The organism is Nocardia pneumoniae NBRC 100136, assembly GCF_000308755.1.
In the GTDB taxonomy this organism is placed as follows: Bacteria; Actinomycetota; Actinomycetes; order Mycobacteriales; family Mycobacteriaceae; genus Nocardia; species Nocardia pneumoniae.
The window spans coordinates 1-115,343 of record NZ_BAGF01000062.1; the positions used below are offsets into that span (position 1 = coordinate 1).

113 protein-coding genes and 1 pseudogene (1 of these 114 running past the window's edge) are annotated in these 115,343 nt (G+C 68.3%); 56 read left to right on the forward strand and 58 right to left on the reverse strand.

Annotation, left to right across the window (positions count from 1 at the left end; translation table 11 throughout):
• The coding region (locus ON34_RS20460) for an IPT/TIG domain-containing protein (RefSeq protein ID WP_040781725.1) at positions 1-236 on the forward strand (236 nt) is incomplete at its 5' end.
• 92 nt (positions 237-328) lie between these two features.
• On the opposite strand, the gene ON34_RS20465 is transcribed toward ON34_RS20460, so the two are convergent.
• The gene (locus ON34_RS20465) at positions 329-643 is read right to left on the reverse strand and encodes a WXG100 family type VII secretion target (protein ID WP_040781728.1); all 315 of its coding nucleotides are present in this window, start codon (positions 641-643) and stop codon (positions 329-331) included.
• 93 nt (positions 644-736) lie between these two features.
• Between ON34_RS20465 and ON34_RS20470 the strand changes: the two genes are divergently transcribed.
• Together ON34_RS20470 and ON34_RS20475 are read left to right on the forward strand one after the other, a co-directional pair.
• Complete coding sequence (locus ON34_RS20470; RefSeq protein ID WP_040781731.1) at positions 737-2,428, forward strand: alpha/beta hydrolase; 1,692 nt, start codon at positions 737-739, stop codon at positions 2,426-2,428.
• 1 nt (position 2,429) lies between these two features.
• Positions 2,430-3,002 (forward strand): LppA family lipoprotein, encoded by a 573-nt coding sequence (locus ON34_RS20475; RefSeq protein ID WP_051022914.1) that lies wholly within the window; start codon positions 2,430-2,432, stop codon positions 3,000-3,002.
• A 120-nt stretch (positions 3,003-3,122) separates the two neighbouring features.
• Here ON34_RS20475 and ON34_RS20480 read toward each other — a convergent pair whose 3' ends face one another.
• Positions 3,123-3,896: an ESX secretion-associated protein EspG gene (locus tag ON34_RS20480; protein ID WP_040781734.1), complete on the reverse strand. Its 774-nt coding sequence runs from the start codon at positions 3,894-3,896 to the stop codon at positions 3,123-3,125.
• 11 nt (positions 3,897-3,907) lie between these two features.
• Positions 3,908-5,224: a hypothetical protein gene (locus tag ON34_RS33690; protein ID WP_051022915.1), complete on the reverse strand. Its 1,317-nt coding sequence runs from the start codon at positions 5,222-5,224 to the stop codon at positions 3,908-3,910.
• Positions 5,225-5,644: 420 nt separating this feature from the next.
• Between ON34_RS33690 and ON34_RS20490 the strand changes: the two genes are divergently transcribed.
• On the forward strand, positions 5,645-6,496 hold the full coding sequence (locus ON34_RS20490) for a glycosyltransferase family 2 protein (RefSeq protein WP_040781737.1): 852 nt from the start codon (positions 5,645-5,647) through the stop codon (positions 6,494-6,496).
• Positions 6,497-6,847: 351 nt separating this feature from the next.
• Positions 6,848-7,768, forward strand: a complete 921-nt coding sequence (locus tag ON34_RS37035) for a hypothetical protein (protein WP_051022916.1) — start codon at positions 6,848-6,850, stop codon at positions 7,766-7,768.
• A 178-nt stretch (positions 7,769-7,946) separates the two neighbouring features.
• Here the strand turns inward: ON34_RS37035 and ON34_RS20500 are convergent, their stop codons facing one another.
• On the reverse strand, positions 7,947-11,399 hold the full coding sequence (locus ON34_RS20500; RefSeq protein ID WP_040781740.1) for a serine/threonine-protein kinase: 3,453 nt from the start codon (positions 11,397-11,399) through the stop codon (positions 7,947-7,949).
• Positions 11,400-11,625: 226 nt separating this feature from the next.
• Here ON34_RS20500 and ON34_RS20505 point away from each other — a divergent pair, with 226 nt between their 5' ends.
• Positions 11,626-12,972, forward strand: coding sequence for a cytochrome P450 family protein (locus tag ON34_RS20505; protein ID WP_157172355.1), 1,347 nt, complete (start codon positions 11,626-11,628; stop codon positions 12,970-12,972).
• Positions 12,973-13,034: 62 nt separating this feature from the next.
• Here the strand turns inward: ON34_RS20505 and ON34_RS37680 are convergent, their stop codons facing one another.
• The 3 genes and pseudogenes from ON34_RS37680 to ON34_RS20515 form a co-directional block, all read right to left on the reverse strand.
• Positions 13,035-13,286, reverse strand: a complete 252-nt coding sequence (locus ON34_RS37680; RefSeq protein WP_245548112.1) for a helix-turn-helix domain-containing protein — start codon at positions 13,284-13,286, stop codon at positions 13,035-13,037.
• 222 nt (positions 13,287-13,508) lie between these two features.
• Positions 13,509-14,144, reverse strand: a pseudogene (locus tag ON34_RS38560) (AraC-like ligand-binding domain-containing protein); the annotation flags it as partial.
• Positions 14,145-14,474: 330 nt separating this feature from the next.
• The gene (locus tag ON34_RS20515; protein WP_040781937.1) at positions 14,475-15,119 is read right to left on the reverse strand and encodes a dihydrofolate reductase family protein; all 645 of its coding nucleotides are present in this window, start codon (positions 15,117-15,119) and stop codon (positions 14,475-14,477) included.
• 56 nt (positions 15,120-15,175) lie between these two features.
• Here ON34_RS20515 and ON34_RS20520 point away from each other — a divergent pair, with 56 nt between their 5' ends.
• On the forward strand, positions 15,176-15,712 hold the full coding sequence (locus ON34_RS20520) for a winged helix-turn-helix transcriptional regulator (RefSeq protein WP_051022918.1): 537 nt from the start codon (positions 15,176-15,178) through the stop codon (positions 15,710-15,712).
• Positions 15,713-15,893: 181 nt separating this feature from the next.
• Here ON34_RS20520 and ON34_RS36170 read toward each other — a convergent pair whose 3' ends face one another.
• The 4 genes from ON34_RS36170 to ON34_RS20535 all read right to left on the reverse strand — a co-directional run bounded on the left by ON34_RS36170 (position 15,894) and on the right by ON34_RS20535 (position 18,014).
• Entirely contained in the window at positions 15,894-16,277 is a 384-nt protein-coding gene (locus tag ON34_RS36170; RefSeq protein WP_157172356.1) for a hypothetical protein, read from the reverse strand.
• Between the two features lie 14 nt (positions 16,278-16,291).
• Positions 16,292-16,816, reverse strand: a complete 525-nt coding sequence (locus tag ON34_RS34795; protein ID WP_083889602.1) for a DUF3558 domain-containing protein — start codon at positions 16,814-16,816, stop codon at positions 16,292-16,294.
• A 113-nt stretch (positions 16,817-16,929) separates the two neighbouring features.
• Positions 16,930-17,139, reverse strand: coding sequence for a DUF397 domain-containing protein (locus ON34_RS20530; RefSeq protein WP_040781747.1), 210 nt, complete (start codon positions 17,137-17,139; stop codon positions 16,930-16,932).
• On the reverse strand, positions 17,136-18,014 hold the full coding sequence (locus ON34_RS20535; RefSeq protein ID WP_040781751.1) for a helix-turn-helix domain-containing protein: 879 nt from the start codon (positions 18,012-18,014) through the stop codon (positions 17,136-17,138). Before ON34_RS20535 ends, ON34_RS20530 begins: the two co-directional genes overlap by 4 nt.
• Positions 18,015-18,330: 316 nt before the next feature.
• Between ON34_RS20535 and ON34_RS20540 the strand changes: the two genes are divergently transcribed.
• The 5 genes from ON34_RS20540 (at position 18,331) to ON34_RS20560 (ending at position 21,880) form a co-directional block, all read left to right on the forward strand.
• Entirely contained in the window at positions 18,331-18,654 is a 324-nt protein-coding gene (locus ON34_RS20540; RefSeq protein ID WP_040781754.1) for a hypothetical protein, read from the forward strand.
• Between the two features lie 3 nt (positions 18,655-18,657).
• Positions 18,658-18,993, forward strand: a complete 336-nt coding sequence (locus tag ON34_RS20545) for a hypothetical protein (RefSeq protein WP_040781757.1) — start codon at positions 18,658-18,660, stop codon at positions 18,991-18,993.
• Positions 18,994-19,185: 192 nt separating this feature from the next.
• Positions 19,186-19,827 (forward strand): hypothetical protein, encoded by a 642-nt coding sequence (locus ON34_RS20550; protein WP_040781760.1) that lies wholly within the window; start codon positions 19,186-19,188, stop codon positions 19,825-19,827.
• A gap of 330 nt (positions 19,828-20,157) precedes the next feature.
• Positions 20,158-20,667, forward strand: coding sequence for a GNAT family N-acetyltransferase (locus ON34_RS20555; RefSeq protein ID WP_157172357.1), 510 nt, complete (start codon positions 20,158-20,160; stop codon positions 20,665-20,667).
• Positions 20,668-20,986: 319 nt separating this feature from the next.
• Positions 20,987-21,880: a hypothetical protein gene (locus ON34_RS20560; RefSeq protein ID WP_040781762.1), complete on the forward strand. Its 894-nt coding sequence runs from the start codon at positions 20,987-20,989 to the stop codon at positions 21,878-21,880.
• 7 nt (positions 21,881-21,887) lie between these two features.
• Here ON34_RS20560 and ON34_RS20565 read toward each other — a convergent pair whose 3' ends face one another.
• The 7 genes from ON34_RS20565 to ON34_RS20595 all read right to left on the reverse strand — a co-directional run bounded on the left by ON34_RS20565 (position 21,888) and on the right by ON34_RS20595 (position 30,560).
• On the reverse strand, positions 21,888-22,886 hold the full coding sequence (locus tag ON34_RS20565) for an SCO2521 family protein (protein WP_040781763.1): 999 nt from the start codon (positions 22,884-22,886) through the stop codon (positions 21,888-21,890).
• 145 nt (positions 22,887-23,031) lie between these two features.
• Positions 23,032-24,039 carry an SCO2522 family protein gene (locus ON34_RS20570; protein WP_040781765.1) on the reverse strand — a complete coding sequence of 336 codons (1,008 nt, stop codon included), beginning with the start codon at positions 24,037-24,039 and terminating at the stop codon, positions 23,032-23,034.
• Between the two features lie 58 nt (positions 24,040-24,097).
• On the reverse strand, positions 24,098-25,009 hold the full coding sequence (locus tag ON34_RS20575; RefSeq protein WP_040781768.1) for an SCO2523 family variant P-loop protein: 912 nt from the start codon (positions 25,007-25,009) through the stop codon (positions 24,098-24,100).
• Positions 25,010-25,011: 2 nt separating this feature from the next.
• Positions 25,012-26,904, reverse strand: coding sequence for an SCO2524 family protein (locus ON34_RS20580; protein WP_040781770.1), 1,893 nt, complete (start codon positions 26,902-26,904; stop codon positions 25,012-25,014).
• A gap of 171 nt (positions 26,905-27,075) precedes the next feature.
• Positions 27,076-27,927, reverse strand: coding sequence for a TIGR02569 family protein (locus tag ON34_RS20585; protein ID WP_040781771.1), 852 nt, complete (start codon positions 27,925-27,927; stop codon positions 27,076-27,078).
• A gap of 55 nt (positions 27,928-27,982) precedes the next feature.
• Positions 27,983-29,167, reverse strand: a complete 1,185-nt coding sequence (gene moeZ / locus ON34_RS20590; protein ID WP_040781774.1) for an adenylyltransferase/sulfurtransferase MoeZ — start codon at positions 29,165-29,167, stop codon at positions 27,983-27,985.
• 355 nt (positions 29,168-29,522) lie between these two features.
• A complete protein-coding gene (locus ON34_RS20595; protein ID WP_245548114.1) occupies positions 29,523-30,560 on the reverse strand; it encodes a DUF3152 domain-containing protein in 1,038 nt (345 codons plus the stop codon).
• Positions 30,561-30,980: 420 nt separating this feature from the next.
• On the opposite strand from ON34_RS20595, the gene fasR reads away from it, so the two are divergent.
• Positions 30,981-31,643 (forward strand): HTH-type transcriptional activator FasR, encoded by a 663-nt coding sequence (fasR, locus tag ON34_RS20600; RefSeq protein ID WP_040781777.1) that lies wholly within the window; start codon positions 30,981-30,983, stop codon positions 31,641-31,643.
• 85 nt (positions 31,644-31,728) lie between these two features.
• Here the strand turns inward: fasR and ON34_RS20605 are convergent, their stop codons facing one another.
• Both ON34_RS20605 and ON34_RS20610 read right to left on the reverse strand, forming a co-directional pair.
• Positions 31,729-31,956: a DUF3107 domain-containing protein gene (locus tag ON34_RS20605; protein WP_040781779.1), complete on the reverse strand. Its 228-nt coding sequence runs from the start codon at positions 31,954-31,956 to the stop codon at positions 31,729-31,731.
• 203 nt (positions 31,957-32,159) lie between these two features.
• Positions 32,160-32,717: a YceI family protein gene (locus ON34_RS20610; protein ID WP_040781781.1), complete on the reverse strand. Its 558-nt coding sequence runs from the start codon at positions 32,715-32,717 to the stop codon at positions 32,160-32,162.
• A gap of 102 nt (positions 32,718-32,819) precedes the next feature.
• Here ON34_RS20610 and ON34_RS20615 point away from each other — a divergent pair, with 102 nt between their 5' ends.
• Positions 32,820-33,656 carry a helix-turn-helix domain-containing protein gene (locus tag ON34_RS20615; protein ID WP_040781783.1) on the forward strand — a complete coding sequence of 279 codons (837 nt, stop codon included), beginning with the start codon at positions 32,820-32,822 and terminating at the stop codon, positions 33,654-33,656.
• Here the strand turns inward: ON34_RS20615 and ON34_RS20620 are convergent, their stop codons facing one another.
• Genes ON34_RS20620 through ON34_RS20630 form a run of 3 tightly spaced genes read right to left on the reverse strand, consistent with a single transcriptional unit; the run spans position 33,657 to position 36,357 of the window.
• On the reverse strand, positions 33,657-34,358 hold the full coding sequence (locus ON34_RS20620) for a ferritin-like fold-containing protein (RefSeq protein ID WP_040781785.1): 702 nt from the start codon (positions 34,356-34,358) through the stop codon (positions 33,657-33,659).
• Positions 34,359-34,385: 27 nt separating this feature from the next.
• A complete protein-coding gene (locus tag ON34_RS20625) occupies positions 34,386-35,441 on the reverse strand; it encodes a polyhydroxyalkanoate synthase family protein (protein ID WP_040781786.1) in 1,056 nt (351 codons plus the stop codon).
• Between the two features lie 58 nt (positions 35,442-35,499).
• Complete coding sequence (locus ON34_RS20630; protein ID WP_040781788.1) at positions 35,500-36,357, reverse strand: SCO6745 family protein; 858 nt, start codon at positions 36,355-36,357, stop codon at positions 35,500-35,502.
• Positions 36,358-36,749: 392 nt separating this feature from the next.
• Here ON34_RS20630 and ON34_RS20635 point away from each other — a divergent pair, with 392 nt between their 5' ends.
• Genes ON34_RS20635 through ON34_RS20660 form a run of 6 tightly spaced genes read left to right on the forward strand, consistent with a single transcriptional unit; the run spans position 36,750 to position 42,248 of the window.
• A complete protein-coding gene (locus ON34_RS20635; RefSeq protein WP_083889589.1) occupies positions 36,750-38,516 on the forward strand; it encodes a DEAD/DEAH box helicase in 1,767 nt (588 codons plus the stop codon).
• A gap of 27 nt (positions 38,517-38,543) precedes the next feature.
• On the forward strand, positions 38,544-39,773 hold the full coding sequence (locus ON34_RS20640; RefSeq protein ID WP_040781791.1) for an Rv3212 family protein: 1,230 nt from the start codon (positions 38,544-38,546) through the stop codon (positions 39,771-39,773).
• 55 nt (positions 39,774-39,828) lie between these two features.
• Positions 39,829-40,341 (forward strand): nitroreductase/quinone reductase family protein, encoded by a 513-nt coding sequence (locus ON34_RS20645; RefSeq protein ID WP_040781793.1) that lies wholly within the window; start codon positions 39,829-39,831, stop codon positions 40,339-40,341.
• Positions 40,342-40,390: 49 nt separating this feature from the next.
• On the forward strand, positions 40,391-40,996 hold the full coding sequence (locus tag ON34_RS20650; protein ID WP_083889590.1) for an acid phosphatase: 606 nt from the start codon (positions 40,391-40,393) through the stop codon (positions 40,994-40,996).
• A 44-nt stretch (positions 40,997-41,040) separates the two neighbouring features.
• Positions 41,041-41,535: a GNAT family N-acetyltransferase gene (locus ON34_RS20655; RefSeq protein WP_040781942.1), complete on the forward strand. Its 495-nt coding sequence runs from the start codon at positions 41,041-41,043 to the stop codon at positions 41,533-41,535.
• Between the two features lie 5 nt (positions 41,536-41,540).
• On the forward strand, positions 41,541-42,248 hold the full coding sequence (locus ON34_RS20660; protein ID WP_040781796.1) for an endonuclease V: 708 nt from the start codon (positions 41,541-41,543) through the stop codon (positions 42,246-42,248).
• A gap of 347 nt (positions 42,249-42,595) precedes the next feature.
• Here the strand turns inward: ON34_RS20660 and ON34_RS20665 are convergent, their stop codons facing one another.
• Entirely contained in the window at positions 42,596-43,015 is a 420-nt protein-coding gene (locus ON34_RS20665; protein ID WP_040781798.1) for a hypothetical protein, read from the reverse strand.
• Positions 43,016-43,365: 350 nt separating this feature from the next.
• On the opposite strand from ON34_RS20665, the gene ON34_RS20670 reads away from it, so the two are divergent.
• Positions 43,366-44,310: a diacylglycerol/lipid kinase family protein gene (locus tag ON34_RS20670; RefSeq protein ID WP_040781801.1), complete on the forward strand. Its 945-nt coding sequence runs from the start codon at positions 43,366-43,368 to the stop codon at positions 44,308-44,310.
• 253 nt (positions 44,311-44,563) lie between these two features.
• On the forward strand, positions 44,564-44,818 hold the full coding sequence (locus tag ON34_RS20675) for a WhiB family transcriptional regulator (protein WP_011211115.1): 255 nt from the start codon (positions 44,564-44,566) through the stop codon (positions 44,816-44,818).
• A 162-nt stretch (positions 44,819-44,980) separates the two neighbouring features.
• On the opposite strand, the gene ON34_RS20680 is transcribed toward ON34_RS20675, so the two are convergent.
• On the reverse strand, positions 44,981-46,495 hold the full coding sequence (locus ON34_RS20680) for a sensor histidine kinase (protein ID WP_040781804.1): 1,515 nt from the start codon (positions 46,493-46,495) through the stop codon (positions 44,981-44,983).
• A gap of 22 nt (positions 46,496-46,517) precedes the next feature.
• Complete coding sequence (locus ON34_RS20685) at positions 46,518-46,733, reverse strand: biotin/lipoyl-binding carrier protein (protein WP_040781806.1); 216 nt, start codon at positions 46,731-46,733, stop codon at positions 46,518-46,520.
• An 89-nt stretch (positions 46,734-46,822) separates the two neighbouring features.
• On the opposite strand from ON34_RS20685, the gene ON34_RS38565 reads away from it, so the two are divergent.
• Complete coding sequence (locus ON34_RS38565; RefSeq protein ID WP_022597109.1) at positions 46,823-46,897, forward strand: 50S ribosomal protein bL37; 75 nt, start codon at positions 46,823-46,825, stop codon at positions 46,895-46,897.
• A 65-nt stretch (positions 46,898-46,962) separates the two neighbouring features.
• Here ON34_RS38565 and rsrA read toward each other — a convergent pair whose 3' ends face one another.
• Positions 46,963-47,241, reverse strand: a complete 279-nt coding sequence (rsrA, locus tag ON34_RS20690; RefSeq protein WP_051022928.1) for a mycothiol system anti-sigma-R factor — start codon at positions 47,239-47,241, stop codon at positions 46,963-46,965.
• A gap of 14 nt (positions 47,242-47,255) precedes the next feature.
• Positions 47,256-47,936 carry a sigma-70 family RNA polymerase sigma factor gene (locus ON34_RS20695; RefSeq protein WP_051022929.1) on the reverse strand — a complete coding sequence of 227 codons (681 nt, stop codon included), beginning with the start codon at positions 47,934-47,936 and terminating at the stop codon, positions 47,256-47,258.
• Between the two features lie 196 nt (positions 47,937-48,132).
• Between ON34_RS20695 and ybaK the strand changes: the two genes are divergently transcribed.
• Complete coding sequence (gene ybaK, locus ON34_RS20700; protein WP_040781813.1) at positions 48,133-48,627, forward strand: Cys-tRNA(Pro) deacylase; 495 nt, start codon at positions 48,133-48,135, stop codon at positions 48,625-48,627.
• Positions 48,628-48,701: 74 nt separating this feature from the next.
• Positions 48,702-49,064, forward strand: coding sequence for a hypothetical protein (locus ON34_RS20705; RefSeq protein ID WP_040781815.1), 363 nt, complete (start codon positions 48,702-48,704; stop codon positions 49,062-49,064).
• 122 nt (positions 49,065-49,186) lie between these two features.
• Here ON34_RS20705 and ON34_RS20710 read toward each other — a convergent pair whose 3' ends face one another.
• Positions 49,187-49,975 (reverse strand): SOS response-associated peptidase, encoded by a 789-nt coding sequence (locus ON34_RS20710; protein ID WP_040781817.1) that lies wholly within the window; start codon positions 49,973-49,975, stop codon positions 49,187-49,189.
• A 167-nt stretch (positions 49,976-50,142) separates the two neighbouring features.
• Between ON34_RS20710 and ON34_RS20715 the strand changes: the two genes are divergently transcribed.
• From ON34_RS20715 to rsgA, 3 genes are all read left to right on the forward strand, one after another.
• Positions 50,143-51,651: an aldehyde dehydrogenase family protein gene (locus tag ON34_RS20715; protein WP_040781819.1), complete on the forward strand. Its 1,509-nt coding sequence runs from the start codon at positions 50,143-50,145 to the stop codon at positions 51,649-51,651.
• A 592-nt stretch (positions 51,652-52,243) separates the two neighbouring features.
• Positions 52,244-53,536 (forward strand): 3-phosphoshikimate 1-carboxyvinyltransferase, encoded by a 1,293-nt coding sequence (gene aroA, locus ON34_RS20720; RefSeq protein WP_040781821.1) that lies wholly within the window; start codon positions 52,244-52,246, stop codon positions 53,534-53,536.
• Positions 53,533-54,531 carry a ribosome small subunit-dependent GTPase A gene (gene rsgA / locus ON34_RS20725; protein ID WP_085997117.1) on the forward strand — a complete coding sequence of 333 codons (999 nt, stop codon included), beginning with the start codon at positions 53,533-53,535 and terminating at the stop codon, positions 54,529-54,531. Before aroA ends, rsgA begins: the two co-directional genes overlap by 4 nt.
• Before the next feature lie 21 nt (positions 54,532-54,552).
• Here rsgA and ON34_RS20730 read toward each other — a convergent pair whose 3' ends face one another.
• The 4 genes from ON34_RS20730 to secA form a co-directional block, all read right to left on the reverse strand.
• Positions 54,553-54,930, reverse strand: a complete 378-nt coding sequence (locus tag ON34_RS20730; protein ID WP_040781825.1) for a YybH family protein — start codon at positions 54,928-54,930, stop codon at positions 54,553-54,555.
• A 155-nt stretch (positions 54,931-55,085) separates the two neighbouring features.
• Positions 55,086-55,229, reverse strand: a complete 144-nt coding sequence (locus tag ON34_RS20735; RefSeq protein WP_157172358.1) for a hypothetical protein — start codon at positions 55,227-55,229, stop codon at positions 55,086-55,088.
• A gap of 62 nt (positions 55,230-55,291) precedes the next feature.
• Positions 55,292-55,852 (reverse strand): Uma2 family endonuclease, encoded by a 561-nt coding sequence (locus tag ON34_RS20740; protein WP_051022921.1) that lies wholly within the window; start codon positions 55,850-55,852, stop codon positions 55,292-55,294.
• A gap of 107 nt (positions 55,853-55,959) precedes the next feature.
• Complete coding sequence (secA, locus tag ON34_RS20745; RefSeq protein WP_040781829.1) at positions 55,960-58,824, reverse strand: preprotein translocase subunit SecA; 2,865 nt, start codon at positions 58,822-58,824, stop codon at positions 55,960-55,962.
• 635 nt (positions 58,825-59,459) lie between these two features.
• Between secA and ON34_RS20750 the strand changes: the two genes are divergently transcribed.
• The 11 genes from ON34_RS20750 to ON34_RS20795 all read left to right on the forward strand — a co-directional run bounded on the left by ON34_RS20750 (position 59,460) and on the right by ON34_RS20795 (position 70,153).
• Complete coding sequence (locus ON34_RS20750; RefSeq protein ID WP_040781831.1) at positions 59,460-60,878, forward strand: WS/DGAT/MGAT family O-acyltransferase; 1,419 nt, start codon at positions 59,460-59,462, stop codon at positions 60,876-60,878.
• Between the two features lie 40 nt (positions 60,879-60,918).
• Positions 60,919-61,452, forward strand: a complete 534-nt coding sequence (locus tag ON34_RS20755; protein WP_083889592.1) for a DUF6912 family protein — start codon at positions 60,919-60,921, stop codon at positions 61,450-61,452.
• Positions 61,453-61,619: 167 nt separating this feature from the next.
• Positions 61,620-62,777 (forward strand): ferredoxin reductase, encoded by a 1,158-nt coding sequence (locus tag ON34_RS20760; protein ID WP_040781833.1) that lies wholly within the window; start codon positions 61,620-61,622, stop codon positions 62,775-62,777.
• 45 nt (positions 62,778-62,822) lie between these two features.
• Positions 62,823-64,277 carry a fatty acid desaturase gene (locus ON34_RS20765; RefSeq protein ID WP_040781834.1) on the forward strand — a complete coding sequence of 485 codons (1,455 nt, stop codon included), beginning with the start codon at positions 62,823-62,825 and terminating at the stop codon, positions 64,275-64,277.
• A 99-nt stretch (positions 64,278-64,376) separates the two neighbouring features.
• On the forward strand, positions 64,377-65,636 hold the full coding sequence (locus ON34_RS20770) for a fatty acid desaturase family protein (protein ID WP_040781835.1): 1,260 nt from the start codon (positions 64,377-64,379) through the stop codon (positions 65,634-65,636).
• 361 nt (positions 65,637-65,997) lie between these two features.
• The gene (gene bluB / locus ON34_RS20775; RefSeq protein WP_040781836.1) at positions 65,998-66,618 is read left to right on the forward strand and encodes a 5,6-dimethylbenzimidazole synthase; all 621 of its coding nucleotides are present in this window, start codon (positions 65,998-66,000) and stop codon (positions 66,616-66,618) included.
• Between the two features lie 110 nt (positions 66,619-66,728).
• Positions 66,729-66,902 (forward strand): hypothetical protein, encoded by a 174-nt coding sequence (locus tag ON34_RS36180; protein ID WP_157172359.1) that lies wholly within the window; start codon positions 66,729-66,731, stop codon positions 66,900-66,902.
• Positions 66,903-67,254: 352 nt separating this feature from the next.
• Complete coding sequence (locus ON34_RS20780) at positions 67,255-67,959, forward strand: helix-turn-helix domain-containing protein (protein WP_040781837.1); 705 nt, start codon at positions 67,255-67,257, stop codon at positions 67,957-67,959.
• Positions 67,960-67,969: 10 nt separating this feature from the next.
• Complete coding sequence (locus ON34_RS20785; RefSeq protein WP_040781839.1) at positions 67,970-68,407, forward strand: helix-turn-helix domain-containing protein; 438 nt, start codon at positions 67,970-67,972, stop codon at positions 68,405-68,407.
• Positions 68,408-68,516: 109 nt separating this feature from the next.
• Positions 68,517-68,978, forward strand: coding sequence for a hypothetical protein (locus tag ON34_RS20790; protein WP_245548115.1), 462 nt, complete (start codon positions 68,517-68,519; stop codon positions 68,976-68,978).
• The gene (locus ON34_RS20795) at positions 68,975-70,153 is read left to right on the forward strand and encodes a DUF6545 domain-containing protein (protein WP_040781840.1); all 1,179 of its coding nucleotides are present in this window, start codon (positions 68,975-68,977) and stop codon (positions 70,151-70,153) included. The genes ON34_RS20790 and ON34_RS20795 overlap by 4 nt, the downstream gene beginning before the upstream one ends.
• A 31-nt stretch (positions 70,154-70,184) precedes the next feature.
• On the opposite strand, the gene hpf is transcribed toward ON34_RS20795, so the two are convergent.
• From hpf to cofD, 15 genes are all read right to left on the reverse strand, one after another.
• Complete coding sequence (hpf, locus tag ON34_RS20800) at positions 70,185-70,811, reverse strand: ribosome hibernation-promoting factor, HPF/YfiA family (protein WP_083889593.1); 627 nt, start codon at positions 70,809-70,811, stop codon at positions 70,185-70,187.
• Positions 70,812-71,100: 289 nt separating this feature from the next.
• Positions 71,101-71,745, reverse strand: a complete 645-nt coding sequence (locus ON34_RS20805) for a ComF family protein (RefSeq protein WP_040781842.1) — start codon at positions 71,743-71,745, stop codon at positions 71,101-71,103.
• A gap of 133 nt (positions 71,746-71,878) precedes the next feature.
• Entirely contained in the window at positions 71,879-73,702 is a 1,824-nt protein-coding gene (lpqB, locus tag ON34_RS20810) for an MtrAB system accessory lipoprotein LpqB (RefSeq protein ID WP_040781844.1), read from the reverse strand.
• The gene (gene mtrB / locus ON34_RS20815) at positions 73,699-75,687 is read right to left on the reverse strand and encodes an MtrAB system histidine kinase MtrB (protein ID WP_083889605.1); all 1,989 of its coding nucleotides are present in this window, start codon (positions 75,685-75,687) and stop codon (positions 73,699-73,701) included. Before mtrB ends, lpqB begins: the two co-directional genes overlap by 4 nt.
• Positions 75,688-75,807: 120 nt before the next feature.
• Entirely contained in the window at positions 75,808-76,485 is a 678-nt protein-coding gene (gene mtrA, locus ON34_RS20820) for an MtrAB system response regulator MtrA (RefSeq protein WP_040781845.1), read from the reverse strand.
• 78 nt (positions 76,486-76,563) lie between these two features.
• The gene (locus tag ON34_RS20825) at positions 76,564-77,211 is read right to left on the reverse strand and encodes a dTMP kinase (RefSeq protein WP_040781847.1); all 648 of its coding nucleotides are present in this window, start codon (positions 77,209-77,211) and stop codon (positions 76,564-76,566) included.
• A 127-nt stretch (positions 77,212-77,338) separates the two neighbouring features.
• Positions 77,339-78,823 carry an adenosylhomocysteinase gene (ahcY, locus tag ON34_RS20830; RefSeq protein WP_040781848.1) on the reverse strand — a complete coding sequence of 495 codons (1,485 nt, stop codon included), beginning with the start codon at positions 78,821-78,823 and terminating at the stop codon, positions 77,339-77,341.
• 147 nt (positions 78,824-78,970) lie between these two features.
• Positions 78,971-80,107, reverse strand: a complete 1,137-nt coding sequence (locus ON34_RS20835) for an alkane 1-monooxygenase (protein WP_245548116.1) — start codon at positions 80,105-80,107, stop codon at positions 78,971-78,973.
• A gap of 202 nt (positions 80,108-80,309) precedes the next feature.
• The gene (locus ON34_RS20840) at positions 80,310-80,930 is read right to left on the reverse strand and encodes a TetR/AcrR family transcriptional regulator (protein ID WP_051022923.1); all 621 of its coding nucleotides are present in this window, start codon (positions 80,928-80,930) and stop codon (positions 80,310-80,312) included.
• Positions 80,931-80,970: 40 nt separating this feature from the next.
• On the reverse strand, positions 80,971-81,180 hold the full coding sequence (locus tag ON34_RS20845; RefSeq protein ID WP_040781950.1) for a rubredoxin: 210 nt from the start codon (positions 81,178-81,180) through the stop codon (positions 80,971-80,973).
• Positions 81,181-81,203: 23 nt separating this feature from the next.
• Positions 81,204-81,377 carry a rubredoxin gene (locus tag ON34_RS20850; protein WP_040781852.1) on the reverse strand — a complete coding sequence of 58 codons (174 nt, stop codon included), beginning with the start codon at positions 81,375-81,377 and terminating at the stop codon, positions 81,204-81,206.
• The gene (locus ON34_RS20855) at positions 81,374-82,627 is read right to left on the reverse strand and encodes an alkane 1-monooxygenase (protein ID WP_040781951.1); all 1,254 of its coding nucleotides are present in this window, start codon (positions 82,625-82,627) and stop codon (positions 81,374-81,376) included. The genes ON34_RS20850 and ON34_RS20855 overlap by 4 nt, the downstream gene beginning before the upstream one ends.
• Positions 82,628-82,807: 180 nt before the next feature.
• Entirely contained in the window at positions 82,808-83,326 is a 519-nt protein-coding gene (locus tag ON34_RS20860; RefSeq protein WP_040781854.1) for an NUDIX hydrolase, read from the reverse strand.
• A gap of 43 nt (positions 83,327-83,369) precedes the next feature.
• Positions 83,370-84,719, reverse strand: coding sequence for a coenzyme F420-0:L-glutamate ligase (locus ON34_RS20865; RefSeq protein WP_040781856.1), 1,350 nt, complete (start codon positions 84,717-84,719; stop codon positions 83,370-83,372).
• Positions 84,716-85,849, reverse strand: a complete 1,134-nt coding sequence (gene cofD, locus ON34_RS20870) for a 2-phospho-L-lactate transferase (protein ID WP_218003919.1) — start codon at positions 85,847-85,849, stop codon at positions 84,716-84,718. Before cofD ends, ON34_RS20865 begins: the two co-directional genes overlap by 4 nt.
• 353 nt (positions 85,850-86,202) lie before the next feature.
• Here cofD and ON34_RS20875 point away from each other — a divergent pair, with 353 nt between their 5' ends.
• The 7 genes from ON34_RS20875 to ON34_RS20905 all read left to right on the forward strand — a co-directional run bounded on the left by ON34_RS20875 (position 86,203) and on the right by ON34_RS20905 (position 92,549).
• On the forward strand, positions 86,203-86,436 hold the full coding sequence (locus tag ON34_RS20875) for a WhiB family transcriptional regulator (protein WP_029901515.1): 234 nt from the start codon (positions 86,203-86,205) through the stop codon (positions 86,434-86,436).
• A 124-nt stretch (positions 86,437-86,560) separates the two neighbouring features.
• Positions 86,561-87,040, forward strand: coding sequence for a metallopeptidase family protein (locus tag ON34_RS20880; RefSeq protein WP_169333889.1), 480 nt, complete (start codon positions 86,561-86,563; stop codon positions 87,038-87,040).
• Between the two features lie 146 nt (positions 87,041-87,186).
• Positions 87,187-87,576: a DUF3499 domain-containing protein gene (locus tag ON34_RS20885; RefSeq protein ID WP_040781966.1), complete on the forward strand. Its 390-nt coding sequence runs from the start codon at positions 87,187-87,189 to the stop codon at positions 87,574-87,576.
• Between the two features lie 53 nt (positions 87,577-87,629).
• Complete coding sequence (locus ON34_RS20890; RefSeq protein WP_040781858.1) at positions 87,630-89,006, forward strand: phosphomannomutase/phosphoglucomutase; 1,377 nt, start codon at positions 87,630-87,632, stop codon at positions 89,004-89,006.
• Between the two features lie 118 nt (positions 89,007-89,124).
• Positions 89,125-90,324 (forward strand): hypothetical protein, encoded by a 1,200-nt coding sequence (locus tag ON34_RS20895; protein ID WP_040781859.1) that lies wholly within the window; start codon positions 89,125-89,127, stop codon positions 90,322-90,324.
• Positions 90,324-91,544 (forward strand): mannose-6-phosphate isomerase, class I, encoded by a 1,221-nt coding sequence (gene manA, locus ON34_RS20900; protein ID WP_040781861.1) that lies wholly within the window; start codon positions 90,324-90,326, stop codon positions 91,542-91,544. The genes ON34_RS20895 and manA overlap by 1 nt, the downstream gene beginning before the upstream one ends.
• 78 nt (positions 91,545-91,622) lie before the next feature.
• On the forward strand, positions 91,623-92,549 hold the full coding sequence (locus ON34_RS20905) for a cation diffusion facilitator family transporter (protein WP_040781863.1): 927 nt from the start codon (positions 91,623-91,625) through the stop codon (positions 92,547-92,549).
• A gap of 445 nt (positions 92,550-92,994) precedes the next feature.
• Here the strand turns inward: ON34_RS20905 and ON34_RS20910 are convergent, their stop codons facing one another.
• On the reverse strand, positions 92,995-94,464 hold the full coding sequence (locus ON34_RS20910) for a phytoene desaturase family protein (RefSeq protein WP_040781864.1): 1,470 nt from the start codon (positions 94,462-94,464) through the stop codon (positions 92,995-92,997).
• Between the two features lie 88 nt (positions 94,465-94,552).
• Here ON34_RS20910 and ON34_RS36185 point away from each other — a divergent pair, with 88 nt between their 5' ends.
• Positions 94,553-94,783, forward strand: a complete 231-nt coding sequence (locus tag ON34_RS36185; protein WP_157172360.1) for a ribbon-helix-helix domain-containing protein — start codon at positions 94,553-94,555, stop codon at positions 94,781-94,783.
• On the forward strand, positions 94,780-95,223 hold the full coding sequence (locus ON34_RS36190) for a PIN domain-containing protein (protein ID WP_040781866.1): 444 nt from the start codon (positions 94,780-94,782) through the stop codon (positions 95,221-95,223). Before ON34_RS36185 ends, ON34_RS36190 begins: the two co-directional genes overlap by 4 nt.
• Positions 95,224-95,341: 118 nt before the next feature.
• Here the strand turns inward: ON34_RS36190 and ON34_RS20925 are convergent, their stop codons facing one another.
• Positions 95,342-96,706, reverse strand: coding sequence for a cation:dicarboxylate symporter family transporter (locus tag ON34_RS20925; protein WP_040781867.1), 1,365 nt, complete (start codon positions 96,704-96,706; stop codon positions 95,342-95,344).
• A 185-nt stretch (positions 96,707-96,891) separates the two neighbouring features.
• On the opposite strand from ON34_RS20925, the gene ON34_RS20930 reads away from it, so the two are divergent.
• Both ON34_RS20930 and ON34_RS20935 read left to right on the forward strand, forming a co-directional pair.
• Positions 96,892-98,406 carry an ATP-binding protein gene (locus tag ON34_RS20930; protein WP_051022932.1) on the forward strand — a complete coding sequence of 505 codons (1,515 nt, stop codon included), beginning with the start codon at positions 96,892-96,894 and terminating at the stop codon, positions 98,404-98,406.
• A complete protein-coding gene (locus ON34_RS20935; protein ID WP_040781870.1) occupies positions 98,403-99,104 on the forward strand; it encodes a response regulator in 702 nt (233 codons plus the stop codon). Before ON34_RS20930 ends, ON34_RS20935 begins: the two co-directional genes overlap by 4 nt.
• Here the strand turns inward: ON34_RS20935 and ON34_RS20940 are convergent, their stop codons facing one another.
• The 3 genes from ON34_RS20940 to ON34_RS20950 all read right to left on the reverse strand — a co-directional run bounded on the left by ON34_RS20940 (position 99,105) and on the right by ON34_RS20950 (position 102,730).
• Positions 99,105-100,412, reverse strand: coding sequence for a cytochrome P450 (locus tag ON34_RS20940; RefSeq protein WP_040781871.1), 1,308 nt, complete (start codon positions 100,410-100,412; stop codon positions 99,105-99,107).
• A 122-nt stretch (positions 100,413-100,534) separates the two neighbouring features.
• Positions 100,535-101,257 (reverse strand): TIGR03089 family protein, encoded by a 723-nt coding sequence (locus ON34_RS20945; RefSeq protein ID WP_040781872.1) that lies wholly within the window; start codon positions 101,255-101,257, stop codon positions 100,535-100,537.
• Positions 101,258-101,260: 3 nt separating this feature from the next.
• Positions 101,261-102,730 carry an LCP family protein gene (locus ON34_RS20950; protein WP_444543831.1) on the reverse strand — a complete coding sequence of 490 codons (1,470 nt, stop codon included), beginning with the start codon at positions 102,728-102,730 and terminating at the stop codon, positions 101,261-101,263.
• A gap of 195 nt (positions 102,731-102,925) precedes the next feature.
• On the opposite strand from ON34_RS20950, the gene rfbD reads away from it, so the two are divergent.
• Genes rfbD through manB form a run of 3 tightly spaced genes read left to right on the forward strand, consistent with a single transcriptional unit; the run spans position 102,926 to position 105,827 of the window.
• Complete coding sequence (rfbD, locus tag ON34_RS20955; RefSeq protein WP_040781874.1) at positions 102,926-103,795, forward strand: dTDP-4-dehydrorhamnose reductase; 870 nt, start codon at positions 102,926-102,928, stop codon at positions 103,793-103,795.
• A gap of 11 nt (positions 103,796-103,806) precedes the next feature.
• Entirely contained in the window at positions 103,807-104,703 is an 897-nt protein-coding gene (locus tag ON34_RS20960; RefSeq protein ID WP_040781876.1) for a glycosyltransferase family 2 protein, read from the forward strand.
• Positions 104,704-104,747: 44 nt separating this feature from the next.
• The gene (gene manB, locus ON34_RS20965) at positions 104,748-105,827 is read left to right on the forward strand and encodes a mannose-1-phosphate guanylyltransferase (RefSeq protein WP_040781878.1); all 1,080 of its coding nucleotides are present in this window, start codon (positions 104,748-104,750) and stop codon (positions 105,825-105,827) included.
• Between the two features lie 35 nt (positions 105,828-105,862).
• Here the strand turns inward: manB and ON34_RS20970 are convergent, their stop codons facing one another.
• Positions 105,863-107,446 carry a carboxylesterase/lipase family protein gene (locus tag ON34_RS20970; protein WP_083889596.1) on the reverse strand — a complete coding sequence of 528 codons (1,584 nt, stop codon included), beginning with the start codon at positions 107,444-107,446 and terminating at the stop codon, positions 105,863-105,865.
• Positions 107,447-107,777: 331 nt separating this feature from the next.
• On the opposite strand from ON34_RS20970, the gene ON34_RS34805 reads away from it, so the two are divergent.
• Positions 107,778-108,005 carry an FmdB family zinc ribbon protein gene (locus tag ON34_RS34805; protein WP_040781880.1) on the forward strand — a complete coding sequence of 76 codons (228 nt, stop codon included), beginning with the start codon at positions 107,778-107,780 and terminating at the stop codon, positions 108,003-108,005.
• A gap of 305 nt (positions 108,006-108,310) precedes the next feature.
• Here ON34_RS34805 and ON34_RS20980 read toward each other — a convergent pair whose 3' ends face one another.
• Positions 108,311-108,586 carry an Rdx family protein gene (locus tag ON34_RS20980; protein ID WP_040781881.1) on the reverse strand — a complete coding sequence of 92 codons (276 nt, stop codon included), beginning with the start codon at positions 108,584-108,586 and terminating at the stop codon, positions 108,311-108,313.
• An 18-nt stretch (positions 108,587-108,604) separates the two neighbouring features.
• A complete protein-coding gene (locus ON34_RS20985; protein WP_040781883.1) occupies positions 108,605-108,994 on the reverse strand; it encodes a YchJ family protein in 390 nt (129 codons plus the stop codon).
• 159 nt (positions 108,995-109,153) lie between these two features.
• On the opposite strand from ON34_RS20985, the gene ctaD reads away from it, so the two are divergent.
• A complete protein-coding gene (gene ctaD, locus ON34_RS20990; RefSeq protein WP_040781885.1) occupies positions 109,154-110,911 on the forward strand; it encodes an aa3-type cytochrome oxidase subunit I in 1,758 nt (585 codons plus the stop codon).
• On the opposite strand, the gene ON34_RS20995 is transcribed toward ctaD, so the two are convergent.
• Positions 110,908-111,387 (reverse strand): hypothetical protein, encoded by a 480-nt coding sequence (locus ON34_RS20995; RefSeq protein WP_083889597.1) that lies wholly within the window; start codon positions 111,385-111,387, stop codon positions 110,908-110,910. The two genes, ctaD and ON34_RS20995, sit on opposite strands and share 4 nt — an antisense overlap.
• Before the next feature lie 112 nt (positions 111,388-111,499).
• Positions 111,500-113,944 (reverse strand): AAA family ATPase, encoded by a 2,445-nt coding sequence (locus ON34_RS21000; RefSeq protein WP_040781887.1) that lies wholly within the window; start codon positions 113,942-113,944, stop codon positions 111,500-111,502.
• A gap of 434 nt (positions 113,945-114,378) precedes the next feature.
• On the opposite strand from ON34_RS21000, the gene ON34_RS21005 reads away from it, so the two are divergent.
• On the forward strand, positions 114,379-115,343 hold the beginning of the coding sequence (locus ON34_RS21005; protein WP_040781889.1) for an SWIM zinc finger family protein. Its footprint extends 1,897 nt past the window's final position; only the first 965 of its 2,862 coding nucleotides appear in the window; its start codon is at positions 114,379-114,381; its stop codon lies beyond the right edge, outside the window.

A 115,343-nucleotide genomic window follows, 5' to 3' on the forward strand; every position in this document is an offset into this window, starting at 1 on the left:
TGGCCAGCGCGGCCCCGAATTCGGGCGCGGCAGCCGGTGGCACGACGGTCGTTCTCACCGGAACGGATCTGACGGGAACTACGGCAGTCGATTTCGGTGCGACACCGGCGGCCTCGTTCACCGTCGACTCCGCGACCCAGATCACGGCAGTCTCTCCCGCAGGAACGGGCACCGTGCAGATCACCGCCACGACAGGAGGTGGGACCAGTAACGGCGTCGCCTTCACCTTCATCTGACAGGTGATTCGGCTGGGCCGTCGGCACGTTGCGCCGGCGGCCCAGTCTCATATCTGTGGCGCTGTTCGAACCGAAGAATCGATTTACCCGACTCAGAGGTCGAGGCTGGACGATTGCGACGTCAGCTGGGTACTCCTCGACTGGTCCTGCGACTGGAGGTTGTCGGCCGCGGCGGTTAGCGATTCGGAAAGCTCGCCGAGGTTCTGCTGCAATATGTTCCGGCGGCCGTCCAGATAGGCGGCGAACCGCGCGAACGCGCTCGCCGCCGAATCCTTCCATCCGTCCCGGCTTTCGGCGATCGCTTGATCGATCTCCCGAAGCTTCGTGCCCGAGTCGTTGAACATGACGTCGAGCCGACCGGCCGCACCGCGTAGCAGTTCAGGATCGACAGATACGGAATCAGCCATCAAACGCCCCCTGTGTCTAGCGAATACGCGTAACTGCCCGCTACGATACCGGGCAGCACAAGCGATGCGATTTCTATGGGGGGACGCTGGTCGATGCTGTTACCGGACATCCGTTGGTGGAACGAACTCGCGCTGGAGATGCTCGAAACGTCGCTGTCTCGCCGTCTCACCACACTGGAAGATGTCGACAAGCAGCTCGCGGACATCGGCAGACTCCCAGGCTGGCAGGGCGAATCAGCGGACGCGGCGCGCCGCCGTTTCACCGTCACCGCTGACCAGCTGACCGACGAGGCCGCAGCGCTCGGCGCGGTCCGAGAACTGACGAAACAAACCAGGGAAGCCGTCAAGCACTTGAAGGCGACCCTGGCCACGATCGACCGGACGGCCGCCGCGCACGGTCTCGAAGTCTGGGACAACGGGCACGTCACCATCGCCGACCGACCCGGCGCACCCGATGCGGCGTCGGTGGAGGCGTTGCGACTCGAGCTGATCGACGCCGCACGCGCCGTCATGCGCCAAGCCGACGACATCAACGCGGACGCGGCCGCGGTACTGAACAAAGCCGCGGACGGACAGATCGACGACAAGGACGCCGCCGACGTGGCCGCGGCCTCCACCACCGGCGCATCGCAAGGCGGACTGACCGCCCCCGCTCCCCCGGAGAACGCGACTCCGAGGCAGAACAAGGAGTACTGGGATGCGATGGACGAACAGCAGCGCCGCGAGGTCATCGAGCAGCACCCCGAATGGATCGGCAACCGGGACGGCATACCGTCCATGGCTCGCCACGAAGCGAACGTCAACCGGATCGATGACGAACGCACTCGATTGACGCAGGAACGCGACAGACTGCGAGAGGAGCTGAAAGACGCGCCCGACGGGTCGAGGTATCCGAATGCGCCCGATCCGTATGGCAAGGACAAAGCGGAATTGGCCCGCGTCGAGGCGAAGTTGAAGGATCTCGACGCGATCGAGGGCATCTTGAAGGACCGTCCGCTCGACCCGGCCAACCCGGACACAGGTGCCCGCCTGCTGTTGCTGGATATGCAATCGGGAGAGAAAGGGATGGCCGCGATTGCCGTCGGCGACCCTGATAACGCGGACCACGTCTCGGTTACCGTTCCTGGCGTATCCACGACCGTTGAATCGTTGGGGGGAATGACCCGCGAGGCAGAAGCGGTGCAGCAAGAGGCGAAAGACCAATTGAACAGGGCTGGCCGTTCTGGCGAGCGGGTGGCGTCGATCGCGTGGCTCGGTTATGAGCCACCACCAGAAATCGGACCTGAGGCGGCAAGCTCCGACCGGGCCAAGGAAGGTGCACCCAAGCTGGCAAACTTCTTCAGCGGTCTGGATGCCGCCTCCAACAAGCCAGATCCTCATATCACGGCATTGGGCCACTCCTACGGGTCCTATACGACAGCACTCGCTTTGCAGGATCCAGGTCCCGGCCAGCCCGTCGACGACGCTGTCTTCTATGGCTCCCCCGGAATAAACGCCGACGACGAGCCGGATCTCGGCCTGCCACAGGGCCGTGGTTACGTGATGCGCGCACCCGATGACCCGATCACTTGGGCAGATGGCACCGGTATATTCGGACCCGATCCCGTGACGACAAAACTGGATCAACTCTCGGTTGCCGAGGCTACGACCAGCGACGGCGTCCATCGTGAGGACTCGAATGGCCACAGCGAGTACCCGCGGCTGAGTGCGAACGGCGAACTTCGCACAGCCGGATACAACATGGCCGTCATCATTGCCGGACTGCCGCACCTGGCGGTGCGCTGACATGGCGATCAAGGCTGCTGGACGAATCATGGCATCGATCGCCATCGCGGCGATCCTGAGCGGATGCGGAAGCAACTTGGACGACCCAAACCACCCCGTGACGAAAGACGAGATCGCTCACGCCGAGGCCATGATGCGACAGTTGCCGTCTGTGGAAGCCACCGAGCAACAACTCGCCGCGATAATTCGGCAGATCGCGGATGCCGCGAAAACTATTGCGCCTCAGTTGGACTGGCGAACAGTCATCAATCGAGGACAAGGGAAGCTGGGCTGCCCATCACCGTACCTGGAAACCGACGGGGTATCGATGACGACCGACTCCCTCGTCTCATCGATCCCGATCTCCGACGACCAATGGACCAGAGTCCTGAATATCGCACGCGATATCGCCGCACAGAACGGCATAACATCACTGACCATTCGCGCCGACAAGCCTGAAAATCACGACGTAGTTATGCATTCCCCCGACAACGGCAACGAGATCAAGCTCGGGACTTACAAAGCCGCTCTCATCACCGGTTCGACAGGCTGCCGCTACCGCGAGGAAGACCTGCGCAAGCAACCCGGAAACTGATCACCCCACCTCCGCGCCTAGGCCCACTCGATGGATCAGCAGATGCACAAGGTCGGCGGGCAGAGACACCGTGGCGGCTCCACGGTCCTCCGGTTCGGAACACTCCGTCGAGCACGGTGGTCAATAAGGTAGGTGGACGCCGTCGCGCACTTCCGTGACAGTTCGGTTGATCATCTGCTGCAAGGTGGTGGCGACGCGCTGATCGGTGGTGGGTTTGATGGTCAGCGTGTCGGTGCCGAAGGTGACGTAGCGGCCGTCATTTTCGACGTCGTTGAGCTGGAAATCCTTGCGGCCTCGGATGTGTCGATTGTCGACGCTGCCCATGGCGTAGACGCCGACGTGACCGATCAAGGTCATCGCCTGGGTGAAGAACCGTTCGAACTCCTCCCGTGGCGTCGGCCGCCACGCGTCGCGGACCGGCGGCCGTGGGCGTCCCAGCTCCTCGGCCGTGACCTGCACTTGCTTGCCTCGCCCCGCGGCGCAGCTGGGGAACACGTCGACCACCGTCCGCGCCACCTCACCGGCGGGCAGCAACGTCAGCACGACGTCACCGCCTTGTTCCGGGTCCGGGCCCGGCTCCTGCACCGCGACCGCCCCGTGCTGGTAATGCACTCCTGCGTGCGCACGCAACCTGCGGTCGCGCCGGGCGCCGACGAAGGCAGCCAGTTCCACCCGCGCCTCCGGCGCCAGCAGCACTTCGACCGTGCGCAGCAGGTCGTCGTCGATGCGCGGGCGCAGCGACCGCGCCGCCTCCTGCCGCAACCGCAGACTCTCCGACCGGAACTCGGTCGTGTACTGGTGCCGCAGCGGATAGGGCAGCACGTCGCGTCCCGTCGACTCCCACAGTGTCCGGAATTCGAGCGCGGTGAACCGCCAGCTCCGCACTTCAGGCATGGGCGATGTCCTTACGATGCCGGGTTGTCACCGATGACCGGCGGCACCGTCCTGGGCAGGTCATCCAGGCCGGTGAGCTCATCGCCGTGTTCCTGAGTGATCAGGTAGTCCGGAATGCCCTTGCTCGACTCGTCATCGGACTTGCCGCCGCGCGCGCCAGGACCCATCCCGCCCGGCACGCCGCCCATGCCGGGCCGTCCGGATGGGTTCCCCGACCGCGAGGCGGCCGGGACGGCTCCGGTCGTGTTCGGTGTGCCCGGTCGCCCCGAAGGGGGAACGGAGACACCCGGCGCGCCGGGACCGGTTGGGCTTCCGGGGCTGCCCGGCGCGCCGAGCTTCGGGCTGCCGGGAGTGCCCGGGGCGCCGGGCGTGGTGGAGGCGGGTGTGGTCGAAGCCGGTGTCGTGGAGGCCGGATCGGTGCTGGTCGACTGCGGTGTCCCAGCCGGGTTGTCCGTCGACTGGGTGCTCGAAGGAGTGGTCGAGTTGTCGGGCGAGTCGGTGCCAGGCGGGTTGGAGCCGGGCGACGGCGTGCCCGACGGGTTACCGCTGCCGGTATTCGTGCCGCGTGGGCTGGGACCGCCGGTGTTGGTGTCGCCCGGATTCGTGACCGGCGCCGGACGCGGAATCACCGGCACGTTGGTGTCGGACTCCATCACGACCGGCGCGTACACGGTGCGCAGCACCCGCAACGCTTCGGCCTTCGCATTGTGCTCGGCGACATCGTCATTGCGCCAGCCACGCCCGGCCACCCAGGAACGGAGATTGTCCACGCCACTGCGATGGTCCGGTGCGTGCGGGACCAGCTGCACGGTGGGCTCCAACCCGGTCCGCAATTCGGCCAGTTTGCTGCTGGTCAGGCGGGCCGCATTCGTGACCTGCGCACCCTGGGCGGCGTAGTCGCGGACCGCGCTCGCCGCCGCGTCGCGCGCCGCGCCGCGCCAGACGCTCTCGTCGGTTCCGCGCGCCATTTCCTTCGTGAAGTCGGTCAGCGAATTATGGTTGCGGTCAGCGATATTGTTCCAGCTGGTGATAAGGTCATTGACCGCGGCCAAGCCTATTCGATCGACTTTTTGGCGCAGCGTGGCAACGTCGTACCTTTCGAACTCGTCCGCATCGAGCACTTCCCTGGGCCGGAATTCCCCCTGGAAGCCGAGGCCTGCGCCCTGACTGCGTACGCTGTCGCGCTGCCGGTTGTATCTGTCCTGCACAGCGGCGGGATCGACATCGGGCCGCAACTCTTCACCGGAAATCCAGTTGGTGACGTTGCGGAGCACCGTCGAACCCAGATCGAAGTTGAGGACCTGTAGACCACTGAACGGGTTGCCCATCACCGCACCTGCTCGGTACTCGATGTAAGCGCAAAGCCGGGCAGCACCAACATGATTCGACGGCCCATCCCCACCCTCTCGCCCGCGACGAACTCAAGCTGCGCCAACAGTAGCAGACGACCAGCAGGGTCTCACTCGTACGCGACGCGGTCAATCGCACTATGCCCGGCCGAACCGCTGTGAGAGCTCACTCGAATGGACACCCGAATCCTGTGACAATCACCATGATCGATAACAGGCACAAAGCCATTCCGCAGTCAAGCCTGTACATTTCGGACTCCCGTCAGTGCGGACGGCTGCGTATTTTTCGATTCACACCGACACCCGAGAGCGGCCGCGTGCAGTCACGACAGATCAGACCCGCTGATCATCGGCATGTTCTTACGGTGTCAATCCCGGCACACCTGGAGCTATACGCCGATGAGCAATCCCCCCTCGACACCGGTCCTGTCCGTCGTCATCCCCGCGCTGAACGAAGCGGCGGGCATCATCCGCACACTGGACCGCCTCGCCGCGCAGGACGCGATCGGCGAGATCATCGTGGTCGACAACGGCAGTACCGACGACACTCGCCGGATCGTCGCCGAATACGCGATCAATCAGCCCAAGGTCGTACTCATCGAGGAACTCCGGAGGGGTGTCGCCCGTGCGCGCAACACCGGATTCGACAAGGCACGCGGTGATTTCATCGGCCGCACCGACGCCGACACTCTGGTCGCACCCGACTGGGGCGAGGTCATCACACGTCACTTGACGGAGTACCGCGACACCGCTGCGGTCACCGGCATCACGACCTACTACGACTCACCGGTCGGCTTCTTCCTGAAATTCGGCTACTACTTGCAACAACGGCGCGGCAAACTCGGCGGCCGGGTCGGCAATATGCACGGGCCGAACATGGCTATTCGCCGAACGGCGTGGGAGAAGGTCCGCACCGAGACCACGACTCGGCCGGATGTGATCGACGATCTGGATCTGGCGCTCTGCTTGACGAAGAACGACCTGGTCATCGACCAACTGACGCACATGCGCGCGGAGACCTCCGCCCGCCGCCGCAGGACGAGCCCGCGCCGTTGGTGGCATTTCCAGCTCGCCGGTCTGCGCACCATCACCAACCAGGGATATACGGTGCTCCCGTTCCACCGCGCCGTCATCGTCGGCGCGTGGCTGACCCACACCATCCAGTGGCCGATCTACCGACTGTGGGACTTCGACCGACGGCGCTTCACACTCCGACCGAACGCAGCCCGGGAATTCCCGCTCTCGAACTGAACCCCGCGAATCCGGCCGTCCGATCGACACGGCCGGGGCCGCATGCCCAAAGCCCGCGTTCGCCCACGGCTACCGCAGCGCAACCCGCGGTTGTAGTCAGCCGCGACCGTGACGATACGTGCTGTGGGGATTTCCGTTGGTGCTGGTTATCGCATAGTCGGCGTTCGTCGAAATCGTTCTCCGGCATGAGAATACCGGCCAGATATCTGGAGGAGCCGCATACGATAGCGTCGTTGACCACGAAATCCCGAGCCGATAGTCCCCGAAGAGTGGACGCGACCCGGGCCGGGGAGGAAGTCGATGGATATGCGTTCGATTGCTGTCACGACAACTGTGGCTGGCGTCCTGACAATGAGCTCGGCAGCGGGTGGTGCTGGGCCGGTGTCGGCGGCAGCGTTGCCACCGGAATGCACCGCGGAGGGGTATCACGTCACCTGCACCTACACCGCCAACCACCCGCTGCCGGTCGGCTATGGCAGCGGCACATTCCTGCCACTGCCGATGTCTGTGGTCCAGGTGCGCATCGATGCCGTCGGCGCTCCGGGCGGGGACAGCTGCTGCCACACCATCGCGCCGGGCGGACGCGCCGCTCGCGTGGCGGGGGAGGTCTGGGTCCGTCCCGGTGCGCGGCTGATCATCCGGGTTGCCGAGCGTGAGAGCGGCAGCCGTGGTGGGCGAACGCGCCCATATCCGGGCGCAGATCCGGCCGCCTATCCGAATGTCATGGGCGGCAATGGTGGTGGCGCGTCGTCGGTATGGCTGGACCTCGGTGTCGCCCTCCCGCCCAGCGCGGTGCCCGGCACTGCCGAACTCGCCACTGCCGCGGGTGGCGGCGGCGGCGCCGCGACCTGGGATGGGCGGTTGTCCCCGGGTGGCGACGCGGGCATGCCAGGTGCCGGTGCTCGCGGCGGCGCGGCGGGCGGTCCGGATATTCCGCTGGCACCGGGCGGCGGCAGGGACGTGTTCGGTCCCGAGTCGCATGCGGGCGGCGACGGCGGCCCCGGATACGGCGGCTGGGGCGGCGACGGGGTCGCGGGCACCGGCAGTGGGATCGGTGGCGGCGGTGGGGGCGGCGGAGGTTGGCGTGGCGGAGGTGGGGGCGGGGTCGGCGGACAGAGCAACGACGGTCGCGGCGACCCGGACACCCCACCCGGCGCCGGCGGTGGCGGCGCATCACTGATTCCGCCCGGCGGCGCGGTCTCGCTCGCCGAGCGCGACGAACAACCGCGCGTCGTGATCAGCTTCGACGTGCTGCCGATCCCGGGCAGCTAGTTGTTGCAGGCCATGAGGTTGTAGACGGCTGGCCGTCATCGGAGCGGTGGCCCCGCAATGCCGCCGACTTGCGGGTTGTCCCGTCCGCTGTGCGGCCCAGTGTTGCCGGGTCGCCGGGGGATCTCGGCCGAGCCCGAGGGTGGCGGCACCTCAACTTCGAGGAGGCGACACCGCTGGCTCATCCGTGATACCTCCGCTCCCCGATCTCAGCACTCTCGTTCAGGACCTGCCGCAGGAAGGGCCCGGGTGGCCGGTCGGGGCCCTCTGGTACATCGAGCAGGGCTGCTGCGACCGGCGCGATCGCGGGGGCGTTGTCCACGGCCACGCGGACGAGACCGAGTTCGGCGCACCGAGAAAGTGCCGGAGCCAGGCAGGCCATCGCCTGATCGATCCGTCCGGCGGCGCACAGGCAACCGCCATAGAGCAATTGAGCCTGCAACAGAGCGCGGGGGCGAGGTTGGGTACGGATTTCCGAGAGGATCCGTTCGGCGTCGGCGGCGGCGCGCTCGGCGGCGTCCGGTGACTGTTGGGAGAGCAGTAGACGAATGGCCGATTCGTGGGTGAGTTCGGCGGTGACCGCGAGTGGGTGGTTCGGTTGCCGCTGGTACGCGGGTAGGTGCTCGAGCGCGTGCCGGTCTTCGTCGCTGATCGGCAGACCCAGTCGTACCCGCTCGTTCACAATCCGGGCGGTCAGCCGTGGCAGCGCGAGATGCTCCGCAACCGTCTGTCCCTCGTCCAGCCGTCGCCGTGCGGCCTCGAGGTCGCCGCGCATTGCCGTCAGCCTGGCACCGGTTCCGTAGGTGGCGACCAGGAATTCCATAGCACCGGCATCGACGCCGGGACCTGGGGCCAGCAGCTCGGCGGCTTCGGTGTATTCCCCTTTCTGGTAGAGCAATTCGCCGAGCAGGCCACTGGCCAGCCTGGTCGCGTGGGACTGGCTGCCGGTATACCGGGCGAGGTCGAGCGCGGAGCGGAAGATCGTCTCTGCCTCGGCGATGTCGAGCTGTTCCGCGGCGGCTTCGCCGGCGATGCTGGCGCCGTACACCACGCCGGCCGGGCCGTTGGCGCGGGTTCGGTAGGGCGCGGCCCACGCGTGCCACCGGCGGGCACCGGCGAAGTCGAAGCGATAGAACGCGGCCGCTTCCGCGGTAGTGGCCGCGAGGCTGGCGAAGAACGACCGTCTCGGCTGCCGCAGCCATGCCACAGCGGCATCCGGGAAATCCTTGAACCGGTCCGTCACGAGGTATTCCGCGGCTCGCGTCACATCGGCCTGGATGCGCAGGTCCGCGGTCGCGGGATCGTCCGGTGCGGCGGTGGCCAATGCCGCGTCCACACGATCCAGCGCGGTCCGGATGGCGGCGGGGCGCTGGAGCGAGATGTTGGCCCAGGCGACCGACAGTTGCAGCCGTGGATCGGCAACCGTGATCGCGCTGGGCAGCTTTTTCACCAACCCGAGGAAGGTGGCCATGCGGGAATCTTCGATCAGCGTGTCGGCGTGTTCTTGCACCAGTTGTTTCGCCTGCTCGGCGGCGCCGGCCGCGAGTGCGTGATCCACGGCTTCGGACAGCATGTCGTGCTCGGCGAACCAGATCGACGCGGTCAGATGGAGCTGTTCGAGCAGACCGGGATGCTGCCGGACCAGTCTCCGGCGCAAGAAGTCCGCGAAGAGGCCGTGGTAGCGGAACCACCGCAGCTCGTCATCGATGCTGCGCAGGAACAGGTCTCGGCGCCGCACCTCCTCGAGACGTTCCTGCCCCGATGGCACGCCGGTCAGCGCTTCCGCGAGATCCCCGCAGATGGTGTCGGTGACCGCGGTCTGCATGACGAAGTCGAGCATCGCCGGTTCGAGCGCGCTGACGACGTTTTCCATCAAATATTCCCCGATGGCGTAGTGCCGCCCCGAGATCTGATCCAGGTACACACCGGGATCCTCCTTGCCGCGCAGCGACAGTGAGGCGAGCTGCAGCGCCGCCACCCAGCCCTCCGTCGACTCGCACAGCCGGTCGACGTCGGCATCGGAAAGGCGCAGTCTCTTGACACCGACCAGGAAATCCGCCGCTTCGCCGCAATCGAAGCGCAGTGCGCTCTCGTCGATTTCCACCAGCTCGTCCTGGACACTCATGCGCCCCAGCGGAAGACCGGTGCGAGCGCGGCTGGTGACGATCAATCGCAGATGATGGCACCCGTTGTCGAGCAGGAACTCCATCGCGGCGAGGGTGGCCGGACTGGTCACCAGGTGCCAGTCGTCGATCACGACGGCGACGGGCTCCCCGCTGTCGTGGATCTCGTTGATCAGGGCCGTGATCACCTGCTGCGCCGCGCCGGCGGAACGCTCCTCGAGAATCTGCGTCAGTTCGATCGCCAGCGTGGGACGAACCTGCCGAATCGCCTCCACCAAGTGGCTCAGGAACCACACGACGTTGTTGTCGTCCTCCGCGATCGCCAACCAGGCAGTCCGGACGCCGTCCTCGTCAAGGGCGTGCGCCCACTGCGCGGCCAGGGTGGTCTTGCCGAAACCGGCTGGGCCATGAATGAGGACCAGCCGTCTGGCATGTCCCTCCCGTAAGATTTCCAGCAATCTCGGGCGACCGACCAGTCGGCGCAGCGTCGTCGGCGGACGGTATCGAGTCTTCGGCGTCGGTTGCGGGCGCACCGCGGTGGCAGCGATTGTCGTGGTCGGCGGGATCGGCCGGTCTCCGGCGGGGGAGACGGTTTCGACGGATCCGTCTTGCGCCGGGGCGGCAATCGTGTCCACCGGCAGCCCGCAGGAGAACTGCACGCTGCGCAGCCGCTCGCCGAAATCCCGGGCAGTGGCCGGCCGGTCGGCGGGATCGGTGGACATCGCGGCTTCGATGGCGGCGCACACCGCCGCCGGTACACCGGCGGATCGCAGGTCGGGGACCGGTTCGGAGGTGATGCGCACGAATTGCGCCACCATCGACTCACCCGCCCGGCGCTCGAACGCGGCGTGGCCGGTGAGGGCCGCGAACAGGGTCGCGCCCAGCCCGTAGACGTCCGAGGAAACCGTGGGAGGTTCGCCCCGCAGCACCTCTGGAGCCGTGTACGCCGGGGTCCCCGCGACGAGGCCGGCCGCCGTCTCGAACGCTCCGCCGACGCGCGCGATACCGAAATCCGCCAGCTGCGGTTCACCGTAGTCGGTGATCAGGACGTTGGCGGGATTCACGTCGCGGTGGATGACGCCGGAGGCGTGCGCGGTCGCCAGCGCGCCGGCCAGCTTGACGCCCACGGACAGCACCTCCTGCCAGGGCAATGGTCCCTCGGCGCGAATCCGCGCGTCGAGCGAGCCTCGGGTGTGCAGGGGCATCACCAGGAACGGCCGTCCGGTCGCGGTGATATCGGTCCTCAGCACCTGAACGATGTTCGGGTGGGTGGAGAACTTCCCCAGCGCGCGTTGTTCGCGCAGGAACCGGGTCCGGTCTTGATCGTCGACGGTGGAATCGAGAACCTTGACCGCCACGGCGCGCTCGAGTGCCGACTCGACGCACTGGTATACCGTGCCGAAGCCGCCGCGACCGATCTCCTCGGCGTCGGCGAACCCCGCCGCGGCCAATTCCGCCGCGACGCCGAACGTCAGGTCGCGTTGCGTCCTTTCGCCACTACCCTCGGACACCGGCCGCTCGCTCGATCACCGGCGCTGACCTCCCCGGAAACTCCGGCGTCCGCGCCGACCTACCACCCCGACCGCACCATGAGTAACTCATGTACTCACCCCTGGAGGCGAAAACCAGCTGGCCCCGACAAGTCGATCATAAGCCGTCGCGACGGGGGCACAGCGTGTCGGCCGTCGAACCGGCCGCGGCGACTTCACCGGCAACGCCCGCTGCATTCAGCCTGGGGTGACGGTCCCGGCCGTATGTTTTCTTTGCTATTCGTACCGTTGCGGGGCACGAGAAGCCGGTGTCACTGCTGCTGTGAGCCTGGTTTGCCGATGCTGGTTGGAGTACCGATCCAGTCCCTTTGTTCGTAGAGGTGCCGTCGTGACCGAGCCAGTCATCCAGCTCCCCACACCCGGAGAGCTCGCTTTCGCAACATTCGACCGAATTGCCGAACGTGGCCCGGTCGTTCCGATCGAACTTCCGGGAGGTGTGCCGGCCTGGGTCGCGACCAGCCATCGAGCGGTCAGCGAAGTCCTCGCCGGCGACGACAAACTGTTCAGCAAGAACGCGAAGAACTGCCCTGCTCTGCACGACGGCACAATCCCGGCGGCCTGGCCCTTGCGCGCTCTCACCGACCTCGACCACATGCTCAACAAAGACGGCGCCGAGCATCGCCGGCTGCGCAGGACGATCAGCCAGGCATTCACCCCCGGGCGGGTGGCCGCGCTCGAGCCGCGGATCCAGAAAATTGCAGCCAGCCTCATCGATGACCTTCCCGAAGGTGACGAGATCGACATAGTCGACTCCTTCACGACACCACTTCCGGTCCGCGTGATCTGCGAATTGTTCGGTGTGCCGGAATCCGATCATCCGCAGATCCGGCAATGGGCCACTACGGTCGTCTCACACACGAGCACAGCCGAGCAAATGCAATCCGCGGTGCAGGGCATGCTCGGTTACCTCGCCGAACTGCTCGAGCGTAAACGAACCGAACCGGGCGATGACCTCACCTCCGCGTTGTTGCGGGCCAACGCGGAGAACGACCTGTCGATGCACGAGATGGTCAATATGCTCTGGTTGACGCTCATCGCTGGGCACGAGACCACCGTCCACCTGCTGAGCAACGCGATCGTCACGCTGTGCGCCCACCCCGGACAACGAGCGATCGCGCTCGCCGAAGATCGATGGTCCGACGTCGTCGAGGAAATGCTCCGCTACCGCTCATCCGTCACCATCCCCTTCGTGCGGTACGCGCTAGGAGATGTCACGATCGCCGGATGCCGGATCCCAGCGGGCAGCTTGGTGTTCTGGTACGCCGGCGTCGGAAGAGATCCGGAACACTATCCGAATGCCGATGTGTTCGACATCGATCATGACCACCGCGACCAACTGGCATTCGGCCGAGGGCCGCACTTCTGCCTCGGCGCCCCGCTGGCGCGGCTGGAAAGCCGAATCGCGCTCTCCGCGCTATTCACTCGATACCCCCGGTTGAGCCTTGCCTGCGATCCGGGCGATGTTCCCTTCGGGCCGCAGTTTCTGACCGTCGGCCCATTGAGCGTTCCGGTTCGACTCGTTCCCGCCGTGTGACCAGGGCGGGGGCCGGATCACACGAACCGAGATCCGGCCCCTCAGCGGCGATGGTCGGACTCTTATCGAGCACCGATTCGCGGAACCTGCTGGTTGCCGAGTTCGGCCAGCCTGCGCCGCCGGAATTCGCCCGGAGTTTCGCCGTAGCGCGCTTTGAACGCCGCGGCGAACCACGTCGGAGCGAAGCCGCTGCGGACCGCCACCTGCCGGATGGACATGGCATCGCGCGTTGGGTTCTCCAGCAGGTCGCGAGCCGCCCGCAGTGTCTCGTCCTGACGCACATCTCGGTATGTCGTTCCGGACTGCCGCAGCACCGACCGCAATTTCCGAGGCGACCATCCGAGCGCGTGCGCTACCGCAGGCAGCCGAAGGTCACCGACGCCGACGTTATCCCGCACATATCGCCGGATGGCCTCGGCTGTCTCGCGCAGGTGAACCTGCTGTGGGTGCATATCGCCCACGGAAAGCATGCACAGCAGTTCACTGATCCGCTCACAGACCGCGTTGAATTCTCGATCGGAAAGATGCGATTTCTCGGCATGTACGCTTCGGATCATGTTCTTTGCGACGCGACCGAGCCCGGAATTCAAATTGTGCACCCGTCCCAGCCCGACGGGCGGCCCGACCCGATGGTCGACTTCCGCACGCGGTACTTGGAAGGCGTAGCTCACGGAAGACGGCATGTGCAACTGACATACCTCGTCGAATCGAATGATCATGAACCCGCCCGGCATAACTCGCATGGTTTCGTCGCCATACCGAACCGAAAAAGAGCCGAACTCGGGAAGGATTATCCAGTAGATCTCATCGGCCGGAAACCTGCGGACATGCGACGGGGTGCGATACGAAATCCGGTCACCGCGCTGATTCCAGTGCAACATGCTGTAGGCCGCCGTTTCCTGACCGAGCAGCCTCGCATGCCATCGTCCTGGTTCGCGGTACTTCTGCTCCATCGGCATGAAGCTGTCGCTGACTTCCGTCCAGATTCTCGAATCGTCCACGGTAAAGTCATGGTATTTCACAGCGAGCACCGCCTCGTCTTCGACATTCCACGTACGAAAAGCTGGGCACGCCCGGTCGACGACTCGGGGCGCCAGCTCGAGCGTCGAGTCCGAGCCGGGCCGTCGCCCAGAACACACACCGCCACGAGGCAAGCCGCCGACCAACACCATCGATGACCTTCACCGGGTAGAACCCGGCGGTATCGGCGTACGACTGGGCGACGGACGCGGTCATGCCCTCTCCACAAAGCAATCAACAGGTGACACACGCGCCCGGCAAAACACGTGTCAGATCAGTGTCGATGATCGCCGCACGCCGCACGGCGATAATCGGCGTTTCCGTGCCCCGCGCCAGCATTCGGCGGCACGAATCCATAACGCCGCGAGGCGAGGGCGATGATGGGGCCGCACCGTCGACATGCCGGTCCGTTCACGCTTCGTCGCAACGACAACCGATGCCGCTAGTTGATCGTCAGGCGAAATCTCCTGGCTACGGCGACCTCACCGTCGCCAGAACACGTGATGCACCACCCCGCTGGGGCTCGGGATCCGCTCCAGATGAAAGCGGTCGACGAGTTCGTCGGGGCTCGCCCACAACCGTTCGCCGCGGCCGAGTTCGACCGGCGCGACGGCGACATGCATCGTGTCGATGAGGTCGGCGTCCAGGAACTCCCGGACCGTGGCGACACCGCCGCCGATTCGCACGTCCTTGCCCTCCGCGGCATCGAATGCCTGCGCCAGCGCGTCCTTCGGTGACGCATTCAGGAAGTGGAACGTGGTGTCTCCCAGAGTGATCGAGGGGCGCTCATGATGCGTGAGAACGAACACCGGCGTATGGAACGGTGGTTCGTCGCCCCACCATCCTTGCCAGTCGTAGTTATCCCACGGTCCGCGCTGCGGGCCGAATTTGTTGCGCCCCATGATCTCGGCGCCGATGTTGTTGGTGAAGTCGCGAGTGAAGTAGTCGTCGAGGCCATAGGTTCCCCCGGGGTCGGTCCGGGTGGGCCAGTGCGCGGTGGCGCCCGCCCAGGACATGAGCTCACCCGGATCGGCATGGCCGAACGGCCGCTCGAGGCTTTGCCCCTCCCCGGCGCCGTATCCATCGCTGGACACGGCGAAGTTCTGAACGCGGACCAACTGAGTCATCGACATCCCTTCCGGTTGCAATCTGCAATCGGTTGGAATCTACCTATACTGATCTCATGTCGCAACCAGTTGCTCATGACAAGCTGCCGGTGGCGCCGGGCAAGTCGGGCTGTCCGATCAATATGACGATCGAACTGCTCGGAGACCGGTGGAGCCTGATCGTCCTGCGCGACATCATGTTCGGCGGCAAGACCCACTTTCGTGAGCTGCTCGCCGCGTCCATCGAAGGCATCGCGTCGAACATCCTCGCCAGCCGGTTGGCGAAACTCGTCGACGCGGGCCTGCTCACCCGCGACGACGATCCGAGCCACCGCCAGAAGGTCGAATACCACCTCACCGAGGCCGCGATCCAACTCGTCCCGGTGATGGCCCAGCTGGGCGCGTGGGGCGCACGCTGGTTGGACACGGAGCCGGAACTGACCGTGCGAGCCGAACTGCTGGCCGCTGGCGGTCCCCCACTATGGGAGCGATTCATGGCGGAACTCCGCGCCACCCACCTGGCCGGAGCGCCGATACCCGCGGATGGCGTGCTCGCGGAACTGACCGCCGCCTATCTCGAAGCAGCCGGACGCTCACACCAGACAACTGGATAGAGCGCGTATCGCCGCAGACGTCAGTGGCGATCGGCGCGTTCGGACGCTACCCGAACCGAATTGGGGCGGCCCGCCGAACAGCTCCTTGGTCGCGTCGTTCGCCGGTGTCCTCCGCGTACTGACGCCTAGGAAGAGAAGCTCAGATTTCAGAGATGCTCAACCTACCGAACGCGGCTGCTCATCAACCCGACTGATCGGTGGTGTTCGCGATCTGGGTCGCGTTCTCGATGTCTTGGCCGGTGATGCGCTTGAAGGAGATCGCCATGACCTCGCGCATGTTCTTCACGGTCTCGATCTGCTCGAGGATTACCTGGTCGATCGAATTAGGTTCGCCGGTAGCCTGCTTCAGGAATTTCTTTTCCAGATCGTGGCCCATCTTGAAATCGCCGAAGCCGGATACGTTTTGCACGTCTTGTGCAGCAATCGCTAGATCTTGAAGGTCTGCTATGTGCTGATCACATGCTTTCGCGCAGTGGTATGCCGCGTTCGCGTCATCGAGGTACAGGTCCCCGGCGCGAGCCTGGCTGACCAGCCGACTCCACACCGCCGCATTGTCCTCGCTCAATGATCCCTCCCTGATCAACGTGGCAGCACAGGAACAATCGACTCGCCGACTCGAGACAGCGTCGTGCACGGATCTTCGTGATTGTCGAGGCCTGCCAAGTTGGATATCCGCAACTGCACGACGCCTTGGGATGCGGGGAACAAAACATCACAGAGCAGATCCTTGGAAGCCCCTTCGACCTTGAACTGCCGACCCGCCCGGCCTGCGACTGTGACGTCCCGGAACTCGACGTTCCCTGGCTTATTCTCGAACTCGGATACAGTGCGAGCCGTCGAGAACACAGTCATGGAGTAGCGGCTCCCCTTCCACCGGCAGATCTCCCAGCCGGACTGATCTACTCCAGCTACGCCCTTGTCTTCAGTACCCGGGTCGACCCCGGCAGACCGCAACGCAGCATCAGGGATTTGCGTGCACGGGTCGAACAAGGCCTTGGCCGCAGTGGTACTCGTAGTCGGCGAACCGCTCGTGGTGTCTCCACAGGCAACAGCACCCGATGCCAGCAGTGAACCGAGCAGCACCAAGGTGATTCGACGGCCCATCCCCACCCTCTCGACCCGTGATGACGCAGGTTGTGTCAACAGTAACAGACGACCGCCTCGACGGTGGTAGCCGGAATCCGGACGGCCGCCTGCTTGTGACACGGTTCAACTGATCAGGCAGGCCGGGTGAATTCGCTGTTCATCACGCCTGCGGTGAAGGCGTCCCACTCAGTCGGCGTGAAGATCAGTGCCGGGCCGGTCGGGTTCTTCGAGTCACGGACAGCGACGTGACCAGCCTCGAGCCACGCGACTTCGACACACGCATCAGCTTCGCCGCTGCGGACGGACTTGAACCACTTCGCGCCGGATAGCTCTGCGGTCATTGGTCGTATCTCCTTGCTATGTTCCTGAGCAGGTCTCGCGATGGTCGTTCTTCCAGCGCAGCACCACAGATGGATTCGTGGATCGACCGAAATCGGTTTACGTCGTCATAGTACTCGAAAATCATTGTCCCTATCGCACCTTCGGTGTAGACAACGGACGGCTCGCGCCCTGGGAAGTCGATGATGATGTACGGCGGGATCGCCAAACCCCCTGGGAAGCCAGCAGTAAACGGAACGACTCGGATGGAGACGTTGTCCAGCGTACTCATGTCGGCAAGATGGCGGCATTGCGCAGACATGATTCGATCGCAACCCACGACAGTACGCAGCACTGACTCATGCAGCAGGAATTCTGCTCGCATCGGCTTGTGCCGCCGGGTAAGAATTGCCGATCGTTGTATCCTCCGATCTACGAGCCGATCTGTCTCTTCTGCGGAGATGCCGGTCGACGCAGACGCTCCCACACTTCTGGCGTAGTCAGGGGTCTGCAATAGACCGGGTATGACGAGTGATTGGAAGAAGCGCAACTCCGTTGCCGCTGCCTCCAATTGCAGATACGTGTTGAAGCCCGGTCGGATCAGGTTTCGGAAGTCTTCCCACCAAACTCGCGAACTGGAGTTCGATACAAGCAGCTTCAGATACTCGATCCGCTCCTCGGGCAGCCCGTAGAACTGACAGATGTAATCCACATCCCGAGCCTTGACCTTCTCGTTCTGGCCGAGTTCCAGTCGACTCAGCGTAGACCTGCTGATATCCAGGACTTCGGCTACCTGCTCGAGGGTGTAGCCGTTGGCCTGGCGCGCGTCGCGCAGCGCTCGGCCCAGCTGGCGAAGCGGCAGCGTCGTCCTGCTGAGATCTCGCTTGGCACCCACCATTGGCCTGTTTCCTCCCCTGCTTCCCACGTTGTGGCCTGTGTTTTCCCACGGAGAGAGTCCCCGTGCGCCGAACTCAGGAAGCTTTCAGGGCATACACACCGATTGCCGCGCACCAGCCCGTTCCGGGCCTCGCTTCGTGAGTACGCCCGCAGCATAGGCGCATGCCCGAGCAACACGGAAGAAAACTCGAGATCATGACGAATTCCCGTCTGGCAGAGGGGACTACATCTGGACTCCGATCGGAGGCAGTGTGCCAACTTACCGAGTGGGCACGCGTCGCCGCACCAGCGCAGACCGTCGAAGTGGTGACGGGGCGGTGAACCAGGATTCCCTGCTCACCCCACCCGAGATGTGTGGACACGCTGATCTGCGGTTGGCGCACGCACAGATGCAGGCGCATCGCGCCTGTCGCGTCCAGCGGTGCGTGTGGAAAGCGGCGGCGTATCGCACGCTGGTGGCGGCGGGGCGGCTGACACCCCAGACACTCAGCCCGCGCGAACGCGCCGCCGCGCGAGGCATCCAGTTCCCGGCCCATGACGAGCGGGGTGTCGCCGACCGGAACCCGTCCGCGCGCACGCTGCGGGAGGTGCTGGAACGGCTGTCGGAGCTGGCGACACCACCGGAACCGTTCCGGGGGTGAACATTGCATCGGACCACAGTCGACGACACCCACGCCGGATGGCGGTTGGTGGGGCATCGCATCGAGATCCTGTTCTTGCGCGACGACCGCGACACCACACCCGCCTACCGGCTGCGCAACGACGGCGGCACGGTGCCGATCCCGTTGGGCCAGTGCGGACTCATCGCATTCGACGAGCGCGCACTCCCGGACCTGGCACAGGTCCGGGAATGGTTCCCCCGCCACTTCCAACTCTGGGACGCCGTCCGCAAGCACTACTGGCAGATCCTGCTACCCGCCAACAGCACACGCACCACATACGTCCCCCTCCCACCCCACCCGCCGCACACCCCAGGATGAATCCGCGCGCAGCACCGCACCCGCACCCGCCGCTACCGCATCGAGTGGCACATGGCTGCGGCAAAACGCGAGTAGCCCCCTCCGTGGTGTGCCACTCGCGGCAGACACAGAGCCTCCCCCGCCCGTCGCACACGCCGGGCGTATTCGCCCGCACCGACGACCTGGTGCGGGTCCATTGATCGAAGAGCGAAAATGGCCAAACGACGAAACAAGCCGAAAACCCGACGGAAAGCACCAACGGCGATCACCATCCGGTATCCGCCGAACGCCACGATCGACGCGCTACTGGGCACCATGATGGCCGAGCGCGGCAACGACCTGGATACGGACGTCATTCACTTCTGGGGGTTCGCCAGCACCGACCATCCGGCCAACCAAGAGGCGGCGCACACCGCGATCGTCCTCGACCCTGACGCCCAGCGTTCCCCCGTCCTGGACGCGGCCGAATGGCTCATCCGCAGATTCCACAGGCGCCTATGGGGATTCGGGCTCGCCTACCGGACGATCGGCGAAATGTTCACCGACCCCGGCGGCGTCCCGCACGACGCGATACAGGCAGCGACAACGGGCACGCTGCATGAACGCGCCGGGGCCGACGACATGTACGCGGCAACCATCTTCGACGCCCGTGGATTCACCCACACATCGCTCACCTACGCCCATCTCCCCGAACTCGGGCCGACTCCGACTTCGGTGAACGACACCCGCGACAACACCGACGCCTGGATCGAATTGTTCGATCGACGCGTCGTCGCGGCACATGCCTGGGCGGCGGCGATAACACTGGACCCCGAGACCAACCACGCGGCCATAGCCCGGCTACGAACACCATGAGCGGCACTCGAATTACGGACCGCCCCAGGCTCGATCAGCCGCGACGGTCGGCCTACGCGCAGCGTGCCGAACACCGCTCTGCCGTAGTCGGCTCCATCCAGTAACACCCGTACCGCAACCTGGTGGCAACAAATCCCCGATCCGATTTTGTCCGTTTTCAGATGGGCCCGATCCAGAGGGAGCGGAAACCCTTCCCCGCCAAGATGATTGCGAAGCTCCTTTGGCCGTCTCCGGCCGGTGAACCACGTCCGCGCTCTACTCTGGAAGCTGAACGCACAGCGGGGTGACAGGGGTGAGCGTTTGACCATCGCGAAAGGTGTTGGGGCGCCGGTGTTCCGGTCTGCCGTTCTGGCGGACCTCGGGGAGATCGCCGCGCTCGAGCAGACCGAGTTCGGGGAGCTGGCGTATCCGTACTTCGCACTGCGCCAGCTCTTCGATCTGCATGGAGGCCATTGGGTCGTCGCCGATCTCGACGGCACTATCTGCGGTTACGCGATGGTGGCGCTCGGCTCGCCCCAGTGCGCCTGGGTGATCGGGCTCGCGATCGCGCCGCGGTGCCGCGGCCGCGGCTACGGGCGGGCACTGCTGGATGACGCGCTGGAACGCTGCCGGATCGCGAAAGTGGAGGATGTGTTCCTCACCGTCCGGCCGACTGATCAACCGGCGTCGAACCTGTACAAGACGGCCGGATTCGTCTGGACCGCATACGAAGACCACTACTTCGGCACGGGTGAAGCGCGCGACGTCCTGGTACGGCGAATCCAGCACAGCCCCGGCGCACCGCCGATCACCGACCCCGCCTCGGACATCTGGCGCAAGCGCGGCCGACGCCCGGAATAGGCGGCCGACTCGCCTTCGCACGGCCAAGCGCAGGCAGACGGACTTCGTCCGGCCCGCGCTTTCAGCCTCCGGGGTCCGCCGCAGGGCTACCAACGGACTTCGCCCGGCGGCGCCTTACGGCAGCCCCGGCCTCCGGGCGGTCCAGCGCGGGGCTACCGACGGACTTCGTCCGGCCGGTCTTGCGGCTGCATCGGCCTCCGCACGGCGCAGACGTGCGAGGGAGCGGTTTCGTCCAGATGCGCCAGTTATTCGGTGAATACCGTTGGTATGGTGAATGTTACGCCGTCATGACAGGCAGGCCGCGGGGGAGGACGTCGCAATGACCGACTACGACAATCCGGTCACCCATGTGCAGTTCGGGAACTCACCCGACATCTGGATCGACCAGCACGCCACCGGCTACGCCCAGGAAGTCGCGGACTACCTGGACGAGCTGAGCGCGGGGACCAGGCAGCCGGACGAGAAGCCGCTGCTGGATTCGTTCAACAATCACGTCGAAAAGGTCGTCACCGCTTTCGATCACACGAAGATCAAGCATCGTGGTGACAGCCTGCTCTTCTCCGATATCTACGCCGCCGCCGACGACAACACCGCGATGGACGAGGTGCTCCAGCGCGCGCACGTCGAACTGCTGATGGCGCTGCTGGCCGCGGAGGTCGAGCTGCGCGGACCGCTGAGCCTGAGCCGGACCCAGAACATCCGGCTGGCCGAGATCTACGAGGACCTGGGCCACCGCCTCCTCGCCGCCACGCCGCCCGGCCGGCGGGCCAAGACGTTTCTCCCCGGGCACGCGGCCATGGCCTTCCTGCGCGCCTCGGGTCTGCACGCGCTCAACGAGGACGTCGACGCACAGGACCGGTGCGGTCTCGCGCTGGCCAGAGCACGCAGGTCGGCGACCTATCCAGCCTGGCGCCGCGGTGTCGGCTGGGTCTCGGATCTGTTGTGCGGCTATGGCTATCGGCCGTTTCGGCTGCTCGGCTGGATCACCGCGCAACTGGTCCTGTTCACCGTCGCGCTGTGGCTGAGCACGTCCCTGCCGATCACCACAGCGCTGCACATGTGCCTGATCAATTTCCTCAATCCGGTGGGCCTCGGCGACCTGCAAGAGGTCGGCCGGATCGGACGCGGCCTGCTCATGATCGAGGCGTACGCGGGGATCGTGTCCACCTCGGTGTTCTTCGCGCTGCTGGTGCGCAAGTGGTTCCGGCTGTGACCGGGATTCAATCCGGTGCGTTGATCGTGGAGGCGCGCATGGCGGCCAGTGTCGCCACCGACATCCGGTCGCGCAGCTGGCCGACCCGCGCCGACCATTCCTTGGTGAAGCCGGGGTCGCGATCCAGTTGCTCCCAGAGGCCGCGCAGCGCCGCGGGCGCGTGGGCGCCGGGCATCCACAGGTGCGCCAGGTTCGTCAGCAGCGGCGCGATCAGTGCGGCCGACTCCGCGCTGGACGGCGGGTAGAGGTCGGCCTCCTCGACCACCGTGTCCGCGACGGTGAGCAGCCAGTCGTGCAGTGCGAGGTCCTCGCAGAAGCGGTGCGCCACTGCGAGTTCCGACTCGTCACGCACGGTCACCAGGACCGTGCGCACCAGTTCGTCCTGCAATTGGAACGTCAGCATCGGCCGGGGCACCTCGGCGATCCGCGCGGCCCAGCGCAGCCGCGCCGTCCGTGTCTGCATCGGCGCGTGCTGGTCCAGGCGCATGTCCATCCGGATCTTGGCCAGCAACCGCTGACTGATCGAGGCCAGATCCAGGACGCCGTCCGGTTGCTCGCCCGCGGCGAGGAAGCCGTCGGCCAGCTCACCGCTGGTCGCCTCGGTGACCTTGGAGACCACTTCGGTCACCCCGACCCTGGTCAGGTAGTGCGACCAGGTCTGCCGCTGCTTCACCTCGGCGGGGACGACCGTGGTGTGCGCCGAACTCTGCAGCACCCGTCCGCCGACGATCACCGCGTTGGTCGCCACCGTCCCGATCGCCCGCACGCTGCCACGCGGCTTGGTGGCCAGCTGGCAATCGACGCCGACCGCGGTGGTCGGTGACGTGGCCAGCGTCGTCGGACGCTCCCGCCACAGCACCCGGCGGCCGGGTATCAAGGCGAGCAGTTCCTCCAGCAGATCGCGTCCGAGCGCCGTCGAATCCGGCACCAGGCAGGTGCGCACCTCGCCCAGCAGAATCAGCGGCCCAGCGGCCGAACGTGCGGGCCCCGAGACCGGTTCGGGCACCGCCCGCGTGGACCTTCCGGCCAGCGGCGGCCTCCGAACCGACCGGTGATCGCGCCTGTCCCTGGCCACGGCCGCCAACCGGCGCAGCCGCTCGCCGTGCGAGGGCTGGTCACGGTCGGAACAAGAGTGTGACGCCGTGCTCATATCAGGACCCATCCAGCAGATAGTGGCTCATCCGCTCGGTCACCTTGCGCGGCACGGCAACCGGGACGTCCTCGTCGCCGCCGCGCGCGATGATCTGCTCGACCACTTCCTCCTCGAGATCTATGTGATCCAGGATTACCCGCACCGCGTGTTCGATACCCAGATATCGCTGCGGCAGCAGCGACAGCGACCGGTAGCCGGCGAACGGTTTGGCCTGCGGGTTGAGTTTCACCACGGCGGGCATCTCCCACCACTGCGGCGGCCAGCCGTCCTCCGGCCGCCACAGCTGCGGGTCGACGATGGGGTCGCCGTCGTAGCGCAGCATCCCCAGCCGCAGCAGCTGCCAGATCGACGCCAGGAACGGGCACGACCATTTGGTGTGCACCTCGGCCCGGCCGTTCACCTTCTTGGTCTGCTTGCTCCACATCTGCACGTCGAGGAAGATCGAATGCTCGCGCCTGCCGAATTCCTCCGGCGGCTCGTACGGCAAGCGGTGCATGGCCTGCCCGGGCTCGTCGTCGGAGGCCCTGCGCCCGTTGCACAGCCAGCCGGACTCCGCGGTGGGCGGACGCCGTCCGTTCGAACCCTCCGGCGGCTCGGCCACGATGCGGGCGGCCACCATCTCCGCCAACGGGATACGACGATCACCGGCCGACGGCGCCTCGAAGCATCCCGCCTCGCGTGCCAGATAGTCGATGGTCACGCCGCATTCCGCGGCGGCGCCAAGTAGCTTGCCGAGGATCTCGGCCGGATCGGTGTCGTGCCGGAAGTAGTCGTCGATCAGGAAGCAGGTGCTCACTCGCGCGCGCGGCCCGAACTCGGCCTGCGCCGCCGCGGTGAACGCCGGGATCAGCGGAGCGATCTTGCGGAACTGCGCGCGGATACGATCCTCACCGTTGCTGAGGTCGTTCATGTAGAAGTGGCCCACCTCGATGGACAGGTGGGACAACGGGACCTGGGCGACCCGCGGACGCTCGGTCGCCTCGCTATAGCCTGCTACGTGATCCAATGCTGATCGACAACCCTTCCGGGATCGTGCTTTCGCGAAAGCGTGGGCGAGGTCGGATCTATTCCCAGGTGGCGGCGTGCAGGAGACGACCGGCGAGCTGGTTGAACGCGGCGGCGGTCTCCTCGTTGGCGATGCTGTTGGCCACGTCGGCGTCCAGGATGATCTGCTCACGCCATTGCAGCACGGGCTCCACCGGCGTTTTGCCGAGCAGCGACGTCGCGCCCAGCCGGTTCTTGCCCGCCAACGTGACCAAGGCCCCGTTCTGTTCCTGCAACCACTTGACCTGCGCCGCGCCTGGGCCGCCGGTCATCTCGTTGACCTGTGGCACCGCCGTGCGCACGTAGCGGATGTTCGCGAGCAGCTTCCTCGGGTCGTGCTTCCAGTGGCTGCCGGTCTCCAGCAAGCCGTGCGGACCGTGGACCAGCCCGCTGGCCGCCAGAATGTGCTGGCGGGTCCAGCGGTGGAAAACCAGCCACCGCACCGTCTTCGAGGCCAGCTGCGGCGCCGCCGTCGCGCGCAGCGCCAATTCCATCGCCAGCGAGCGACCAGCGCTCAGGTCCACGAAACAGACCTTGAACTCCTGTTCCAGGCCGACGAACAGTTCCGTGCAGCGGCGGACCACGTCGTCGTTGATGCTGTCGAACTCCGCGCCGCCTTCGTCACCGGGGAACAGCACCAGCCGCCCGGTCCTGGTGCGCATCTTGCGCAAGCCGACGCGATCGGTCTTGGCGCGCACGTCGATCTGCCTGGCGATGCCGTTCTTCCCGAGCAGATACTCGTGCAGCCCGTCCCCATCCGGTGTTCCCCGCTCGACGGACCCGATTTCGAACAGCGCGCCCGCGGTCGGCGAACCGAAGTCGAAATCGAGATAAGCCACGCTCATCCCGCTGAGGCACAGGCGGTAGGCGAGATTGCAGCTGGTCACCGAACGTCCGGTACCGCCCTTGTCGGAGGTCGCGAACACGATCATGGTTATGTCGCCCTTGTCGCGTCCATGCGGGCATAGGCCAGTTTGTGCAGTTCGCGCAGCGCGTCGGCGGCGAGCACGAACGCCGTGCCCGCCTGCCTGCGGGCCACCAGCTGCCTGGCTTGCTCGAGGTTCTCCTCCACCCGGTCCAGGGTGATCCGGTTCTCCGAGACGTCATCGATGCTGACGCTCAGCATCTCCTGGTTGAGCAGGTGCTCGGCCTCGTTGAGCAGTTCCACCGCGCGCACCACCATCGCCGGGGAGGTCAGCGGTGGCTCGCGGAACGTGCGATCCGCGCTGACCAGGCATTCGATCACGCGCTCGGTCATGTACCAGGACGGCCGCGTCTCCCGCGCCGTGCCGTTGCCGAAGACTCCGGACGGATCGTCCCAGAGCCCGGCCGCGGGACCGGAGGTGATGATGCGCGCTTCCAGATGATCCATCGTCGATTTGGCCAGATCCATCAGCCGGTCGCGGGCGGTGATGTTGCTGGAGAGCCGGGCGGCCTGCAACAGACGCTTCAACAGCACAGCGGCGAAATCCGAGACCTCCCACTGCAACAGCGGCCCGTCGTCGACGGTTTCCGTGCCGCGCAAGGACAATCGCACACCGGGCGCGTGCATATGCACCGCGGGATCGTCGCGCGTGGTCCTGCGAATGATCCGGCCGCGCCTGGCCAGTTCGTCGAAAATCGAGACGGCTCTGGTCAAGTCGTCATCGGAGGCGGTGCGGTTGATCAGATCCTGGATCAGCACGGCGGAGACGATGAGACTGAAGTAGTCCGATTCCTCGCCGTCGGAGGTGCGCCACGGGATGTCCTCCAGCGGCCATGCGCCGGAACCGTACCGGGCCACCGTCGACCAGTAACGCTGGGTCAGGTCCCAGCGAATCCGCAGCGCCTCGGCAAGACGGTACTGCTGCTCGTCGAGCAGGTCGAGTTCCCTGGTGCGCTGGGAGATCAGGTCGTTGATGCCGTCCAGCGCGATGACGGTGAAATACAGGTAGGGGCGCGGTTCGGCGATCCCTGGCTGCATGGCGATGGCGGCGTCGACGAAGCCGACCGGAGCCGCGTCGCGAACCAGGCTCCAGCTCCACCCGCATTCGAACAGCAATTCCTCGTCGTCCAACTCGGTGTCGGGGGTCTGCCCGAGCGTGATGTCGTTGCGCAGCCGGGCGCGTACCCGCTCCAAGCTGCGTGTGATGCCCTCGGCGACCGTCTTCTGAGGCAGATCGCTCTGGTTGAGCATGCCCAGCATGACCTGTCCGGCCTCGGATTTCGGCTCCACCGTATTGACCACGAAACTGCGGACCAAGCCGGTCATCGCGGCGGTGAGGCGGGCGCTGAGCCTGCCGGTGAGCTTCTCGATCCGGTCGATGAGAGCGGCGCGGCCCTCCGCGCGCACCCAGCCCTCGTAGACCCGCAGGAAGCGCAGCCCGGCCAGGCACAGCGTCAGCGACATGGAGTAGGAGTCGACGACCTCGATATCCCGCTGCGCCGCAGTGGGTTCGCGCTCGTCGGCCGAGCGCAGGTAGCTGCCCGCGGCGAAGATGGGCTCACCGTCCGGTTCGCCGTCACTGTCCGGTTCGCCGTCCGGCCCCACGCGGTTGGTATTGCGCAGGATGTAGTCCTCCAGCAAGGAGATCACGACGGTGCCGATCTTCGTCTGACCGCCGAACGGCGACAGGACCGAGCTGACGTCGTCGGCCATGCTGTCGGGTCGATCCAGCGCGAGGCTTTCGATCTCCGTCGCCGGATACAGCAGGCACAGCAACTGCTCGGAATCGCTGATCGAATTGGCGGCCATGCGACCGCCCCAGTGCCACGTGGCGCCGTCCCAGGACACGGATAGCGCGGAGCGCCACAGATCCAGAATCTGCTGCCGCGGTTGAATTCTCACCCTGCCCCGTCCTCACACCCCTCGTCGCGGACCGCGCTGATCTCCAACCCGGCGGAGACTCACGGCGGCGATACTGCGGAAAACTTATCACGGGGGCACCCGCCGCGTCGGGCTCCGCCCGATTTCTCCCGCACTGCACGGAAAGCATTCCGAACAGCGAATATTCCGGACTCAGAGCGTCAGCCGGACCATGTCGGCGGTGCGGGCCAGACCGGGGAACGCCTCCGGCGTCGAGCGCGGGTGCAGCGCGTGCACCGCGAGCCGGAACATGACCGCGCGCAACAGCATCTGGGGCCACTCCGGAAGATCGGTCCAGCGATCCAGCAACCCGTCGTCCGCGCCGCCCCAAGCCAGCGCGTCGACCACGATCACCGCCGCCGCCCACGGCACGGGCCGCCAGTACGGGGTGATGTCGGTGAGACCGGGAGTGTGTGAACCGGCGAACAGCACGGTGCCGAAGAGGTCGCCGTGCACCAGCTGCGCGGGCGTCCGCACCGGCTTGCGCAACGTGGCCAGCTGACCGATGAGTTCCAGGCTGCGCTGGCCGTCCGGCGAGGTGGACAGCAGCGCGCCACCGGCGCGCAGAGCGCGCAGCGGCACCGCCTCCCACGCGGCGCGGTCCGCGGCGACGAACACGTCCACGTCCACCCAGGGCACCACCGGCGGCTGCGACAGGAACCGGGGCCGCTCCAACGTCGCCGTAGCCTGGTGCAGCCGCAGCGACACCGAGACCACCTCGTCGTGCCGTGGTTCCGGAGCGCCTTCCAGATACGTGTCCGCACGCCACCCGGACACGACGTAGCGACCGTCGGTGGCTCGCACCGGGCGGGCCAGCCGCAGCCCGTCCACTTGCAACGTCTCCCGCACCTTCGCCGACCACGCCGCGCGCGCGTGATCGGCGACCGGAGAAAGCACCACATCCCCGCAGCGCCAGCCACCCTCCCAGTCGCCGAGGGAAACCGGGGTCACTTCGCGCAGACCGAACGTGGCGCGCACGTGCTCGGGAGGTTCCACAGAAGTCACGGCCCGTACGGTACGTCGTGTCTGATTTGACGTGCTCGCGGCGCGCCGTGTTCCTCTAGTACACCGGCAGTGACTTGTCGATCTGGTTGGCCCAGGCGATGACGCCGCCTTGCAGGTGGGTGGCGTCGGCGAAGCCCGCTCGTTTCAGGGCGGCCAGGGCCTCGGCGGAGCGCACGCCGGTCTTGCAGTGCAGCACGATCGGGCGGTTCTGCGGCAGCTCGGCGAGGGCCTCGCCGGACAGGATGCGGTCCTTCGGGATGAGCTTGGCGCCCTCGATGTGCACGATGTCCCATTCGACCGGCTCGCGCACGTCGATCAGCTCGATCTCCTTGCCCGCGTCGAACAGGTCCTTGAGCTCGCGCGCGGTGATGGTGGACCCGGCCGCGGCCGCCTGGCCCTCCTCGGACACCACACCGCAGAATGCCTCGTAGTCGATCAGCTCGGTGATCGGCTGGCGCTCCGGGTCGCGGCGCAGCTTGATCGTGCGGTAGTTCATGTCCAGTGCGTCGTACACCATCAGTCTGCCCAGAAGAGGTTCGCCGATGCCGGTGATCAGCTTGATCGCCTCGGTCACCATCACCGACCCGATGGACGCGCACAGCACGCCGAGCACACCGCCCTCGGCGCAGGACGGCACCATGCCGGGCGGCGGGGCCTCGGGGTACAGGTCGCGGTAGTTGATGCCGCGCCCGTCCGGTGCGTCCTCCCAGAACACCGAGACCTGTCCCTCGAACCGGTAGATCGAGCCCCACACGTACGGCTTGCCCGCCAGCACGGCGGCGTCGTTGACCAGGTAGCGGGTGGCGAAGTTGTCGGTGCCGTCGACGATCAGGTCGTACTCACGGAAGAGCTCGACGGCGTTCTCGGGCTCCAGCCGGAGCTTGTGCAACCGCACATCGATGCCGGAGTTGATCTCCAGGATGGAGTCGCGCGCGCTGTCGGCCTTCGAGCGGCCGATGTCGGATTCCCCGTGGATGATCTGGCGTTGCAGGTTGGAGGCGTCCACCTCGTCGAACTCGACGATGCCGAGCGTGCCGACGCCCGCGGCGGCCAGGTACAGCAGAGCGGGCGATCCGAGGCCACCCGCGCCGATCACGAGCACTTTGGCGTTCTTCAGCCGCTTCTGCCCGTCCACGCCGAGGTCCGGGATGATCAGGTGTCGGCTGTAGCGGGCTACCTCATCCCTGGTCAGCTCCGCGGCCGGCTCGACAAGTGGCGGCAGGGACTTGGGTGATGACACGTCCAGGACTCCTCGAATCGCTTGGCCGATCGGACGGCGGTATGGCGCCCTTCGCGGGTGCCCCACTGTGCAACACCGTCGACCGGACCCTTCTTCCCGGCACATCGTCCCGTATCACCGACCAGCGACATCCACCGCCCTGCCGATCGCGGGTACCGGGAGGCGAAAAGCCCGTCCGATGTGCGCCCATTCCAGCCCCGGTGGGTGCGAGTCTTACGAGCACCGTTCGCGGCCCGTCTCGCGTCCGAGTGACCGAAGCGCATGCGCCGCAGGCGCGAGTCTCGGTCGCTCGGACGCGAGACTTCCCGGGGCCGCGAACACGCAGCGCCGCAGGCGCTGCAAATCAGACACAGCCCTACCCGCGCGGGTAGGGCCAGGGGTTGAACCGGCAGCGCTTGCCGTCCATCGGGACGACGCCGTGCGGGTCCAGCGCGGCGATGTCGTCGTTCTTCGTGCCGAAGGTCTGCTGCATCATCACCGGCGCCAGCCCACCGTCGGTCTCACAGGGTTGGTGCTGGTGGTAGCCGATGGCGTGGCCGACCTCGTGGTTGATCAGGTACTGCCGATACGACCCGATATCGCCTTCGAACGCCAGCGCGCCACGCACCCAGCGGACCTCGGAGAGCACCACGCGGCGGCTGCTGGCGTTGTAGCAGGAGGTGTCGATCGGGATGTCGAAACCGCATTCCTTGCGGCTGGATGCCCGCGAGGTGAGCGAGATGCGGAAATCGGCCCCGCCCTGGTCGACCCGGAGGAACGCGAACTTGCGGTCGTGCGCCCAGCTCTTCGGGTTGGCGAGGGTGGAGTCGATCATCTTCGCCACGGCCGCGTCACCCCCGAGGGCGGAGGTGTCCACGCCGTCCTCGATCTCCACGGTGTAGCGGAAGACGTTCTGCGTTCCGGCGCCGACCTGGGCGGCGGTGCCCGCGACCACGCGCCAGGTGCCCGCGCCGGTCTCGGCGAACGGACCGCCTTCGGGCAGCGCCCCGGTGGGCAGATCGGTGGGAAAGTGCCCGTCCCCCGGCGGAGCGCCGATGATGCCCACGCTCGCGGTGCGCGGACTGAGGCTGCCGGGTGCGGGGGCCACGGTGACGCTACCGGTGCCGGTGGAGCGGATCGCGTCGACGACCACCAGGACGGTGATCACGACCAGGACCGGGAGGGCGTACGCCCGCCAGCCGTAGGTGGAGACGAATCTGCCGAGGGCGCTTTGCTTCTTGGCGTCCCGGTCCGGACGCGTTCTGCCTCTGCTCTCGTCGGGGGCGGTGGGGTCCCAGCGAGCGCGCAGCGGCTGGTGGGAACGCTCGCCTTTCTGGCGGTAGAGGCCCAGTGGATCGTAGATCTCGACGCCGTCCCGATCCCGCTGCGGCGAGATAGAATCCGGCTGCGGCACAGATGTTTCGGGTGTTTCCGTGGAGCGCTTCCGGTTCCGCGCCGCACGGCCGGGTGAGCCACCGCCCGCACCGGACCGCTTCGCCTCCCCGGTTCGAGCCGCACCGTCCGATCGCGTCTCTGGCCAGGTTCTCGCCATGGGATCCGACCCTACGGAACCGGACGCGCCGGAGCCAGCCGGGTCGCGCGCTCCGCGCCGCCCGGCGGACTCGCTCTCCGGTCGGTCGGTCACGCCCACCAGCGTCTCACAGCACCGACCTCCCACTCCCGGGCACACCGCGCACGGCGTCGATGCGACAATTCTCACCGGGTTGCGTCAGTTCTCCGGCCCCGATCCGCGGGCTGGCGACAACCGGGTATCGTTCATGGGATAACCCGGTGCACAACCCCTTCTGCCGGGGAATCGACTGGGAGAGCCGAAATGACTGATCTCGTGGACCGGATGACGTCCCGCAGGATGTCGTCCGACTTGGCACCTGCCAAACGCGGTACTCGGCTTCCGCGCGACGAGAGACGTCAACAGCTACTCGCGGCGGCAAGCGAAGTGTTCGTGCAGCGCGGCTACCACGCCGCGGGCATGGACGAGATCTCGCAGTGCGCCGGAGTCAGCAAGCCGGTGCTGTACCAGCACTTCAGCAGCAAACTGGAGCTCTACCTGGCGGTCCTGCAGAACTACGTGGACATGCTGGTCTCCAGCGTGCGCCAGGCGCTGCGCTCGACCACGGACAACCGGCAGCGCGTGCGCGCGGCGGTGCAGGCCTACTTCGATTTCGTGGACAACGAGATGCAGGGCTTCCGCTTGGTCTTCGAGTCCGACCTGACCAGCGAGCCGCAGGTGCAGCGCAGGGTCGAGCAGGCCACCGAGGCGTGCGTGGACGCCGTCTTCGACCTGGTGGCGCACGACTCGGGCCTGGACCCCTACCGCGCGCGCATCCTGGCCGTCGGGCTGGTCGGCGCGAGCCAGTTCACCGCACGCTACTGGCTGGAGGCCGATCGGCCGATCCCGAAGGAGGAGGCGGTCGACACCACCGTCTCGCTCGCGTGGGGCGGCCTGAAGCACGTGCCGCTGCACCCGATCAACTGAGCGGGCACACAAAAAAGACGATCGAGCCCCTGTCCCCGAGCGATCGGGGACAGGGGCTCGATGCGTACGGACCGGAGGCCGGGGATCAGACCGCGGCGAAACCGACGCGGCCGCTGGCGGGCGAGCCGATCTCCACGTACGCGACCTTCGACGCCTGAATCAGGAACTTGCGGCCCTTCTCATCGGCGAGCGACAAGACTCCGCCGTCACCGCCGAGCGCACCGGACACCAGCGCCTCGACCTCTTCCTGGGTCTGCGCGCTGTTGATCACCAGCTCGCGCGGGCTATCCGAAATACCGATCTTGACCTCCACGGCCAACCTCCGAACCTGAGAGTCCTGTGCTGTCGATTCCCAGGTTAGTTGGGGTTCGGTGCGCCCTTTACTTCGGCTCTGTCCGCCTCTCCGAGTATTCAGGCCGTACTAGTCAGGTGCAGGAGGATTTGCGTGCAGGTCCTGCGTTTCGCGCCGACCCCGGTTCTGGGCGTACCCGGTGAGTTACCCATGTACTTGCGAGATCAGGCGTCACCCTTCGGCTCGATGAGCTGGATTTCCAGTTCGATCTTCACCGTGTCGCTGAGCATGCCGGGCAAGGGGCCGCCGACGCCGAAATCGGTGCGCTTGATGGTGCCGGTGGCGGAGAACCCGGCGTGCCGGTCGCCGGTCGGGCCGAAGTCCTGCACGCCGCCCCACTCGACCTCCAGGGTGACCGGCTTGGTGATCGTGCCGATCGTGGCCTCGCCGTGGACCTCGAAGGTCTCCGCGACGACCACCGGATGGGTGGCGCGGAAGGTCAGCGTGGGACGGTTGGCGACATCGAGGAAGTCGGCGGTGCGGATGTGCGCGTCCCGGTCGGGGTTGCCGGTGTCGAAGGAGTCGAGGTGGATCGTCGCGCCGATGGTGGCCGCACCCGACTCGTCGACCACGAATTCGGTCTCGAACCGGGTGAATCCGCCACGCACCTTCGAGATGCCGAGATGGCGAATGGTGAAGGCGACCGAGGAGTGCGCGGCGTCCAGCGCCCAGGAACCGGCTTTCAGCTGAGTGGAGGTGGTGGATTCCGAGGTAGATGTCATACCTCCGACAATGATCGGACCACGGTCCGTTAGCCAGACCGGCCTTATCCTGGACCTGACAGGGCGCGGCTAAGCGTCCCAGGACCAGGCACGATAGGACGCATGGCTCGTAACGGATTCGCGGAGTTCCTCATCGCACGGCGCGCCGAGCTGCGACCGTCGGACATCGGGCTGCCCGAGGGCGGACGGCGCAGGACGCCGGGTCTGCGGCGCGAGGAGGTCGCCGTCCGCGCGGGCGTCAGCGCCGACTACCTGGCCCGGCTGGAGCAGGGCCGGGACACCAACCCTTCGGTCGCGGTGATCGACGCGCTGGCCGACGCGCTGCTGCTGCGCGGCGACGATCGCCAGTACTTCAGCATGCTCGCGCTCGCCTCGGGCAACGAAACCCGTTGTCCGGGCAACGAATCCGCCGAGGAGCAGGTGGCCGCGACGATCGAGACGATTCTGCGCGCGTTGCAGCCAACTCCCGCCTTCGTGGTCGGGCGAAAGCTGAACGTGCTGGGCTGGAACCAGGCGTGGGCCGATTTCGTCGCCCCGCTCGGCCTCTTGGACGGCCCCGACCAGCCCAATCTGGCCTGGTACACCTTCACCCACCCCGCCGCGCGGCGCGTCCTGCGCAACTGGGAGCACGCCGCCGACACCTTCACCGCCGCGCTCTGCCGCGCCAAACTCCATTGGCCGGGCGATGATTCGCTGCGCGAGATGATCGAGGCACTGCGCGGGCTCCCGGATTTCGCGGATCGCTGGAAGCCGCATCGGGTCGGCGCCTCCGGCTCGGGCACACTGCACCTCGACCATCCGGTGCACGGGCTGGTCGAGGTGCCGTTCGAAACCTTGGAGGCCGACCGCGACCAGAGCGTCGTCGTCTGGCTCACCGACCGTGCCGGTGTGCACGCGCCCGGCCTGCGGCTGGTGTCCAACCGAGCCGTGAACGACTAGCTAGATGCCCAGGACGGCCATGCGTTCGGCGTGACTGGCCTGCATCCGCTCGAACAGCGCGGCGATGCCGTTGAGATCCCCGGTGGCGGTGAGGACCAGGTCGGTGAGCTCGTCGCGCTGCGCCATGACGTACTGGGCTTGGGTGATCGCCTCGCCGAGCAGCCGCCTGCCCCACAGCGTGAGGCGGTCGCGTTCGGATCGGCTCTCGGTGACCGCCCGGCGCACCTCCTCGACGACGAATTCGGAGTGCTTGGTCTCGGCGAGCACGTCGCGCACCACCGCGGCGACGTCGGGAGCCAGCGCGCCGGCGATCTGGGTGTAGAAGTCCGCGGCGATGCCGTCGCCGACGTAGAACTTCACCATCGACTCGAGCCAGGTCGAGGGGTCGGTGGACGCGTGATAGGCGTCCAGCGCCCGCACGAACGGCGCCATGGCGTCGAAGACGTCCGCGCCGCGCGCGGCCAGCGCGGACTCGAGCGTCTTGAAGTGCTCCATCTCGGCCGCGGCCATCGTCGCCACCGCCACCTTGCCGCGCAGGGTCGGCGACAGCTTCGCCTCCTCGGCCAGCCGGTAGAACGCGGAGATCTCACCGTAGGCGAGCACGGCGAACAGATCGGTGACGCCGGGATGGCTCGCGGGGATGGAGAGTGTTGCTGGGTCGGTCGACGAAACACCTAACGCGGCAGGTGACTGTGCTCCCATGCGCCCCAGCGTAATACTCGGCGCGCTTTATGCGGTCTCGGCCAAGAACTTCTCCAGATAACTCCATGTCGTGTCGCGCGCGGTCGGTCCGGCCAGGATCCCCAAATGGCTGCCGGGCGCGGTTTCGTAGCGGACCAGCGCCGCCCCGGTGAGGATGCGGGTACCCGCCTCGACGGCGGGGGCCGGGGTGATCACGTCGGCGGGCCCGCCGACCAGCAGGACCGGCGCGGTCACCCGCGCCAGCTCGATGCGGCGCTCGCCCAGCCGCACGACGCCGCGTCCGATGTCGTTACCGAGAATCAACCGGCGCCACAGCTGGCCGTAGAAGCGACCGGGATAGCCGGGCATCTCGGCCATGAACCGATCGATGGACTCCATCCTGGCCAGCGCCTCGGTGCGAGCGATATTGCTCGCGACGAACCACGGCCTGGTCAGCTCGCGATCCCAGGCGGTGATCTTGTAGGCGATCCGGGTCAGCGTCGCGGGGACGCCGCCGGTCGCGCGGATGACGGTCGAGGTGACCCGCCCGCCGGTGAGCTTCGCGACCGCGCGCAGCTGCGGGATGCCGGTCATCCGGTCGTAGTCCAGGGGCGAGCCGACCGCCGTGACGGACCGGATGGGCAGCTCGGGGTGCGCCGCGGCGGTCAGCAGGGCCAGCGTGCCGCCGATCGACCACCCGACCAGGTCGACGGGACGTCCGTCGCGGTCGGCGCTGGTGCGCAGCACCGCCTCGGGGAGGATGTCGTCGATCCAGTCCTCGAAGCCCATGCGCCGATCGGCGAAGGTGATCTCGCCGTAGTCGATGACGTACGGACGGTGGCCGATCTCCAGCAGGAACCGCGCCAGGCTCTGGTCGGGCCGCAGGTCGAAACAGGTGGCGGGCGCGGCGAGCGGTGGAACCAGCAGCACGGCCGAATCCGCTTGCGCCGCAGGGCTGTCCGTAGGTTCGAAGCGCCGCAGTTGCCGGTGCGGCTGATCCCACAGCACCGTCGAAGGAGTCGGATCCGGCGCCTCGATGCCGGAGCCGAAGGTCAGGGCCCACGCGTTGCGCGCGGCGAGGGAGGCAGTGTCGGCAAGGCTCACGCCAACGAATGTCTCACATGGCGGTACCGCCGGTAACAGGCAAGTCCCGATTCCGCGGCTACCGCTGCCCCATGCCGACCGGGTTGAGCGGCGGGACCACCGCGTCCTGCACGCTGCGCACCAGCGGCGCGAGCGACGCGGTCAGCTCGGCGATCGCGTCCGCCGACAACACCGCGAGCGCGCCCGTCCACGCGGCCTCGTCGGTGTCGGCCTCCACCCGGGCCAGCAACTCGGCTCCACTGGCGGTGAGCTTCGGCTCGACCGGTTCTCCGTCCACCACACCCTTGGCCCGCAACTCGTCGAAGGCGTCGGCCCATTCCGCCTCCGACACCCCGCGCGCGGGCCGCATCACCGATTCCGGCGCCTTGCCCGCCGCCACCTGCGCGATCAGCGCCTGGCGGCCGGTCAGGCCGTGGGTGACCAACGCGGCGACATGGCCGTCACCGCGATGCTCGCGCAGCGAGGTGGCCAGCTGCCAGAGCGCGGCCACCGGGTCGGCGGGCAGCGGCAAGGCCGCGTTCGCGGCGAACAGCGCCCGGCCGGTCGGGTCGGCCGCGCGCTGCACCGGCGCGAGCAGTTCGACCGCACGCGCGCACACCGCGTCATCCGCGCCGACGCCCCGCAGCAGCCCGGTGACCAGGTCGAGCCGGGCCGCCAGACACCGCCGCGGCGCGGCCCGCTCCCACGCCTCCGGCAGCGCCCGGCGCACCATGTCGGGGTGGAATCCGGCGAACAGCGCCTGCACCGTCGCGGGCGTCACCGCACCCAGCGGAGCGGCGCGGAACGCGAAGTAGGTCTGCCAGTAACCGCGCAACCCGATGCCGACACCCGCCGCCTTGACGCCGGCGCCGAAATAGACGACGTCGTGTAGCGGTTCGAGTGTGGTCCAGATTTGCCGCGCCGGATGAATTGCCATGTGGCGCAGCGTACGTCGGCACCGGGTCCGGCGAAAGGGCGCTGCGGGTTTCCACCATTTTCGATAGCGTGCCGCAGTGGCAATTCGAGCGGCGCACAATATCACGCTACAATCACCGTGGACAACGGAAAGTTTCGCTCGACGGAGTTGCCGGACGCCGCGCTCATGCGAACCCGCGGGGAGGGCCGCTGGGACCGCTGACGGGTTTCGGGTGCGAGTTTTCGTTGGACAGGAAAATGTGCGCGCACCAGTTCCGCGTCACCACTGCGCCGCGCCGATGTCTTGCGAGGTAGCCGCCGTTTTTCGGCAGGCGCCCGGCATCCGGAGCGTGGCCGGGTGAGTATCGCCTGCGGAGCCGTGGTCGTCGCGGACCGACCGGTCCGCCCCACCTCGTGCGTGCGGGACGTGATTACGAGGAAGGCACGAACCTGAGCAAGATCACAGTCGATCAGGAACCGGGACTGGCGGACACCCTGTTGACGGCCGAACTGGACGCAACGCATACCGCCCCGACTTTCGCCGAATTGGGCGTGCGCGCGGAAATCGTCCGCGCACTCGGCGAGATCGGCATCGAACGTACTTTCGCCATTCAAGAACTGACCCTCCCGCTGGCGCTGGCGGGTGAGGATCTCATCGGTCAGGCCCGCACCGGTATGGGCAAAACCTTCGGATTCGGCGTGCCGCTGCTGCACCGGATCGCCACCGCCGAATCCGGCACCACGCCGCTGGACGGCACGCCGCGAGCGCTGGTCATCGTGCCGACGCGGGAGCTGTGCCTCCAGGTCACCCAGGACTTGGAGAACGCGAGCAAATACCTGACCAACCACCAGGGACCGCTGCGTGTGGCGTCCATCTACGGCGGCCGCCCCTACGAGGCGCAGATCGCGGCGCTGCGGGCGGGCGTCGACGTGGTGGTCGGCACGCCTGGCCGACTACTCGACCTCGCCGACCAACAGCATCTGATCCTCGGCAAGATCGGCGTGCTCGTGCTCGACGAGGCCGACGAGATGCTCGACCTGGGCTTCCTCCCGGACATCGAGCGCATTCTCGGCATGGTCCCGGACAAGCGCCAGACCATGCTGTTCTCGGCCACCATGCCCGGCCCGATCATCACGCTGGCCCGTACCTTCCTCACCCGCCCGACGCACATCAGGGCCGAGGAGCCGCACGACTCCGCCGTGCACGACCGCACCGCCCAGTTCGTCTACCGCGCCCACGCGCTGGACAAGAGCGAGCTGATCGCGCGGATCCTGCAGGCCGAGAGCCGCGGCGCCACGATGATCTTCACGCGGACCAAGCGCACCGCGCAGAAGGTGGCCGATGATCTGGCCGAGCGCGGGTTCGCGGTCGGCGCGGTGCACGGCGACCTCGGGCAGATCGCCCGCGAGAAGGCGCTGACCAAGTTCCGCAAGGGCGCCATCGACGTGCTGGTCGCGACCGACGTCGCGGCACGCGGCATCGACATCGACGACGTCACGCACGTCATCAACTACCAGTGCCCGGAGGACGAGAAGACCTACGTGCACCGGATCGGCCGCACCGGCCGCGCCGGGCGCACCGGCGTCGCGGTGACCCTGATCGACTGGGACGAGCTCAACCGCTGGGCGGCGATCGACAGCGCGCTCGGGCTCGGCATCCCCGACCCGGTCGAGACGTATTCGCGCTCGCCGCACCTGTACACCGATCTCGGGATTCCCGAAGGCGTGACCGGTGTGATCCGCAAGCCGAAGCCGGAGCGCGACCAGGACGAGGTCGTGGTCGAGCGCCCGGCCCGCACCCCGCGCAAGCGCAACCGCAGGCGCACCCGTGGCGGTCAGCCGATCGACGGCACGCCGGGCACGGCCACGGCCGACGACAGCAACGCCGACACCACCGGCGAGGACGATCAGGCCGCCGGGCAGACCGACGCCGAAGCGGCCGACCGGCCCGCACGACGCAGGCGCAGGCGGCGCAAGCCCGCCGGTGACGCGGCGGAGGCAGCCACGACCAGCGAAGGCACCGAAGGCTCCGACACATCTTCCGAGGACGGTGCCGACGAGGCCGGTTCCGCCGACCGGCCCGCTCGTCGTCGGCGCAGGCGACGCAAGTCCGCGGAAGGTGAAGCGGCGGCCGAGGGCGCCGAGAGCGCGACCGAGCCCGCCGCTGCCGCGTCTGCCTGACCGTCCCGATCCGCTAGTCTCGCACTCGTGCTCGCACCCGAGCGGCGGACACGCGCCGACATCATCGCTGCCGTGGCGATCGCGGTTCTCGTGGCGGTCGCGGGCGTCGTGGTCTGGGTGCGCGGGGACGCGCACGGCACCGAATCGGTGACCGCGACGACCACCGCGACCACACCCGCCGCCGCCGATCGACTGCCCACCTCGCTGCGTGAACTGTGGCACGCGCCGGATCGCGCGAGCGCGCGAGCGCTCGTGTCCGGCGGCGTCGCGGTGACCGGCGACGACGACACCGTCACCGGCCGCGATCCGAGCACCGGCGACCAGCTCTGGAAGTACCGGCGGGACATGCCGCTGTGCGGGATCGAGGGACAGTACGGCACGGTCGTCGCGGTGTACCGCGACGACCGCGGCTGCAGTCAGACCACGCTGCTCGCCGGGGACAGCGGCGACCGGCGCACCGCGCGCAGCAGTTACATGGACGCCACCGTGCGGCTGTCGGTCGACGGCACCTACGTCCTCGCGCAGGGGCCGCGGCGGCTGGAGATGTGGCGCTCGGATCTGGTGCGCACCGTGGAGTACGGCTTCGTCGACGCGCCGGTGAACGTGAAGACCCAACCGCGCAAAGGGTGCACGCTGCTGTCGGCGAGTTCCAGCCCGTCCCGGCTCGCGGTGCTGGAACGCTGCCCGGCCGACCCCGCCAACCGGCTCACCGTGCTCAACCCGGCTCCGAAGGACAACACGGTTCCCGAGGAGTACGGCTCGCACGTATTGACCGGGCCGGGAACGGATTCCGCCGACGCCAGGGTGGTCGCGGTGTCCGACAGCCGGATCGTGCTGTACTTCCCCGGCATCACGGCGGGCGCGGAATCGTTGCCGCCGCGCCTGGCCGTCTACGACGGAAACGGCAACCCCGTTGTGGTGCATCAGCTTTCGGCGCCACTCGGCCCGGACGCGACGACCACCCGGATCGGCTCGGCCTACCTGGTCTTCACCGGCAACAGTGTGATCGCCTTGAACGGAAGCACTTTCGATCCGCTGTGGACGTCGAGCACGGCCCTCGGCACACCCGCGCTCATGGCGGGCAAGCTGCTGCTGCCCACCAACGGCGCGCTGGCGGTCCTCGATCCGGCCACGGGCGCCGAGGTCGGGCGCATCCCGGTGGAGCGGCCCGGCTACACCGGCAGCCCGATCTCCCTTGCCGTACTGGGCACTACCGTGCTCGAACTCCGTGACGGAGAGCTGCACGCCTTCGGCTGAGTTGGGTGGACGCCACTCGCCCGAACTTGTCGGTGCCTCGAGTCACACTGGCCGCATGAGCGAAACCGAGCCCTCCGCAACGCAACCCGAGCCCGCGATCACGTCCTATGACGATCCGGACGCGCCGTGGAACCAGCAGTATTCCGACGAAGAGATCAACCACTGGAACGACGGTGTGATCCAAGAGTTCCGCGACAACGAGGGCAAGGTGGGTGGCGCCTACGAGGGTGGTGAGCTGTTGCTGCTGACCACCACCGGGGCCAGAAGCGGTAGGCGGCATGTAGTCCCGCTCGGCCTGCTGCGGCGCGACGAAACCTTGTACGTGAGTTCGTTCATCGATGGCAAGTACCCTGCCTGGTACCACAACGTCAAAGCCGATTCTCGCGTGACCATCGAGTTCGGTTCGACCACCTACCAGGGCACGGCGCGTGCGCTGGACGGTGCCGAGTACGAGGAGTTCGCGGGCTGGGTGCTGGCGAACAATCCGTTGCTCGCGGACTACCAGGCCAAGGTCACGCGTCCGTTGCCGCTGGTGGTGCTCGAACTCGGGGAGCCGATCCAGGCGTAACCCGACCTGGTGCGGGCGGCGCCGAGCGGTCGTGGCCATGATGGGAGGCATGTCCGTACACGATGGCGCCCGACTGGTTCTGCTCCGGCACGGCGAAACGGCCTGGTCCCGCGAGCGGCGCCACACCGGTCGCACCGATCTGCCGCTCACCGAACACGGCGAACGGCAGGCCGAGGCCGCCGGACGCCTGCTGACCACACTGAAACTGCGAAATCCCCTGGTGCACACCAGTCCTCGGCAACGCGCGGTGCGCACCGCGGAACTGGCCGGGCTCACCGCCGCCGTGATCGACAATGATCTCGCCGAGTGGGACTACGGCGCCTACGAGGGCCTGACCACCCCGCAGATCCGCGAGTCCGTGCCGGGCTGGACCATTTGGACCGGCGACGTTCCCGACGGCGAGACCGCGGATGAGGTCCGCGCGCGGGCCGACCGGGCACTGGCCACCGTCGAGCCAGTGCTGTCCGAGCGGGATATCGTGCTGGTCGGGCACGGCCACTTCTCCCGCGTACTGATCGCCCGATGGGCGGAATTCGAAGTCAGGGAGGGCCGCCGCTTCGCCATGTCGACCGGCGCGCTGACCGTCCTCGGCTACGAACACGACGCGCGCACCATCCACGCGCACAACCTGCTACCCAACGGAGCGTCACAGTGACCAGAACCGTCGACCCCGCAAGTGGTGCGACCGACCCGAACACCGTGGATCTCGGCGGCGCGGTCTTGCGCCGCGCCGTCCCGTCCGATGTGCCCGCGCTGGTCGAGCTCGTCTACGACCTGGCCGAGTATGAGAAAGCGCGACATGAGTGCTCGGTGACGGCGGAGCAGTTGCATGCCGCGTTGTTCGGGCCGGAGGCGAAGGTGTTCGCGCACGTGGTGGCGGACAAGACGGGTCTGCTCGGCTGCGCGATCTGGTTTCTCAACTTCTCCACCTGGGACGGTGTGCACGGGATCTATCTGGAGGACCTGTACGTCAAGCCGGAGACCAGGGGCAAGGGCTACGGCAAGGCGCTGCTGACCGCGCTGGCGAAGGAGGCGGTGGACAAGGGCTACAGCCGCGTCGCCTGGTCGGTGCTGACCTGGAACAAGCCCTCGATCGACTTCTACCAGTCGATCGGCGCCGTGGCCCAGGACGACTGGGTCGGCTACCGGCTGGCGGGCGAGGCGCTGGGCAAGCTGGCCGCCGAAGCGCGGTAACGCGGATGTCCTGGCTCGCGCCGGTCGACCGGGCGTCCTGGCCCGCCACCGCCGAGGCGGCCATGGCGATGCAGGACGATCTGCGGCCGCTGGTCGATCCGGTGACGCCGCCTGGAGTCCGGTTCCGCACGGTGGCCGGAATCGACTCGGCCTACCACGACACCGGCGCCGTGGCCGCCGCGGTCGTCGTCTTGGACGCCGCCACGCTGCGCCCGGTGTCCTCCGCCGTCGCGCACGGCGTCGCCGCCTTCCCGTACATACCCGGCCTGCTCGCCTTCCGGGAGATCCCCACCACCCTCGCCGCGCTCGAAAAGCTCGACGCGGCACCGGATCTGCTGATCTGCGACGGACAGGGACTCGCCCACCCGCGCCGCTTCGGCCTCGCCTGTCACCTCGGACTGCTCACCGGGGTACCGACGATCGGCGTGGCGAAAACCGTCTGGGGCGACTACGCCGAACCGAGTCCGCACCGCGGCGCCGCCACCGATATCACCATCGACGGCCAGGTGGTCGGCCGCGCGCTACGCACCAGAACCGGCGTGAAACCGGTCTTCGTCTCCGTCGGCCACCGCATCGACCTCGACACCGCCTGCGCACAGGTGCTCGCCTCGACCCCGCGCTACCGGCTGCCGGAAACCACCAGGCACGCCGACCAGCTGTGCCGTGCGGCGCTGCGCGAAGCGGCCCGGATCACCTCCGGCTCGACCCCGTAGTCCTGCGCCATCCAACGCGTGGACGGCGGCGCGAACAGCAACACGAGCGCGGTCACCGCGACCAGGCCGAGCAGCGTCCCCGGAAAGGCTTGGTGCACTCGGTGAGCACCGATCAGAAAACACACGGCATGTCCCCTGCCGCACTGCCCGGCGATAGCCGAGGACTACTCCGGTTCTACCCCGTAGTCCTGCGCCATCCAACGCCTGGATGGCGGCGCGAACAGCGGCACGAGCGCGGTTACCGCGACCAGGCCGAGCAGCGTGCCGCGGACCGGCTCGTGCACTCGGTGAGCAGCGATCGGAAAGCACTTGGCACGCCCACTGCGGGACTGCCCCGCGATAGCCGACTACTCCGGCTCGACCCCGTAGTCCTGCGCCATCCAACGCGTGGACGGCGGCGCGAACAGCAACACGAGCGCGGCTACCGCGACCAGGCCGAGCAGCGTGCCGTAGACCGGCTGGTGGGAGTCGGTGAGCAGCGACCAGGTGACCGGGAGCAGCAGCAATTGAGCGATGACGGCGATGGCGCGGCCCCAGCGTTTGCCGAGCAGCAGTCCGACGCCCGCGGCCAGCACCGCGCCGCCGAGGATGCCGAACCAGGCGGCCGTGCCGTAGCCGCTGGCCGCGGTCTGGTCGTGACCGAGCAGCCCGCGCACCACCAGCACGATCGCGACAGTCACGGCGACCACCCCTTCGAGCGTCACCAACCCACCGGCAGCCCGGACCGTCGTCGGCACGCCCGCCGAACCCGCATCTTTGCCGCTCACGACCGCGCCTCCCGCGCCCGCGTGGTGCGCACCCGCATGCTGTGTCCTCGGCTCACTCCCTGACTTTCCCTCACGACCGCACCCACTGAGCCTCGCCTCCGTGCGCCACCTTGCGCCAGGTCCTCGGACACACCCGCTGACGCTCCGTCACGACCCTCGCGCTTCGCTCCCCCAGCTGCGACCGCATGCTGTGGTCCAGGTTCACTCGATGACGCCCGCTCACGCTCACGCGGCAAGCCTACGACCCGCAAAGACCAGGGCGCGCCCTGGCGTAGACCGACGGCCGCGGTCCCACCCGGGCGTCGCTCGCCGCTTTCCGGCCCGAGCCAGCGGCCAACTAGGCTGCGAACGTGCGGACGCTGCTGATCGTGAACCCGAATGCCACCTCGACTACGCCGGCGACCCGGGACCTGCTGGCGCACGCGTTGGAGAGCCGCACCCAACTGACCGTCGCGCACACCCAGCACCGCGGCCACGCGGCGGAGCTGGCCCAGTGGGCAGCGACCAATGAGATGGACCTGATCGTCGTGCACGGCGGCGATGGGACGGTCAACGAGACCATCAACGGCTTCCTCCCGCTGCCCGAACTGGACGACGGCCAGGCCTGGCTGCCGCGCTTGGGCGTGATCCCCGGCGGCTCGGCGAACGTCTTCGCCAGGGCGCTCGGCATCTCGCCGGACCCGGTGACCGCTACCAACCAGCTCATCGACCTGCTCACGGTGGACTCCGATCGCCGCATCGGCCTCGGCACGGCGGACGATCGCTGGTTCTGTTTCAGCGCGGGCGTCGGATTGGACGCCGATGTGTGCGAGGCGATCGATGCCAGCCGCGCGCGCGGCCGCACCGCCACCCCCGCCCGTTATCTTCGAACAACTGTGCGACAATTCTTCCGGGCAAAGCGTGATGAACCGAGCGTTCAGGTCGAAATTCCCGGCCGTGATCCGGTAGACGGTGTGCATTACGCGTTCGTTACCAACACCACACCCTGGACCTACTTGAACGCCACACCGGTGCACACCAACCCCGGCACCCGCTTCGAAACGGGGCTCGGCGTGTTTGCCGTGCGATCCATGGCGGTGCTCCCGACGCTTCTGCTCGCGCGTCAACTCCTCATGCCCAACGGAAACCCCAAGTCGCGCAATTTATTTCGCGAAGACGACGTTCCCGCCGTACGAATCGAGTCCAAGGAACCCATCGGCCTGCAAATCGATGGCGACTTCATCGGGAAGCGCAACGTGGTGGATTTCACCGCGGTGCCCGACGTCCTCGCCGTGGTCGCTCCGCAGCCGCACTGAGCGCGAAACGCCGGGAAAAACATCGCGGTTGTGCTGCGAAAAGCAGGTGGAGCGAGTACAAAGGACCGGGCAGGCCTCCCCTGCGGGGGCCTTTAGAGCGTGACCTTCCCCACGGTGCACCGCGTGCCTATTGACATCTACGGTGTTCGTGAAAGCATTCACAAGCAACCGTGCGGAAACATTCGAGTCGCACAAGTGAACGATCCACAAACCATAAGGCGCCGTGTGCGGCGCCCAGCAAAGGAGCAGAGGAATGGACTGGCGCCACAAGGCCATCTGTCGCGATGAGGACCCCGAGCTGTTTTTCCCGGTGGGTAACAGTGGTCCGGCGCTCGCGCAGATTGCCGATGCCAAGCTGGTCTGCGCTCGCTGCCCCGTAACCGCCGACTGCCTGTCCTGGGCCCTGAAGTCCGGACAAGACGCCGGCGTGTGGGGTGGTATGAGCGAGGACGAGCGCCGGGCGCTGAAGCGCCGGAACGCGCGCACCCGCACCCGCACCGTCGTTTAAGACGAACCGCCTTACCGGGCCATTCAGCAGCCAGGCCCGGTAAGCATTGTCAGCCCGGCACCCATCGGTGCCGGGCTGTGTTGTGCCTCGGACCGAATTACCTTGCGGCACTGCGTCTTAACCGCCCTACGGGCACAGCACAGCCCGACGCGGAACGAACACTCAGCGGCCGGAGCGGCGCCCCAGCGGCACACGGAGGACGGCATCGGTGCCGATGTCGGCGCCGGGGTGCAGGCCGATGGATCCACCGAGTTCGGCCGTGACCAGCGTGCGGACGATTTGGAGGCCGAGCCGGTCGGAGGACTCCAGGCTGAAACCCGGCGGGAGGCCGCGACCGTCGTCGCTGATGATCACGTCCAGCCAGCGGGCGGAACGCTCGGAACGGATTGTCACCGTGCCGTTTTCGCCGGAATCGAAGGCGTGCTCGATGGCGTTCTGCACCAGTTCGGTCAGCACCATCACCAGCGGGGTCGCGCGTTCGGCGGAGAAGACGCCGAGCGAGCCCGCGCGGCGCACTTTGATGCGCGTGGTGTGCACGGTGGCGACGTCGGCCATGATCGGCAGCAGCCGGTCGACGACCTCGTCCAGGTCGACCTCCTCGTCCACCGACATGGACAGCATTTCGTGCACCGACGCGATCGAGGTGACCCTGCGCACCGACTCGGTGAGCGCGACCTGCGCCTCCTCGTTCTCGGTGCGGCGGGCTTGCAGGCGCAGTAGGGCGGCGACGGTTTGCAGATTGTTCTTCACCCGGTGATGGATCTCCCGGATGGTGGCGTCCTTGCTGAGCAGGGCGCGATCGCGCCGCTTCACCTCGGTGACGTCGCGCACGAGCACGGCGGCTCCGGCCAGTTCACCGTGCGGGCGCAACACGAGCGTGCGCAGCAGCACGGTGGCGCCGCGCGCCTCGACCTCCATGCGCCGCCCGGTCCGTCCGGCCAGCGCGGCCTGGATGTCGCCGACCACCTCTTGCGCGTCGAACGGGTCGGTGATCAGGGATCGGGTGGTGACGGCCAGATCCTGTCCGGCCAGATCGGCCTGCAAGCCCATCCGATGGTAGGCCGACAGGGCGTTCGGACTGGCGTAGACGACGATGCCTTCGGTGTCGAGCCGGATGAAACCGTCCCCCGCGCGCGGGCTGGAATGGGTGGCCGCGCGGTCCTCGGTGGTCGGGAAGGTGCCGTCGGCGATCATCTGGCACAGGTCGTCCGAGCACGCCACGTAGGCGGTCTCCAGTTGGCTGCGGACCCGGGGACGCTGGATATCGGTATCCCGGCTGAGCACGGCGATCACGTCGTCACCGCAGCGCACCGGGATCGCCTCGCGGATCGCGTGCATCGGATGGGGGTGATACACGCCGGATGCCTCGACCTCGCTGTCGGCGCGCACGATCTCGCCGGTCACCAGCGCCTGGAACACCTGGGGGTGGTCGGCCCGCCGGGCGACCGTGCCGACCAGGTCCTCCTGGTGCACGGTGGGGGCGGTGGTCGGGCGGCACTGCGCGACGCAGACGATGTCCGCGCCCTCGGTGATCGGGCCCGCGCCGACCCACAGCAGCAGGTCGGCGAAGGACAGATCGGCCAGCAGCTGCCAATCGCCCACCACCCGCTGCAGATGGTCGACGGCGACACCGGGTAGGTCGGTGTGCTCGGCCAGCAACTCGCTCAGTGTCGCCATGAAGATCTACCGCCGGAATCGATCAGGAAATGACCGCGATGAGATGCCCGGCCTTGATCGCGTCGCCTTCCTTGACGCCGATCGAGGTGACCGTGCCGCTGGACTCGGCGACCACCGGAATCTCCATCTTCATCGACTCGAGGATCACCAGCGTATCGCCCTCCTGGACCTCGTCGCCCTCTTCGACGACCACCTGGTAGACGACCGACACCAGCTCGGCGAGAACTTCCTCCGCCATGGCACCCCATTCCTCGTTGCCCTCTATCCGCTGACGGTACAGCCAACCACACGTGAAACAATGGCCTTCAACCAGAAGGGAGACTACTCATGGGTAAGCGCGGACGTAAGAAGCGTAGCCGCAAGGGAAACGCAGCCAACCACGGCAAGCGGCCCAACGCCTGAGCGCACGCTCGGCCCGCAAACGCGAAGCGGCACGCACTTCCAGCAGGAAGGCGTGCCGTTCGGCGTTATCGGTTCGGTCGGTCGGAGGTCTCGACGGAAGTCTCGGTGACGATGAACGCGCGGCGCAGTTCGACGGTCAGGCGTTCGCGCAGCGACTCGGGCGCGCGGTCACCGCCGCACTTGCGACTGAGCAGGCCCTTGATCTTCTCCTCGATGCCGTAGGCCTCGATACAGGGGCTGCAGTGCTCCATGTGGTGCTGCAACCGGGCCCGGGTCGCTTCGTCGCACTCCCCGTCCAGCATCAACCACACATCCGCGAGAACCGCCGTGCAGTCGAGCTCCATATCCGGGTCCTGGCTCACTGGTTGACCTCCTGGCGTTCCCCCGAACGGTTGAATCCACGCTCGCGCGCCACATCGGCGAGCAAACCCTTCAGCTGTTTCCGGCCGCGGTGGAGCCGGGACATCACCGTACCGATGGGCGTGCCCATGATGTCGGCGATTTCCTTATACGGGAAACCCTCGACGTCCGCGTAGTACACCGCCATCCGGAATTCCTCCGGCAGTTCTTGCAGTGCCGCCTTGATGTCGTCGTCCGGCAACGCGTCCAGCGCCTCGACCTCGGCGGAGCGCAGGCCCTGCGAGGTGTGCTCGGCGGTCGCGGCCAGCTGCCAGTCGGTGATCTCGTCGGTCGGGTACTGCGCGGGCTGCCGCTGCTTCTTGCGGTAGGAGTTGATGTAGGTGTTGGTCAGGATCCGGTACAGCCAGGCACGGAGGTTGGTGCCCTCCCGGAACGACTTGAACCCCTGATACGCCTTGACATAGGTCTCCTGGACCAGGTCCTCGGCGTCGGCCGGGTTCCTGGTCATGCGCAGCGCGGCGCCGTAGAGCTGGTCGAGCAGGGGCAGCGCGTCCCGCTCGAAGCGCTGTGCCAGCTCGGCATCGTCGACGGCGGCGACATCGTCGGCCACCACGTCATCGTCGCTCGTCACACCTATCCCTTCGATCGCCGTACCTGCCAAATCTACCGGCAACGGCATATCGACCGGGAATCCGCCTTCCGTCGGTGACACCGCGGTCCATACCGGACGATCGTCGAGCAGCACGGGCACCGGCATCTCCTTCACGTCTTCATAGGGCCTGCTCACGCGATGGAAATCCCATCCGAGCGCTGTGTATCGCCTACAACATGCGCGGTGCCCGGCGTGTTCCCGCGACCACGATAATGTTTCGGCCATGGCAGCAGGCTCGACACCGGCGATCCGCGCGTTGACCCGGGCCGAGGTGGCCCACCGGGTGCACGCCTACAAACACGATCCGCGCGCCGACTCCTACGGCACCGAGGCGGTGGACGCGCTGGGCACCGAACTCGGCGTCGTGGCCGAGCAGATCTTCAAGACGCTGGTCATCGAGCTGTCCACCGGCGCGCTCGCGGTCGCGGTGCTTCCCGTGCCGCACACGTTGTCGCTCAAGGCCGCCGCCGCGGCGCTGGGCGCGTCGAAGGCGAGCATGGCCGACAAGACCCGAGCGGAGAAGACGACCGGGTACGTGCTCGGCGGCATCTCCCCGCTCGGCCAGCGCAAACAGCTGCCCACCGTGATCGACGACTCGGCGTTGTCCTGGGACCGCGTGCTGTGCAGCGCGGGGCGGCGCGGTCTGGAGATCGAGCTGGCGCCCGCCGATCTGATCCGGCTGACCAGCGCGGTCACCGCACCGGTGATATCGGCGTAATCCAGCCAGAACCGCCGCGATCTGTGCGTTACTTGGAAACGGCCAGATCGATCCGACTCGAGGATGTGATGCGAATGTTCGCGCACCAGCGTTTGCGCACCATGATCGTCGTGTTGTTCGGAACTCTCGTCGTGGCTCTCGGTTCGGTGTCGGTCCTCGCCCCGCAGGCCGCCGCCGCTCCGGGCGCCCCGGCGGTCACGCAGGTCAGCGGTTACCCCTTCGACTTCGGCGGGCAGGACGACGACAGCCCCTTCGATTTCGACGGCAAGGATGACGACGACGCCCTGACCGGCCAGGGCATGTTCAAGAAGGACGAGAAAGCCGAGAAGACCGAGAAGCTCGGCGGGACGCTGACCACCAAGATCATCGATCTCCTCGCCGGGGTGATCAAGTGCGGGCTGAATATCGCCACGCCCAGCGTGAAGTGCTCGCTGTAGACCCGCGACCATGAATTCCGCGCTCGGCTCGGGCGGCCTCATCGGCCCAACCCCGGTTTCGAGCGCAGCGAGATCGAGCATTACCCATTCGTGGCCCGGCTCGGACGCGAGCCGGGCCGCGGTCACAGCAGGCTGATCTGCCCGGTGTGCTCCCGATCCTCTACTCGGGCAAGCAATTCCGGACCGTTGTTGCGCACGCTGTTGACCAGCGGGGGCACCGGGCGCGGCACGATTGCGGCGACCGTCTCCTCGCTCGGCGTCTCCAGCAGCGTCGCCGGGGCCGGGTGATCCGGGTCCAGCCAGGCGTCCCAGTGTTCCTCCGGCATGGGCAGCGGCATGCGGTCGTGAATGCGGGTGAGGTCGCCGACCGCGTCGGTGGTGAGGATGGTGCACGACAGCAGCGGCTCGCTCTCCGGCTGCGAACGGTCGCGCCACACCGACCACAGCCCCGCCATGTAGAGCCGGGAACCGTCGGCGTTGGCCATGTAATACGGATGTTTGACGACCTTGCCCTTCGCCCCCGGCTCGGCGTTCGGTTCGACGACCCACTCGTACCAGCCGTCCATCGGCACCAGGCAGCGCCGGTATTTCACCGCGTCGCGGAAGGAAGGCGTGGTGGCGGCCTTGTCGGCGCGGGCGTTGAACAACGGCTTGCCCTTGACCGGCACGCCGGGCTCGGCGGCCTCGGTCCACACCGGGATCAGCCCCCAGCGCATACGCCGGATCCGACGCTTCGGATCGTCGTCCTTCCGTCCCTGGTCGTGCCGTTCGACCACGGTGAGGATCTGCGTGGTCGGAGCGACGTTGTAGTTGGTGAAGGCGCCTTGGTCCGTGGTCTCGGTCTCGTCGATCGCGTCCAACTCGGCCGCGAGCCTGGCCGGGTTGGTCGTGGTCGCATATCGTCCGCACATATCCCGATACTCCCACCCGGCACCGACAGTGTCGGGGACAATTGGCCCATAACTGATGACCTGTTGAGAGTTTTGACCTAACATTCTCTCATCGTGAGGGGCGGTCTGCCCGTCCATTCCGGCGTGCGCATCGACCGGCCACCGCAGACGGCAAGAGGAGACCCACTGTGACATCAACCGACACCAGACCGGCCGACCACGACACGGCCCTCACGTCGGTGAATCCGGCGACAGGCGAGGTGATCGGCACACACGTCATCGCCGACGACGCCGCGGTGGCCGCCGCGGTCGCGAAGGCCCGCGCGGCGGCGGCCACCTGGGGGGCACTGAGTTTCGACCAGCGGCGCACGCATCTGCTGCGCTGGTCGAGCAAGCTGGTGCAGAAGTCGGAGGAGTTCTGCGCGCTGATCCACGCCGAGAACGGCAAGCCGCTCGACGACGCGTTCCTCGAACTCATGCTCGCGCTCGAGCACATCGCGTGGGCGGCCAAGCACGCCAAGAAGGTGCTCGGCCCCAAACGGATCTTCCCCGGCGCGCTGATGTCGAACTTCAGCGCCAGGCTGGAACTGCGCCCGCTCGGCGTCGTCGGAGTGATCGGCCCGTGGAACTACCCGGTCTACACGCCGAACGGCTCGATCGCCTACGCGCTGGCCGCCGGCAACACCGTCGTGTTCAAGCCCAGCGAATACTCCACCAGCATCGGCAATTTCCTCGCCGACGCCTTCGCCGAGGCCAACCCGGAACTGCCCGAGGGCGTCTTCATCACGATCAACGGTTACGGCCCCACCGGCGCGGCGCTGGTGCGCTCGGACGTCGACAAGATCGCCTTCACCGGCTCGACCGCCACCGGCAAGCGGATCATGGCCGCCGCCGCGGAGAAGCTCACGCCGGTGCTGCTGGAGTGCGGCGGCAAGGACGCGGTGATCGTCGCCGCCGACGCCGACATCAAGGCCGCCGCCGACGCGGTCGCGTGGGGCGCCACCGCCAACAGCGGTCAGACCTGCGCGGGCGTCGAACGGGTGTACGTCGATCGCGCGGTGCGCGACGAGTTCGTCGCCGAGGTCAAGCGCATTCTCGGCGACATCAAGCCCGGTTCGGACGACAAGGCCGCCTACGGGCCGATGACCATGCCGAGCCAGGTCGACGTGGTGCGCCGCCACATCGAGGACGCGCTGAAGCACGGCGGCACCGCGGTGCTCGGCGGCCCCGAGTCGGTCAAGGCGCCGTTCATCGAGCCGGTGGTGCTCGTCGACGTGGACGAGAGCTCCGAGGCGGTGTGCGAGGAGACCTTCGGCCCGACCATCACCATCCGCACCGTCGACGGCGTGGACGAGGCGGTCGAGCTGGCCAACAAGTCCAAGTACGGCCTGTCCTCCGCGGTGTACTCGAAGAAGAGCGGCCTGGACATCGCGCGCAGGCTGCGCGTGGGCGCCACCTCGGTGAACTCCGTGCTGGCCTTCGCCGCCATCCCCGGCCTGCCGTTCGGCGGCGTCGGCGACTCCGGCATCGGCCGCATCCACGGCGAACCCGGCCTGCGCGAGTTCGTCCGCCCACACTCGATCGCCGTGCAGCGCTTCGCCGTTCCCGGCATGGCGCTGCTGAGCTACACCCGCACCGCCTCCACGATGAAACTGCTGCGCAAACTCGTCCCCGTGCTCCACGGCCGCCACAAGTAGAGCCCGGCGGCACCCGGTCCGGGTACTCGACGACGTTGAGTTACCCGGACCCCCTACCGCACTGCTGCCGATCGCGGATACGTGCACTCCGGTGGAGTGGGAAGGCCGTCGACTTCGGCTCGATCGACGGTAGAGCTGTACCTGCGCTGTCAGTACTCCAGCCGCAACACCCCATGCCGCGGTTGTCCGCCGCACACAACCACATCGGCCCAGCCGCAGTTTTCGAGCGAAGCGAGACCGAGCATTCCCGTTCGCGGCCCGGTCTCGAGGTCTGTCGGCCACGATGTGCAGGTCTTCGAGCGCTTTCCCCGCATCTCGCGTCCGGCCGAAATGATCGCAACCAAGGCACGGTGAGTAGTCCAGCCACAACACCCGGTCCCGCGGTGTCCTCCTCAGGCAACAGCATCAGCGCAACCGCGGTTTCGAGCGAAGCGAGACCGAGCATTCCCGTTCGCGGCCCGGCTCGCGTCCGAGCGGCCGCCGCGTCCGCGACGAAGTCGCCAGCGGCGGTCGCTCGGACGCAAGCCACAAGGGGGCCGCGAACACGCAGCGCCGCAGGCGCTGCATAACAAGCACAGTGCATGATGGACGGGTGAACTTCTGGCCAGCGCCCCATGTCGATGTCCCCGTGCACGCGACCGTGACCCTGCCCGGATCGAAATCGATCACCAACCGGGCGCTCATCCTCGCCGCTCTGGCCGATGGACCCTCGACGATCACCGGTGCGTTGCGTAGCCGGGATACGAATCTGATGATCGGCGCGCTGCGGGCGCTGGGTACGGGCATCGAGGGCGAGCGGGACACGGTGACCGTCACCCCGGCGCCGCTGGGTGGTGGCACGGTCGACTGCGGGCTGGCCGGCACCGTGATGCGCTTCCTGCCGCCGGTCGCGGCGCTGGCGTCGGGCGACGTCGCGTTCGACGGCGACGAGCAGGCCAGGATTCGGCCGCTGCGCACCATCCTGGACGCGCTGCGTGCGCTCGGCGCGGATATCGCCGGTGATTCGCTGCCGTTCACCGTGCACGGCAAGGGCGCGCTGCGCGGCGGCACGGTGACCATCGACGCGTCCGGGTCGTCGCAGTTCGTCTCCGGGCTGTTGCTGTCGGCCGCCCGTTTCGACGAGGGCTTGGTGGTGCACCACGACGGCAAGGCGCTGCCCTCGATGCCGCACATCGAGATGACCGTGGAGATGCTGCGCCGCGCCGACGTGCGGGTGCAGGCGCCCGCGGACAGCTTCAAAGCGCAGACCTGGATCGTGGAGCACGGGCCGATCCGCGCGGTGGATTGGGAGGTCGAGCCGGACCTGTCCAATGCCACGCCGTTCCTGGCCGCGGCGGCGGTCACGGGCGGCACCGTCAGCATCCCGCACTGGCCGCGGTTCACCACCCAGCCGGGCGATGTGATCCGCGAGATCCTGGTGCGGATGGGGGCCGAGGCAAGGATCTTCGACGGCGTGCTGACCGTGCACGGCCCCGACCGGCTCGCGGGCATCGACATCGATCTGCACGATGTGGGTGAGCTGACCCCGACCGTCGCCGCCTTGGCCGCGCTGGCCGACTCCCCGACCGTGCTGCGCGGCATCGCCCATCTGCGTGGCCACGAGACCGACCGGCTGGCCGCGCTGTCCACCGAGATCAACCGGCTCGGCGGCAAGGTGACCGAGACCGAGGACGGACTGGAGATCGTGCCCACCGAGTTGCACGGCGGCAAGTGGCATTCCTACGCCGATCACCGGATGGCCACGGCCGGAGCGATTCTCGGCCTCCGAGTGCCCGGCGTCGAGATCGAGGACATCGGCACCACGGCCAAGACCCTGCCGAATTTCGTCGCCCTGTGGGAGCGGATGCTGGATCCGACGCTATCCGACGAAGGAGCGGCGCACTGAGCCGGAGACGCTCCGCGGCCAGCTACGACGAATCCGACGTGCGGGTTCGTCCGGGGCGTAGTTCGCGTCCACGCACCAAGACTCGACCGCAGCACAGCGATGCCGAGTCCGCCATGGTGGTCTCCGTCGACCGTGGCCGCTGGGGGTGTGTGCTCGACGGCGACGCCGATCGCCGCATCGTCGCCATGCGGGCGCGTGAGCTGGGCCGCACTCCGATCGTGGTGGGCGACCAAGTGGACGTGGTGGGCGATCTGTCCGGACGGCCGGACACGCTGGCCCGCATCGTCCGGGTCGCCGACCGCCGAACGGTGTTGCGCCGCACCGCCGACGACACCGATCCATTCGAGCGGATCGTGGTCGGCAATGCCGAGCAGCTGTTCATCGTGGTGGCGCTTGCCGACCCGCCGCCTCGAACCGGGTTCGTGGAACGCGCCATGGTCGCCGCGTATGCCGGTGGGCTGCAACCGATTCTGTGCTTGACCAAACACGATCTGGCCGCCGACTCCGAATTCGCCGCGGCGTTCGACGATCTGGATCTCACCATCGTCTACGGCGGCATCGACGATCCGCTCGACCCGGTGCTCGATCTGCTCAGCGACCGCCTCACCGCGCTGATCGGCCACTCCGGCGTCGGCAAGTCCACGTTGGTGAATCGTCTTGTCCCGGACGCGGATCGAGCCGTCGGCGAGGTCTCCGGCGTGGGCAAGGGCAAGCACACCTCCACCCAGTCCGTCGCACTCCCCCTGTCCGGTGGCGGCTGGGTCATCGACACCCCTGGCGTCCGGTCGTTCGGCTTGGCGCACATCACCCCCGACGACGTCATCGCCGCCTTCACCGATCTCGCCGAAGCCATCGAGGACTGCCCGCGCGGCTGCACCCACCTCGGCCCGCCCGCCGACCCCGAATGCGCCCTGGACGAGCTCACCGGCAAAGAGCACCGCGTGGCAGCCATCCGCCGCCTGCTCGTCGCCCTCACCTCCAACGACCCCTGGTAGGAGAAAGGTCGGATCCGACGATCAGTGCCCGTCCGGCTGGCCGGGCGCGAACGGCCATTCTTCGAACCACGTACACCGACCCGAGTCGTCGAAGCGCAGAATCCACAGGTCCCGCCACTGCGACGGGGTGTCCCGCGCGTATTCCACCTCCACCCGCACCACGGCGGTATCCCCGTCCACCGCGACGATGTGTGACCGCATGGTGAACGGCTCGTCAGGTCCATCCCTGCCGTCCTCCCAGAATTCGGCGAGAGCATCGAGGCCGGTGCGGGGCTGCGCCCACGGCGACACCGAGTACCCGGCGTCGGCGGCGAACAGCTCGGCGAGCTGTTCGGTGCCCGCCGCCCGCCAGGCCCGCTCGTATCCGTCCACCCACGCCTCGACAGCCGCACGGTCCATTCCAGGAAAACTACGCCGATTCGCGCGTTCAGTGGACATGTTCGAGACCCCGGCGCGCGGGGCCGTCGCCGCGTCGCGCCGATCGAGGCAACCGGTCAGCGATTGTCGGGATGGGTGACCGGCGCGACGGTCACCATCGCGGAATGCCTTGGAAGTCAGCGGGATCGACCGAGTGGGCGGTAGGCGCGATCGTAGGCGTCGTCGATGGAGTCGTCGATGAGATCGGCGACGTCCGGTGTGGTCGCTCCCGAGCCGATCCCCGAGAAGACCGCCAGAGCCTCCGCACGGGGCACAGCCATCCGTCGGTGTGCACGTCGATGCGGAATCGAGTCCGCGACCGGATCGCCATCCACCGCCTGCGTCACTCCCGCCCGTAGCGTGGCAGGCAGCCGGTATCCAGGGCGAAACCGAAAGGTTGGGGCAATGGGATCTCGTCGCCGTACGTCCCGTCGAGCTGGCCGTGATACGTGCCGTCCTTGGGATGGGTGTACAGCGCCCACCGGCCGTAGCGCGGATCGACCGATAGCAGCATGCGGACGCCCGCCGCGCTGTACCAGCCGTTCTTGTCCGTGATCTGCTGAGCCTTCTCCGTCTTGGAGATCACCTCGACGGCAAGCTCGACATCATGCGGGTCGGCCAGCCAATCGTCGTCCTGATCCCATGCCTCGGGCAGGACCACCAGATCGGGGGTGCAGTAGTCGTCGTCATCGTCCGGCATCTGGATCGACGAAACCTCGTATGCCGCTAGCCCGCCCTGCATCCGTGCCTCGATCTGTTGCCGCAATCGCCGAATCGTCCCCGCGTGCGTGCCGCGAGGTGTCAGTGACATCACGAGACTGCCGCCAAGGATCTCGACGCGCAGGCCCGTGGCGGGTTCTATCTGCTCAGCGACGGCACGCAGGTGGCCTGGGCGCGGCTGCATGGCAGGGACGGTCACGGATGATCACTCCAACCCGTGCAGACGGCTGCACACGACTTCGCCATACGGCAGAACCGCGTGGACAAGTCCGCGCCGACGCAGCCGTCCGCTCAGTGCCGACGGCGGGACTTCGGGGCCCGCTTGCCCTTCGCCTCCGCCCTGGCCGCCTCGCGGCGCTCGCGGCGGGTGGGGTGGGGGCTGCCGTCGACGCCGTACTCCTCGGCGTCGCTGCGCACCGCGGCGCGGCCGCCCTCGTCGGGACCCGAGTAGCTGAAGCCGCGCGGGGCGGATTCGTCGATACCCCGGGCGCGCAGAGCGGCAGGAGCGGCGTGGCCGTTGGCGACCCTGGCCTCCTCGGTGGGAAGCGGGCGCGGGGCGGCCATGGCGCCGACCGGGGAACGCAGGCCCGGCTCCACCGCGACGCCTTCCGGCTGCGGCTGCGCCACCTCGACCTGCAGGTTGAACAGGAAGCCGACCGACTCCTCCTTGAGGCCCTCGAGCATCGCGCTGAACATGTCGAAGCCCTCACGCTGGTACTCCACCAGCGGGTCGCGCTGCGCCATCGCGCGCAGGCCGATGCCCTCCTTGAGGTAGTCCATCTCGTAGAGGTGCTCGCGCCACTTGCGGTCGAGCACCGAAAGCAGCACCTGACGTTCCAGGTTGCGCATGCTGCCCTCGCCCGCGAGACCATCGATCTCCGCCTCGCGGCGCTCGTAGGCCGCGTGCGCGTCGTCCAGCAGCGCCTCGAGCAGCTCCTCGCGGGTCAGCTCGCCCGCTTCGCCGATCTCGGTCTCGCCGGTCAGGTCCCGGTAGTCCAGGCTCACCGGGTACAGCGTCTTCAGCGCCGTCCACAGCTTGTCCAGATCCCAGTCCTCGACGTAGCCGTCGGCGGTGGCGCCGTCCACATAGGCGGTGATCACGTCGGTGATCATGCTCTGGACCTGGCCCTCCATGTCCTCACCGCGCAGGATCCGGTTGCGCTCGCCGTAGATGACGGTGCGCTGCTGGTTCATCACCTCGTCGTACTTGAGGACGTTCTTGCGGATCTCGAAGTTCTGCTGCTCGACCTGCGTCTGCGCGCTCTTGATGGCCTTGGAGACCATCTTCGCCTCGATCGGCACGTCGTCGGGCAGGTTCAGCCGCGTCATGATCGCTTCCAGCGCGGCGCCGTTGAACCGGCGCATCAGCTCGTCGCCCAGCGACAGGTAGAAGCGGGACTCGCCCGGGTCGCCCTGACGGCCGGAGCGGCCGCGCAGCTGGTTGTCGATGCGGCGCGACTCGTGCCGCTCGGTGCCGAGCACGTACAGCCCGCCCGCCTCGCGCACCGCGTCGGCGTCCTCGGCGGTCTGCGCCTTGACCTGGTCCAGGGTGGGCAGCCAGGCGCGCTCGTACTCCTCCGGCGTCTCGACCGGGTCGAGGCCCTGCTTGCGCAGCAGGATGTCGGCGATGATGTCCGGGTTGCCGCCGAGCACGATGTCGGTACCGCGACCGGCCATGTTCGTCGCGACGGTCACCGCGCCCGGCCGCCCGGCCTCGGCGATGATCTCGGCTTCCTTCTCGTGGAACTTCGCGTTCAGCACGTTGTGCGGGATGCCGCGCTTGGTGAACTGCTTGGACAGGTACTCCGAGCGCTCGACGCTGGTGGTGCCGATCAGCACCGGCTGGCCCTTCTCGTGCCGCTCGGTGACGTCGTCGACCACCGCGGAGAACTTGGCCTCTTCGGTCTTGTAGATCAGGTCGGACTGGTCGGCGCGGATCATCGGCTTGTTGGTCGGGATGGGGACCACGCCGAGGTTGTAGATCTGGTGCAGCTCGGCGGCCTCGGTCTCGGCGGTGCCGGTCATGCCGGACAGCTTGTCGTAGAGGCGGAAGTAGTTCTGCAGCGTGATGGTGGCCAGCGTCTGGTTCTCCGGCTGGATCTCCACGCCTTCCTTGGCCTCGATCGCCTGGTGCATGCCCTCGTTGTAGCGGCGCCCGACCAGGATGCGGCCGGTGAACTCGTCGACGATGATCACCTCGCCGTCGCGGACGATGTAGTCCTTGTCGCGCTGGTAGAGCTCCTTGGCCTTGATGGCGTTGTTCAGGTAGCTGACCAGCGGCGAGTTCGCGGCCTCGTACAGGTTGTCGATGCCGAGCTGGTCCTCGACGAACTCGACGCCCGCCTCGTGCACGCCGATGGTGCGCTTCTTGATGTCGACCTCGTAGTGCACGTCCTTCTTCAGCAGCGGCGCGATCCGCGCGAATTCGGCGTACCACTTCGAGGAGGCATCGGCCGGGCCGGAGATGATCAGCGGGGTGCGGGCCTCGTCGATGAGGATGGAGTCGACCTCGTCGACGATGGCGAAGTTGTGCCCGCGCTGCACCAGGTCGTCCAGCGAGTGGGTCATGTTGTCGCGCAGGTAGTCGAAGCCGAACTCGTTGTTCGTGCCGTAGGTGATGTCGGCGTTGTAGGCCGCGCGGCGCTGCGCGGGGGTCATGCCGGACAGGATCACGCCCACCTCGAGGCCGAGGAAGCGGTGCACGCGGCCCATCCACTCGGCGTCGCGCTTGGCCAGGTAGTCGTTCACGGTGACCACGTGCACGCCGTCGCCGCTGATCGCGTTCAGGTAGGCGGGCAGCACACAGGTGAGGGTCTTGCCCTCACCGGTCTTCATCTCGGCGATATTGCCGGTGTGCAGCGCCGCGCCGCCCATCACCTGCACCTTGTAGTGCTTCTGGCTGAGCACCCGCCAGGACGCCTCGCGCGCCACCGCGAACGCCTCGGCCATCAGCTGACCGAGCGGATCGCTCTCACCGTCGGCGACCATCTCGGCGTAGCGCTCACGGAACTCGTCGGTCTTGGCCCGCAGCTCGGCGTCGCTGAGCTCCTCGTAGTCCGGTTCGAGGGCGAGGACCTGGTCGGCGAAATGCGAGAGCCGCTTCACCATGCGACCCTCACCAATCCGAAGCAACCTCGTCAGTGTCAGCGCAGGCACGGGTCTCGTCAGTCCTCTGGTCGGTGTGTCTGTGTTGTTTTGCAGCGCCTGCGGCGCTGCGTGTCCGCGGCCCACCTGTGGCTCGGGCCGCGGACAGCAATGCTCGGTCTCGCTTCGCTCGGAAGCGGGAGTGTGGCCGAGTGGTCACGCAGAGTGACAACGTCGGGACCTCGACGTTTGCTGGCCCGTCGTAGCCGGATAGGTGACCGCTGCTGGCCACTTTACCGTTTTATACGGCGGCCGCTCAGACGCGAGCCGCCGCCGCGAACAGCAATGCTCGGTCGCGCTTCGCTCGGAAGCGGTAGCCGGGCCGAGTGGTCGAAGCACCATCTCGGCGTTCGCTCGCCCATGGTAGCCGCGGCAGGTGACCGCCGCTGCCGACTTCTCGTGCCGCGCGGCCGCCGCGCATACGCGCCGCAACAGTGCCGCAAACGAACACGGCGTCGACCGTGCATCCCGGTTCTCGCTGTGATCGAATCAGTTTGCGGGGCTCGAACGGAACAAGCGTGCCGTAACAGCCCCGGCACGCGATGAGGCGCGCCGAATTCACAGATATGCCACAACGACCGGGGTAACGGTTGTCGCGGCAGCACAATAGGCGGGGGGCGGCATCGGGAAAAGGAGTACCGGGCAGCGTGATCACGAGACTGACGCCGCAGGACACGGCGTTCTACCGGCTCGAGTCGAGCAGCAATCCGATCCATATCGGGTCTCTCGCGATCGTAAGGAACGCCGAGCCCGGCGACAGTGCCACGCCGATCCTGGACTACGACCGGCTGGTCGATCTGGTCGAGAGCAGGCTCGCGCTGGTGCCGCGGTACCGGCGCAAAGTGCGGGAGATCCCGCTGTCGCTCGGCCGCCCGGTCTGGGTGGAGGACAGCCGCTTCGACATCACCTACCACATCCGACGCTCCGCGCTGCCCGGTCCCGGCACGGATGAGCAGCTGCACGAGCTCGTCTCCCGGCTCGCCTCGCACCCGCTGGATCCGGCCCGGCCGCTGTGGGAGATGTACCTGATCGAACGGCTGTCGGAGGGCCGCTGCGCGATCTTCACCAAGTCGCACTCGGCGCTGGTGGACGGCGAGACCGCCCTGGAGATCGGCCACGTGATCCTCGACACCGGACCCGAGCCGCGCGAGCTGGCCTACGACGACTGGATCGCACCGCGCGAACCAGGCGACCTCGAACTGCTGGTCGGCGCGCTGGGCCACCTGGCGGCTCAGCCGCGCAAGGCGCTGGAGGTGGCCCGCGACGCGAGCGCGAGCGCGTTCGCGGTACTCGGTACCGCGGGCAAGGCGGTGGAGTCGGTGATCTCGGCGGTGCGCGCGGCGGCGACCGGCGCACCGGACAGCCCGCTGAACACCCCCACCTCACGGACTCGGCGCTTCACGGTGGTGCGCACCGAACTGCAGGACTATCGCACGATCCGCGGGCGCTTCGACTGCTCGATCAACGACACGATCCTCGCGGTGGTCACCGGCGCGCTGCGCAGCTGGTTGCTGTCGCGGGGTGAGGCGCTGATCGAGTCCACGACGTTGCGGGCGGTGGTGCCGATGTCGGTGTACGTCGAGGGGGGCGAAGCGAACCAGGCGCAGGCGGCCAGTGAGGTGTCGTCGTTCCTGATCGATCTGCCGGTCGGCGAGCCGAATCCGGTGATGCGGCTGTCGCACATCGCGCACGCCACCGAGCCCAACGGCCGCCAGCGGCATGCCGTCCGCGCGCGGACCCTGGTGCACCTGGCCGGGTTCGCTCCGGCCAGCCTGCATGCGATGAGCGTGCGCGCGGCGAGTACGTTCGCAGAACACACGTTCAACTTGGTGATCACCAACGCGCCGGGTCCGCAGGCGCCGATGTACATCGGCGGCGCGCGGATGCTGGAGATGTATCCGGTATCGCCACTGCTGCGCAATCAAGCGTTGAGCATCGGGATCACGTCCTACGACGGGCATGTCTTCTACGGTCTCAACGCCGACCGCGACGCGATGGCCGATATCGGCGTGCTGACCGCGGCGGTGCGCGATTCCATGGAGGAGATGCTCGGTGCCTGCATCTGATCAGACGAAGCTGAGGGTCTATATCCCGGCGACGGTGCCGATGCTGCGCAAGCTGGTCACCGACCGGGTGCTGGCCGCCGTCGGCGGGACCGCGTTCGCGGTGACGCCCGCGCTGCGCGAGGCGTATGCCTCCGGCGATGACGAGGAACTCGGCGAGGTGGCCATGGCCGAGGCCGCCCGCGCCTCGCTGCGGCTGCTCGCCGCCGAACGCGAGGCGATCGGCGAATCGGCGGACGTCGCCGAAGCGGAGCTTCCGGACGACGCCGCACCGGCCACCGGCGGCGGCCCGGTGTACCGGCGCGCGGTGGTCGCCGCCGACGTGACCGGCGCGAAGCTGCGGCCCGACCTGGACGACGCGGTGGTCCGGCTGGGCGGCCCGATCAGCTACCAGCAGATCGCCTCGGTGCACGTCGATCTGGCCGACGCCGAACCGCAGGTCGCCAAGGCCGTCGACGTGGTCGACGCGGCCGATCTCGGCGACACCGACGCCGAATTCGTCCTCGGTGACGCCGAAGACCACCAGCTGGCCTGGTACGCCGCGCAGGAGCTGCCGTTCCTGCTCGAGCTGCTGTGAAGCCGCCGGGCACGGCGTCGTAGATCGGCACGCTATCCGGGTGCCGCGCGAACGTTCGCGGGTTCACCCACCCGTCGTAACCTACGATGCCGTAACCTTGCTGCCGAGGCCGCGTTCGCTCGCGGAGCGGCCACCCGCAACCGACAACAGGGAGACCGACGGCAGCGATGGGTTCGAAAATTGGGAGCTTCTCGGTGCGAGGTGTTCGCGCGTGGCTGGAGGCGCCCGCGGCGAGCGTCGCCGAGCGCGGCGGCAAGCTGAACGTGCTGCGCGGCGCCGTGGCGCGAGTGACCACCCCGCTGCTGCCGGACGACTACCTGCACCTGGTCAACCCGCTGTGGTCGGCGCGCGAGCTGCGCGGGCGCATCGTGGAGGTGCGCAAGGAGACCGCCGACTCCGCCACGCTGGTGATCCAGCCGGGATGGGGCTTCGACTTCACCTACCAACCCGGCCAGTACATCGGCATCGGCCTCCTGGTCGACGGACGTTGGCATTGGCGCTCGTACTCGCTGACCTGCCCGCCGGACTGGTCCGCGCCGGGGCACGGCGGCAAGCGGCTGATCTCGATCGCGGTGAAGGCGATGCCGGAAGGTTTCCTGTCCAGCCACCTGGTCGGCGGCGTTCCGGTGGGCACTGTCGTCCGGCTGGCCGCGCCGCAGGGCGGGTTCGTGCTGCCGTACCCGCCGCCGGAGAAGGTGCTGTTCCTCACCGCGGGCAGCGGCATCACCCCGGTGATGTCCATGCTGCGCACGATGGACCGCCGTCAGGTCTTCACCGACGTGGTGCATCTGCATTCGGCGCGCACCGCCGACGACGTGATGTTCGGCGCCGAGTTGCGCGAGCTGCACGACCGCAATCCGGGTTTCCGCACCCGCCTGCATCTCACCGCGGAAAACGGCAAGTTCGCGCTCGCCGACCTGGACACCGCGTTCCCCGACTGGCGCGAACGGCACACCTGGGCGTGCGGGCCCGCCGGGATGCTCGACGAGATGGAGAAGCACTGGCGCGACGCGGGCCTGTCCGACCGGCTGCACGTGGAGCGGTTCGAGATCGAGCGCTCCGCGGTGGGCGCGGGCGGCACGGTCACCTTCGGCAAGACCGGACGCACCGCCGAGGTGGACGGCGCGACCAGCCTGCTGGAGGCGGGCGAGTCGGTGGGCGTGCAGATGCCGTTCGGCTGCCGGATGGGCATCTGCCAAACCTGCGTCGTCACGGTCAGCTCGGGCCATGTGCGCGATCTGCGCAACGGCGACGAGCGGCGCGAGGGCGACAAGGTGCAGACCTGCGTCTCGGCCGCCGCGGGCGATTGCACGCTGGACGTATAGCCCGACAGGTACCCTCGATCTGGATCGAGTAGGGAAAGGACCCCGGTGGCCATCACCGATATCAAGGCGTTCGCTCACCTCACGGCGACCGACATCGAGACCCTGGGGCAGGAACTGGATTCCATCCGCCGCTCCGTGGAGTCGTCCCGTGGCGAGCGCGACGCGAAGTACATCCGGCGCACGATCGCGGCGCAGCGCGGTCTGGAGGTCGCGGCCCGCGCCGTGCTGTTCGGCAGCCGCAACCGGTGGGCCTGGCTGGCCGGAACCGCGCTGCTGTCGGTCGCCAAGATCATCGAGAACATGGAGCTCGGGCACAACGTCAGCCACGGGCAGTGGGACTGGATGAACGATCCGGAGATCCACTCCACCTCCTGGGAGTGGGACATGACCGGCCCCTCCTCGCAGTGGCGCCGCGCGCACAATTACTCCCACCACACCTACACCAACGTCCTCGGCAAGGACGAGGACCTCGGCTTCGGCATCCTTCGGATGACCCGGGACGAGCCGTGGCGTCCGATCCACCTGGTGCAGCCGTTGGCGAACCTGCTGCTGGCCGCCACCTTCGAGTGGGGGATCGCGCTGCACGACTGGAGCATCGAGAAGGAGCTGGCCGACACGCCGCGGTGGCAGCTGATGTCGCCGCCGAACAAGGACTTCGGCCGCAAGATCTGCCGTCAGGTGGCCAAGGACTTCCTGATCTACCCGGCGCTCACCGGACCGGCGTTCAAGCAGACGCTGAAGGCCAACGCGATGGCGAACCTGGTGCGCAACCTGTGGGCGTACGCGGTGATCTTCTGCGGCCACTTCCCCGACGGCGCGGAGAAGTTCACCGTCGAGCAGCTGGAGAACGAGACCAGCGGCGAGTGGTACCTGCGCCAGATGCTGGGCAGCGCCAATTTCGAAGCCGGTCCCGCCATGGCGTTCATGAGCGGCAACCTCTGCTACCAGATCGAGCACCATCTGTTCCCGGACCTGCCGAGCAACCGGTACCCGGAGATCGCGGCGCGCGTGCGCGAGCTGTGCGACAAGTACGACCTGCCCTACACCACCGGCTCGCTGGGCAAGCAGTATCTGCTCGCCTTCCGCACCATCCACAAGCTGGCGCTGCCGGACCGGTTCCTCAAGGCGACCGCCGACAACGCCCCGGAGACGTCCTCGGAACGCAAGTTCGCGGGCATCACGCTGCCGTCGATGGGTGGCGTGACGCTGCCGGGCGCGGAGTCCACGCACTGGCTGCGCGTCGATCCGGAGACCGGCAAGCGCCGCGGGCTGCGTTCGGCGCTGCACGAGGCGAAGGTGGTGCTCCAGGAGAAGGCGCGGCAGGAGAAGGAGATGCTGCGCGAGGCGAAGGCGGCGCTGAAGGAGAAGGCCGAGCACGAGCGGCAGCACTTGCGCGACGCCAAGCTCGCGCTCCAGGAAAGAGCCCGCCAGGAACAGGCGGCGTTGCGCGAAAAAGCCAAGCGGGACAAGCCTTTTCGACTCCGCCGAAGGGCACGCTAAATTAGCAGCACCGACCCTGGATTGCAATAGGGGATCCGACACATCCGTGCGACCGACTTCGTAACCTACGATCTCGTAACTTACGGTAAGGTAACCCGCATGGCGATCTCCGATGTCAAGGAATACGCGCACCTCACCGAGGCCGACGTGGAAGCACTCGGCGCTGAGTTCGACGCGATCCGGCGGGAAATCGAGGCGTCGCGCGGCGAGCGCGACGCGAAGTACATCCGCAATGTCATCCGGCTGCAGCGAGTTCTCGAGATCGGCGGCCGAGTGGTCCTCTTCGCCAGCCCGGTGCGCGCCGCCTGGCTGGCGGGGGTCGCCCTGCTCAGCACCGCCAAGATCATCGAGAACATGGAAATCGGCCACAACGTCATGCACGGGCAGTGGGACTGGATGAACGATCCGGAGATCCACTCCAGTTCGTGGGAATGGGACAACACGGGTGCGGCCAAGCACTGGAAGCACACGCACAACTACCTGCACCACAAGTACACCAACGTGCTCGGCATGGACGACGACATCGGCTACGGCCTGCTGCGGGTGACCCGCGACCAGCGCTGGAAGCCGTTCAACCTGGGCAATCCGATCTACAACCTGGTGCTGCAGCTGTTCTTCGAGTACGGCGTGGCCATCCAGCACCTGGAGTTGGGCAAGCTGGCGGCGGGCCGGTACAAGCCGGGCACGCCCGAACGCGCCGAGTTCGAGCGTAAACGCTCCGAGGCGCTCACCAAGATGGGCAAGCAGATCCTCAAGGATTACGTCGTCTTCCCCGCGCTCACCGGCCCGGCGTTCTTCTCCACGCTCACCGCGAACCTGGCCGCCAACGCGATCCGCAACGTCTGGTCCAACGCGGTCATCTTCTGCGGGCACTTCCCCGACGGCGCGGAGAAGTTCACCAAGGCCGACATCGACGACGAGACGAAGGGCCAGTGGTACCTGCGCCAGATGCTGGGCAGCGCCAATATCTCCGGCGGCCCGCTCATGCACTTCATGACCGGCAACCTGAGCCACCAGATCGAGCACCACCTGTTCCCCGATCTGCCGAGCAACCGGTACGCCGACATCGCCGTGCGGGTGCGCGAGCTGGCCGACAAGTACGACCTGCCCTACACCACCGGCTCGCTGCCGGTGCAGTACTTCAAGGCGTGGCGGACGATTCTCAAGCTGTCACTGCCGAACAAGTACCTGCGCGCCACCGCCGACGACGCCCCGGAAACCGCCTCGGAACGCAAATTCCGCGGCCGCACCACCGCCACGGTCGACCCGGTGACCGGCAAGCGCCGCGGTCTGCGCACCGCGCTCGCCCAGGGCCGCCGCCGATTCACCCGGCGCGGGGCCGCCTCTCCGCGTCTCTAGGCTCCGCTCCTCCGCCTCTCCGGGTCTTCAGGCCGTACCAGTCAGGCGACGCGGGATTTGCGTTCAGGTCCTGCGTTGGGTATCACTCGAGTTCTGGGCGTACCCCGCGAGTTACCCATGTGCTCACGAAATCAGTACCTGCGATCCGGTTCGGCCTCCACGCCGCTATCGGCCCCCGGACCGACTGCGGCGCAGGTCACCAAACGTGCCGAGTGATTTCGCAGGTACATGGGTAACTCACCGGGTACGCCCAGAATCCGGGCGGCACCCAGCGCACGACCTGAACGCAATCCCACGCCACCCAACTCGTACGGCTTGAAGACGCGGAGAGGCGGAGGAGACTCAGGCGGTGCATGAAGTTTTGAGCGTCTACGACGTCATACGGCGTCGGCGGGACGTGCGCGCGGAGTTCACCGGCGAGCTCGTCGACGAAACCACGCTGTGGCGGCTGCTCGACGCCGCGCACCGGGCGCCGAGCGTCGGGAACTCGCAGCCGTGGGACTTCGTCGTCGTCCGCGAGCAGGCGACACTGCGCAAGTTCGCCGAGCACGTGGCGCAGCGGCGCGTCGAGTTCCGGGACGCGCTGCCACCGGAGCGGGCGGCGACATTCGAGCCGATCAAGATCGAAGGCATTCTGGAGAGCGGCACCGGCATCGTCGTCTGCTACGACCACGGCCGCGGCGGACCGCAGGTGCTCGGGCGGGCCACCGTGCCCGAAACCGGCGTCTACTCGGCGGTTCTGGCGATACAGAACTTGTGGCTGGCCGCCACGGCCGAGGGCATCGGCGTCGGCTGGGTGTCCTTCTACGACCCCGATTTCCTCGCCGATCTGATCGGGCTCCCCGAGAGCATCCGCCCGGTCGCCTGGCTCTGCGTCGGTCCGGTCCACGAGTTCCAGGACATTCCCGATCTGGAGCGCTTCGGCTGGCGTGCCGGACGACCGCTGACGGACGCGGTGCATCGCGAAACCTACCGCGGTTGAGCCCCGCCAGTTAATTCATGGTTCAATCGCCTGCCGACTGGGTACGACAAGGACGAAACTGCTTCTGACGCAGTGTTCTTCGTTCGTGGTGTTTCCAGGAGGTTTGTGCAATGGCCAATGTCGATGCTGTTCGCCTGTCGAACGAGCTGGGCATCGATCTGGCACAGGCGATGCTGCGCCTGCGCCGGGAGGGCATTCCCGGCGAGACGAAGCACCAGACCTGCCTGCGGATCATCGCCGATGAAGGACGCCACCGGCGGCCGGGCGCTCCGGGCAGGTCCTGAACCATCGCCGGGCTGATCATCGTGGCACGCGCGGCCACCGCAGCGGACAACCGCTCGGTCGCCGGGCGCGGTTCCCGGGCCGAGTGAGAAAAGTTCACCGTCGGCCCCCTTCGCCGACGGTGAACTTCCGCGCAACGGCGATCCCCTCCACCGCCGCTACCGGTCTGCCACGCGCCGTTGCGCGACAGACCGGACGCTCATCCCAGCGAACGCCCCTGCTCGTCCCGGAACCCGGCGCACGGCCGCCCCTCCGGGCCTCAGCGCAAAATTACCGTACCAACTTTCGACAGATTTTCCAAACGCTTTCTATTTGTTTGCCAACCGCCTGCCAGCGGCTTACCATGGACCCACTATGCATAGCCCTTCGGAGCTGTCGCGGCAGAAGAGATTCGGGCGAATCATCAAAGAACGCCGGGACGAGCTCGGCCTCACCCAGCTACAGATCGGCGACCTCGGGGGACCTTCGGCGCCGACCATCCGGAAGATCGAAGACGGCGAGGCGACCATCAGCGTGCACACGCTGAACAAGCTCGACGCGCCGCTGCGCTGGCTGCCGGGCAGTGCCGCACGCACCTACGCGGGCGGAATCCCGGCCGCCGACGAACCGGCCGACACCGCCCAGGGCGACGGCAAGTCGGTGGTGGCCGGACCGGACGCGATCCGATTCGACATCGCCGACCTCACCGGACTGCTCGCCGCCTCGGGCAGGCTGAACGACGCCGTCGAACACGGCCGTACCACCGACCCGCAGGTGGTGGCGGCGATCGCCGAGCTCAATCGGGTGGTCTCCAAGTTGTCGGCGCGCTACGCGACCGCGATGCTCGAACGCAACGGCGGCCCGGGCAGGCAACTGCATCCGCTGGTGGAGATGGCCTTCGCGCACTTGCTCGCGGTGCCCGCGGAGGCAAGTGACACCACCGAACTACAGGAACGCCGGTACCGCCGCTGGCTGGCCGGCCGATCGGAGGATCTCGATGCGGCGACCGAAGCCCAATTCCGGGCACGCTGGCTGGCGGCGAACATGGCGACGACCGCGGTTCGAAGCGGTGCGGACTGAGGGGACGAACATGACCGACGACGGACCGAACGGCGCCGCGCCGACCCTGAGCCACAAGATCAATCGGCTGTTCGCCGTGGTGCACCCGCGATCGGCTCCGGAGCGCAGCACCGCGTCCGTGGCCGCGCAGGTCAGCGAATTCCTCGGGCGCGAGGTGACGGCGAGCTACCTGACGCGTCTGCGCGACGGCGAATTCGACCACGAAAACGGCGGGGGCACAGTCGATATCGAGATCCTCATCGCGGTGGCGCGCAGCTTCGGTGTGTCCGCCGACTACCTCGTCACCAGCGGCCCCGCCGCCGCGGCGATCGATCGGGAGCTGGAATTGCTCGCGACCATGCGGGACGCGAACGTCGCCAGCATCGCCCTGCGCGGTTCCAACGTCGACCAGTCGATGCTGGCCAAGATCATCCAGAGCACCGCGGGCGCCGCCCCGCCGAGTCGGTAACATCTTGCCTACCTGGGCCACTGAGCTTTTGTAGGAGACCGATCACATGGCCATCCAGGCCCGGTTCCGGAGCTTGACACGGGACCTACCGATTCCCCACCCATGGGATTTGTCGACTTACCTCGACGACGTCGCCGCCTACCGTGGCCGGAGCATCAGCCTGCTGCCGATCGACACCGCGCTGCTCGCGGGCACCGGTTGCGGCACGGGCAGCGGGCTGTGGATCGCCAAGCAGGACAGCGACGTCATCGTCTACGGCGCCGACACCACCGAATGGCACGCCGAGCACATCATCGTGCACGAGCTCGGGCACATGCTGCTGGGGCACGGCCCGGAGCAGTCCGATCCCGACGAGCCGTCCGCGAGCACGCCGACCGTGGCCGCGATCGCCGAGCTGCTGCCCTCGATCTCGCCGGAGTCGATCGCGCACGTCCTCGGCCGCACCGACTACGGCACGCTGCGCGAGCGCGACGCGGAAACCTTCGCCGACATGGTGATGCTGCACGCCATGCGCCCTCCGCGCCGCGACTCGCTGCTGCACCGGACCTTCTTCCGCGACCGCAGGCGGTGACATCGCCGATCCCGGCGCCGATCGCGATACCGCTGATCGTTCTCGTCGCGGTGGCCGCCGCCGGGCGGCTCGTCCTGCTGCACGACACGACCGTCGACCGCCTGCTCAACCGGGCGCTGCTCTGGGGTGTCGCCACGCTGATACTGCTCGAACGCGGCATCGCACCGCAGATCGGCAGCCTGCTGCATCAGTTTTCGATGGCCACGCAGCTGATGGCGGCAACCAGCCTGTACGGCGCGGCGAGGCTGTGGTCCGGCGCCGACCCCACCACCGCGCCGGTCCGGCAGCGGGCCTACGACCTGGCCGGTCTCGCCGGTGGCGCGATCATCCTGATCGCCGGGACCACGGCACGACAACACGGGCGTCTGGTCGGGCAGGCCCTGGACCGGCCGACGGCGCTGGTCGCGTTGATCTTGTGGGTTCCCCTGCTGGCCACCGGCCGCCTGGCTTGGCGCGCCGCGGTGCGCGAGCTGCGGTCGGGTGAGCCGACCCCGTCCGAGCGACTGGTCTACGGCATTCTGCTCGCGACGATGGTCGTCGGCTCGGGCGGACTGGCTGTCTCCGCGGTGCAGTCCGCCGGACCGGGTACGTTCGATGATCCGGCGCTGGTGCGCTGGGCCGGACCGACTTTCGGTGTCGCGGCGCTGGGCGCGACGATCCTCGCCGTGCCGCTGGTCGCGCGATTGCGGGCGCGCATGGGCTGGGACCGCGCCGCCCGGTACTGCCGTCGGCTGGAGCCACTGTGGCGCGATCTCACCGCGGCGGTACCGGAGATCGTCCTCGCGTCGGATGCGCCGATCGCCGAAGCCGACGCGCGGCTGATCCGAATGACGGTCGAGATCCGTGACGCGCTGATGCACCTACGCCACCATGTACCCGAAACGGCCGAACACACCGCCTATGCGGAGCAAATCTTGCTGGCCATCGAAACGAAAACGCGCGGCGCGTCGACAGCGGCGCAGACCCATTTCCGGCCTTTCCCGGATTCACGGCCACGCGAGCTACCGCCTCCTGAGCTCAGCAAAGGCATACCGGGCCGATTCGGCGTCCACGAAACTCACCCTGTCGGCGACATCGACTCGGATCTGCGGCTGCTGCTGGCGCTGGCACGCCGATGGCCACAGGCGAGAAAAGGCGTTCAACGCGAATCTCCGGGCATCCAGCCGGTGAGCTGAACACCCGGAGAGTCGGGGACCAACGGTGTCGTCAGGCGAGCCTGATGAGGCCGTAATCGAAGGCGTGGCGGCGGTAGACCACCGAGGGCCGATCGGTCTCCTTGTCCTGGAACAGGAAGAAGTCGTGACCGACGAGTTCCATCTGATAGAGCGCGTCATCGACGGTCATCGGCGTGGCCGAGTGCACCTTGGTGCGCACGATGTGGCCGGGCCCCTCGGCGTAATCCAGCTCCTGCGCCTCCTCACGTTGCTCCTGCGTGGCGCTCGACCCGGTGGGCTGCTCGAACAGCGATTCGTCCACCAGGTCCGCCGTCGCCTGGGCGACCGACACCGGCGTCTTGTCGCCGTAGTGCACCCTGCGGCGATCCTTGGTACGGCGCAGCCGGCTCTCCAGCTTCGCCGTCACGGACTCGAACGCGGCGTAGAAGCTGTCCGCGCGGGCCTCCGCCCGGACGACGGGACCCTTTCCACGCGCGGTGATTTCGACGCGCTGGCAGCTCTTCCGCTGGCGGCGATTGCGCTCGTGGAACAACTCCACGTCGAACAGGAACATCGAGGGGTCGAAGCGTTCTAATCGGGAGAGTTTTTCCGCGACGTAAATTCGAAAATGATCAGGCACCTCCACGTTGCGGCCCTTCACCACGATGTCGGCGCGCATCGCTCGCTGGCGTTCCGCTGGGGGTTGCTCTGGTGCTTCCTGGGTGCCGGCATCCAGCACCGACGGAGCGGGTTCTTTCACTGAAGGTCGTGAAGAAGTCGTCACGCGTACCTCCCGGATCTGGCCGCACAGACCGATTCACGTGCGGCGGGATTGAGCCGTGCCGATCGACAATCGCTCGGCACATGTTGTCCGAGGCGCCACCTCCAAACTCTCGGTTCGGGTGTGTGTTCGCGACGCTAGTACGCCAACCGGCCGATCGCCAGTGTTCACGCAAATTTCCCACCGGTCACGCAGCGCACGTAACCAGAACGCCACGTGTCGGCAATCCGATCAGCGCCAACGCGCGTACCGATTCGCGGGCCGTCGCGCCCGTGGTCAGCACGTCGTCGACTACCACCACCTCGGCGTTCGCCGGAATTCCCAGGTCAGCGGCACGAACCGGTACGGTGGTGACCCGCCCGCCCAGGTTGCGCGAGCGCTGCGCGGGCGTCAAGCCCACCGAATCACGCACCCCCGGCCGCAGCCGCAAGAGGGCTACCACTCGGCTATCCGGCAGCCATCGGCTGGCGACGCGCGCCGAACGCAGCACCGGATCGCCGCCCCTGCGCCGCGCCGCCACGCCCCTGCTCGGGGCGGGCACCAGCACGAGCGGCCGCCGGGCCGACCGCAGCGCGGCGAGCCCGCCCGCGAGCGCGACACCCAGCGGCTCCGCGAGATCCCGCCGCCCGCGTTCCTTCGCCGCGAGCACCGCCCGGCGCGCGGGACCGGCGTACGGCCCGAGCGCCCAGCACGGCACGCCGGGATCGGTACGCGGCCACACCCGCACCGGCGGACCGGCGAGCGCGTCGGCGCAGTCGGCACACCAATCGGCCCCGGAACGTCCGCAACCCGCACAGACGGCGGGGAGCACAAGATCGAGCAGCGTTCGCATCGGCACAGTGTCCGCCCGGCCACCGACAAGCCCGCTCCAGCGTGCCGACGACAATCCGCAGACAGAACGTTGCCCTCCGCGCGGCCAGCTGTTTACGCGGGTCCAGAGACGCCGCCCGGCTCGGGCACGGCACTCAGCCGGGAAGCACGGGGATGGCGTTCACACCCAGACCCGGGACCTCACGCCAATAGGGCTGGCCTTGATCCGGAGCTGAGGTCAGCTCCAGTACGGCGCGCGAGTCGGCGACGTACTGATGATCCGGGCTCGCGCTCACCGAGCGCACCGGCGCGGTCAGATTCTGCGACGTCAGCGGTTTGGGCTCCGAGCCGTCGACCGAGACGGTGCTCACCGGGTCGACATTGCCCTCGCGCGCGATGATGATCGAATCGGCGTCCAGCCAGTCCAGCGACACCGCAGGGGTGCTGAGGTCCACACCCACGGGAAGCGCCGAAGTGAGGGCCAGCTTCCCGTCCGGCTGCGGTACCACCACCGCGACATAGACCTTGCCGTTGGCGATCATCGCCGCCCGCACCCCGGTCCGGGAGATCCGCAATTCCGTGATCGGCAACCGCGGCGCGGTGGCCGACGAGGCCGCCGTGAGCGCCGAGGTATCGACCTCCTGCACCGATACATTTCCGGTGGCCCGGTCGTGCACCGCGCGGATGACCCGCCCGCCGTCGATCACCGCCCATGCCGCGCTGCCGTCGGCGGTCCACGACGGCCGGGTGATGGTGAAACCTTCGGCGACGGGAAACGCGTTGCCGCCGTACGTGCCGACCATGAGGGTGCGCGACGGCTCCCCCGCGGGCCTGCCCGCCTCCGCGACCGCGGCGACCAGCTGGCCGTCCGGGGACAGCGCCGCCGACTGCAGGTTGTTCACCCGACCGAAGTAGCCCGGCGTCGACGCGCTGCCGCCGCTGTCGGTGACCTGCACCAGTCCCCCGCCGCGCAGCGCGTGCAGACCAGCCTGGTTGCGCGTGGACGTGCCGGGATTGAACTGCTGCACGTCCGCGACGTTCCATCCGTTCGCGCCGAACCGCTCGTCCAGCGGTTTGCCGTCGGCGAGCAGCACGTAGGGCCCGAGTATGTCGGCGCCGGAGAGCGTGAGCACCACCTGGGCGGCGAGCAATTCCCGATCGCGCGGATTCAGCGCCGACGCGCCGGCGAAGTCGATCTTCACTCCGCCGAGACCGATGCCGACGCCCTCCGGGTCGCCGTTGATCTTGCTGATCGTGCCGCGCAGCGCGACCGGCGGCGCCAGCTCGTTGCGCAGCACCGACGCGAGGGCGGGCTGCGGCCCCTCGATCAGCGAACTCAGCAACCGCTGGGTCAACTGTCCCTTCGGCACCGAGATCCAGCGCAGATCCGGGACCGCCGTGGTGCCGCCCGGATCGGCGAAGTACAGCGCGTAACGCCGATAGGACTTGAAGAACGCGGTGGAGTCCATCACGACGCCGTCGGGCAGCTCATCGATGCGCCACTCGCCGTCGACCTTGGTCAGTTCGATCTTGTTCTCGACTATGGGGATGTCGTCGCTGGGGCGGTATCCGCCGTCGGCGGACAGCTCGCCGACCTTGCGCGCGCGGATCAGGTAGCTGGCCTTGTCGCCGGAGCGGGATTCCCGCAGGGTGTCCGGTTTCTCCACGATGACGGTGCCCGCGGCGTCGTCCCACTGGGTGGAGGCGGCCGGAGTCATGTACTGGCGGGCGGCCAGATGCCGGTTGGCCGGGTCGGCGGTGGCCTGGAGGAAGTCGCGCAGCAGCAGGTCGGGATCGCGGTTGGCGGCCGGCGGCGGCGGGCCCTCGGGAGTGGGCTCGCGGTTGAGGGTGCCCAGCGCCTCCGGCGCGGAGGACTCGGGCAGGCTGGCACACGCGGTGAGCGGCGACAGGACCACCGCGAACACTGCGACCAGCACGGTCAGCTGCCGCATCCGCACCGACCCGACACGCGTCCTCATGACTGTCCGTCCCCGGATTCGCGCGTGGGGCCGCCACCGGCCTGCGCCGACTCGGCCGCCTGCGATCCATTCGAGCCGGACGCGGGCGCGTCACCGGAGGGCGTGCTCTCGCCTGGTGGCGAGACATCGCCCGCTTCCACGGCCTGCGCCCGCGCCGCATCCGGCTTCGGGGCCTCGGCGCTCACTTCGTCCGTGCGCACACCATCCACTCCGGCAGTGCCCGTCGTCGTACTCGCTTCTTCCGTGCGGACACTATCCGCCCCAGCTGTGCCCGACTGTATGTCCCCCGGTCCGGCCGGTGCGCCGACGCCATCCAGCTCGGAAACGCCGCGCTCCCCCGCATCACGTTCGGCACCCGCCGGGGGCGCGGTGTACGCCTCCGCGCTCGCGCCGTCGGCGGGCGGCTCCTTCTCGACCAGCCGCATCGGCTTGCGGGCGGGCTCCAGCGGCAGCGGACTCGGCCCGAGCTTCTTCCCGCGCACCAGCGGCAAGGTCAGGCGGAAGCTCGCGCCGACACCGACCTCACCCCACGCCTCGAGCTTGCCCTCGTGCAGATTCGCGTCCTCCACACTGATCGACAGACCCAGACCGGTTCCGCCGGAGCGGCGCATCCGGGACGGGTCGGAACGCCAGAACCGGTTGAAGACCAGCTTCTCCTCGCCGGGCCGCAGACCGACGCCCTGATCGCGCACGACGACGGCGACCGCGTTGGCCTCGACATCGCCGCGCATGCGCAACAGCACCGGTTTGCCCTCGCTGTGGTCGATCGCGTTGGCGAGCAGATTGCGCAGCACCCGTTCCACGCGGCGCGGATCGACCTCGGCGACCAGCGGCTCCTCCGGCATATCGGTGATCACCTCGACCCCGGCGTCCTTGGCCAGGTGCCGCACGGTGGAGATCGCGGCCCGCGCGCACATCCGCACGTCCAGCGACTCGACCTGGAGTTCGGCGACGCCCGCGTCGTGCCTGCTGATCTCCAGCAGGTCGTTGAGCAGGCCCTCGAACCGGTCCAGCTCGTTGACCAGCAGCTCGGCGCTGCGGGCCAGGGCGGGGTCGAGGTCGTCGCTGCTGCCGTGGATCAGGTCGGCGGCCATGCGGACGGTGGTGAGCGGGGTGCGCAACTCGTGGCTGACGTCGGAGGTGAACCGGCGCTGCAGGTTGCCGAACTCTTCCAGCTGGGTGATCTGGTTGGACAGGCTCTCGGCCATCTCGTTGAACGCCTGCGCCAGCCGCGCCATGTCGTCCTCGCCGCGCACCAGCATGCGTTCCTTGAGCCTGCCGTCGGCGAACCGGCCCGCGATCCGCGCCGCGGAGCGGATCGGCAGGACCACCTGCCTGGTGACCAGCGCGGTGATCGCGGCGAGCAACACCAGCAGCACGATGCCGCCGACGAGCATGGTGCCGCGCATCAGCGCCAGGCTGCGTTCCTCGTTGGCCAGCGGGAAGATCAGGTAGATCTCCAGGGTGGGGATCTCGGCGCTGGGACTGCCGATGATCAGCGCGCGGCCCTGGTAGCCCTCCGCGTCGGCGACCGTGGCGAACTGGTAGCTGACCTGGTTGCGCTGCACGAACCGGCGCAGTTCCTCGGGCACCTCCTGGATCGGGCCGGTGGAGATCTGCTGCGGCGGCATGCCGCCGATGACGCTCAGCGCCGTGTCGAAAGTGCCTGCCGCGCCGGTGGATTGGCCGGTGCCGCCGCGGTTGGACAGCGCGTTGCGGGCATCCTCCAGCCGCTGCGGTTGACCGCCGATATCGTGCACACCGGACAGCTGGCTCTCCACCGTATTGCGCGCACGATCCATCTCCTCGACCGCCGCGTTGATCTTGGCGTCGAGCAGCCGGTCGGTGATCTGACTGGTCAGCACCACGCCGAGGATCGTGATGACGATCAGCGACAGGGTCAGCGTGGACACGATGACGCGCAGCTGCAGAGACCGCCGCCAGAGGTGGCCGAGAGCGACGCCGACCTCTTGGAACCAGGCCACGACCGGTGCCAGCGATCGTTGCAGACGCGCGATCACGCTGGTGAGATCCGCCGCCCGGTCTCGGCGGGGCCCTTCGTGGTCAGCCAAGCTACCGCCTCCGGGCCCTCGAGTCGGTCCGGATCACGGCGGTCCGGCCTTGTAACCGACACCGCGGACGGTCAGCACGATCTCCGGATTCTCCGGATCCTTCTCGACCTTCGCGCGCAGACGCTGCACGTGGACGTTCACCAACCGGGTGTCGGCGGCGTGCCGGTAGCCCCAGACCTGCTCGAGCAGGACCTCGCGGGTGAACACCTGGCGCGGCTTGCGGGCCAGCGCGACGAGCAGGTCGAACTCCAGCGGCGTCAGCGAGATCTGCTGGCCGCCCCGGCTGACCTTGTGCGCGGGCACGTCGATCACGATATCCGCGATCGAGAGCAGCTCGGCGGGCTCCTCCTCGGTGCGGCGCAGCCGGGCGCGCACCCTGGCGACGAGTTCCTTCGGCTTGAAGGGCTTGACGATGTAATCGTCGGCGCCCGATTCCAGACCCAGCACGACGTCGACCGTGTCGGTCTTGGCCGTGAGCATCACGATCGGAACCCCGGAATCGGCCCGCAGCACGCGGCACACGTCGATGCCGTTCATGCCGGGCAGCATCAGGTCCAGCAACACCAAATCGGGGCGGATCTCGCGAACCGCCGCCAGGGCCTGTGTGCCGTCGCCGACCACGTGCGGGTCGAACCCTTCCCCGCGCAGGACGATCGTGAGCATCTCAGCGAGTGCCATATCGTCGTCGACGACCAGAATCTTCGGCTTCATAACTACTATGTTGTCATCTCCCAGGCGAGGATCGGGCCGCCACGCCAACACTGGTGCGAACCCGCGGCACAGCCAACCTTATCGACCAACGATTTCGATGATCCGCGCGGCCAGCGTAGCGGGATCGTCCTCGGATCGATATCGCCACCACGGCCCGTGCCAGCCGCGTTCGGCCAGCTCGCGGTACACCGCACCGGTCCGGTGCTGGAGGCCGCCGTCGCGCTCGTAGGCGTCGGGCGCGCGTTCGGCGTCGAGTTCGCCTCGCCTGCGGGCACGCTCGACGGCCAGCTCGGTCGGCACGTCCAGCAACACCTGGAGCGCGGGTACGGGCAGGGCGAATCTGCCGAACTCCAATTCGCCCACCCACCGCACGATTTCGCCGTCGGCCGACTGGCCGAGCCGGGCGGCGGAATAGGCGGCGTTGGAGGCGACGTAACGGTCCAGGAGCACGATGTCGTTGTCGGCCAACAACTTCGACAGCTCGTCCGCAGCGCCCGCGCGGTCCAGCGCGAACAGCAGGGCCATGCCGCTGACCGAGTCGGCGAGGTCGCCGTGCGCGCCGCGCAGCGCCTCGGCGGCCAGGTCGGCGTGCACCGAGACGCGGTACCGGGGGAAGGCCATCCTGGCGACGCGCAGCCCGCGACCGCGCAGGTCGGCGACGACCTTGTCGATCAGCGTCCGCTTGCCCGCGCCGTCGAGGCCTTCGACGGCAATCAGCACTCCCATAGCCAGGCAGGGTACCCCGCGGTCCGCTCGCCGCCGACACCGGCTGACCAGCGCGGATGGCTAGCCGGTGCGCCCGGTGAGCGCGGTCCCGCCGACCGGAAGGCCGACGGGACCGGATTGGGTGCGCTCAGTAGCGGTAGTGGTCCGGCTTGTACGGGCCCTCCACGTCTACGCCGATGTATTCGGCCTGGTCCTTGGTGAGCTTGGTCAGCTCGCCGCCGAGCGCTTCGACGTGGATGCGAGCGACCTTCTCGTCCAAGTGCTTCGGCAGGCGGTAGACCTCGTTGTCGTACTCGTCGGGCTTGGTCCACAGCTCGATCTGCGCGATCACCTGGTTGGAGAAGCTGTTCGACATCACGAACGACGGATGCCCGGTCGCGTTGCCGAGGTTCAGCAGACGCCCCTCCGACAGCACCAGGATCGAGCGGCCGGTCTCCTTGAACGTCCACAGGTCGACCTGCGGCTTGATGTTCAGTTTCGTTGCGCCGGAACGCTCCAGCGCGGCCATGTCGATCTCGTTGTCGAAGTGACCGATGTTGCCCAGGATGGCCTGGTCCTTCATCGCCTTCATGTGGTCGAGGGTGATGATGTCCTTGTTGCCGGTGGCGGTGATGACGATATCGGCCTCGCCGATCGCCTTCTCCACGGTCACCACGTCGTAGCCGTCCATCAGCGCCTGCAGCGCGTTGATCGGGTCGATCTCGGTCACCTGAACCCGGGCGCCCTGTCCGGCAAGCGATTCCGCGCAGCCCTTGCCGACATCGCCGTAGCCGCAGATCAATACCTTCTTGCCGCCGATGAGCACGTCGGTGCCCCGGTTGATGCCGTCGATCAGCGAGTGGCGGGTGCCGTACTTGTTGTCGAACTTGCTCTTGGTGACCGAGTCGTTGACGTTGATCGCCGGGAACACCAGCTCGCCCGCCGCCGCGAACTGGTAGAGCCGCAGCACGCCGGTGGTGGTCTCCTCGGTGACGCCGCGGACCGACGCGGCGATCCTGCCCCACTTGCCCCGGTCGGTCTCGAACCGCTCGCGCAGCAGGTTCAGGAACACCTTGTACTCGGCCGAGTGGTCGGCGTCCTCCGGCGGCACCACGCCCGCCTTCTCGAACTGCGCTCCGCGCAGCACGAGCATGGTGGCGTCGCCACCGTCGTCGAGGATCATGTTGGCCGGCTCGTCCGGCCAGGTGAGCATCTGCTCGGCGGCCCACCAGTACTCCTCCAGGGTCTCGCCCTTCCAGGCGAACACCGGGGTGCCCTTGGGCTCGTCGACGGTGCCGTGCGGGCCGACGACCACGGCGGCGGCCGCGTGGTCCTGGGTGGAGAAGATGTTGCACGAGGCCCAGCGCACCTGCGCGCCCAGGGCCGTGAGGGTCTCGATCAGCACCGCGGTCTGCACCGTCATGTGCAGCGAGCCGGAGATGCGCGCGCCCTGCAGCGGCCGCACCTCGGCGTACTCACGGCGCAGCGCCATCAGACCGGGCATCTCGTGTTCGGCGAGACGGATCTCCTTGCGGCCGAATTCGGCCAGCGACAGATCCGCCACCTTGTAGTCGATGCCGCCTCGGACATCGGCGGTCAACGACGTGCGTGCGGGAAGTTCTGAGGTGGTCATCAGCCTCTCCTGGTTCGGCAAGTACCGAGGCAAGGCTAGTCGCTCGCGACCGGGCGCGGACCATGCGGCTGCCACTCGCGCGCTCGGCGCGGCGTGGCTGCCGCCGGTCTTCGTCCGGCCGCGCCGTTACGCGGCCGCCTCGGGGTTCTACGCGATCACGCCGCGGGCGGCCAGGATCCGGCGCCGCTTGCGCGGCTGGATGTTCGCCAGCGTCAGGTCGCCGCCGTAGTGGGCGAGGACGCGCTTGTCCATCACCCACCGCCACAGCGGCGGAACGGCGGCGAACACGATCATGGTGGCGTATCCGGCGGGCAGTTGCGGAGCCAGCTCGGAACTGCGCAGCGTCTGGTAGCGACGGCCCGGGTTGGCGTGGTGATCGCTGTGGCGCTGCAAGTGGAACAGGAAGATGTTGGTGACCAGGTGGTCACTGTTCCAGCTGTCGCGCGGCGAGCAGCGGGCGTACATGCCGTTCGGGCGGCGGGCCCGCAGCAGGCCGTAGTGCTCGACGTAGTTCACCGTCTCCAGCAGGCCGATGCCGATCACCGCCTGCAACGCCAACCAGGGCAGCACCTGGTAGCCGAACGCCGCGACCAGGGCGCCGAACAGCACCACCGTCATCGACCAGGCCTGCAGGATGTGGTTGTCGATGCTCCACCAGCCCTTGCCCTTGCGGGCGAGACGCTCGCGCTCCAGGGTGATCGCCGAGCGGAAGCTCCCGGATACGCTGCGGGGCAAGAACTCCCACAGCGACTCGCCCAGCCTGGCGCTGGCCGGATCCTCCGGGGTCGCCACGCGCACGTGGTGGCCTCGGTTGTGCTCGACGAAGAAGTGCCCGTACCCGGACTGGGCGAGGGCGATCTTGGCCAGCCAGCGCTCCAGGTGCTCGACCCGGTGCCCGAGTTCGTGCGCGGCGTTGATCCCGATGCCGCTGACGAAGCCCAGGGTGGCGGCCAGACCGAGCTTGTCGACCACGCTCAGCTCGTCACCGGCCCACATGTAGCTGGCGATCACCAGCCCGATCAGCTGCACCGGCAGCATCAGATAGGTGCACCACCGGTAGTACCTGTCGTTGGACAGCAGCTCGTAATCCTCGTCCCTCGGGTTGCTGCCATCCGCGCCGATCGTCCAGTCCAGCACCGGAATCACGATCAGCACGATGATCGGCCCGATCCACCAGAACACCTCCACACCCGTGTGGAGCACGAGCTGCGATGGCAGCAAGGCCGAGGATGGCGCCAGCAAGCCGAGGACCCACAGATGGCGTTTGGGATCGGGCGATCCCACCGGATTGCCAACCGTTTGCACTTTTGCCCCACTCAAGAAGACATGAAACTCCGACGACCCGACCCGCCTGAGAATACTTGCAGACTTTCCATTTGTTACACACCGGTTGGCGGTGAAACGTGTCAGCGATTACAAGCCGTGCAGTCGGTTTTCAAGTCGCCGCAGAGATGCTGACGCGTCGCGAGCCGGTTGCCGCGTCCGCTCAGCGCTGTACCCGCGCGGCGAGGATCGCCTCCACGTACGGACTCAGCAGCGCGCTCAACTCCGCGGGCGCGTCCCGCCCCGGACCCGGCGGAGTGGGGATGTAGCTCAGGGCGATCCGCACCAGCGCGTGCGCGATCACGTCCGATTCGGCCTCGGTCGCTCCCACCCAGCTCTGCTGGAAGGCGCGCGCCAACCGCTCGCTCGCGTGCTCGAGCAACGGCCCGGCGTCGAGCGTGATCAGTCGCAGCAGATCCAGCTTCACCTCGCCCGCGACCAGCGACTGGACCAGGGGGTCGGCGGCCGCGTCGACGAAGAAGTTGGCCATGCCGTCGCGGAACGCGGCGCGGGCGTCGCCGACGTTGCCGTTGATCGCCGCGTCCACGTGGTCGACCAGGTCGTCGGCCAGGCGCAGGGCGTAGGCCTGGGTGAGGCCGGTGCGCGAGCCGAACTCGTTGTAGAGCGTCTGCCTGCTCACGCCCGCCCTGGCCGCGATGTCACCGAGCGTGATCTTGGACCAGTCCCGCTCGGTGAGCAGCTCGCGCATCGCGTCCAGGACCGACGTCCGCAGCAGTTCCCGCGCGGCCTCCTGGTAGGGAATCCTGGTTGCGTTGCGCGGCATACCCGCGACACTGTCACGGGGAACTGCCGCAGTCAAAATCTCACGACCGCTCGATTTCGACCATGAAGAAGTCCGCCTTGGCGGCTCCGCAATCGGGACAGGTCCAGTCGTCGGGGATGTCGTCCCAGCGGGTCCCCGGCGCGATGCCGTCCTCCGGCCAGCCTTCGGCCTCGTCGTACTCGAAGCCGCACTGGATGCACTGATAAAGCTTGTAGTCCTGCCCGCCCGTCTCCCGGCCGCCACCCCTCATGGAATCGCCCTGCGATGCTGTAGTCATTTGCTCGCCCCTATCGGCTCGAAGTCGATCTTCTCCCGCACGCCGCAGTCCGGGCAGCACCAGTCGTCCGGCACCGTCTCCCACCGGGTGCCCGGCGGAAATCCCTCGTGCGGCGCGCCTTTCGCCTCGTCGAAGACGTAGTCGCAGACGGGGCAGCGGTAGGAGCTCATGCGCCCCCACCTCCGGCGACCACGTCGTGGACGCCGTAGCGCGCGAGCACCGTATCCCGCTTGCGCGGGTCGATGTTGGCGCGGGTGATGTCACCGCCGTAGTGCGCGAGGACGCGCTTGTCCATGACGCGGCGCCACAGCGGCGGGAAGTAGGCCAGCAGGATCATGCTGGCGTATCCGCTCGGCAGGTTCGGCGCGCCGTCCCAGCTGCGCAGCGTCTGATAACGCCGGGTCGGGTAGGCGTGGTGATCGCTGTGCCGCTGCAGGTGGTACAGGAAGATGTTGGTGACGATGTGGTCGCTGTTCCAGCTGTGCACCGGGGCTGGCCGCTCGTACCGTCCGCTCGCCGTGCGCTGGCGCACCAGGCCGTAGTGCTCCAGGTAGTTGACCGCCTCCAGCAGGCTGAAGCCGACCACGGCCTGCAAGATCAGATACGGCAGCAGCTCGATGCCGAACACCGCGAGCAACGCCGCGTACAGCACGGCCGACATCAGCCAGGCGCTGAGCACCTCGTTGCGCAGGCTCCACGGCTTCGCGCCGAGCCGCTCCAGGCGGACCTGCTCCAGATGCCAGGCCGATTTCAGGCTGCCCCACACGGTGCGCGGCCAGAAGGCCCAGAACGTCTCGCCCACCCGGGAACTGGCCGGATCTTCCGGCGTCGCGACCCGCACATGGTGGCCGCGATTGTGCTCGATGTAGAAGTGCCCGTAGAACGACTGGGCCAGCGCGATGCGCGACAGCCAGCGTTCCAGGTCCACCTTCTTGTGGCCGAGTTCGTGCGCGGTGTTGATGCCGATGCCGCCGATCATGCCGACGGTGATCGCCAGGCCGATCTTGTCCACCACCTGCAATCCGCCGTCGATGCCGAGCCAGCTCACGTCGTTCGCGGTGATCAGGTAGGCGCCCATGAGCAGCGTGGCGTACTGGAACGGCAGGTACAGGTAGGTGAGGTAGCGGTAGTACTTGTCGTTCTCCAGGTACTCCATCACCTCGTCCGGCGGGTTGGAGCCGTCCGGCCCGAAGCAGATGTCGGCGAGCGGGATCAGCACGTAGACCAGGACCGGCCCGAGCCAGAACGGCACGTGCGCGAGGCGGTGCCAGCCGAGTTCGTTCAGCGCCCAGATGAGCGGAAGCCCGATCGTGAACAGGCCGGTGGGGGCGAACAACCCCCACAGCCACATATAGCGCTTGCGGTCGCGCCAAGCCGGTACCTCGACCGGCCGCACGGCCCTGTCGGCGTTCGTCGACATCGTTGTCTCCATTTCCCAAGGACACGTCACATGTGACGTGCGTTACCTCTCACAGTGGACGATAGACGGTCATTTGTCGTCTGTCTAGACAAATCCGACAATTTGTAAACCACTGTGAGGTCCTGGGAACGACAAAGCCCCGGCCGGACGGTGCATCCGACCGGGGCTGGCGCGGGAGTGTCAGCGCAGCAGAACGTCGGCGTCGGCGGGCAGCGCGTGCACCGGCCACCACCGCAGATCGGTGGATTCGTGACTGCGCACCGGGACCGCGCCCGCGGGAGCGGTGATCCGGAACAGCAGGTCGAGGTGCCGGGTGGGCACACCCAGCGAGCACGTGATCGGGTGCGCCTGGGCGCCGTACAGACCCGCCTGGAGCCGCAGACCGGCGATGCCCGACTCCTCGGTCGCTTCGCGCAGCGCGGCGGCCGCGACGGTGTCGTCGTGCTCCTCGCAGTGGCCGCCGAGCTGGATCCAGCGGCCGACCCGCGGATGCAGGGTGAGCAGCACCTCGCGCCCGTCCGCGGAGAAGACCACCGCGGACGCGGTGATGTGGCCCGGCGCGTGCTCGCGCAGGCAGCCACGCGGAGCCGAGCCGAGGAACGCCAGCATCGCCTCGCGCAGCGACCGATCGGAATCGACTGCTGGACACCAGGATTCGAGCAGCGCGGTCGCCGAGGCGTGCAGGGATTCCGCGCTCACCGGCGGCCCCCGAGTTCGCCGGACCCGGCCCGGCCGGGCGCCGTCACAGCTCGACCAGCCCGGAACCGGCGCCGAACACCGGCCGCGGGGTCAGCTCTTCGAGCGGATGACCGATGGCGATCGCGCCCAGCGGGCTCCAGTCCCCGGCCACGCCAAGGACTTCGCGGGTGACCTCCGGCGCGAAGATCGTCGAACCGATCCAGCAGCTACCGATTCCCTCGGCGGCCAGGGCGACCAGCAAGCCTTGCACCGCCGCGCCCACCGCGACGGTGAACATGGTGCGCTCATGGGAACGCCTGCGCTCGTCCGGATAGTCATGCGCCCCGTCCGGCACGCAGAACGGGATGATCACCTCGGGAGCGTCGAACAGGATCCGCCCGCGGGCGACCCTGCGCTCGATCCGCTCCGGCGTGAGCCCGTCGGCGGCCAGATCCGCGCGCCACTTCTCCGCCATCGCCTCGAGCAGCCGGGTACGCATTTCCGGCGTGCGCAGCCAGACGAATCGCACCGGACGGGTGTGGTGCGGGGCGGGGGCGGTCAGCGCGACCGACACCGCCGCCCGGATGCGTTCCGGATCCACCGGAGTGTCGGCGAACTGGCGAATCGAGCGACGCAGCAGGATCGCTTCTCTACGCCCGCGCTCGATCGCCTCGGCGGTGCCGAGCCAGAACAGGTCCTCGGTGCCGCCGCGCAGCAGATCCGCGGCGCTGGATCCGTCGTCGACGACCGGCAGCCCGCGCACCACGGCCACCGGGACACCGCCCAGCTTGCCTTTCACCAGGTCCGCGGCAGCGGCCAGCTCGTCGGCCACGGCGACCTGGGTGACGAACAGCTCATTGCCCTGACCGTCCACCGCGCCCGCGTAGTCGTGCAGCACCCGAAGCCCGGCGGCGCCGATGGCCGCGTCGGTCTGTCCGTTGCGCCACGCCCGGCCCATGGTGTCGGTGACGACCACCGCGACCGTCACGCCCAGCCGTTCGGCCAGCGCCGCGCGCAGCGCCTTGGCGCTGGCGTCCGGATCGGTGGGAAGCAGCACCAACTCGCCCTGTTCGACGTTCGAGCCGTCGACGCCGGAGGCCGCCTGCACGATGCCGAGCTTGTTCTCGGTGATCAGCGTGCGGCCCTTGCGGGCGAGCACTCGCACCGCCTCCTGGTCGATGAGCCTGCGCCGGGCCGCATCGCGTTCCTCGGGGTCCAGCGGCGCGTCCACGATGCGCCCCTCGACCTTGGCGATGATCTTGCTGGTGACCACGAGCACGTCGCCGTCGGCCAGCCACGGCGCGCATCGCGCGATGTGTTCGGCGAGGTCGTCACCCGGCCGGAATTCCGGCAGCCCGGTGATGGGCAGGATGCGCAGCTCCCCGGCCGCGTGATCGGTCGGTGTGGTCGTCACGGCTTCACTCCGGCGAGATCCAGCGCCTGACGCACCATTTCGGCGGTGGTCGGCGGGTCGGTCATCAACAAGGGCACGCTGCGCACCTCCACACCGGGCACGTCGGCGGTGTCGGTGCTGTGGATCAGCCAGCCGTCCAGGATTCCGGTGGCCGAACGCGCGCCGTAGTACCGGCCGATCGCCTCGGCCGAGGTCTGCACCCCGATCACCGACAGGCATTCGTCGGCCATGCCGCGCAACGGCTTGCCGTCGATGACGCCCGAGACGCCGATCACCTTGGCCGCGGTGGTGCGCAGCGCGCCGCGGATACCGGGCACCGCGAGGATGGCGCCGATGCTCACGACGGGGTTCGACGGTGCGAGCAAGACCACATCGGCGGATTCTATGATTTCCGTCACATTTGGCGCAGGTTTGGCTTCCTCGGCGCCAATTGTGGCGAATCCATGGGTCTCGATGTTCGCGCGGTAGCGAACCCACCACTCCTGGAAATGGATCGCGCGTCGTTCGCCAGGGTTGTCCGGATCGGTCACAACGACATGCGTTTCGCAGCGATCGTCGGTTGCCGGGATCAGTTTCACGCCCGGCTGCCACCGGTTGCACAGCGCTTCGGTGACCGCGGAGAGCGGGTATCCGGCGCGCAACATTTCGGTGCGGATCAGATGCGTGGCGATATCACGGTCGCCCAAGCCGAACCAGTCCGGCTGCGCGTGATATTTCGCGAGCTCCTCCTTGGCGTGCCAGGTCTCGCCGACCCGGCCCCAGCCCCGCTCGGTATCGATGCCGCCGCCCAGGGTATACATGCAGGTGTCGAGGTCGGGACAGATCCGGAGACCGTGCATCCAGACGTCGTCGCCGACGTTCACGATCGCGGCGACGTCGGCATCGGGCAGCAGTTCCCGGACGCCCTGAAGGAAACGCGCGCCGCCGACGCCGCCGACCAGCACGGCGATCCGGGGTCCGTTCGCGGGCACGGCGCCCGCTTGTTGTCCAGTCACATCCGCACAGCCTATGCGGTGGCGTGGCAACTCCCGTTCGCGGCAAATTTGCTGTTTATTTGCTATTGCACGGTGCAAGATCAGTTCGGAATGCGGCTGCGGATAGTAACGGAATAGCGACGGCGGCTTGACCATCGACGCGTCCGGCGTGTCTAATCACAGACATGTCATTCCGGGTTCGCGCGAGAGTTCAAGGCGCGGGCGGCATTTCGAACAGATGTTCGCATAGGAATGACAAGCTCGGGGACGTCCGCGGGACAACGTCGCGGGGTATGGCCGTCGGTGCGCGTGTTGGTCCGACGGAAAGAATCATTCTGCGCTAACACACAGTGAGGAGGCGGAGCGTGGCCAATGAGATGGTCTCGCCGACCGATTCCACAGCAGGCGCAGCACGTGGCGTCTGCGCAGACAACGGCTGGAAGGACGGAGAGGGGGGTGACGGAGACGCGGCGCCCCGGCTCAGCCTGGTCGTGACCGGCTTCGACGAGATGTTCGAATCCATCGAAGAGCAGTGGCAGGAGCGCGCCCTGTGCGCGCAGACCGATCCGGAGGCGTTCTTCCCCGAGAAGGGCGGCTCCACCCGTGAGGCCAAACGGATCTGCATGGGGTGTGAAGTACGCGACGAGTGCCTGGAGTACGCACTCGCGCACGATGAGCGCTTCGGCATCTGGGGCGGTCTCTCCGAGCGGGAGCGCCGCCGCCTCAAGCGCGGCATCGGCTGACAGACGTGCGCGGCGCCCGGAGTCGCGGCCCCCACCAGGGCGACTCCGGGCACAGCGACACGACCGGAGACATCTCGCCGCCTCGATGCGGACGGCCGCAGGCGGCTGGCCTAGATTTTGTGTCATGGCACGTTCCCGTAAGCGTCGACCGCCGACCGCCCGGTCGGTGACCCGCCGCGGCCGCGGGGTGCGCGGGCCGATGCTGCCGCCCACGGTGCCGGCGTGGCGGACCCGCGGCCAGAAGTTCGACCGGCTGGTGCTGGAGGCGTTCGCCCCGTTGGACAGCCGCTGGCACGACCGGCTCACCAAGCTGGACATCGCCGTCGACGACGTTCCGAAAATCCGTCCGCTGCACCCGGATTCGGTCACCTGGCCGGACGAGGTGGTCGCCGACGGACCGGTGCCGCTGTCCCGGCTCATCCCCGCCGGCGTCGACCGGCACGGCGCGGCCACCCGGGCGCGGGTGGTGCTGTTCCGCAAGCCGCTCGAGCTGCGCGCCAGCGATCCCGACGACTTGGTCGACCTGCTGCGCGAAGTGCTGGTCCAACAGGTCGCGACCTACCTCGGCGTCGACCCGGACGTGATCGATCCGGAAGCCGAGTGATTCGCACCCATCCACTCCGCGGCGGCCCCCGAATGCGTTGCGGGGCAGGCGCGGGGCGGCCGCACGCGGAAAGCAGACCGAGATTCTTCAAGCGTGTCTTTCCCCATCGATGCGGCAGGGGGGTTACGCTCATCGGCGTGATTCCCATGCGTCGTTGCTGCCGTCCAGGCTGCAAGAATCCGGCCGTCGCGACGCTCACCTATGTGTACTCGGACTCGACGGCAGTGGTCGGGCCGCTCGCGACGGTCGCCGAACCGCACTCCTGGGATCTCTGCGAAACGCACGGCTCCCGGATCACCGCTCCGAAAGGCTGGGAACTGGTCCGGCACGAAGGCGGATTCTCCTCCAGCACACCGGATGACGACGATCTGACCGCGCTCGCGGAGGCGGTCCGCGAGGCCGGGCTACGCCGTCGCCCACCGGAACACGAGCAGCGCGGTCAGCGCGGTTATCGCGACTACGCACCTCCGCCGTCGCGCACCACACGCACCGGCCGCCGCGGCCATCTCCGCGTGCTTCCCGACCCGCCGTCCTGATCCCGGGAAGGAGGGTGTCGGACCGGCCCGGCGCAACCACTAGGGTGTTGGGCATGACAGTCGCCCGCTCTGCCGAATCCGTGAACGCGGTGATCAAGGCTTACGACGTTCGCGGTGTGGTCGGTGATCAGATCGACGCGGAATTCGTCAGGGACGTCGGCGCGTCGTTCGCCAGGTTGATGCGCGCGGAGGACGCGAGCCGGATCGTCATCGGACACGACATGCGGGATTCCTCCCCTGGACTCGCGGCGGCGTTCGCCGACGGCGTGCTCGGTCAGGGACTCGACGTGGTGCACATCGGCCTCGCCTCTACCGACCAGCTGTACTTCGCCTCCGGCCACCTGGATTGCCCCGGCGCCATGTTCACCGCCAGCCACAACCCGGCCCGCTACAACGGCATCAAGCTGTGCCGCGCCAAGGCGCTCCCGGTCGGCCAGGACACCGGCCTGGCCACCATCGCGAAGGAGCTGATCGAGGGCGTGCCCGAGCACACGGGCGAGCGCGGCACCGCGACGGAACTGGATCTGCTCACCGAATACGCGGCCTTCCTGCGCGGCCTGGTCGATCTCGGCGGCATCCGCCCGCTCACCATCGCCGTGGACGCGGGCAACGGCATGGGCGGCCACACCGTGCCCGCGGTGCTCGGCACGCTGCCGCAGGTGACCATCGTCCCGCTGTATTTCGAGCTGGACGGCAGCTTCCCCAACCATGAGGCCAACCCGCTCGACCCGGCGAACCTGGTGGACCTGCAGAAGCTGGTCCGCAGCTGCGGCGCGGACATCGGCCTTGCCTTCGACGGCGACGCCGACCGCTGCTTCGTGGTCGACGAGAACGGCGACCCGGTGTCGCCGTCGGCGATCACCGCGCTGGTCGCCGAGCGCGAGCTGGCCAAAGAGCCGGGCGCGGTGATCATCCACAACCTGATCACCTCGCGCGCGGTGCCGGAGCTGGTGCACGAGCTGGGCGGGACGCCGGTGCGCACCAGGGTCGGGCACTCGTTCATCAAGCAGGAAATGGCCGCCACCGGAGCCGTGTTCGGCGGCGAGCACTCCGCGCACTACTACTTCCGGGACTTCTGGGGCGCCGACTCCGGGATGCTCGCGGCGCTGCACGTGCTGGCGGCGCTCGGCGAGAAGGACCGGCCGGTGTCGGAGCTGATGTCGTCGTACGCGACCTACGCGGCTTCCGGCGAGATCAACTCCACGGTGTCGGACGCGGCGGCGCGGACGATGGCCGTGGTGGATGCCTTCGCGGACCGGGCGCACTCGGTGGACCGGCTGGACGGGGTGACCGTGCAGCTGGCCGACAACGCCTGGTTCAACCTGCGCGCGTCGAACACCGAGCCGTTGCTCCGGCTGAACGTCGAGGCCAGGTCGGCGGAGGAAGTAGACGCACTCGTGACCGAGATCCTGAGCATCGTGCGCTCCTGACTGGAATAGTGGAATCACAGGCCTTGGATTCGCCCGACTCGGTCTCGGTATGGCAACCCGACCGGGTGGGCGTGGGGGCGGAAACGACACAGCGCGATGAGGGGAGGTGGGACGCCCGATGATCGCTGGAACACCGGTGCTCGACCTCGACGATGCCGCTTCACTCGAGGCAGCCGATTCCGGCGGCGCCCTGCGCTCGGCCGCCTCCGGCGGCGCCCAGGTACGCGCCACCGCGGCGGCCGTCGGTGAGGAAGCGCTGGCCCGGCTGGCCGATCTGCGACCGCGCAGCGTGGTGCTGGTCTCCGGTTCCGGGCGTGCCGCGCGGGCCGCGAGCCTGCTCGTCGCCGCCCTCGGCGACCGGGCCGGTCTGCCCGTGGTGTCCGCCGCCGCCCTCCCGCCGTGGGTCGGACCACTGGATGTCGTGCTGGTCGCCGGCGACGACGCGGGCGACCCGCGGCTGATCGACGCGGTCGACCGGGCGCTGCGCCGCGGCGCCGAAGTGGTCGTCGCCGCGCCGCACGAAGGGCCGCTGCGTGCCGCCGCGGCCGGTCGCGCCGCCGTGCTGGAGCCGAGAGTGCAGGTGCTCGGGCACAACCGCCTGCTGCGCTTCCTGGCCGCCGGAATCGCGGTGCTGCGCGCGGTCGACCCGGTGCGCACCGGCGTGGCCGTCCCCGAGCTCGCGGAGCTGGCCGACGTGCTGGACGCGGAGGCGCTGCGCGACGGTCCGCACAACGAGGTCTTCCACAATCCCGCCAAGACGTTGGCCGCGCGCATGCAGCAGCGCGGCATCGTGCTGGCGGGCGATTCACCGGCCGCCGCCGAATTGGCCGAGCACGGCGCCGAGGTGCTGCTGCAATCCGCGGGCAAGGTGGCCACCGCGGTGGACCTGGCCGAGGCCGTGGCGGCGCGGACCACGATGACCGAGGCCGCGGGCGAGTCCGCACCCGATTTCGATCCGCTGTTCCACGACGAGGAACTCGACGGACCCGCTCCGGTGGAGCGCATCCGGGTGTTCGTGCTCAGCGCCGATCGCGATCGCGCCGCCGCGCGCCGTCGCATCGCGGTGTTCGGCGGCGAGTCGAATCTGGTGGACGCCGACCTGGTGAACGCCGACGTCGACCTGCTGCATACCGACATGACCGACCCCACCGCGCCGGGGCCCACCCACGCCGAGGAGTCCGCGCCCGGACAAGGCACCGAACTCGAACAGCTCGCCGTGCTAGCGCTGCGACTGGAGATGGCCGCCGCCTACCTGCGGCTGATCGGCTCCCGCGCCGTCGCGGCCGACAGCCAGGGGCAGTTCGGGGGAAGCTACTAGTGCACGAACTCGTTGGTGCGCTCCGTTCGTATGCCTGGGGATCGCGCACCGCGCTCGCTCAGCTGTGTGGCAGGCCGGTGCCGTCCGCCCATCCGGAGGCGGAACTGTGGTTCGGCGCCCACCCCGCCGATCCCGCGTACGTGCGGCTCGGCGACCGCACCACCTCGCTGCTGGAGCTGGTCGCCGCCGACCCGGAGCGCGAATTGGGCGCCGCCGCGGCGGAATTCGGCGGCAAGCTGCCGTTCCTGCTGAAGATCCTGGCGGCCGAGGAGCCGCTGTCGTTGCAGGCTCATCCGAGCATGGCGCAGGCCAAGGCCGGGTTCGACCAGGAGAACCGGGCCAAGGTGCCGTTGGACTCGCCGCTGCGCAACTACCGCGACGAGAACCACAAGCCCGAGTTGGTCGTCGCGCTGGATCGCTTCGAGGCGCTGGCCGGATTTCGCGACCCGCACCGCACGGTCGAGTTGCTCCGCGCGCTGGCCGTGGACGCGCTGAGCTCCTACACCGGTCTGCTTGCGGGCCAACCGGATTCCGCTGGCCTGCGCACCCTGTTCACCACGTGGATCACGCTGCCGCAGCATGTACTCGCCACACTGCTGCCCGCGGTGCTGGACGGCTGCGTGCGGTATCTGTCCGGCAAGGGCACGCGCGAGTTCACCGCCGAGGCGCGCACCACGCTCGAACTCGCCGAGGCCTACCCCGGCGACGCCGGTGTGCTCGCTTCGCTGCTGCTGAACCGGGTCACCCTGGAGCCGGGTCAGGGGTTGTTCCTCGCGGCCGGGAACCTGCACGCCTACCTGCGCGGGCTCGGCGTGGAGATCATGGCCAACTCCGACAACGTGCTGCGCGGCGGGCTGACCCCGAAGCACGTCGACGTGCCGGAGCTGTTGCGCGTGCTGGACTTCGAGCCGATCAGCCTGCCCGTCGTGCTGCCGGAACCGGCGGGCGACGGATCGGTGCGCTACCGCACGCCCGCACCGGAGTTCGCGCTGCGGCGCTTCGACCTCGTCGCCGGCTCGGCGCGGGTGCCGCTCACCGCGGCGGGACCGGGCATCGTGCTGTGCACCGCGGGAACGGTGCGTCTGTGGCAGAACGACTCCTCGCTCCAGCTCACCCGCGGAGGCGCGGCCTGGATCTCGGCCGCCGACACCGACATTCGGGCCCAGGCGGTGGACGGCGACGTCCAGCTGTTCTGCGCGTGCGTCGGCGCGACCGCCTGACCTGTCCGGGTCCTCCGGCCACGCCGGCCCTGGCCTAGGCTGTTCGCGGATAGCTCGAAGACAGAGAGGACATGCTTCATGTCGGCTGGCGGTGGCAAGAAGGCGATCATCGCGGCGTTGACGGCGAACGCGGGAATCGCCGCGGCGAAGTTCGTCGGCGCGGCGATCACCGGGTCGGGATCGATGCTCGCCGAGGCCGTGCACTCCGTGGCCGATACCGGCAATCAGGGATTGCTGCTGCTCGGGCAGCGTCGCGCCGAGAAGGAAGCCGACGAGCTGCATCCGTTCGGGTACGCGCGCAACCGCTACTTCTATTCGTTCATCGTGGCGCTGGTGCTGTTCACCCTCGGCTCCGGATACGCCATCTACGAGGGCATCCACAAGATCCAGCATCCGGAGGAGCTCAGTTCGCCGATCGTGGCGATCGTGATCCTGCTGATCGCGATCGGGCTGGAGTCCTACAGCTTCACCACGGCGGTGCGCGAGTCCGCGCCGCTCAAGGGTGGCGCGAGCTGGTGGCGGTTCATCCGCAATTCGCGCAGTCCGGAGCTTCCGGTGGTGCTGCTGGAGGACACCGGCGCGCTCATCGGTCTGCTGTTCGCGTTCGCGGGTGTCGGCCTGACCATGCTCACCGATGACCCGGTGTGGGACGGCATCGGCACGCTGGCCATCGGCGGGCTGCTCGGTGTCATCGCGGTCGTGCTGATCGTGGAGATGCAGAGCCTGCTGATCGGCGAGGGCGCCACGCCCGACGAGAACCGGCTGATTCGCACGAACCTGGTCGACGACACCCGCATCGATCGCGTGATCCACCTCAAGACCCAGTACCTCGGTCCGGAGGAGCTGCTCGTGGCGGCGAAGGTCGGCGTGGTGCCCGGCCTGGACGTCGCCGCTATCGCCACCGCGATCGATGACGCCGAGTCGCGCGTCCGCGCGGCGGTACCGGCCGCGCGCGTCATCTACCTCGAACCCGACCTGTACCGCACCGAACCCGCCACGAGCTAGGTCCCGCTGGTTGCGCACAGCATGACGTTGTGCGCGCAACCGGCATCATCCGCGCGGAACTCGGCGGAACTGGGGGCCTGAGCTGCGCAGGAGGTCGCCGGGATCGGTACGGATCGTGAGACGCAAGGCATGGTGTGCCACGTACAGACCCGGCGGCGCGTCACCGACGTGATCTGTGCGGTGCACAGCGAACTCGAGCGGCCGGGGCCGCGCAGGAGGACGAGGGGATCGGTGCAGATCGCGAGACAATCGCGCAAGGCATGGCGTGCCGCCTACAGACCCGGCGGCGCGTCACCGACGTGATCTGTGCGGTGCACAGCGAACTCGAGCGGCCGGGGCCGCGCAGGAGGACGGGATCGGTACGGATCCCGAGACAATAGCGCAAGGCATGGCATGCCGCCTGTAGACCCCGCCCGGTGCGTCACCGGCGTGATCCGTGCGGTTCTCAGCGAACTTGGGGGGCGGTGGTGCGCAGGAGGTCGAGGGGGTCGGTGCGGATGGCGAAACGGTCGCGCAGGGCGTGGCGTGCGGCATGCAGGCCGTTCATGCCGTGCACGCCCGGGCCGGGCGGGGTCGCGGAGGAGCACAGGTAGACGCCGGGAATGGACGTGGCGTAGGGGTTCCAGCGCGGGGCCGGGCGGAAGGCGAACTGGCGCAGGGTCATCGCGCCCGCGGAGATGTCGCCGCCGATGTAGTTGGCGTTGTGGGCGGGCATTTCGGCTGCCGTGCGCACGTTCTTGGCCAGGATCAGGTCGCGGAAACCCGGTGCGAAGCGCTCGACCTGGGCGATCACGTCCTCGCTGACGTCGCGGGTGGAGCCGTTCGGCACATGGGCGTAGGTGTAGAAGGTGTGGCCGCCCGCGGGCGCCCGGGTGGGGTCGACCACGCCGGGCTGGATGGACAGCACATAGGGGCGTTCGGCATGTCGTCCCATGGCGACGGCGTGCTCGGCCGCCATGGCTTCGGCGCGGGTGCCGATCACGTGCACCGTTCCGGCCAGCGCACAGCCCTCGGCCTGCCACGGCACCGGACCGGAGAGCGCGAAGTCGACCTTGCAGGCCGCGCCGCCGTAGCGGAACCGCCGCAGCCGCTTCGCATAGCCCTCGGCCAACCGATGCTCCGCGATGCGCAGCAGTTCGGCCGGGGCGATGTCGAGCAGGATCGCGCGGGCGGTGGCGAATTCGTCCAGCGAGTCGACCCGGTGCCCGGTGTGCACTCGTCCGCCGAGACGTTCGAGCTCGGCGATCAGCGCGTCCGGAATCGCCTGGCTGCCGCCGCGCGGAAGAACCCAGCCCCCGGCATGGGCCAGGGTGGCCAGCATCAGCCCGGCTCCCGCCGCCGTGATCGCGCGCGGCGGGATGATGGCGTGGGTGGCGACGCCGGTCAGCAGGGCGGGTGCGACTTCGTCGCGAAATCTGATGTCCCAGAGCGGGGATCCCTGCTCGACCACGCGCAGGCCGAAGCGGATCGCGGTCGCGAGCCCGGATGGCACGCGGCGCAGATCCGACATCGCGACATCCACCACGTCCGGCCAGTGCCGCACCAGCGGCGCGAGCAACCTGCGCCAGGCCGCTCCGTCGCTGCCGAGGCCATCCACGGTCCGCTCCAGATCCCGCCAGGCCAGCCCGGCAACGCCGCCGTCGAGCGGATGCGCGTAGGACACCTCGGGGGCCAGTAGCTCGACACCGTGCGCGGCCAGATCGAACGCGCGGAACATCGGTGACGCCAACGCCATCGGATGCGCCCCGGCGCACACGTCGTGCCGGTAGCCGGGCAGCGTCAGCTCGGCCGTCCGCGATCCGCCCCCCGGCGTCGCCTCCGCCTCGTAGACCTCCACGGCCAGCCCCGCCCTGGCCATGATCACCGCGGCGGCGAGCCCGTTCGGCCCGGAGCCGACCACCACCACATCAGCCATACCTTCACGCTACCGGCCGCCGATCATCGCGGCGGGTGTGGACGACGCTCGCGATTCCCATCGATGCCCTACGTATTACCCTATGTTCATGAAGTCGAAGACGAGCGTGTATCTCGAAGCGGAGCAAGCGGCCCGTCTGAAGCGGGCCGCGGAGGCCTCCGGCCGATCCGAGGCCGATCTCATCCGGGAAGGCATCGATCTCGTACTGCTGCGGACTCCGCGCACTCCGCGCACACGTCCCTGGCCGACGTTCGACTCCGGCGATCCGGAATTCGCCGCCCGAGCAGACACACTGCTCAACGAAGCCTACGAACAGTGAGCTTCTTCATCGCAGACACGTCGGCGATCATCGCGGCCTACGACAGCGCGGCCCCGCAGGGCGCTCGCGTCCGCGAACTGCTCGCTACGTCCGTCGCCGTCGTCTCACCACTGGTCCTCGATGAGGTCGACCACCTACTCGTCGCACGCTTCGGCAAAGAGCGGCACGTCGCCGACCCCGTACTGAACGATCTCGTCACGTCCGCGGAAGAAGGTGCCGTACTGGTTCCGGCCGTAGATCACCATGATCTGCGGGTTGCCCAGAAACTCATCGAGCAGTACCGGGGACTGCGCCTGGATCTCGCCGACGCCGTCAATGTCGTTCTCGCCGAGCGCTATCTGACCAACGCGGTACTGACCCTCGACGAGAAGGACTTCCGCGCTATCAGACCCTTGACCCCCATTCACCCAGCGTTCCGACTTCTCATCCAAGACAGTTGAATGCGCCGCGGCCTGCGCGACCCGTCGCACGGCCGATGCTGTGGCTGCGACCGCCTGACCACTGGACGCCACGAAGGGCCCGCAGATCGTGCGGGCCCTTCGTCGTTCACCGTGCGGGTTACGCCTTGACCAGGTCTTTGGTCTCGGCCTCCTGGGTGAGCGGTGCGCCGGGCGCCGCGTGGTCGTCGTCGACCATGGTGCCCTCGTCGAACGGCAGCTTGCGGTCGAGCACCTCGCGTACCCGGTCCACGTCGACGGTCTTGGTCCAGGTGCCGATCAGCACCGTGGCGACCGCGTTACCGGAGAAGTTGGTCAGCGCCCGCGCCTCGGACATGAAGCGGTCGATGCCGACGATCACGCCGACGCCGTCGAGAAGTTCGGGCCGGTGGCTCTGCAATCCGGCCGCCAGCGTGGCCAGGCCCGCGCCGGTGACCCCTGCCGCGCCCTTGGACGCGACGATCATGAACAGCAGCAGGCCGACTTGCTCCCCGACCGACAGCGGCTTGCCCATCGCCTCGGCGATGAACAGCGACGCCATGGTCAGGTAGATGGCGGTGCCGTCCAGGTTGAACGAGTATCCGGTCGGCACGACGACACCCACCGTGGTGCGCTCCACGCCCAGGTGATCCATCTTCGCGATCAACCGCGGCAGCGCCGATTCCGAGGACGAGGTCGCGACGATCAGCAGGTACTCCCGCGCCAGATAGCGCACCAGCTTGAAGATCGACACCCGCGAGACGGCCCACAGCAGCACGCCCAGCACGCCGAAGACGAAGACCAGGCAGGTCAGGTAGAACGCGATCATCAGCGTGCCCAGCTTCACCACCGCGTCCAGGCCGGTCTTGCCGACCACGTTCGCGATCGCGCCGAACGCGCCGACCGGCGCCAGCCACAGGATCATCACCAGGATCCGGAACACCAGCTTCTGCAGCAGCGCCACCCCGCGCACGATCGGCTCGCCCGCTCGGCCCATCGCCTGCACCGCGAACCCGACCAGGAGCGCGACGAACAGCGCCTGCAGGACATTGCCCGCGGTGAGCGAGGACAGCAGTGTGTTGGGAACGATGTTCTGGATGAAGTCCCAGGTGCCGCCCGCACTGTGCGCCTTGTCGGCCAGATCGTGACCGGCTTTGGTCGACTTGGCGATATTCAGCCCGGTGCCCGGTTGCAGCAGGTTGCCGACGACCAGGCCGATTCCCAGCGCGATGGTCGACATGACCAGGAAGTAGCCGATGGCCAGGCCGCCGACCTTGCCGACCGTGGCCGCCGCGCGCACCGAGCCGATCCCGAGCACGATGGTGCAGAAGATGACCGGAGCGATCATCATCTTGATGAGGTTGACGAAGATGGTTCCCAGCGGCGCGAACGACTGCGCGACGCCGGGCGCCAGCCAGCCGACCAGGACGCCCGCGGCCACCGCCACGATGACGGCCAGGTACAGCCAATGGGTGCGGTCGTGCCGCGTTCGAGTCGAGTCGCTCATGGCGAGGGTTTCCCTTCGAGAGGTACCGAAGTGAGGTGGCTCACGCCCCCCAGGCAGAATGATGGTCGGCCGGGTGACTCCGGTCACTGTTTGGTGCATTACTTTCAGTGGAGGAAGAGCTTGTGACACTCAGGCGGCTCTCCCTCGCCGGTCAGGCCTTCGTCTTCCAGTTGGTCGTGCTAGCGATGATGGTCGTGATCGCGGCGGTGCTCGCGGTGCTGGACGCCAGGCACGACAGCGACGTCATCACCACCCGCGAGGTCACCGACGTCGCGGTGAGCGTGGCCGATTCACCCTTCACCATCGAAGCCGTCCGCACCCCCGATCCGGCGGCGCTGCTGCAGCCGGTGACCGAGGAGATCCGGCGCGAGACCGGCATGGACTTCATCGTGATCATGGCGCCGGACCGGACCCGCTACACGCACACCAACCCCGCGATGATCGGACTGCCGTTCAGCGGCACCATCGATCGCGCGCTGGCGGGCGAGACCTTCACCGAGACCTACACCGGCAGCCTCGGTCCCTCCATCCGGGCCGTCACGCCGGTCTACGACGACGGCAGGATCGTCGCTCTGGTCGCCGTGGGGGTGACCCGCGCGAAGATCGCCGATCAGGTCGCCACCCAGTTTCCGGTGATCCTCGGCGTGGCCGGCGCGGGACTGCTGATCGCGGCGATGGGATCGTTCCTGCTGAGCCGCCGGCTGCGGCGGCAGACCCACGGCCTCGCGCCCGACGAACTGCGCGTGATGTACGAGCACCACGACGCCGTGCTGCACTCGGTCCGCGAGGGACTGATGGTGTTCGGACCGTCCGGCGAGAACGCCGAAGTGGTCAACGACGAGGCGCGCCGCCTGCTCGACCTGCCCCCGGGCGCGGTGCGGCGCAGCGACCTCCCGCTGTCGCTGCAGCGGATGAGCTCGGGCACCGTGCGCGACGAGATGCACGTGACCACCGATCGGATCCTGCTGGTCAACCAGGACACCGTGGAGTGGGAGGGCCGCCAGATCGGCACGGTGATGACGATTCGCGACCACACCGAACTGCAGGCGGTGATGGGCGAACTCGACTCGGTGCGCAGCTTCGCGGAATCGTTGCAGGCGCAGGCGCACGAGTCCGCGAACCGGCTGCACACGGTGGTCACCATGGTGGAACTCGGCCGCCATCAGGAGGCCGTCGAGTTCGCCACCTCGGAGCTGCAGATGTCCCAGGCGCTGATCGACCGGCTGTTCGCGGCGGTCGGCGCGCCCGCGCTCGCCGCGCTGCTGCTCGGCAAGGTGAACCAGGCGGCCGAACGCGGCATCGAGCTGACCATCACCGACGACACCGCCCTCGACTCGGTGGAGCCACTGTCGCCGCACGAAACGGTCACATTGGTCGGCAATCTGGTCGACAACGCGATCGACGCCGCTTCGGACAGCCCGTCCGGCTGGGTGGAGGTCACGCTGCGCCACGAGGAGGTGGACGCGGCGGCCGACGGCGCCTCGATGCTGGTCGTCCGGGTCGCCGACAGCGGACCCGGGATGTCGGCGGAGATGTTCGCGCGCGCGTCGCAACGGGGCTATTCGACCAAGGCCCACCATCACGGGCTCGGTCTGGCACTGGTCCACCGGCTGGTGGCCCGCCACGGCGGAACCATCCGCACCCAACGGGATCCCGAGAGCGCGGTGACCGTGACGATTCCACGAAAGGAAGCACGATGATCCGAGTGCTGATCGTCGAGGACGAGCCGCTGATCGCCGAAGCGCACCGCGCCTACGTGGAGCGCATCGCCGGATTCACGCCCGTCGGCGTCGCCCATACCGGACGTGAGGCGATGCGCGCGGCCGCCGATGCCGCGGCCGAGGGCACTCCGATCGACTTGGTGCTGATGGACATCGGGCTACCGGACGCGAGCGGCTTGGACGTCGCCGCCGCGCTGACCGGGCTGGCGCCGCGCCCCGACGTCATCGCGATCACCTCCGCGCGCGACCTCGCCATGGTGCGCACCGCCGTGTCGCACGGCGTCGTGCTGTACCTGCTGAAACCGTTCACCTTCGCCGCGTTCCGCGACAAGCTGGACCGCTACCGCGAGTTCCGCACCGCGCTGCCCGCGGGCGAGAGCGCCATTTCGCAGCACGACATCGACCGGGCGTTGAGCGCGTTGCGTACGACCGACCAGCGCGCCGCCACCCCCAAAGGCGTCGCGCCGCAGACGCTCGACGAGATCTCCCGTGCGGTGCGCGCCGCCGAAAGCGAGGGCGTCACGGCCGCGGACACCGCGACCGCGATCGGGGTCTCCCGCATCACCGCCTGGCGTTACCTGGAGAAACTGGCCGACGACGGCCTGGTGATGCGGCGTTCGGACTACGGCAGAGCAGGTCGTCCGAAGACCCGCTACGTCTGGAAGAGCACCGGCTGATCACACCGCCGACGGTTCTGGCGCGTGCGCACGGCGGCCGAGCCGCACCGGCATCCGCTCGTAGCCGTGCAGGGTGAACAGCTTCCGCCGCTTCAGCGGACCATCCAGGCTCAGGTCGGGGAAGCGCTCGAACAGCGCCCGCAGCGCGTAGACGCCTTCCATCCTGGCCAGGCTGGCGCCCAGGCAGACGTGCACGCCGCTGCTGAAGGACAGATGATCCTTGGCGTTGTCGCGCCCGACGTCGAACCGTCCGGGATCGGCGAAGACGGCCGGGTCGTGGTTGGCGCCCGCCAGCGACAGCACCACCGTGTTGCCCGCGCGCACGTGGACACCGTCGAGCTCCACGTCGGTCAACGCGGTGCGTGCGGTGGTGTGCACCGGCGAGTCGAAGCGCAGGATCTCCTCGACGGCGTTGGGCCACAGCTCCGGCTCCGCCCGCAGCCGCTCCAACTGGTCCGGATGCGCCAGCAGCAGTGCGACGCCGTTGCCGATCAGGTTGACCGTCGTCTCGAAACCGGCGCCCATGAGCAGGCTCGCGGTGGCTTTCAGCGCGAAGGAGTCCAGCTCCCCCGCGGTGACCAGGCTGCTGAGGATGTCCTCGCCCGGCTCACGGCGCAGCCGGTCGATATGCCGGTCGAGGTAGTCGTTCATCACCTCCATGGCCATCAGGGCCTTGCGGTACACGCGCCATGGGATGCCGATGTCCAGCAACGGCGTCATCTGATCGCCCCAGTCGAGGAACCTCGCCTTGTCCTCGTCGGGGAAGCCGAGCATCTCGGAGATGATCGCGATCGGCACCTGGGAGGCGTAGGACTCGATCAGATCGGCCGAGCCGCCCGCCGGTAGCGCGTTCAGCAACTCCTCGGTGACCGTCTCGACGCGGTCGCGCAGCCTGCGGACCGCGCGCGGGGTGAACGCCGAAGCGACCGGCTTGCGCATCCGCGTGTGCTCCGGCGGATCGATTACCAGCATCGACGGCGGTTCGACCGGGTTCGGCGGCAGCGGGAAGCGCTCGGCGAGCTTCTGCAGCGGTCTGGGGATGTTGAAGCTCTCCGTGGTGCGCACGCCGAAGCGGGTGTCGCGCAGGATGGAACGGCTCAGCTCGTGATCGAAGGTCGCCCACGCGATCGAGGTCCGCTGCAGCCTGCCTTGGCCGCGCAGCTGCTCGATGAGCGGGTAGGGGTCATCGCAGCCGGTGGGCCCGGCCATCAATTCGGCGAACGCGTCGCCACGGCGGGCCTGTAATCGCAGGGCGAGGCGCGGGGCGCCCTGCACCGACATCCAGCGGAACCAATACTGTGGCTTCATAGTCCAACCCCGTCGTTGTGCGATGAGTCCACCGTACGGAAGTACGCGAACTTGTGGAACGTCCTGTGGTCGGATCGGCGCCAATACCGCGGTAGGAGCACTCCCGTGCGGCTGCCGCTCGCTCACAGACGCTGCGCGGTCACCCGTTCCGAAGCGATGCGGCGGTCGTGCAGCGCCGGATCCGGGTTGACCACCTGCACCAGCGAGGCGCCCGCGGCCAGCACCGCGACGTAGCCGTCGACGAGCTCCGCCGGGGTGTCCCACGGCGTGCTGGACAGCACCCGGTCGCCCTCGGAGAAGCCTTGCCGCAGGGCCGATTTCCGTGCCTCGGCGAGTACCTCGGCGACCGGCATGCCCTCCAGCGCGACTCCGGCGCCGCGGGCCAGGAACTGGTCGCCGTGCACCCGCACCGCGGTGGCGAAATCAGTGACGCCCACCGGCAGATCGCGCACCGGGGCGCCCATGGCGTCCAGCGACAGGGCCGCGACCTCACCGGCGCCGTCGGTGTCGTCGAGACGATCGGGGGTCGCCAAGGCCAGGTCGGCGTCCTCGTCGGGGTGCAGCACCACCTCGGTGCCCGCCCACCAGCAGCCGAGCAGCACCGCGGCGGTCTGCCAGTGCGCGGGCAGCAGCACGGCGACCCGGGCGCCCGCGCTCAGGCCGAACTCGTCGCGAATCAGGTTGGCCGTCTTGGCCGCCCAGTTCGCCAGCGTCAGGCCGGACAGCTCGATCCGCGCGCCGGTCGCGTCGTCGTAATAGGTGACGCGCGGGCCCGCCGGCTCGCGGGCGAGGATCGGATCGAGTATCGCTTCGGTGAGTGTGTGTGCCTGGTCGATGTCACGCATGGTTCAGTTCACGCATTTCGGTCCGTTCTGGCCTGCATCGATCGGTGGGGCGGGCGGGACGGGCGTCGCGGAGGTCGACGTTCCGGAGAAGTCGAACACCCGCCCGGCCGCCGAGCCCGGACCAGAATAGTCGCTCGCCAGCACGACGCTCACCGAATCCGGCGACAGCGCCGGATCCGCGAGGATCGGCAGCCCGCCGAGCGCGGTGGCCACCGCCTTGGCCTTCTGACTGGACGGGTCCGCGGCGAGCACCCGGCTGCTCGTCACGCGCTCTCCGGTGTAGTTGGACACCGCGCCTTGGCGGAAGCCTTTGGCGCTCAGTGCCTGTGCCACCTCCGCCGCGAGTCCGCCGACACCGCCCGCGTTGTAGACGTTGACGGTCACGGTCGTGGGATCGCCGCGGGAATCGGGCGTCCGCGTGGGTTCCGCCTCGCCGACCAGCGAGGCGACGTAGGTCTTGACCGCCTTGGGCTCGACCTTGACCACGGATTCGCCGCTGCTGGTCTCGCCGTTGAGGTCGGCGACCGGAATGGTCTCGAAGGTCACCTGGCCGCCGGAGAGATCCTTCAACTGCTGGAGGAAGGCGAGCACGTCCCAGCCCTCGTCCACCACGATCGTCCGTCCCACCGCGTCGCTGAGCTTGTGCAACGTGCCCGGATTGCTGAGCGTCTTCGCGCTGAGGACCTGCCGCACCAACTGCGCCATGAACACCTGCTGGCGCACGATCCGATCGATGTCACCGCGCGGCAGATTGTGGCGCTGGCGCACGAAACTGAGCGCACGCGACCCGTCCAGGCGCTGAGGTCCCGCGGGGAAATCGGCGCCGGACATCCATTCCTCCACCGGATTTCGCAGGCACACCTCGACGCCGCCGACCGCGTCGGTGAGCAGCACGAAGCCGAGCAGGCTCACCTCGGCGTAGTGGTCGACGGTGAGCCCGGTCAGGGTCGCCACGGTCTTGATCAGCGCCTGCCTGCCCGCCTGGGTGGACTGGCGCTGCGCGTCGGTCTCCGAGACGCCCTGCTCGGTCAGCTTCACGTACTGGGCCGCCTTGGTCGCGCCGTAGGCGGAGTTGATCTTGCCCATGCCGAGGCCGGGAATGTCGACGTAGGAGTCACGCGGAATGGAGATCGCGGTGGCCGAGCGCCCGTCGTTCGGCACGCGCAGCAGCACGATGGTGTCGGTGTTGGTGCCGGACTCGTCGCCCGCGTGCAGGATCGCGCGCTCGCGGTCGGACAGCGGATTGCCGTGTGCGTCGGTCCGGCTGTCCACGCCGACCAGCAGGATGTCCACCGCGCCGTCGCGGCCGCCGCCGAGCCCGAGGTCACCGATGCGCTCGATGTTGGCGACCAGCGCATCCACGCTGCGCCAAGCGAATCCGGTGAGCACGAGCACGAGGACGGCGGCGGCCGCGGCCAACGAGCGCAGCGGTCCGAACGACTGCGTGCCGGGCCGGGGCGGCCGCGGCGACACCGATGTGCCCTGCGACAACTCTGCATCCTCTCGCCGAAACTGGGTTTCGTGGCGACGCGTGTGCGCAACCGCACCGCCACCTGTCGTTCCCGCCCGCCCTGCCCGGTTCCGGGATCCCCCCGACGCCTCGAGCTAACGAACGGTTACTGCGAAGGACCTCAACCGCGAGCGCGGCGGCATGCCAGACTTGCGCCCGTGACCGACCTCACCGCGCCCCGATCCACCGTATCCGCACGCCTCGTCGTCACCGGGGCGCACGGGCAGGTGGGCCGGGAACTGCTGCGTCTCGCTCCGGCCGCCCACGGCTACGGGCGGGCCGAACTCGACATCACCGACCCCGCCGCCGTGCGCGCGGTACTCACACCCGGCGACGTGGTGCTCAACTGCGCCGCCTACACCGCCGTCGACCGGGCCGAAACCGAGACCGAGGCAGCGTACGCGGGTAACGCGACCGGACCGGCCGTGCTCGCCGAGGCCTGCGCGGCGCTCGGTGCCCGGCTGATCCATCTGTCCACCGACTATGTCTTTCCAGGTACCCACCAGCGGCCATATGACACCACCGATCCGACCGGACCCGCGTCCGTCTACGGAAAGTCCAAACTCGCGGGCGAGCAGGCGGTGCTGGCCGGGTGCCCGAACGCGCACGTGGTGCGCACCGCCTGGGTATACACCGGGCGCGGCGGCGATTTCGTCGCGACGATGCTGCGGCTGGAACGGGAACGCGACACCGTCGACGTGGTGGACGACGAGGTCGGCTCACCAACATACGCCGCCGACCTGGCCGCCGCGCTGCTGGAGCTGGCGGGACGACCGGACGCGCCCCGAGTCCTGCACGCCACCAACGCCGGTCAGGCCAGCCGGTTCGAACTCGCCCGCGCGGTGTTCGCCGGGATCGGCGCCGACCCGGAGCGGGTGCGGCCCTGTGACTCGTCGGCGTTTCCCAGACCCGCACGGCGCCCGGCATATTCGGTGCTGTCGCCGCGTGCCTGGGACAACGCCGGGCTGACTCCCCTGCGCGCTTGGCGAACGGCACTGGGGGACGCGCTGGCGCGCCGGTCCAGCTAGGGTTTATCTCCGTGAGCGATTCCGATTCCGCCGCGCCCGCGAGCCTGGCCGTCGTCACGGTGACCTACTCGCCGGGTGAACACCTCGAGCACTTCATCACCACCCTCGCCGCGGCCACCACGGAGAAACCGCAGGTGATCCTGGCCGACAACGGCTCGGTGGACGGCGTGCCGGAGCTGGTCGCCGAGGCCAACTCGCACGTGCGGCTACTGCGCACCGGCGGCAACATCGGCTATGGCGGCGCGATCAACCGCGCCGTCGCGGAGATCGATCCGGCCATCGAGTTCATCGTGATCGCCAACCCCGACATCCGCTGGGGCGTCGACTCCATCGACAAGCTGCTCGCGGCGGCCAAGCGCTGGCCGCGCGCGGGCGCACTCGGGCCGCTGGTGCTGGAACCGGACGGCAGCGTGTATCCGTCCGCGCGGCGGGTGCCCGGCCTGCTCGACGGCGCCGGTCACGCGATCCTGGGCACGGTGTGGAAGTCCAACCCGTGGACTCGCCGCTACCGGCAGGAGAACGAGGAGATCTCCGAGCGGGCGGTCGGCTGGCTGTCCGGATCGTGCCTGCTGGTACGGCGCGCGGCGTTCGACTCGATCGACGGCTTCGACTCGCGCTACTTCATGTACATGGAGGACGTCGACTTCGGCGACCGGATGGGCAAGGCGGGCTGGCACAACGTGTTCGTGCCGGACGCCGAGGTCACCCATGCCAAGGGGCATGCGGCGGGCCGCCATCCCGAAGTCATGCTGCCCGCCCACCACGCCAGCGCCTACCGGTTCCAGGCCGACCGGCATCCGCACTGGTGGCAGGCGCCGCTGCGGCTGGCGCTGCGGGCCGGACTTGCGATGCGCTCGAGGATTGCGGTTCGATCTGCCCTGCGCCAACAGGCGCGCGACGCCGGATAACCGGTGCCGCGGAAGAGTCGACGTTGTGAGCTAGGGGTAGCTGGATGGCAGGAAATGCAGGCACAGACGCCGTGATCCTGGTCGGCGGGCAGGGCACGCGGTTACGGCCGCTGACCCTCTCGGCACCCAAGCCGATGCTGCCGACGGCCGGGTTGCCGTTCCTGACCCATCTGCTCGCCCGCATCGCCGAAGCCGGGATCACCCACGTGGTGCTGGGCACCTCGTTCAAGGCCGAGGTCTTCGAGGAGCACTTCGGCGACGGCTCCGAGCTGGGCCTGGAGATCGAGTACGTCACCGAGACCGAGCCGCTGGGCACCGGCGGCGCCATCCGCAACGTGCTGCCCAAGCTGCGCGCCGACAACGTGATGGTGTTCAACGGCGACGTGCTCGGCGGCACCGATCTCGGCGCGGTGCTCGACACGCACGAGTCGACCCGCGCCGACGTGACCCTGCACCTGGTCCGGGTGAGCGATCCGCGCGCGTTCGGCTGCGTGCCCACCGACGAGGACGGCCGGGTCACCGCGTTCCTGGAGAAGACCCAGGATCCGCCGACCGACCAGATCAACGCCGGGTGCTACGTGTTCCGCCGCGAGTACATCGAGAAGATCCCGGCCGGGCGTCCGGTGTCGGTGGAGCGCGAGGTCTTCCCCTCGCTGCTGGCCGAAGGCGCCCGCCTCCAAGCGCATGTGGACACCTCCTACTGGCGCGACATGGGCACACCCGAGGACTTCGTCCGCGGCTCCGCCGACCTGGTCCGCGGTATCGCCCCGTCCCCCGCCCTGCCCGGCCAGCGCGGGGAATCGCTGGTCCACCCCGGCGCGGGCGTCGCCCCCGGCGCGGTGCTCATCGGCGGCACGGTGGTCGGCCGCGGCGCCGAGATCGGCGCGGGCGCACGCCTGGACGGCGCGGTCGTCTTCGACGGCGCGCGGATCGAAGCGGGCGCGACCGTCGAACGCACCATCATCGGCTTCGGCGCACGCATCGGCCCGCGCGCCCTCGTCCGCGACGGCGTCATCGGCGACGGCGCGAACATCGGCGCCCGCTGCGAACTCCTCCGCGGCGCCCGCGTCTGGCCCGGCGTCGAGATCCCCGACGGCGGCATCCGCTTCTCCACCGACGTCTGACGCCGGTTCATAGACGCGACGAGCGTGTCGACGGGCTAGCTGAAGCCGACGGCTTGTTGGCCCCAGGCGGTGTGCAGGTCGCGGTCGGGGTCGTCGAGGACTCGGTCGGCGGTGTCGATGACCAGGGTGGTGCGGGCCGGGATGCGGTAGGGGGGCCAGTGTTTGGAGCCGTCGAGGGCGGCGGGGACGCCGTAGGTGGCGAAGGCCAGCCAGCGGCGCATGATGCGGCCGGAGACGTCCATGGCTGTCTTGCGGCCGCCGAGCCAAAAGGTCGGGTCGTGGTTGATCGTGCCGAAATTGCCGAAGACATAGGGCAATTCGGTGGCATGGCCCGCGCCGACGCGGGCCGCGCGCAGCATCGGGGTGGCGTAGTCGAAGCGGTACATCCAGGTCGGTGAGTGCTGGGCGTGGCCGTCGGCCACCCAGTGCGCGGGCATCCGGAACGCCGCGTCGGTGGACATGGCCAGCGCGCCGCGGGCTTTGTTCAGATCCGGGTACGCGGAGGTGATCTCGGCGACCCGCTCCGCTGACATACCCGGATGGGTCGCCGCGACGTCGCGCAGCATCGCGTTCACCGCGTCCGGGGTCACCGGCATGATGGGCGAGCGCAGCAACCGGAACAGCGACGCCTCGTCCTTGTTGGTGCCGATCATCAACGGCACCCGATGCGATTGCCCGCGCTGGAACCGGTCGATCGGGTAGGTCGGCAGCAGGTCCCCGTCGACCACGGGGGCGGCCGCCAGCCTGCCCGGCTCCTTCAACGGGATCTCGTCGAGCAGCACGCCCGCGGCCGCCACGATCCGCTCGATCGGGCACTCCAGCAGCTCCTTGGCCCGGGACGCGGGCAGCTCCAGCAACTCCAGGAATCGCCGCGCCACCGTCGCCGCTCGCTCCGGCCCGAACACCGTGGTCGCGGGTGGGCTCTGGGCGATGGCCCGATGGAACAGGCCCTCGGCGCGCGGCGAGGTCAGCAACGCGGTGACGCACCCCGCGCCGGAGGACTCGCCGAACAGCGTGACGTTGCCGGGGTCGCCGCCGAACGCGGCGATGTTCTCCCGCACCCATTCCAGCGCGGCGATCTGGTCGTGCAGGCCGAGGTTCGGCACGAAGTCGTCGCCGAGCGAGGACAGGTCGAGGAAGCCGAGCGCGCCGAGCCGATAGTTCACCGCGACGACCACGACGTCACCGGCCAGGGCCAGCTTGCGTCCGTCGTAGATCTCCTGTGCGGCGGTGCCGAGGCAGTACGCGCCACCGTGCAGCCAGACCAGCACCGGGCGCGGCTCGTGCACCGAGTCCTCGCCCGCGTTCCGCGGGGACCAGACGTTCAGCCACAGGCAGTCCTCACCCATCGTGAGACCCGAGTCGATGGGCACCATGGGGCCCATCGACTGCGGCGCGATCCGGCCGAAGCGAGTACAGTCGCGCGCTCCGTCCCACGGCTGCGGTGGCTTCGGCGGCGCGAACCGTGTGGGTCCTCCCGGGGCCGCCGCGTAGGGGATGCTGCGCCACACCGATACGGCCCCTTCGCGAACGCCGCGCACGTCTCCGTATACCGTTCGCGCGATCGGCTGGGCGAGATCGTCGGGACCGGGCACCGCCTCGGAGAACTGGGCGCTCATCGCAGACCTCCTCATACTTCTTTTTCGAGAGTACGACGAAGATCGGTACGGCCAGATTTCCATGCCGATTCATTGCGGTGTCGGGCGGCATTCATCCGCTGTTCAGGCCGCCGCATCGACCACTGTGTCGAATTGATCACGGTGGCGGGGTGCATTACGGCTGGTCGGCCACAGCGGCCAAGTAAGCAGCGCTCACGTTGCCGGTAGTCGGCTGCGGACGAACCCGGTCGTCCGGAGTTCGCTACCCGATCGCTCGAGTCTCCGCCGCCCCGGGACAGGCTCCGGGAATCATCAAGGTGAACGCACAGGGGTGCGGCCCTAGAATGAGCGGATGCCGAGTTACAGCTACCGGTGCCGCAGCTGCGGCGACACGTTCGAGGTGACCCGCCCCATGGCGGAATCGTCGGCGCCCGCCGCCTGCCCCAGCGGGCACGACGACACGGTCAAGCTGCTGACCACGTTCGCCACCGTGAGCAGAGGCGGCGGCAACGCGGCCGCGCCGAGCCCCGCCGCGCCCCCGGCAGGCGGGGGCTGCTGCGGTGGCGGCTGCTGCGGCTGATCCCCTCCCGCGCCGCGAGTTCAATCGAGCCCGCCGAGCCCATGACTCGCCCGGCGGGTCACCTGTTGTTGCCGCGAGCTCCCCTTCCAGCGGCCGCGGGTTCAGAGGCGCTTCGCGGTGCCTCTGGGGGACGGCTACTGCCGCTTACTTCGCTACAGCCGAGGCAGGTTCACTCGCCAACGCCGAGCCCACAGCACCCCAGCGACGACCGCGTGACTTCGCTTCGGGCCCCCGGCAGTTCAGTAGGGCTCGCTCGACGCCGTGACGTCCCGGCGGGCGGCGACTGCGGCGTGGATACCGCGGGTTCAGTCGCGCCGGTCGACGTGGCCGAGGTCGCGTTCGGGGGCCACTCGGTCGCGCACCCGCTGCTTGAGGACGGCGATGTCGGGGAAGCCGCCGTCGGCCTTGCGTTCCCAGATCTGTTCGCCGTCGACGGTGATCCGGAAGACCCCGCCGGAACCGGGGATGAGCGCGACCTCGCCCAGTTCGGTGGCGAACGTGCTGAGCAGTTCCTGCGCCATCCAGCTCGCTCGCAGCAGCCAGCGGCATTGGGTGCAGTACTCGATCGCGACGCGTGCCATGACCGGTGACGCTACCGGTCAGGCGTCGTGCGTGCCGTCCAAGTAGACCCAGGCATCGCCGGAGCGGGCGAATCTGCTGGTCTCGTGCAGTGCGCCGCGGCCGTCGGCGTCCCGGTAATGCGCGACGAACTCTACGGTGCCGGTGTCGTCGAACAGGCCGCCGCGCTCCGTGCGGGTGATCTCCAGGAAGAGCCAGCGTTGCGCCGGATCGAGAGCTAGTTCCCGTGGACGGGTGCGCGGATGCCAGGAGCGCAGCAGGTAGTCGGCGTCGCCCACGGCGAACGCCGTGTACCGCGACCGCATCAACGCCTCGGCGGTGGCGGCGGCGCGCTCGCCCCGCAGTACCGGACCACAGCAGTCGTCGAATGCCTCGCCGCGCCCGCACGGGCATCTGCGCGGTCCACTCATACCGTGCTCCCTTCCATATGAGCGGACCATCCGCGGTCCAGCAGGAACAATTTGTGCGCCTTTTTTCGCGGGGCACGGAGTATAGCGACCGGAACTGTGATTTGCTTCATATAGCTGTCGAATTGGTCCTGAGTCTGAGATGCGTTTTCAGGAGGATCGTTGACTGAGGTAGCGCCCCGCGCAACGCCTGAATTGGAGGCGGTGCGCCCCTATCCGGCCAGGCTCGGCCCGAAGGGCTCCTATATCTGGAAGATGATGACGACCACCGACCCCAAGGTGCTCGGCGTCATGTACCTGACCACGTCGGTGGGCTTCTTCATGGTCGGCGGCCTGATGGCGCTGTTGATCCGCGGGGAGCTGGCGCGGCCGGGCCTGCAATTCCTCTCCACCGAGCAGTACAACCAGCTGTTCACCATGCACGGCACGATCATGCTGCTGTTTTATGCCACACCGATCGTGTTCGGCTTCGCCAATGTCGTCCTGCCGTTGCAGATCGGCGCCCCCGACGTCGCTTTCCCGCGGCTGAACGCCTTCAGCTACTGGCTGTATCTGTTCGGCGCAACGATAGCGACCGCCGGGTTCACCACCCCGGGCGGCGCGGCGGACTTCGGCTGGACCGCGTATTCGCCGCTGACCGACATGCTGCACTCTCCGGGGGTCGGGGGGGACATGTGGGTCATGGGCCTGGCGGTCTCGGGTCTGGGCACCATCCTCGGTGGCGTGAACATGCTGACCACCGTGATCTGCCTGCGCGCGCCAGGCATGACCATGTTCCGGATGCCGATCTTCACCTGGAACATCACCGTCACCAGCATCCTGGTACTGCTGGTATTCCCACTGCTGACCGCCGCGCTGATGGGCCTGGAGGTGGATCGTCGCCTCGGTGGCAACATCTACGACCCGGCTACCGGCGGAACCCTGTTGTGGCAACACCTGTTCTGGTTCTTCGGCCACCCCGAGGTGTACATCATCGCGCTGCCGTTCTTCGGCATCATCTCGGAGATCTTCCCGGTGTTCAGTCGCAAGCCGATCTTCGGGTACACCACCTTGGTCTACGCCACCATGGGCATCGCGGGCCTGTCCATGGCCGTGTGGGCGCATCACATGTTCGCCACCGGCGCGGTGCTGCTGCCGTTCTTCTCGTTCATGACCTTCCTCATCGCGGTCCCCACCGGCGTGAAGTTCTTCAACTGGATCGGCACCATGTGGCGCGGCCAGCTGACCTTCGAATCACCGATGCTGTTCGCGCTCGGCTTCCTGGTGACGTTCCTGTTCGGCGGTTTGTCCGGTGTCATCCTGGCCAGCCCGCCGCTGGACTTCCACGTCACCGACTCGTATTTCGTCGTGGCGCACTTCCATTACGTCCTGTTCGGCACCATCGTGTTCGCCACGTTCGCGGGCATCTATTTCTGGTTCCCGAAGATGACCGGACGCATGCTCGACGAGCGCCTGGCCAAGTGGCACTTCTGGACCACGCTGTTGGGTTTCCACACCACCTTCCTGGTGCAGCACTGGCTGGGCGCGGAGGGCATGCCCCGCCGCTACGCCGACTACCTGCCCACGGACGACTTCACCCTGCTCAACATGATCTCCACGATCGGCGCTTTCGTGCTCGGCGCCTCGATGCTGCCGTTCCTGTGGAACGTCTTCAAGAGCTACCGCTACGGCGAGGTGGTCACCGTGGACGATCCGTGGGGTTACGGCAACTCGCTGGAGTGGGCCACCACCTGCCCGCCGCCGCGGCACAACTTCTACGAGCTGCCGCGCATCCGCTCCGAGCGGCCCGCCTTCGAACTGCACTATCCGCACATGATCGAACGGATGCGCGGTGAGGCGCATGTCGGCTGGGGCTCGGACAAGCATTACCAGGAACTCGCCGACAGCGAAGCCCGAACCGACGCGACTGAGCCAACCTAGCCCTGGTGCGCCTCCACGGCAGCCAGCTCCTCGGCGAGAGCAAGGGTCTGCTCGCGCCAGCGGCGCAGATCGGTGACACTGGGCGCGAGTTCGTAGTCGTGGTGGTGGGCGGCACGCGACAGCGCCGCCCACAGCACCGCCACCCGCGCCGCCACGTCCGGTCCCGCGAAGGCGCGCAGCGCGATCAGCTGCGCCCGCATCGGACAGCGGATCAGTGCGGGCGCCAGCCGCAGCCACAGTTCGTCGACGGCCTGCTCCAGAGCGATCCGCAGAATCCATGCCGTCGCCCGCGACCACAACCCGCCCGCGTCGGTCACCGCACCGGCGAGCAGCAGATCCGCGGTCTCCAGCCGCTCGGCGACGGACGGATGATTCGCGAGCTTGCGGCGCCCGTTCTTGGGGCCGCGTTGCCCGTGCCGAGACGCGCGCGCCGGGTGGCCGCGGCGTGCGCCAGCCGGGCGACGCCGTCCGCTCATGCCCGCGCCTCGAACGAATGCCCGGCGGCGTCCATTGCCCGCTCGCTGTGCCCACTCATGCCGGTGACTCGCCAGCGCGACGGCCGCCCGAGCGGGTGCCGGGATCGGCGCCTCACCGGGCCAGCCACGCGACGAACTTCTCCGTCTCGGCGATCAGCTCGCGCATGTCGCGCCCGATCGGCACGTGCGCCCCCGCCGTGGCGTCGCGCAGTGCGTCCACCACCCACCGTCCTTCCCGCGCGATGAGGTTCTTGTTCAGATCGTCGACCTTGCTGCCGACGCCGAACACCGCCAGCGCCACCTTGGCCCTGGTGGAGTGCGCGGCGTCGATGTGGCGTTCCACCTCGCCGTGGTTCATGCCTGCGGCGAGCAGGGTGCGTCTGGCCCTGGCCAGGCTGGCCGCCTCCACCGCGGAGCGGCAGCACGTGGCCACCAGTTCGTCGGCGATCGCCGCGGGCAGCTGCGGAGTGCGCACCAGCGCGCGGGCGTCATCGAGGTACCGGCGGATCGGGTCGCTGGAGACCCGCACTTCGACCACCGAACGGTCGCGGCGCTGCACCTCGAGCACGGTCGCGTCGAGCTGCATCCGCCGCACCGCCTCGGCGAGGCGCTCGTCATGAGTGAAGACCACCACCTGACGGCTCCACGCGACCGTCGCCAGCACCTGAGCCAAGCCGTCCACCTTGGCCGGGTCCATCGCCTGCACCGGGTCATCGATCATGACGAAACGAAACGGGCTCTGCTCCACCGTGGCTCGCGGCAGGAACAGCGAAAGCCCGAGCGCGTGCAGCTCCCCCTGACTCATCACGCCGAGCGCGGCGCCGTCGACCTCGTCGACGGTCACGTCGAGCAGCACGCGGCGCGCGGTGCCCGCGTTGCCTTGCAGGCGGATCGCGCCCAGCTCGACATTGCTCTGCTGCCGCAGCGTGCGCCAGACCCAGCGAGCCGTGGTCTCCAGCGGCGTCATGCGCTCGCCGCGCAGGCCCGCGGTCGCCGACTTCAGCCAGTCCTCGGCCTTTTTCACGGTGCGCAGTTCGGGCGCGTGCGCGGCGACCTCGCGCGCGCCCTCCAACCAGTTCACGATCCGCGGGACCAGCGGCGTCCACACCTCGTCCAAGCGGTCGAGTTCCTTGCGGGTGCCCTGTTGCAGCAAGTCGAGCTCGTCGACCAGCCGCGCGTGCGCGCGGCGCAGCCGGTCGGGCAGGTCCGGGGTGTAATCGGCGGTGGTCAGCGCGGCCCACTCGGCCCACGCATCGCGCACCGCGGTGGGGTCCACGGACGGCGGGTTGTGCGGGTCGAAATCCAGTTCGGCCGGGACGAGCTCCGGAAGCGACCTCGCGGCCCGCACGGCGTTGCCGAGTTCGACGCGAGCGGTGGTGAGCGCGTCGACACGGGCGGCGAGCCGCGCTATGGCGGAGTCGGTGTCGCGCGCCCAGTCGTCGTCGAGCGCACCCCGGCCGCATACCGGGCACGGACAGGTTCCGCTCGCCGCCTGATGTTCCCGCGCCTTGCGCAGCAGCTCGAGCACGCGCAGATCGGCCTCGGCGTCGGCGGTGGCGCCTTCGGCGAGTGCCGAACCCCAGGTTTCGAGACGGGCCGCGACCGCCTCCACTTCCGTCTCGGCGGGCAGCGCGAGCCGCACGATCGCCCGCAGCCCATCCCGCCCGGCCGGGTCGTCGACCGAACCGAGCACCTCGCGGCCGATGGCGGCGAGATCCGGCTGCGCCGGTCGCAGCAGACCCGCCACCCGTACCGCCCGGTCGTCGGCCACCGAGGCGAGTTGTTCGAGCAGTTCCAGTCGCTGCTGGCGGGACTCCCGGACCGCGCGTTCCAGCTCCAGGCGGCGCATCCGGATGCGTTCCTGCGCCAGGGTGAGTTCGTCCAGCCCGAGCAGCTGGTGCAGCGCGTCGAACAGGTCGCTCGGCTTGCCGTCGACCAGCGCGCCGAGTTCGCTGTAGGACAGGAACGGGCGGTAGAGCTCGAGTTGCGCCGCCCACCGGTCGGTGTCGAATTCGGTTGGTGGCGCGGGCGGATACCGCTGGGTCCAGTGCGCGTCGGACAGGGCGGCGTCGGCGGCCCATTCTTTGGTGATGGTCAGCCGCGGCGCGTCGCCCGCCGTGAGCAGTTCCAGCTCGATGCGGGCCGCGGCGCCGTCGTGCAGGTTGCGCCACCCCTCCCGCCACGCCGCCGACCGGCCGTCCCAGCGACGGTTTCCACCGGTCAGAGCCAATTCGGCGGCCTCGGCGAAACTGGATTTCCCGCTGCCGTTGCGGCCGACGACGAGGGTGAGGCCGGGACCTGGCGGCAGGCGCAATGTCGTCTCCGGTCCGATACCGCGGAAGCCGCGGACCCGAATGGCGCTCAGGAAGATGCCGGAGTGCTCGAATGTGGTTGCGGTGTCACCGGATTCGGCAGCACCCAAGGCGCGCAACACGGTTCGCGTGACCGACGGCGTCACCGCGGGGTCCTCGGCGAGCCGCTTGGTCACCACCTCCGACAACCGGGGCGGCGCATCGGAAGGACCGCCGGCCTGGACGGCATCGGGATCCATGCGCATGCGAACAACCCCTCCACATCGAGCCGTCACACGTCCTCCGACCCCGTGCGCGGCGCCTTTGTCGAAGCTGTGCGAAACGCTACCTGATCGCGTCCGAATCGCCCACCGTGCCCATGCGAATCTGCCCGCGGGGATGGATATGGTCATCGAAACGCCTGCGCCGCGCCTCGATGTCCACCCCTCGCGCCAACCCCGGCGGGCAGCTCGATGGTGTCAACACCCGTCCGGGTGGCTCGGCCGAGCCGAACAGGACAGGATGCCAGAGCACTTCATCCGGCGCAACATTTGCCGGATCGGCGAATCGGGCACCGAGGCAAGCGGTTCCGTGCGCGACGCGGCACCGGTCGCGGCGCCTGTCGGTGCGCTGCGGTAGAACTCCGGTGAACCGAGGAATGAAGGAAGGCGATGAGCCACCACCGAGCTGGAGCCGTCCGATGACGACGCCGTGGACCGAAGACCAGGTCGCGGCGGTGGCGCCGGACGCGAGTTCACTGTCGGCGGCGCGCAAGCTGGTGGGCCGCTGGCGCGAGAGCGGGCAGCACGGCGACGCGCTGTGGGGGCGATGCCAGGGCAGCGGCGCCACGCCGTATCAGACGATCGTCGATGTGTCCGGTCCCGCGTATCGGTGCTCCTGTCCGAGTCGCAAGTTCCCGTGCAAGCACGCGCTGTCGCTGTTGCTGCGGTGGGCCGCGGGCGAGGTTCCGGCCGCCACGGCGATCGCGGACTACGCGGCGTCCTGGATCGGCGGCCGTGCTACGCGAGCCACCTCCGCCAGCCGGTCCCGCACGCCCAACCCGGCCACCGTCGAGCAGCGCAGAGTGCGCGTGACCGCTGGGCTGGAGGAACTCGACGTCTGGCTCGGTGATCAGGTGCGCACCGGACTCGCCCAGACCGACCGCTCGTTTCGCGCGTTCGAGTCCATCGCCGCCAGGATGGTCGACGCGCAAGCCCCCGGCCTCGCCGCGGCGCTGCGGCAGCTGCCGACCACGGTGGCCACCAGAACCGACTGGCCCGACATCGTGCTGCGCGAGTACGCGCGCCTGCATCTGCTGGTCGCCGCGCACCGGCAGCTCGACGCCGTGCCGCCCGCGTTGAGCGCCAGCATCCGCACCCACATCGGCTATCCGAACCCGGCCGAGGCGGTGCGCGCCGAACCCCCGGTCCGGGATCGATGGATGGTCTTCGGCCTCCGGGTCACCGAGGAGGAGCGCCTCTACACCCGGCGCACCTGGCTGTACGGGCGCGGGACCAGACGATGGGCGCTGATCGTCGACCATTCCTTCGGTTCCCCGAGTTTCCCCGCCGACCTTCCCGCGCTGGGGCAACTGGCCGACGCCGAGCTGCACTTCTATCCGGCCGCCGCTCCCCTGCGGGCGCTCTGGGGCGAACGGCACGGCGC

Coding starts and splice junctions, on each gene's coding strand:
- ON34_RS20895 (WP_040781859.1), top strand. CDS start 89,125: ATGATCGCTGGAACACCGGTGCTCGACCTCGACGATGCCGCTTCACTC.
- ON34_RS20840 (WP_051022923.1), bottom strand. CDS start 80,930: ATGCCGCGCAACGCAACCAGGATTCCCTACCAGGAGGCCGCGCGGGAA.
- ON34_RS20780 (WP_040781837.1), top strand. CDS start 67,255: ATGCATAGCCCTTCGGAGCTGTCGCGGCAGAAGAGATTCGGGCGAATC.
- ON34_RS20520 (WP_051022918.1), top strand. CDS start 15,176: ATGTCGCAACCAGTTGCTCATGACAAGCTGCCGGTGGCGCCGGGCAAG.
- ON34_RS20910 (WP_040781864.1), bottom strand. CDS start 94,464: ATGGCTGATGTGGTGGTGGTCGGCTCCGGGCCGAACGGGCTCGCCGCC.
- ON34_RS20755 (WP_083889592.1), top strand. CDS start 60,919: ATGCTGCGCAAGCTGGTCACCGACCGGGTGCTGGCCGCCGTCGGCGGG.
- ON34_RS20890 (WP_040781858.1), top strand. CDS start 87,630: ATGACAGTCGCCCGCTCTGCCGAATCCGTGAACGCGGTGATCAAGGCT.
- lpqB (WP_040781844.1), bottom strand. CDS start 73,702: ATGAGGACGCGTGTCGGGTCGGTGCGGATGCGGCAGCTGACCGTGCTG.
- ON34_RS20685 (WP_040781806.1), bottom strand. CDS start 46,733: ATGGCGGAGGAAGTTCTCGCCGAGCTGGTGTCGGTCGTCTACCAGGTG.
- ON34_RS20530 (WP_040781747.1), bottom strand. CDS start 17,139: ATGACCGCAGAGCTATCCGGCGCGAAGTGGTTCAAGTCCGTCCGCAGC.
- ON34_RS20885 (WP_040781966.1), top strand. CDS start 87,187: ATGCGTCGTTGCTGCCGTCCAGGCTGCAAGAATCCGGCCGTCGCGACG.
- ON34_RS20850 (WP_040781852.1), bottom strand. CDS start 81,377: ATGAGCTCCTACCGCTGCCCCGTCTGCGACTACGTCTTCGACGAGGCG.
- ON34_RS36180 (WP_157172359.1), top strand. CDS start 66,729: ATGGCCAATGTCGATGCTGTTCGCCTGTCGAACGAGCTGGGCATCGAT.
- fasR (WP_040781777.1), top strand. CDS start 30,981: ATGACTGATCTCGTGGACCGGATGACGTCCCGCAGGATGTCGTCCGAC.
- ON34_RS20905 (WP_040781863.1), top strand. CDS start 91,623: ATGTCGGCTGGCGGTGGCAAGAAGGCGATCATCGCGGCGTTGACGGCG.
- ON34_RS20675 (WP_011211115.1), top strand. CDS start 44,564: ATGGACTGGCGCCACAAGGCCATCTGTCGCGATGAGGACCCCGAGCTG.
- ON34_RS20560 (WP_040781762.1), top strand. CDS start 20,987: ATGACCGACTACGACAATCCGGTCACCCATGTGCAGTTCGGGAACTCA.
- ON34_RS20985 (WP_040781883.1), bottom strand. CDS start 108,994: ATGAGTGGACCGCGCAGATGCCCGTGCGGGCGCGGCGAGGCATTCGAC.
- ahcY (WP_040781848.1), bottom strand. CDS start 78,823: ATGACCACCTCAGAACTTCCCGCACGCACGTCGTTGACCGCCGATGTC.
- ON34_RS20620 (WP_040781785.1), bottom strand. CDS start 34,358: ATGGGAGCACAGTCACCTGCCGCGTTAGGTGTTTCGTCGACCGACCCA.
- hpf (WP_083889593.1), bottom strand. CDS start 70,811: ATGCGCGCCGACATCGTGGTGAAGGGCCGCAACGTGGAGGTGCCTGAT.
- ON34_RS20930 (WP_051022932.1), top strand. CDS start 96,892: ATGATGGTCGTGATCGCGGCGGTGCTCGCGGTGCTGGACGCCAGGCAC.
- ON34_RS36185 (WP_157172360.1), top strand. CDS start 94,553: ATGAAGTCGAAGACGAGCGTGTATCTCGAAGCGGAGCAAGCGGCCCGT.
- ON34_RS20855 (WP_040781951.1), bottom strand. CDS start 82,627: ATGTCGACGAACGCCGACAGGGCCGTGCGGCCGGTCGAGGTACCGGCT.
- ON34_RS20735 (WP_157172358.1), bottom strand. CDS start 55,229: ATGGCTGTGCCCCGTGCGGAGGCTCTGGCGGTCTTCTCGGGGATCGGC.
- ON34_RS20730 (WP_040781825.1), bottom strand. CDS start 54,930: ATGGACCGTGCGGCTGTCGAGGCGTGGGTGGACGGATACGAGCGGGCC.
- ON34_RS34805 (WP_040781880.1), top strand. CDS start 107,778: ATGCCGAGTTACAGCTACCGGTGCCGCAGCTGCGGCGACACGTTCGAG.
- ybaK (WP_040781813.1), top strand. CDS start 48,133: ATGGCAGCAGGCTCGACACCGGCGATCCGCGCGTTGACCCGGGCCGAG.
- ON34_RS20935 (WP_040781870.1), top strand. CDS start 98,403: ATGATCCGAGTGCTGATCGTCGAGGACGAGCCGCTGATCGCCGAAGCG.
- ON34_RS37035 (WP_051022916.1), top strand. CDS start 6,848: ATGAGCTCGGCAGCGGGTGGTGCTGGGCCGGTGTCGGCGGCAGCGTTG.
- ON34_RS20475 (WP_051022914.1), top strand. CDS start 2,430: ATGGCGATCAAGGCTGCTGGACGAATCATGGCATCGATCGCCATCGCG.
- ON34_RS20740 (WP_051022921.1), bottom strand. CDS start 55,852: ATGCAGCCGCGCCCAGGCCACCTGCGTGCCGTCGCTGAGCAGATAGAA.
- ON34_RS20575 (WP_040781768.1), bottom strand. CDS start 25,009: ATGATCGTGTTCGCGACCTCCGACAAGGGCGGTACCGGACGTTCGGTG.
- ON34_RS20650 (WP_083889590.1), top strand. CDS start 40,391: ATGTCCGTACACGATGGCGCCCGACTGGTTCTGCTCCGGCACGGCGAA.
- ON34_RS20660 (WP_040781796.1), top strand. CDS start 41,541: ATGTCCTGGCTCGCGCCGGTCGACCGGGCGTCCTGGCCCGCCACCGCC.
- ON34_RS20515 (WP_040781937.1), bottom strand. CDS start 15,119: ATGACTCAGTTGGTCCGCGTTCAGAACTTCGCCGTGTCCAGCGATGGA.
- ON34_RS20630 (WP_040781788.1), bottom strand. CDS start 36,357: ATGGCAATTCATCCGGCGCGGCAAATCTGGACCACACTCGAACCGCTA.
- ON34_RS20925 (WP_040781867.1), bottom strand. CDS start 96,706: ATGAGCGACTCGACTCGAACGCGGCACGACCGCACCCATTGGCTGTAC.
- ON34_RS20645 (WP_040781793.1), top strand. CDS start 39,829: ATGAGCGAAACCGAGCCCTCCGCAACGCAACCCGAGCCCGCGATCACG.
- ON34_RS21000 (WP_040781887.1), bottom strand. CDS start 113,944: ATGCGCATGGATCCCGATGCCGTCCAGGCCGGCGGTCCTTCCGATGCG.
- ON34_RS20760 (WP_040781833.1), top strand. CDS start 61,620: ATGGGTTCGAAAATTGGGAGCTTCTCGGTGCGAGGTGTTCGCGCGTGG.
- ON34_RS20470 (WP_040781731.1), top strand. CDS start 737: ATGCTGTTACCGGACATCCGTTGGTGGAACGAACTCGCGCTGGAGATG.
- ON34_RS20980 (WP_040781881.1), bottom strand. CDS start 108,586: ATGGCACGCGTCGCGATCGAGTACTGCACCCAATGCCGCTGGCTGCTG.
- ON34_RS20480 (WP_040781734.1), bottom strand. CDS start 3,896: ATGCCTGAAGTGCGGAGCTGGCGGTTCACCGCGCTCGAATTCCGGACA.
- ON34_RS20705 (WP_040781815.1), top strand. CDS start 48,702: ATGTTCGCGCACCAGCGTTTGCGCACCATGATCGTCGTGTTGTTCGGA.
- ON34_RS20680 (WP_040781804.1), bottom strand. CDS start 46,495: ATGGCGACACTGAGCGAGTTGCTGGCCGAGCACACCGACCTACCCGGT.
- ON34_RS20535 (WP_040781751.1), bottom strand. CDS start 18,014: ATGGTGGGTGCCAAGCGAGATCTCAGCAGGACGACGCTGCCGCTTCGC.
- ON34_RS20490 (WP_040781737.1), top strand. CDS start 5,645: ATGAGCAATCCCCCCTCGACACCGGTCCTGTCCGTCGTCATCCCCGCG.
- ON34_RS20940 (WP_040781871.1), bottom strand. CDS start 100,412: ATGAAGCCACAGTATTGGTTCCGCTGGATGTCGGTGCAGGGCGCCCCG.
- ON34_RS20615 (WP_040781783.1), top strand. CDS start 32,820: ATGGCTCGTAACGGATTCGCGGAGTTCCTCATCGCACGGCGCGCCGAG.
- ON34_RS20770 (WP_040781835.1), top strand. CDS start 64,377: ATGGCGATCTCCGATGTCAAGGAATACGCGCACCTCACCGAGGCCGAC.
- ON34_RS20970 (WP_083889596.1), bottom strand. CDS start 107,446: ATGAGCGCCCAGTTCTCCGAGGCGGTGCCCGGTCCCGACGATCTCGCC.
- ON34_RS20945 (WP_040781872.1), bottom strand. CDS start 101,257: ATGCGTGACATCGACCAGGCACACACACTCACCGAAGCGATACTCGAT.
- ON34_RS20825 (WP_040781847.1), bottom strand. CDS start 77,211: ATGGGAGTGCTGATTGCCGTCGAAGGCCTCGACGGCGCGGGCAAGCGG.
- ON34_RS20550 (WP_040781760.1), top strand. CDS start 19,186: ATGGCCAAACGACGAAACAAGCCGAAAACCCGACGGAAAGCACCAACG.
- ON34_RS20845 (WP_040781950.1), bottom strand. CDS start 81,180: ATGAGGGGTGGCGGCCGGGAGACGGGCGGGCAGGACTACAAGCTTTAT.
- ON34_RS20710 (WP_040781817.1), bottom strand. CDS start 49,975: ATGTGCGGACGATATGCGACCACGACCAACCCGGCCAGGCTCGCGGCC.
- rsrA (WP_051022928.1), bottom strand. CDS start 47,241: ATGGAGCTCGACTGCACGGCGGTTCTCGCGGATGTGTGGTTGATGCTG.
- ON34_RS20995 (WP_083889597.1), bottom strand. CDS start 111,387: ATGAGCGGACGGCGTCGCCCGGCTGGCGCACGCCGCGGCCACCCGGCG.
- cofD (WP_218003919.1), bottom strand. CDS start 85,849: ATGGTCAAGCCGCCGTCGCTATTCCGTTACTATCCGCAGCCGCATTCC.
- ON34_RS33690 (WP_051022915.1), bottom strand. CDS start 5,224: ATGGGCAACCCGTTCAGTGGTCTACAGGTCCTCAACTTCGATCTGGGT.
- manB (WP_040781878.1), top strand. CDS start 104,748: ATGGCAGGAAATGCAGGCACAGACGCCGTGATCCTGGTCGGCGGGCAG.
- ON34_RS20880 (WP_169333889.1), top strand. CDS start 86,561: ATGGCACGTTCCCGTAAGCGTCGACCGCCGACCGCCCGGTCGGTGACC.
- ON34_RS20610 (WP_040781781.1), bottom strand. CDS start 32,717: ATGACATCTACCTCGGAATCCACCACCTCCACTCAGCTGAAAGCCGGT.
- ON34_RS20805 (WP_040781842.1), bottom strand. CDS start 71,745: ATGCGAACGCTGCTCGATCTTGTGCTCCCCGCCGTCTGTGCGGGTTGC.
- ON34_RS20695 (WP_051022929.1), bottom strand. CDS start 47,936: ATGCCGTTGCCGGTAGATTTGGCAGGTACGGCGATCGAAGGGATAGGT.
- ON34_RS20875 (WP_029901515.1), top strand. CDS start 86,203: ATGTTCGAATCCATCGAAGAGCAGTGGCAGGAGCGCGCCCTGTGCGCG.
- mtrA (WP_040781845.1), bottom strand. CDS start 76,485: ATGAAGCCGAAGATTCTGGTCGTCGACGACGATATGGCACTCGCTGAG.
- ON34_RS34795 (WP_083889602.1), bottom strand. CDS start 16,816: ATGGGCCGTCGAATCACCTTGGTGCTGCTCGGTTCACTGCTGGCATCG.
- ON34_RS20785 (WP_040781839.1), top strand. CDS start 67,970: ATGACCGACGACGGACCGAACGGCGCCGCGCCGACCCTGAGCCACAAG.
- ON34_RS20465 (WP_040781728.1), bottom strand. CDS start 643: ATGGCTGATTCCGTATCTGTCGATCCTGAACTGCTACGCGGTGCGGCC.